117 protein-coding genes, 2 tRNA genes and 1 pseudogene (2 of these 120 running past the window's edge) are annotated in these 115,343 nt (G+C 45.0%); 28 read left to right on the forward strand and 92 right to left on the reverse strand.

Going from position 1 to position 115,343, the window contains the following annotated elements:
* Nucleotides 1–1,730, reverse strand: the 5' portion of a protein-coding gene (locus FC62_RS02185) for a Na+/H+ antiporter (protein WP_056945991.1). It extends 388 nt beyond the left edge of the window; 1,730 of the gene's 2,118 nt are visible here — the first part of the coding sequence; it begins with the start codon at nt 1,728–1,730; its stop codon lies beyond the left edge, outside the window.
* Between the two features lie 15 nt (nt 1,731–1,745).
* Nucleotides 1,746–2,645, reverse strand: coding sequence for a UDP-N-acetylmuramate dehydrogenase (murB, locus tag FC62_RS02190; RefSeq protein ID WP_056945990.1), 900 nt, complete (start codon nt 2,643–2,645; stop codon nt 1,746–1,748).
* Nucleotides 2,646–2,768: 123 nt separating this feature from the next.
* Between murB and FC62_RS02195 the strand changes: the two genes are divergently transcribed.
* Together FC62_RS02195 and FC62_RS02200 are read left to right on the forward strand one after the other, a co-directional pair.
* Nucleotides 2,769–3,530, forward strand: a complete 762-nt coding sequence (locus FC62_RS02195; protein ID WP_056945989.1) for an exodeoxyribonuclease III — start codon at nt 2,769–2,771, stop codon at nt 3,528–3,530.
* Between the two features lie 2 nt (nt 3,531–3,532).
* Nucleotides 3,533–4,069, forward strand: coding sequence for a 3'-5' exonuclease (locus FC62_RS02200; protein ID WP_054745966.1), 537 nt, complete (start codon nt 3,533–3,535; stop codon nt 4,067–4,069).
* Nucleotides 4,070–4,087: 18 nt separating this feature from the next.
* Here FC62_RS02200 and tsaE read toward each other — a convergent pair whose 3' ends face one another.
* The 3 genes from tsaE to FC62_RS02215 form a co-directional block, all read right to left on the reverse strand.
* Nucleotides 4,088–4,549, reverse strand: coding sequence for a tRNA (adenosine(37)-N6)-threonylcarbamoyltransferase complex ATPase subunit type 1 TsaE (tsaE, locus tag FC62_RS02205; RefSeq protein ID WP_054745964.1), 462 nt, complete (start codon nt 4,547–4,549; stop codon nt 4,088–4,090).
* A gap of 11 nt (nt 4,550–4,560) precedes the next feature.
* Entirely contained in the window at nt 4,561–5,532 is a 972-nt protein-coding gene (pta, locus tag FC62_RS02210) for a phosphate acetyltransferase (RefSeq protein ID WP_056945988.1), read from the reverse strand.
* A 62-nt stretch (nt 5,533–5,594) separates the two neighbouring features.
* Nucleotides 5,595–6,296 carry a uracil-DNA glycosylase gene (locus FC62_RS02215; protein ID WP_054745962.1) on the reverse strand — a complete coding sequence of 234 codons (702 nt, stop codon included), beginning with the start codon at nt 6,294–6,296 and terminating at the stop codon, nt 5,595–5,597.
* 68 nt (nt 6,297–6,364) lie between these two features.
* On the opposite strand from FC62_RS02215, the gene FC62_RS02220 reads away from it, so the two are divergent.
* Entirely contained in the window at nt 6,365–7,228 is an 864-nt protein-coding gene (locus FC62_RS02220) for a Cof-type HAD-IIB family hydrolase (RefSeq protein ID WP_056945987.1), read from the forward strand.
* A gap of 23 nt (nt 7,229–7,251) precedes the next feature.
* Nucleotides 7,252–7,767 carry an LURP-one-related/scramblase family protein gene (locus tag FC62_RS02225; RefSeq protein ID WP_054745960.1) on the forward strand — a complete coding sequence of 172 codons (516 nt, stop codon included), beginning with the start codon at nt 7,252–7,254 and terminating at the stop codon, nt 7,765–7,767.
* A 6-nt stretch (nt 7,768–7,773) separates the two neighbouring features.
* Here the strand turns inward: FC62_RS02225 and FC62_RS02230 are convergent, their stop codons facing one another.
* Both FC62_RS02230 and FC62_RS02235 read right to left on the reverse strand, forming a co-directional pair.
* Nucleotides 7,774–8,331 carry a GNAT family N-acetyltransferase gene (locus FC62_RS02230; RefSeq protein WP_056945986.1) on the reverse strand — a complete coding sequence of 186 codons (558 nt, stop codon included), beginning with the start codon at nt 8,329–8,331 and terminating at the stop codon, nt 7,774–7,776.
* A 53-nt stretch (nt 8,332–8,384) separates the two neighbouring features.
* Complete coding sequence (locus FC62_RS02235; protein ID WP_054745957.1) at nt 8,385–9,257, reverse strand: LysR family transcriptional regulator; 873 nt, start codon at nt 9,255–9,257, stop codon at nt 8,385–8,387.
* Between the two features lie 47 nt (nt 9,258–9,304).
* Between FC62_RS02235 and FC62_RS02240 the strand changes: the two are divergent.
* Both FC62_RS02240 and FC62_RS02245 read left to right on the forward strand, forming a co-directional pair.
* Nucleotides 9,305–9,889, forward strand: a pseudogene (locus FC62_RS02240) (malic enzyme-like NAD(P)-binding protein); the annotation flags it as partial.
* Nucleotides 9,890–9,933: 44 nt separating this feature from the next.
* On the forward strand, nt 9,934–10,365 hold the full coding sequence (locus FC62_RS02245) for an AEC family transporter (RefSeq protein WP_054745953.1): 432 nt from the start codon (nt 9,934–9,936) through the stop codon (nt 10,363–10,365).
* A 110-nt stretch (nt 10,366–10,475) separates the two neighbouring features.
* Here the strand turns inward: FC62_RS02245 and FC62_RS02250 are convergent, their stop codons facing one another.
* A complete protein-coding gene (locus tag FC62_RS02250) occupies nt 10,476–11,003 on the reverse strand; it encodes a hypothetical protein (protein ID WP_054745952.1) in 528 nt (175 codons plus the stop codon).
* Between the two features lie 171 nt (nt 11,004–11,174).
* Here FC62_RS02250 and FC62_RS02255 point away from each other — a divergent pair, with 171 nt between their 5' ends.
* The gene (locus FC62_RS02255; protein WP_056945984.1) at nt 11,175–11,621 is read left to right on the forward strand and encodes a GNAT family N-acetyltransferase; all 447 of its coding nucleotides are present in this window, start codon (nt 11,175–11,177) and stop codon (nt 11,619–11,621) included.
* 54 nt (nt 11,622–11,675) lie between these two features.
* Here FC62_RS02255 and smpB read toward each other — a convergent pair whose 3' ends face one another.
* The 12 genes from smpB to FC62_RS02325 form a co-directional block, all read right to left on the reverse strand.
* Entirely contained in the window at nt 11,676–12,146 is a 471-nt protein-coding gene (gene smpB, locus FC62_RS02260) for an SsrA-binding protein SmpB (RefSeq protein WP_054745950.1), read from the reverse strand.
* A gap of 21 nt (nt 12,147–12,167) precedes the next feature.
* Nucleotides 12,168–14,504 (reverse strand): ribonuclease R, encoded by a 2,337-nt coding sequence (rnr, locus tag FC62_RS02265; RefSeq protein WP_056945983.1) that lies wholly within the window; start codon nt 14,502–14,504, stop codon nt 12,168–12,170.
* On the reverse strand, nt 14,504–15,280 hold the full coding sequence (locus FC62_RS02270; RefSeq protein WP_056945982.1) for an alpha/beta hydrolase: 777 nt from the start codon (nt 15,278–15,280) through the stop codon (nt 14,504–14,506). The genes rnr and FC62_RS02270 overlap by 1 nt, the downstream gene beginning before the upstream one ends.
* Before the next feature lie 48 nt (nt 15,281–15,328).
* The gene (secG, locus tag FC62_RS02275; RefSeq protein WP_054745948.1) at nt 15,329–15,562 is read right to left on the reverse strand and encodes a preprotein translocase subunit SecG; all 234 of its coding nucleotides are present in this window, start codon (nt 15,560–15,562) and stop codon (nt 15,329–15,331) included.
* A gap of 121 nt (nt 15,563–15,683) precedes the next feature.
* Complete coding sequence (gene eno, locus FC62_RS02280) at nt 15,684–16,979, reverse strand: phosphopyruvate hydratase (RefSeq protein ID WP_056945981.1); 1,296 nt, start codon at nt 16,977–16,979, stop codon at nt 15,684–15,686.
* An 82-nt stretch (nt 16,980–17,061) separates the two neighbouring features.
* Complete coding sequence (gene tpiA, locus FC62_RS02285) at nt 17,062–17,817, reverse strand: triose-phosphate isomerase (protein ID WP_054745947.1); 756 nt, start codon at nt 17,815–17,817, stop codon at nt 17,062–17,064.
* A gap of 17 nt (nt 17,818–17,834) precedes the next feature.
* Nucleotides 17,835–19,046: a phosphoglycerate kinase gene (locus FC62_RS02290; protein WP_056945980.1), complete on the reverse strand. Its 1,212-nt coding sequence runs from the start codon at nt 19,044–19,046 to the stop codon at nt 17,835–17,837.
* 103 nt (nt 19,047–19,149) lie between these two features.
* A complete protein-coding gene (gap, locus tag FC62_RS02295) occupies nt 19,150–20,172 on the reverse strand; it encodes a type I glyceraldehyde-3-phosphate dehydrogenase (protein WP_054745946.1) in 1,023 nt (340 codons plus the stop codon).
* A 50-nt stretch (nt 20,173–20,222) separates the two neighbouring features.
* Nucleotides 20,223–21,254 carry a sugar-binding transcriptional regulator gene (locus tag FC62_RS02300; protein WP_054745945.1) on the reverse strand — a complete coding sequence of 344 codons (1,032 nt, stop codon included), beginning with the start codon at nt 21,252–21,254 and terminating at the stop codon, nt 20,223–20,225.
* A 954-nt stretch (nt 21,255–22,208) separates the two neighbouring features.
* A tRNA-Thr gene (locus tag FC62_RS02315) sits at nt 22,209–22,281 on the reverse strand.
* Between the two features lie 74 nt (nt 22,282–22,355).
* The gene (locus tag FC62_RS02320) at nt 22,356–23,117 is read right to left on the reverse strand and encodes an ABC transporter permease (protein ID WP_054745944.1); all 762 of its coding nucleotides are present in this window, start codon (nt 23,115–23,117) and stop codon (nt 22,356–22,358) included.
* Nucleotides 23,110–23,751, reverse strand: coding sequence for an ABC transporter ATP-binding protein (locus FC62_RS02325; RefSeq protein WP_054745943.1), 642 nt, complete (start codon nt 23,749–23,751; stop codon nt 23,110–23,112). The genes FC62_RS02320 and FC62_RS02325 overlap by 8 nt, the downstream gene beginning before the upstream one ends.
* A 159-nt stretch (nt 23,752–23,910) precedes the next feature.
* Here FC62_RS02325 and FC62_RS02330 point away from each other — a divergent pair, with 159 nt between their 5' ends.
* Entirely contained in the window at nt 23,911–24,381 is a 471-nt protein-coding gene (locus FC62_RS02330; protein WP_054745942.1) for a Fur family transcriptional regulator, read from the forward strand.
* A gap of 101 nt (nt 24,382–24,482) precedes the next feature.
* Nucleotides 24,483–25,070, forward strand: a complete 588-nt coding sequence (clpP, locus tag FC62_RS02335) for an ATP-dependent Clp endopeptidase proteolytic subunit ClpP (RefSeq protein ID WP_054745941.1) — start codon at nt 24,483–24,485, stop codon at nt 25,068–25,070.
* Nucleotides 25,071–25,150: 80 nt separating this feature from the next.
* Here the strand turns inward: clpP and FC62_RS02340 are convergent, their stop codons facing one another.
* The 28 genes from FC62_RS02340 to FC62_RS02475 all read right to left on the reverse strand — a co-directional run bounded on the left by FC62_RS02340 (nt 25,151) and on the right by FC62_RS02475 (nt 53,840).
* Nucleotides 25,151–25,624 (reverse strand): MarR family winged helix-turn-helix transcriptional regulator, encoded by a 474-nt coding sequence (locus tag FC62_RS02340; RefSeq protein WP_054745940.1) that lies wholly within the window; start codon nt 25,622–25,624, stop codon nt 25,151–25,153.
* Between the two features lie 14 nt (nt 25,625–25,638).
* Nucleotides 25,639–26,586 carry a DNA-binding protein WhiA gene (gene whiA, locus FC62_RS02345; RefSeq protein ID WP_056945979.1) on the reverse strand — a complete coding sequence of 316 codons (948 nt, stop codon included), beginning with the start codon at nt 26,584–26,586 and terminating at the stop codon, nt 25,639–25,641.
* Entirely contained in the window at nt 26,586–27,620 is a 1,035-nt protein-coding gene (locus tag FC62_RS02350) for a gluconeogenesis factor YvcK family protein (RefSeq protein ID WP_054745939.1), read from the reverse strand. The genes whiA and FC62_RS02350 overlap by 1 nt, the downstream gene beginning before the upstream one ends.
* Nucleotides 27,620–28,501, reverse strand: coding sequence for an RNase adapter RapZ (gene rapZ / locus FC62_RS02355; protein ID WP_056945978.1), 882 nt, complete (start codon nt 28,499–28,501; stop codon nt 27,620–27,622). The genes FC62_RS02350 and rapZ overlap by 1 nt, the downstream gene beginning before the upstream one ends.
* Before the next feature lie 117 nt (nt 28,502–28,618).
* Entirely contained in the window at nt 28,619–29,155 is a 537-nt protein-coding gene (locus FC62_RS02360; RefSeq protein ID WP_054745938.1) for an HdeD family acid-resistance protein, read from the reverse strand.
* A 51-nt stretch (nt 29,156–29,206) separates the two neighbouring features.
* Entirely contained in the window at nt 29,207–32,077 is a 2,871-nt protein-coding gene (gene uvrA / locus FC62_RS02365) for an excinuclease ABC subunit UvrA (RefSeq protein WP_056945977.1), read from the reverse strand.
* A gap of 2 nt (nt 32,078–32,079) precedes the next feature.
* On the reverse strand, nt 32,080–34,083 hold the full coding sequence (gene uvrB / locus FC62_RS02370) for an excinuclease ABC subunit UvrB (RefSeq protein ID WP_056945976.1): 2,004 nt from the start codon (nt 34,081–34,083) through the stop codon (nt 32,080–32,082).
* 96 nt (nt 34,084–34,179) lie between these two features.
* Complete coding sequence (locus FC62_RS02375; protein ID WP_236693760.1) at nt 34,180–35,895, reverse strand: phospho-sugar mutase; 1,716 nt, start codon at nt 35,893–35,895, stop codon at nt 34,180–34,182.
* Nucleotides 35,896–36,002: 107 nt separating this feature from the next.
* The gene (trxB, locus tag FC62_RS02380; protein WP_054745923.1) at nt 36,003–36,944 is read right to left on the reverse strand and encodes a thioredoxin-disulfide reductase; all 942 of its coding nucleotides are present in this window, start codon (nt 36,942–36,944) and stop codon (nt 36,003–36,005) included.
* 74 nt (nt 36,945–37,018) lie between these two features.
* Nucleotides 37,019–38,038: an NAD(P)H-dependent glycerol-3-phosphate dehydrogenase gene (locus tag FC62_RS02385; RefSeq protein WP_056945975.1), complete on the reverse strand. Its 1,020-nt coding sequence runs from the start codon at nt 38,036–38,038 to the stop codon at nt 37,019–37,021.
* Nucleotides 38,039–38,053: 15 nt separating this feature from the next.
* Nucleotides 38,054–38,887: a prolipoprotein diacylglyceryl transferase gene (gene lgt, locus FC62_RS02390; protein ID WP_056946400.1), complete on the reverse strand. Its 834-nt coding sequence runs from the start codon at nt 38,885–38,887 to the stop codon at nt 38,054–38,056.
* Between the two features lie 11 nt (nt 38,888–38,898).
* The gene (gene hprK, locus FC62_RS02395; protein ID WP_054745918.1) at nt 38,899–39,843 is read right to left on the reverse strand and encodes an HPr(Ser) kinase/phosphatase; all 945 of its coding nucleotides are present in this window, start codon (nt 39,841–39,843) and stop codon (nt 38,899–38,901) included.
* 85 nt (nt 39,844–39,928) lie between these two features.
* Nucleotides 39,929–40,285: a phage holin family protein gene (locus FC62_RS02400; RefSeq protein ID WP_054745916.1), complete on the reverse strand. Its 357-nt coding sequence runs from the start codon at nt 40,283–40,285 to the stop codon at nt 39,929–39,931.
* Between the two features lies 1 nt (nt 40,286).
* The gene (locus FC62_RS02405; protein WP_054745914.1) at nt 40,287–40,553 is read right to left on the reverse strand and encodes a DUF3329 domain-containing protein; all 267 of its coding nucleotides are present in this window, start codon (nt 40,551–40,553) and stop codon (nt 40,287–40,289) included.
* Nucleotides 40,553–40,804 carry a PspC domain-containing protein gene (locus FC62_RS02410; protein WP_075362819.1) on the reverse strand — a complete coding sequence of 84 codons (252 nt, stop codon included), beginning with the start codon at nt 40,802–40,804 and terminating at the stop codon, nt 40,553–40,555. Before FC62_RS02410 ends, FC62_RS02405 begins: the two co-directional genes overlap by 1 nt.
* Before the next feature lie 93 nt (nt 40,805–40,897).
* Entirely contained in the window at nt 40,898–41,575 is a 678-nt protein-coding gene (gene phoU, locus FC62_RS02415; protein ID WP_056945974.1) for a phosphate signaling complex protein PhoU, read from the reverse strand.
* A 12-nt stretch (nt 41,576–41,587) separates the two neighbouring features.
* Nucleotides 41,588–42,358, reverse strand: coding sequence for a phosphate ABC transporter ATP-binding protein PstB (gene pstB, locus FC62_RS02420; RefSeq protein WP_056945973.1), 771 nt, complete (start codon nt 42,356–42,358; stop codon nt 41,588–41,590).
* Between the two features lie 10 nt (nt 42,359–42,368).
* Nucleotides 42,369–43,175: a phosphate ABC transporter ATP-binding protein PstB gene (pstB, locus tag FC62_RS02425; RefSeq protein WP_056945972.1), complete on the reverse strand. Its 807-nt coding sequence runs from the start codon at nt 43,173–43,175 to the stop codon at nt 42,369–42,371.
* A 9-nt stretch (nt 43,176–43,184) separates the two neighbouring features.
* Nucleotides 43,185–44,072: a phosphate ABC transporter permease PstA gene (gene pstA, locus FC62_RS02430; RefSeq protein WP_056945971.1), complete on the reverse strand. Its 888-nt coding sequence runs from the start codon at nt 44,070–44,072 to the stop codon at nt 43,185–43,187.
* Nucleotides 44,069–44,998: a phosphate ABC transporter permease subunit PstC gene (gene pstC, locus FC62_RS08265; RefSeq protein WP_056945970.1), complete on the reverse strand. Its 930-nt coding sequence runs from the start codon at nt 44,996–44,998 to the stop codon at nt 44,069–44,071. The genes pstA and pstC overlap by 4 nt, the downstream gene beginning before the upstream one ends.
* A gap of 9 nt (nt 44,999–45,007) precedes the next feature.
* A complete protein-coding gene (locus tag FC62_RS08270; RefSeq protein WP_054745912.1) occupies nt 45,008–45,868 on the reverse strand; it encodes a phosphate ABC transporter substrate-binding protein in 861 nt (286 codons plus the stop codon).
* Between the two features lie 15 nt (nt 45,869–45,883).
* Nucleotides 45,884–46,774, reverse strand: a complete 891-nt coding sequence (gene ftsX, locus FC62_RS02445) for a permease-like cell division protein FtsX (RefSeq protein ID WP_056945969.1) — start codon at nt 46,772–46,774, stop codon at nt 45,884–45,886.
* Nucleotides 46,755–47,450 (reverse strand): cell division ATP-binding protein FtsE, encoded by a 696-nt coding sequence (gene ftsE, locus FC62_RS02450; RefSeq protein WP_056945968.1) that lies wholly within the window; start codon nt 47,448–47,450, stop codon nt 46,755–46,757. Before ftsE ends, ftsX begins: the two co-directional genes overlap by 20 nt.
* A gap of 14 nt (nt 47,451–47,464) precedes the next feature.
* Nucleotides 47,465–48,581, reverse strand: a protein-coding gene (gene prfB / locus FC62_RS02455) for a peptide chain release factor 2 (protein ID WP_141322552.1) whose coding sequence is annotated in 2 segments (ribosomal slippage) — nt 47,465–48,529 and nt 48,531–48,581 — 1,116 coding nt in all. Because the reading frame shifts where the segments join, the coding sequence is not laid out codon by codon here.
* A gap of 66 nt (nt 48,582–48,647) precedes the next feature.
* Nucleotides 48,648–51,044, reverse strand: coding sequence for a preprotein translocase subunit SecA (gene secA / locus FC62_RS02460; RefSeq protein WP_056945967.1), 2,397 nt, complete (start codon nt 51,042–51,044; stop codon nt 48,648–48,650).
* A gap of 131 nt (nt 51,045–51,175) precedes the next feature.
* Nucleotides 51,176–51,730, reverse strand: coding sequence for a ribosome hibernation-promoting factor, HPF/YfiA family (gene hpf / locus FC62_RS02465; protein ID WP_054745909.1), 555 nt, complete (start codon nt 51,728–51,730; stop codon nt 51,176–51,178).
* Between the two features lie 81 nt (nt 51,731–51,811).
* Nucleotides 51,812–52,531, reverse strand: coding sequence for a ComF family protein (locus FC62_RS02470; protein WP_054745908.1), 720 nt, complete (start codon nt 52,529–52,531; stop codon nt 51,812–51,814).
* On the reverse strand, nt 52,521–53,840 hold the full coding sequence (locus tag FC62_RS02475) for a DEAD/DEAH box helicase family protein (protein ID WP_082611543.1): 1,320 nt from the start codon (nt 53,838–53,840) through the stop codon (nt 52,521–52,523). Before FC62_RS02475 ends, FC62_RS02470 begins: the two co-directional genes overlap by 11 nt.
* A gap of 31 nt (nt 53,841–53,871) precedes the next feature.
* Between FC62_RS02475 and FC62_RS02480 the strand changes: the two genes are divergently transcribed.
* A complete protein-coding gene (locus FC62_RS02480) occupies nt 53,872–54,531 on the forward strand; it encodes a YigZ family protein (RefSeq protein WP_056945966.1) in 660 nt (219 codons plus the stop codon).
* Nucleotides 54,532–54,550: 19 nt separating this feature from the next.
* On the opposite strand, the gene FC62_RS02485 is transcribed toward FC62_RS02480, so the two are convergent.
* The 13 genes from FC62_RS02485 to FC62_RS02545 form a co-directional block, all read right to left on the reverse strand.
* A complete protein-coding gene (locus FC62_RS02485) occupies nt 54,551–55,678 on the reverse strand; it encodes a glycosyltransferase family 4 protein (protein WP_056945965.1) in 1,128 nt (375 codons plus the stop codon).
* Between the two features lie 93 nt (nt 55,679–55,771).
* Nucleotides 55,772–57,346 (reverse strand): ribonuclease Y, encoded by a 1,575-nt coding sequence (gene rny / locus FC62_RS02490; RefSeq protein ID WP_056945964.1) that lies wholly within the window; start codon nt 57,344–57,346, stop codon nt 55,772–55,774.
* 151 nt (nt 57,347–57,497) lie between these two features.
* Nucleotides 57,498–58,577, reverse strand: a complete 1,080-nt coding sequence (recA, locus tag FC62_RS02495) for a recombinase RecA (protein WP_056945963.1) — start codon at nt 58,575–58,577, stop codon at nt 57,498–57,500.
* A 151-nt stretch (nt 58,578–58,728) separates the two neighbouring features.
* Entirely contained in the window at nt 58,729–59,316 is a 588-nt protein-coding gene (gene pgsA / locus FC62_RS02500) for a CDP-diacylglycerol--glycerol-3-phosphate 3-phosphatidyltransferase (protein WP_054745904.1), read from the reverse strand.
* 1 nt (nt 59,317) lies between these two features.
* The gene (locus tag FC62_RS02505; protein WP_056945962.1) at nt 59,318–60,202 is read right to left on the reverse strand and encodes a helix-turn-helix domain-containing protein; all 885 of its coding nucleotides are present in this window, start codon (nt 60,200–60,202) and stop codon (nt 59,318–59,320) included.
* Between the two features lie 61 nt (nt 60,203–60,263).
* Entirely contained in the window at nt 60,264–60,989 is a 726-nt protein-coding gene (ymfI, locus tag FC62_RS02510) for an elongation factor P 5-aminopentanone reductase (RefSeq protein WP_056945961.1), read from the reverse strand.
* Nucleotides 60,986–62,221, reverse strand: coding sequence for an EF-P 5-aminopentanol modification-associated protein YfmH (gene yfmH, locus FC62_RS02515; RefSeq protein WP_056945960.1), 1,236 nt, complete (start codon nt 62,219–62,221; stop codon nt 60,986–60,988). Before yfmH ends, ymfI begins: the two co-directional genes overlap by 4 nt.
* 2 nt (nt 62,222–62,223) lie before the next feature.
* Nucleotides 62,224–63,456 (reverse strand): M16 family metallopeptidase, encoded by a 1,233-nt coding sequence (locus tag FC62_RS02520; protein WP_056945959.1) that lies wholly within the window; start codon nt 63,454–63,456, stop codon nt 62,224–62,226.
* Nucleotides 63,456–65,789, reverse strand: a complete 2,334-nt coding sequence (locus FC62_RS02525; protein ID WP_056945958.1) for an FtsK/SpoIIIE family DNA translocase — start codon at nt 65,787–65,789, stop codon at nt 63,456–63,458. The genes FC62_RS02520 and FC62_RS02525 overlap by 1 nt, the downstream gene beginning before the upstream one ends.
* 8 nt (nt 65,790–65,797) lie before the next feature.
* Nucleotides 65,798–66,208 (reverse strand): DUF1149 family protein, encoded by a 411-nt coding sequence (locus tag FC62_RS02530; RefSeq protein WP_056945957.1) that lies wholly within the window; start codon nt 66,206–66,208, stop codon nt 65,798–65,800.
* Between the two features lie 111 nt (nt 66,209–66,319).
* On the reverse strand, nt 66,320–66,832 hold the full coding sequence (gene trmL, locus FC62_RS02535; protein ID WP_054745893.1) for a tRNA (uridine(34)/cytosine(34)/5-carboxymethylaminomethyluridine(34)-2'-O)-methyltransferase TrmL: 513 nt from the start codon (nt 66,830–66,832) through the stop codon (nt 66,320–66,322).
* Between the two features lie 182 nt (nt 66,833–67,014).
* Nucleotides 67,015–68,232: an AI-2E family transporter gene (locus FC62_RS02540; protein WP_054745891.1), complete on the reverse strand. Its 1,218-nt coding sequence runs from the start codon at nt 68,230–68,232 to the stop codon at nt 67,015–67,017.
* 28 nt (nt 68,233–68,260) lie between these two features.
* A complete protein-coding gene (locus FC62_RS02545) occupies nt 68,261–68,641 on the reverse strand; it encodes a PTS glucitol/sorbitol transporter subunit IIA (protein ID WP_054745889.1) in 381 nt (126 codons plus the stop codon).
* Nucleotides 68,642–68,747: 106 nt separating this feature from the next.
* On the opposite strand from FC62_RS02545, the gene FC62_RS02550 reads away from it, so the two are divergent.
* The 3 genes from FC62_RS02550 to FC62_RS02560 all read left to right on the forward strand — a co-directional run bounded on the left by FC62_RS02550 (nt 68,748) and on the right by FC62_RS02560 (nt 71,342).
* Entirely contained in the window at nt 68,748–69,767 is a 1,020-nt protein-coding gene (locus FC62_RS02550) for a lactonase family protein (protein ID WP_054745887.1), read from the forward strand.
* A gap of 62 nt (nt 69,768–69,829) precedes the next feature.
* Nucleotides 69,830–70,654, forward strand: a complete 825-nt coding sequence (locus FC62_RS02555) for an undecaprenyl-diphosphate phosphatase (RefSeq protein ID WP_054745886.1) — start codon at nt 69,830–69,832, stop codon at nt 70,652–70,654.
* Nucleotides 70,655–70,682: 28 nt separating this feature from the next.
* Nucleotides 70,683–71,342, forward strand: coding sequence for a copper homeostasis protein CutC (locus FC62_RS02560; RefSeq protein ID WP_054746018.1), 660 nt, complete (start codon nt 70,683–70,685; stop codon nt 71,340–71,342).
* Nucleotides 71,343–71,431: 89 nt separating this feature from the next.
* Here the strand turns inward: FC62_RS02560 and mgtE are convergent, their stop codons facing one another.
* From mgtE to yjbM, 4 genes are read right to left on the reverse strand one after another with little or no spacing between them, the layout of a single operon-like run.
* A complete protein-coding gene (gene mgtE, locus FC62_RS02565) occupies nt 71,432–72,802 on the reverse strand; it encodes a magnesium transporter (protein WP_054745884.1) in 1,371 nt (456 codons plus the stop codon).
* Nucleotides 72,792–73,691: an RluA family pseudouridine synthase gene (locus tag FC62_RS02570; protein WP_056945956.1), complete on the reverse strand. Its 900-nt coding sequence runs from the start codon at nt 73,689–73,691 to the stop codon at nt 72,792–72,794. Before FC62_RS02570 ends, mgtE begins: the two co-directional genes overlap by 11 nt.
* A 5-nt stretch (nt 73,692–73,696) precedes the next feature.
* Nucleotides 73,697–74,506, reverse strand: coding sequence for an NAD kinase (locus tag FC62_RS02575; protein WP_056945955.1), 810 nt, complete (start codon nt 74,504–74,506; stop codon nt 73,697–73,699).
* A 13-nt stretch (nt 74,507–74,519) separates the two neighbouring features.
* Nucleotides 74,520–75,155: a GTP diphosphokinase gene (gene yjbM, locus FC62_RS02580; RefSeq protein WP_054745881.1), complete on the reverse strand. Its 636-nt coding sequence runs from the start codon at nt 75,153–75,155 to the stop codon at nt 74,520–74,522.
* 126 nt (nt 75,156–75,281) lie between these two features.
* Here yjbM and FC62_RS02585 point away from each other — a divergent pair, with 126 nt between their 5' ends.
* A complete protein-coding gene (locus FC62_RS02585; protein ID WP_056945954.1) occupies nt 75,282–75,875 on the forward strand; it encodes a CYTH domain-containing protein in 594 nt (197 codons plus the stop codon).
* A 77-nt stretch (nt 75,876–75,952) separates the two neighbouring features.
* Nucleotides 75,953–76,585, forward strand: coding sequence for a DsbA family protein (locus FC62_RS02590; protein WP_056945953.1), 633 nt, complete (start codon nt 75,953–75,955; stop codon nt 76,583–76,585).
* A 22-nt stretch (nt 76,586–76,607) separates the two neighbouring features.
* On the opposite strand, the gene FC62_RS02595 is transcribed toward FC62_RS02590, so the two are convergent.
* The 6 genes from FC62_RS02595 to FC62_RS02620 form a co-directional block, all read right to left on the reverse strand.
* Nucleotides 76,608–77,471: a competence protein CoiA gene (locus tag FC62_RS02595; protein ID WP_056945952.1), complete on the reverse strand. Its 864-nt coding sequence runs from the start codon at nt 77,469–77,471 to the stop codon at nt 76,608–76,610.
* Nucleotides 77,472–77,554: 83 nt separating this feature from the next.
* Nucleotides 77,555–78,199: an adaptor protein MecA gene (locus FC62_RS02600; RefSeq protein ID WP_236693767.1), complete on the reverse strand. Its 645-nt coding sequence runs from the start codon at nt 78,197–78,199 to the stop codon at nt 77,555–77,557.
* 123 nt (nt 78,200–78,322) lie between these two features.
* Nucleotides 78,323–78,721 (reverse strand): transcriptional regulator SpxA, encoded by a 399-nt coding sequence (spxA, locus tag FC62_RS02605; RefSeq protein ID WP_054745870.1) that lies wholly within the window; start codon nt 78,719–78,721, stop codon nt 78,323–78,325.
* Between the two features lie 255 nt (nt 78,722–78,976).
* Nucleotides 78,977–79,714 carry an MBL fold metallo-hydrolase gene (locus FC62_RS02610; protein ID WP_056945951.1) on the reverse strand — a complete coding sequence of 246 codons (738 nt, stop codon included), beginning with the start codon at nt 79,712–79,714 and terminating at the stop codon, nt 78,977–78,979.
* 1 nt (nt 79,715) lies between these two features.
* Entirely contained in the window at nt 79,716–81,749 is a 2,034-nt protein-coding gene (locus FC62_RS02615; RefSeq protein WP_056945950.1) for an FtsX-like permease family protein, read from the reverse strand.
* Nucleotides 81,746–82,501, reverse strand: a complete 756-nt coding sequence (locus FC62_RS02620) for an ABC transporter ATP-binding protein (RefSeq protein WP_057890703.1) — start codon at nt 82,499–82,501, stop codon at nt 81,746–81,748. Before FC62_RS02620 ends, FC62_RS02615 begins: the two co-directional genes overlap by 4 nt.
* 118 nt (nt 82,502–82,619) lie before the next feature.
* On the opposite strand from FC62_RS02620, the gene FC62_RS02625 reads away from it, so the two are divergent.
* Together FC62_RS02625 and FC62_RS02630 are read left to right on the forward strand one after the other, a co-directional pair.
* On the forward strand, nt 82,620–83,294 hold the full coding sequence (locus FC62_RS02625) for a response regulator transcription factor (RefSeq protein WP_054745867.1): 675 nt from the start codon (nt 82,620–82,622) through the stop codon (nt 83,292–83,294).
* A gap of 15 nt (nt 83,295–83,309) precedes the next feature.
* Nucleotides 83,310–84,362 (forward strand): sensor histidine kinase, encoded by a 1,053-nt coding sequence (locus FC62_RS02630; RefSeq protein ID WP_075362817.1) that lies wholly within the window; start codon nt 83,310–83,312, stop codon nt 84,360–84,362.
* A gap of 100 nt (nt 84,363–84,462) precedes the next feature.
* On the opposite strand, the gene FC62_RS02635 is transcribed toward FC62_RS02630, so the two are convergent.
* From FC62_RS02635 to FC62_RS02655, 5 genes are all read right to left on the reverse strand, one after another.
* Nucleotides 84,463–86,550, reverse strand: coding sequence for a heavy metal translocating P-type ATPase (locus FC62_RS02635; RefSeq protein WP_236693761.1), 2,088 nt, complete (start codon nt 86,548–86,550; stop codon nt 84,463–84,465).
* Between the two features lie 25 nt (nt 86,551–86,575).
* Nucleotides 86,576–86,989, reverse strand: coding sequence for a CopY/TcrY family copper transport repressor (locus FC62_RS02640; protein WP_054745865.1), 414 nt, complete (start codon nt 86,987–86,989; stop codon nt 86,576–86,578).
* 171 nt (nt 86,990–87,160) lie between these two features.
* Nucleotides 87,161–88,894 carry a phosphoenolpyruvate--protein phosphotransferase gene (gene ptsP / locus FC62_RS02645; protein WP_056945948.1) on the reverse strand — a complete coding sequence of 578 codons (1,734 nt, stop codon included), beginning with the start codon at nt 88,892–88,894 and terminating at the stop codon, nt 87,161–87,163.
* Nucleotides 88,894–89,160 carry a phosphocarrier protein HPr gene (locus FC62_RS02650; RefSeq protein WP_054745863.1) on the reverse strand — a complete coding sequence of 89 codons (267 nt, stop codon included), beginning with the start codon at nt 89,158–89,160 and terminating at the stop codon, nt 88,894–88,896. The genes ptsP and FC62_RS02650 overlap by 1 nt, the downstream gene beginning before the upstream one ends.
* A gap of 106 nt (nt 89,161–89,266) precedes the next feature.
* Nucleotides 89,267–89,446, reverse strand: coding sequence for a hypothetical protein (locus FC62_RS02655; protein WP_054745861.1), 180 nt, complete (start codon nt 89,444–89,446; stop codon nt 89,267–89,269).
* A 157-nt stretch (nt 89,447–89,603) separates the two neighbouring features.
* Between FC62_RS02655 and FC62_RS02660 the strand changes: the two genes are divergently transcribed.
* A complete protein-coding gene (locus FC62_RS02660; protein ID WP_056945947.1) occupies nt 89,604–91,787 on the forward strand; it encodes an ATP-dependent Clp protease ATP-binding subunit in 2,184 nt (727 codons plus the stop codon).
* A gap of 134 nt (nt 91,788–91,921) precedes the next feature.
* Nucleotides 91,922–92,215, forward strand: coding sequence for a DUF1827 family protein (locus FC62_RS02665; RefSeq protein WP_054745859.1), 294 nt, complete (start codon nt 91,922–91,924; stop codon nt 92,213–92,215).
* A 70-nt stretch (nt 92,216–92,285) separates the two neighbouring features.
* On the opposite strand, the gene FC62_RS02670 is transcribed toward FC62_RS02665, so the two are convergent.
* Together FC62_RS02670 and FC62_RS02675 are read right to left on the reverse strand one after the other, a co-directional pair.
* Nucleotides 92,286–93,866 (reverse strand): peptide chain release factor 3, encoded by a 1,581-nt coding sequence (locus FC62_RS02670; protein WP_141322554.1) that lies wholly within the window; start codon nt 93,864–93,866, stop codon nt 92,286–92,288.
* Between the two features lie 95 nt (nt 93,867–93,961).
* Entirely contained in the window at nt 93,962–95,317 is a 1,356-nt protein-coding gene (locus tag FC62_RS02675; protein WP_056945945.1) for a hemolysin family protein, read from the reverse strand.
* 268 nt (nt 95,318–95,585) lie between these two features.
* On the opposite strand from FC62_RS02675, the gene FC62_RS02680 reads away from it, so the two are divergent.
* Both FC62_RS02680 and FC62_RS02685 read left to right on the forward strand, forming a co-directional pair.
* Nucleotides 95,586–96,047 carry a hypothetical protein gene (locus FC62_RS02680; protein WP_054745853.1) on the forward strand — a complete coding sequence of 154 codons (462 nt, stop codon included), beginning with the start codon at nt 95,586–95,588 and terminating at the stop codon, nt 96,045–96,047.
* Nucleotides 96,048–96,223: 176 nt separating this feature from the next.
* Nucleotides 96,224–96,700: a hypothetical protein gene (locus FC62_RS02685; RefSeq protein ID WP_056945944.1), complete on the forward strand. Its 477-nt coding sequence runs from the start codon at nt 96,224–96,226 to the stop codon at nt 96,698–96,700.
* A 14-nt stretch (nt 96,701–96,714) separates the two neighbouring features.
* On the opposite strand, the gene FC62_RS02690 is transcribed toward FC62_RS02685, so the two are convergent.
* Nucleotides 96,715–97,380, reverse strand: a complete 666-nt coding sequence (locus tag FC62_RS02690; protein WP_054745849.1) for a hypothetical protein — start codon at nt 97,378–97,380, stop codon at nt 96,715–96,717.
* Nucleotides 97,381–97,609: 229 nt separating this feature from the next.
* Here FC62_RS02690 and FC62_RS02695 point away from each other — a divergent pair, with 229 nt between their 5' ends.
* On the forward strand, nt 97,610–98,086 hold the full coding sequence (locus FC62_RS02695) for a hypothetical protein (RefSeq protein WP_056945942.1): 477 nt from the start codon (nt 97,610–97,612) through the stop codon (nt 98,084–98,086).
* A gap of 25 nt (nt 98,087–98,111) precedes the next feature.
* Here the strand turns inward: FC62_RS02695 and FC62_RS02700 are convergent, their stop codons facing one another.
* The 4 genes from FC62_RS02700 to recX all read right to left on the reverse strand — a co-directional run bounded on the left by FC62_RS02700 (nt 98,112) and on the right by recX (nt 100,921).
* Nucleotides 98,112–98,606, reverse strand: a complete 495-nt coding sequence (locus FC62_RS02700; RefSeq protein ID WP_054745845.1) for a hypothetical protein — start codon at nt 98,604–98,606, stop codon at nt 98,112–98,114.
* Nucleotides 98,607–98,611: 5 nt separating this feature from the next.
* The gene (locus FC62_RS02705; protein ID WP_056945941.1) at nt 98,612–99,385 is read right to left on the reverse strand and encodes a DNA/RNA non-specific endonuclease; all 774 of its coding nucleotides are present in this window, start codon (nt 99,383–99,385) and stop codon (nt 98,612–98,614) included.
* Nucleotides 99,386–99,484: 99 nt separating this feature from the next.
* Nucleotides 99,485–100,042: a DUF402 domain-containing protein gene (locus FC62_RS02710; protein WP_054746016.1), complete on the reverse strand. Its 558-nt coding sequence runs from the start codon at nt 100,040–100,042 to the stop codon at nt 99,485–99,487.
* Nucleotides 100,043–100,105: 63 nt separating this feature from the next.
* The gene (recX, locus tag FC62_RS02715) at nt 100,106–100,921 is read right to left on the reverse strand and encodes a recombination regulator RecX (protein WP_056945940.1); all 816 of its coding nucleotides are present in this window, start codon (nt 100,919–100,921) and stop codon (nt 100,106–100,108) included.
* Nucleotides 100,922–100,999: 78 nt separating this feature from the next.
* Between recX and rlmD the strand changes: the two genes are divergently transcribed.
* Nucleotides 101,000–102,376, forward strand: a complete 1,377-nt coding sequence (rlmD, locus tag FC62_RS02720; protein ID WP_056945939.1) for a 23S rRNA (uracil(1939)-C(5))-methyltransferase RlmD — start codon at nt 101,000–101,002, stop codon at nt 102,374–102,376.
* A 672-nt stretch (nt 102,377–103,048) separates the two neighbouring features.
* Here the strand turns inward: rlmD and FC62_RS02725 are convergent.
* Genes FC62_RS02725 through FC62_RS02735 form a run of 3 tightly spaced genes read right to left on the reverse strand, consistent with a single transcriptional unit; the run spans nt 103,049 to nt 106,688 of the window.
* Entirely contained in the window at nt 103,049–104,221 is a 1,173-nt protein-coding gene (locus FC62_RS02725; protein WP_056945938.1) for a hydroxymethylglutaryl-CoA synthase, read from the reverse strand.
* 20 nt (nt 104,222–104,241) lie between these two features.
* Entirely contained in the window at nt 104,242–105,525 is a 1,284-nt protein-coding gene (locus FC62_RS02730; RefSeq protein ID WP_054745842.1) for a hydroxymethylglutaryl-CoA reductase, degradative, read from the reverse strand.
* Nucleotides 105,525–106,688, reverse strand: coding sequence for a thiolase family protein (locus FC62_RS02735; protein WP_056945937.1), 1,164 nt, complete (start codon nt 106,686–106,688; stop codon nt 105,525–105,527). The genes FC62_RS02730 and FC62_RS02735 overlap by 1 nt, the downstream gene beginning before the upstream one ends.
* A 104-nt stretch (nt 106,689–106,792) precedes the next feature.
* On the opposite strand from FC62_RS02735, the gene FC62_RS02740 reads away from it, so the two are divergent.
* On the forward strand, nt 106,793–107,083 hold the full coding sequence (locus tag FC62_RS02740) for a hypothetical protein (RefSeq protein WP_056945936.1): 291 nt from the start codon (nt 106,793–106,795) through the stop codon (nt 107,081–107,083).
* Between the two features lie 17 nt (nt 107,084–107,100).
* On the opposite strand, the gene galU is transcribed toward FC62_RS02740, so the two are convergent.
* From galU to map, 3 genes are all read right to left on the reverse strand, one after another.
* A complete protein-coding gene (gene galU / locus FC62_RS02745) occupies nt 107,101–108,009 on the reverse strand; it encodes a UTP--glucose-1-phosphate uridylyltransferase GalU (RefSeq protein ID WP_054746015.1) in 909 nt (302 codons plus the stop codon).
* 115 nt (nt 108,010–108,124) lie between these two features.
* The gene (locus FC62_RS02750) at nt 108,125–109,039 is read right to left on the reverse strand and encodes a YihY/virulence factor BrkB family protein (RefSeq protein ID WP_371857345.1); all 915 of its coding nucleotides are present in this window, start codon (nt 109,037–109,039) and stop codon (nt 108,125–108,127) included.
* A gap of 72 nt (nt 109,040–109,111) precedes the next feature.
* Entirely contained in the window at nt 109,112–109,918 is an 807-nt protein-coding gene (gene map, locus FC62_RS02755; RefSeq protein WP_056945935.1) for a type I methionyl aminopeptidase, read from the reverse strand.
* Between the two features lie 132 nt (nt 109,919–110,050).
* On the opposite strand from map, the gene FC62_RS02760 reads away from it, so the two are divergent.
* Genes FC62_RS02760 through FC62_RS02770 form a run of 3 tightly spaced genes read left to right on the forward strand, consistent with a single transcriptional unit; the run spans nt 110,051 to nt 111,446 of the window.
* Nucleotides 110,051–110,506, forward strand: a complete 456-nt coding sequence (locus FC62_RS02760) for a flavodoxin (protein WP_054745840.1) — start codon at nt 110,051–110,053, stop codon at nt 110,504–110,506.
* On the forward strand, nt 110,493–111,011 hold the full coding sequence (locus FC62_RS02765; protein ID WP_056946386.1) for a GtrA family protein: 519 nt from the start codon (nt 110,493–110,495) through the stop codon (nt 111,009–111,011). Before FC62_RS02760 ends, FC62_RS02765 begins: the two co-directional genes overlap by 14 nt.
* Nucleotides 111,012–111,014: 3 nt before the next feature.
* Nucleotides 111,015–111,446 carry a GtrA family protein gene (locus tag FC62_RS02770; protein ID WP_054745836.1) on the forward strand — a complete coding sequence of 144 codons (432 nt, stop codon included), beginning with the start codon at nt 111,015–111,017 and terminating at the stop codon, nt 111,444–111,446.
* 102 nt (nt 111,447–111,548) lie between these two features.
* Here the strand turns inward: FC62_RS02770 and wecB are convergent, their stop codons facing one another.
* Nucleotides 111,549–112,694, reverse strand: coding sequence for a non-hydrolyzing UDP-N-acetylglucosamine 2-epimerase (wecB, locus tag FC62_RS02775; RefSeq protein ID WP_054745835.1), 1,146 nt, complete (start codon nt 112,692–112,694; stop codon nt 111,549–111,551).
* A 134-nt stretch (nt 112,695–112,828) separates the two neighbouring features.
* Between wecB and FC62_RS02780 the strand changes: the two genes are divergently transcribed.
* Entirely contained in the window at nt 112,829–114,067 is a 1,239-nt protein-coding gene (locus FC62_RS02780; RefSeq protein WP_054745832.1) for an aminopeptidase, read from the forward strand.
* Nucleotides 114,068–114,138: 71 nt separating this feature from the next.
* Here FC62_RS02780 and FC62_RS02785 read toward each other — a convergent pair.
* Nucleotides 114,139–114,212 (reverse strand) — tRNA-Arg (locus tag FC62_RS02785).
* Between the two features lie 36 nt (nt 114,213–114,248).
* Nucleotides 114,249–115,343 carry the 3' portion of a PTS sugar transporter subunit IIC gene (locus FC62_RS02790; protein WP_054745831.1) on the reverse strand. 276 nt of this gene lie beyond the right edge of the window, so 1,095 of the gene's 1,371 nt are visible here — the last part of the coding sequence; its start codon lies off the right edge, out of view; the stop codon is at nt 114,249–114,251.

The following is a 115,343-nucleotide window of genomic DNA, read 5'->3' on the forward strand; positions in this document are numbered from 1 at the left end:
AACTGCTTCCTCAATATGCCCCGAGAATGTTTCAGATGATACGACATGCGCTTAAGCCGTTTGACCTCTCGGCCCTGATGCAGGTTGGTCAAGGCATCAAACGCATCGGCTAATTCTTTCCGTAACTCCAGATAAACTTTCTGGGTGATTTGGCCGTTGTACATCAAGTACTCTAGCGTGCTTGCTTCACCACGAAAGCCGACCCGTCTAAGCGTCAACTCATCTTTCAAAAGCACTTGTGCCTGGTCAGATTCCGTGCCAAATTCCTCGTGCATGAGGCTCGCAATGAGCTTCTGGTATTCATCAATCACATCAAGAGCTGCCCGTTGATTCTCATTTTGGCGTCTCTGTTCCTCGACAGCCTGAACCGCACTATTATAGAGGTAGTTCTTAGCTTCCTTTTCTGACATCGAATCCGCCGGCGCGACATTCTCCTCAACCGTTTCATCCAGTGTCTGCTTAAGTTGTAATTTAAACGCACGCTTAGTCAGAATTGGGATGAGCACCACGGCCATGACTAACGAAAGGACAATTACACCAGCAGCGATAAACAGAATTAACGGTCTGTTTGGAAAGGGCTGTTCATTATTTAATAGGGGCGGAATAGAGAGTGCCGCTGCCATCGTGATTGCTCCCCGTACACCGGTTAAACCCGATAATAGGGCATCGGACAGTGTGACCTGTTCCCTTTTACCCTGACTTTTCTGGAAAACAAACTGAACGAAGTTCGAGCCGTAAATCCAAAGCACGCGGATGAGAAACAGGATGAACCAGATAGCAAAGACCAAGGCAACCGCATAACCTGTGTGAATATCTGGATTTTGAATTGCCTGGTTCATGGCTACTGGCAACTCGATCCCAAGAATTAGGAAAATCATGCCATTTAAAATGTAAACGATAATCTCCCAACTTTTATTCGTGACCACCACATACTCGGAGCCGCTCTCCAAGTAATTACGACCGCGTAATGCGGTGAATATACCTGCGACCACTACGGCAATTACGCCGGATGCGTGGAGATATTCGGCAATCAAGTAGATCAGAAAAGGGGTAATGAAGTTAATCACGGCGAGGATTGTTACATCATTGAAACCGCGCCTAATGAGTGAACGCAGTGCATAGCGAATCAACGAAATAGCGATAAAGCCGGTCAATGCACCGACCACACTGATGTAGACGAAGTCGCCTGCCGCTTCGAATAGCGAAAATACGCCAGTCATCGTAGCAGCGACCCCATACTTGAAACCAATCAGGCCACTGGCATCATTGATCAGGCTTTCACCAGCCACCAAGTTCACAATCCACTTTGGTAGCTTGGCCTGACTCGTAATAGAATGAACAGCGACAGGATCCGTTGGGCTCAAAATAGCCGCCAATGCGAAACTAGCAGCATATGGTAGGCTTGGAATTAAGAGGTGGATGATTGCCCCACCAACAAAGGTCGTGAAGAAAACCAACACGATCGAGTTAATGATGATGGGCCGTTTCAAAGACCAGAGATCTTGCTTCGGGAAGGTCCGGCCGTCGTTATAAAGTAATGGTGCAACAAAAAGGAGTAAAAACCAATCGGTTTTTAGCGGAATTGTAATCGAAAAAGTGAGCGCGAGTACTAGTCCTAATCCAATCTGAATTAAACTCGTGGGGATTGCCGAAAAATAGTGGTTGATGACGTTTGAGACAACCACCAAACTAATCAAGAGGACTACCCCTTCTAATAATTGAACCGTCAAATTGGATCACCTGCCTTAAATTTCTTGTCCGATAATTCGAACCTCTGTTTCTAAATTAATATCGTATTTTTCTTTAATTGTGGTTTGGATCAGGTGAATCAAATTCACGTAGTCAGTCGCGGTTGCGTGATCCACATTCACGATAAAGCCGGCATGCTTCATGGATACCTGGGCCCCACCAATTTGCTTGCCCTGAAGGCCCGCTTCAATAATCAGCGGACCAGTGTAATGGCCGGCGGGTCGTTTAAAGACGCTACCACATGATGGATATTCTAGTGGTTGCTTCGCCCGTCTGAGTGCGTTTAGGTGGTCCATCTTCGTTCTAATCGGCTCGCTCTTGGCTGGTTTCAGCTTGAAGATAGCGAATAAGACGACTGCCCCATTCTCTTGGACCAGCGAGTGCCTGTAGCTGAAGTTCATCTCTTCGTTCGTATACGTCTTCAACTCGTCGTCCCGGGTCAAGACGGTGACAGACTCCAAGACGTCCTTAATCTCGCCATCGTAGGCGCCGGCATTCATGTAGACCGCCCCACCTACACTACCGGGAATCCCCGCAGCAAACTCCAAGCCACTTAAACTCTGCCGGTAGGCCGCTTCGCTTGTATTAATAATCCGCGCACCGGCATAAGCCTTGATCCGGTGGTCGCTGAGCGCAATTATCTGGTTCATCTGGTTTAAGAGAATCACTAATCCCTTAATTCCCCCATCCCTGATAATCAAGTTACTAGCATTACCAAGCACAGTGAGTGGTATTTCATTCTCCTTTGTGACCTCAATCAGCCGCTTAATCTGCTCGATTGTCCGCGGAAAAGCGATAAATTCAGCTGGTCCCCCGGTTTTGGTGAACGTAAACCGACTAAGTGGAATGTGCTCTTGAATATTGATTCCTTCTTGCAGTAAGTCTAGTAATTGCAAATGATTTACCCCCGTATTTCAATACGTCTATATTACCAAAAAAAGGATTGGAATTATACTAGCAAGTTTACTAAATGACTGTGTTATACTAGCTTCTAGAAAACCGCTGGAGGCAGTCAAAACATGAAATTTATCTCTTGGAACGTCAACGGATTACGCGCAATCCTGAAAAAGAACTTTACCGAATTTTTTACCGCCACGGATGCGGACTTCTTCGCCATTCAGGAAACCAAGTTACAAGAAGAGCAGGTTGAATTAGAATTACCTGGCTACGAAACCTACTTTAACTTTGCGAAGCGCAAGGGATACTCCGGCACGGCCATCTTCACGAAACACACGCCGCTCTCCGTCAGCTACGGTATCGGCAACGAGATTGGGGATGATGAGGGCCGAGTCATCACACTCGAATACAAAGACTTCTTCTTTGTGACCTGTTACACGCCGAATTCCCAGGACAAGCTTAAGCGCCTGAGTTTTCGGACAGTCTGGGACCGCGACTTCAAGGACTACCTGGTTCACCTGGACGAAAAGAAACCAGTAATTTTCTGTGGTGACCTAAACGTGGCCCACGAACCAATTGACTTGAAGAACAATCAGACCAACCACCACAACGCTGGTTTCTCCGACGAAGAGCGTGCCCAATTCACTGCGCTACTGGATGCCGGCTTCATCGACAGCTTTAGATTGCTCCACCCTACGGAAGTCAAGTATTCTTGGTGGAGCTACCGCTTTAATGCCCGCAAAAACAACGCTGGTTGGCGGATTGACTACTTCGGTCTCAGTAAGGGACTAGCAATCAATGTTAAGGAATCGGATATTCTAGACCAGATTATGGGTTCGGACCACGCACCAATTTTACTTGAAATGAAAGACTTAGAGGTTTAATAATGAACTTTATTGCAATGGATTTCGAAACAGCTAACCGCTCTGCGTCAAGCGCCTGCTCGATAGCTCTTGTCATGGTGCGTGACAACAAGGTGGTTGATGAATACTATTCACTAATCAACCCCGAGGAGCAGTTTGAATACCGAAACGTGCAGGTTCATGGGATCCACCCCGAAGACGTACAGGCCGCACCGAAATTCAACGAAATCTGGCCGAGCTTCAGTCCCCTATTCTCGCCCCATTCACTGGTTGTGGCGCACAATGCCCGGTTTGACATCAGGGTCCTGCAGGCGATGCTTGATAAATATGGTTTGGCCCGGCCAAACTTCCTGGCGCTCGATACACTCAAAACGAGTAGAAAATTCCATCCAGAATTGCCTAATCATAAATTAAACACCATCAGTGCGGCACTTGAAATTGATTTACAGCACCACCACCACGCCCTCTCGGACAGCCTAGCTTGTGCTCAGATTCTGATTCACGACGATGAACATTTCAGTGACGAGCCCATCAAAAAACTAGTTCAACTCATTAACTGAGTTGAACTAGTTTTTTTGTCATAGTTGTTGAAGTAGCTCTTCGTAGCGCTGTCCCGTGGCGCTGACCTTTACAATTCTCCTAGTCGAATCCAAGTCGGTGTCATCGCGCTCAATCGCGATAGTCAAGTATTCCGGCGGGAGCTCCGTTTGCACAAAGTTTGGCCATTCCATGATGACAACACCATCTTCTTGTAGGTATGCCTCGAGGTCTAGACTGGCTGTGTCTCCATCCTCTAGGCGATACATGTCCATGTGAAAAAGCGGTAGTTTGCCTTCACGATACTCACGCACGATGGTGAACGTCGGGCTCTTAACTGGACGTCTGATACCTAGAGCGCGCGCTATTCCCTTCGTCAGGGTGGTTTTGCCTGCACCAAGGTCCCCCTCAAGCAACAAGAGGTCATGGGGCCGCAAGTTATGCCCAATTTGTTCTCCCAACTGCTGCATCGCAGAAGCTGAGTCAATGGTAATTTGTTTCACTTTTGTTCTTCCTAATCTAAGGCTTGTGCCGCCGTTAATATCGCGGTTTTGTAGACATCTTCCTCGTTTGCACCACGTGAAAGGTCCGAGACCGGCTTATTCAACCCTTGTAGAACTGGACCAATGGCCTCGAAGTTACCGAACCGTTGTGCAATTTTGTAGCCAATGTTACCAGATTGTAGTTCAGGGAAGACGAAGACTTTAACATTACCGGCAACCTTTGAATCTGGTGCTTTTTGGGCAGCAACACTTGGTACAAATGAAGCATCAAATTGTAATTCACCGTCAAGTTGCAAGTCTGGTGCTAATTCATGTGCTATCTTCGTTGCCTCGGCGACCTTTTCTACCTCTTCACTCTTAGCAGACCCCTTAGTGGAGAAGCTCAGCAATCCGACAATTGGTTCGATACCAAATAGCTCCGCGCTCTTCGCAGACTGAACGGCAATCTCCGCTAATTCTTGTGCGTTTGGGTTGATGTTAATTGCGCAATCAGCAAAGAGATAGCGCTCATCGCCTCTTTGCATAATGAATGCACCGCTCGTTCTCGTCATGCCCGGCTTGGTCTTGATAATTTGGAGCGCTGGGCGCACGGTGTTCGCCGTCGAGTGCACTGCACCTGACACGAGGCAGTCAGCCTTATCCATGTAGACCAACATTGTGCCAAAGTAGGTTTCGTCACGCAAAATCGTCTCGGCCTGCTCCTTTGTTGCCTTACCTTTTCTCCGTTCCACGAACGCCGCAACCATCGCTTCATAGTCAGCATAGTTATTTGGGTCGATAATCTCACTGCTATTTAAGTCGAAGTTCTTTTCGTCTGCCACCCGTTTGATCTCCGTCGGATCACCGAGCAGTACTGGCCGTAATAACTCATCTTGCGCCAATCTCACAGCAGCGCCCAACACGCGCGTGTCTGTCGCCTCCGGGAAAACTACACTGAGGTTCTTACCCTTGATTTTATTAGTCAAACTTACAAATAAATTCATTGACTTGCTCTCCTTAGTCATAATTTAATCTTACTATATCATTTATTGGAATCGCTTGCAGGTTAATTTTTACGCTCATCTAACGCAGTAACTTTCGCTGGTAATTGCCAGTCAATGGGCGTGACACCCCATGATTTGAGAAACTCATTTGTCTTACTAAAGGGCCGTGTACCAAAGAAACCGCGGCTCGCCGACAGCGGACTAGGATGAACCGAACGTAAAATAAAATTTCGGGTCTGGTCGATTAACGGGATCTTCTTCTGCGCATAACTACCCCAGAGGATGAAGACCACGTGGCCGCGGGCACTGAGTGCGCCAATCGCGGCGTCCGTAACTTGCTCCCACCCCTTGCCAGCATGACCGTTAGCATGCCCGGCGGGTACGGTCAAAACGGCATTCAACAGCAACACACCCTGTTTGGCCCAGTCCGCCAGGTAGCCGTGTTGAACCGGCTTAAACTGGACATCCGTCATCAACTCTTTATAAATATTTCGCAGTGATGGCGGAATTGGTGCGCCCGGTAGCACTGAGAAACTCAGTCCATGTGCTTGACCGGGGTTATGATATGGGTCTTGACCAAGAATAACCACCTTGACGTCGGCAAAATCGGTTAACTGAAAGGCGGTAAAGATATGGTGCATCTCCGGATAAATTATTTTCGTCCGGTACTCTTGTTTCAAAAAGTCATGTAGTTGGCGGTAGCGAGGACTATCAAATACCGGCCCCAGGATTTCGTCCCAATGATTATGAATTAAGTTTTTCATTTTCCATTTCCTTTGCTGAATGCGTTTTATGGTAAGATGATAGTAGTTAAGAATTGGAGGGTTTACACTTGATCAAACTGATTGCGTCCGACATGGACGGTACACTTTTGAACGATAAAATGCAAATTTCGCCGGGGAACGTCGCAGCCATCAAGCAAGCACAAGCACAAGGAGTCGAGTTTCTCGTGGCCACCGGTCGTGAGCTGAAAGAAGCAGAACCGTTGGTGGAGGCCGCCGGTTTACACACTGGCTACATCACGCTGAATGGCGCGCGCGTCTTCAACACCGCCGGTGAGCTCAGTGTCGACCTCCCAATCGCTGACGAAACAGCGGCCAAGTGGGTCCACGATCTAAAGGATGCAGACTACTACTTCGAGCTAGTAACTGGTAAAGGCGTCTATTCTGACGACCGGGTACGGCGAATTCAAAACGTCGCCGACCTGTTGGTTGACCTTAACCCGGACACCAACTTCAAAACGGGAATGATTCTGGCCGCAGCTAGACTAGAAATAATCAACATCAACTATGTTGACAACTATCAGAATCTGCTGGACGATCCGACAACAGATATCTATAAGATTATTGTATTTAGTAGTCGTGGTCAATCGGCTTTTAGCGGAATTCGAGACGAGATTGCAGCTAGCAACGAGTTAATCGTCACTTCATCAAGTGAGAACAACATTGAAATCAATAATATTAAAGCACAAAAAGGTCTGGCTTTGGTCGATTACGCGGCGGAACGCGGCATCAAAAGAGAAGAGATCATGGCAATCGGCGATAACCTAAACGATGAGTCGATGATTAGGATGGCTGGCACAGGCGTAGCTATGGGAAACGCCATCGACTACATCAAAAAGATTGCAGACGATGTCACCACTGTCAACACAGATGATGGCGTAGGCGCATCTATTCTGAAGCACATCTTAGAATAACAGTGTAACTGAGGTGTTTTAAAATGAAGTACTTTTTACCTTTAGATGACCAAGCAAACCCTGGGCGTATTCCTGTGTTAGACGCGAATAACAAGGCGCATTACATGGTGCTTGGCAACATGAATCAGCTGAATAGTACAATCTTCTTAAACGACCTCAATCGAAGTGAGGTTGCACGAATTACCAACACTGCAAAACGACTAGCAGAGTCCTACCTTCTTATTGTCTTAAACCAGGTACCGATTCGCATTAGACAAGTTAAGTTCAGTAATACACGCCTATACTACCTGCCAGAACTCAATTACTGGATTATTGGCAACAAGAAGCGCGACGAATACACTTTTAGGAAAGGACGCCACAAGGTTGCTCAGGCGCTCATTTTAGTCACGAACCTTGGTCCCACGCTACAAATAAATATCTTTGACGACAAGCATGAGCCGGAAATCATCCTCACAAGCATGATTTTCAACCAGCCGAGTTTCGTCGAGCAGTTGCTGGTACGCAAAAAGGCTGGTATGAACTACCAACCCACTTTTTAATTTATTTTATTTAACCATGTGGTCGTAGAGGTGCTCACCAATCGTCATCTGATCAATGGTTTCAAATCCCTTTTTGACATACAAGTGCTTTGCCCCAGGATTAGTCTGATCAACATTCAGGCTAATTTTTTTGTAGCCATTTTGTGCGGCGAGATCAGGCATGGCGTCTAGCAATTGTCCACCGATACCGTGCCCCTGAAACTGAGGTGCGACCGCGAGGGAGTCAATGTACCACTCCCCCGGCCGGGCTTCTCGATCCGTGAAAATTTTAGTCTCTCTTGGTAGGCCAACCTCAGAATAGTATTGCTCTAAGGGCGCATCAATCAGTGGCTCATCCTCAGCGCGATAACTAGTAATCATGCCTGCAACTTCACCGTCTCGCTCACTAACCAGTGTGCGACCAAGGGAATATCTATAGCCAGGCGTATGCCAGCCCTCCTCTAAGAGATGGTAGAAGGCACTGTCGTCAATTGCGGCGATGCTCTTCAGCTCCATTTCATCAAAAATCTGTTGCAGAATTGGAAAAATTGCTGGAAAATCCTGTTCAGTTGCTGTTCTAATCATCTTTAACCTCTACCTTCATCTAATATTGCTCATTTACTACTCACCGTGAAATTTCAAACCGGACGCGCTAACACGTTTATTAGCTGCTCAATCAACGGATTAACTTGCGGATGGTACGCCAGCACGATATTGAATAACGGTTGATCGTCATCCAAAATATCAATGGCATGCAAGTCCCGCTCACCACTGATCGCCATCTCGCTAAGAAAGCCGATACCCACATTCTCATGCACCATGCCCTTTAAGACATTGATGTCGGGCGTCGTATAGACAATCTTGGGCTGAAAACCGTTTTTCTCCGTGAGCTCCCGCAAGGCCGCGGGATGGACAAACCCTTCCTTCAACGCAATGAAGTTCTCACTTTTTAGTTCGCTGAACTTAATAGCAGTAACATCTTTTAAGCGATGATCCTTACTCACAATGATTTTGAAACGCGTCTTCGCTAAAGTAACTGTCGCAATTTCTGGTATGCTAATTGGTTCAATCGCGCCAAGAATTGCCACGTCTAAATTACCCTCCTGCAGCTGCTTCGTCAAGGTGGCTGATCCCGCCTCCACCGTCTCGAGGTGTGACATTAGATTCTCCTGCAGCAGTTTCTGCGCCAATTGGGGGAAGTAATAGTTACCGATAATCGGCGGCAAGCCAAATCTGACCTTCTGCGCAGACAAAGCCTTCAAGTCGGACTTTACCGTGTGTAGTTCCGTCAGAATCTTCTGGGCATGCGCCAAGAATTCGTTACCTGCAAGTGTGAGATTCACTTGATGGTGCGACTGATCACGCACAAATAATTGCACTTGTAACTCATCCTCAAGGCGCTTAACCATGTACGTAATCGTCGGCTGGCTCACCGAGAAATGTTGTGCAGTCTTTGTGTAATTGCGATCATTAGCTAACTGAACGAAGTATTCCAGATCTCGAAAATTCATTTAATCTCCTCATTGCATCCTGCTCATATAAATATATTTTATCATAGCTAACCACCTTAGAAGCTGCTGTGCAGGCAATTCACCCAACCATCTTGGTTGGTACTTCAACACAACCTGGCACGTTCACTGAGATTATTGTCAAAGAGATGGCGGCCCACACTGCACGGCCAATCATCTTCCCACTATCCAACCCAACTAAATTAGCCGAAGCTAAAGCAGAGGACTTACTCACTTGGACCGCTAGTAAAGCACTCGTAGCTACGGGTATTCCAGCTAATGATGTCACTTTAAATGGCGTTACTTATCAGATTGGTCAAGCTAACAACGCGTTGGTTTATCCGGGTCTTGGTCTAGGAACGCTGGCAGCAAAAGCTACGCTTCTGAATGATGCAATGATTTCAAAGGCTGCACACTCACTTGGTGGTATCGTGGACGCAACGAAGCCTGGTGCAGCTGTTCTACCTCCTGTGACACGGCTTGCAGAGTTCTCCCAGACTGTCGCACAGGCTGTGGCACAAAGTGCACTTGATCAGGGTATCTCACAGGCAGATAGCAAGGACGCAGCACAACTAGTTGCTGATCTGAAATGGGAACCAGAGTACGAGGAGTTACCAAAGAATCTATTGGATTAATTCTGTTTCATTATTTTAGCAAAAAAGGTTAAGGGGACTTTATTATGACTGCATTTCTAACATCACTTGCGAGTGTGGCTGAGATTATCATCGTCATCGCACTCGGATTTTACCTACGTTCTAAAGGTAAGTTTGACGATCATTTCAAGGGAAGCATTTCATTCTTGATTATGAACATTGCTTTACCAGCATCAATCTTCGTCTCTGTGTCAAAGTATTTGACACGGGACAAGTTGATTGAGCTTTCAGGCGGCATTCTCTATGCCGTGATTAGTGGTAGCATCGGTAATCAATTACCAACACTTGAATCTAGTACATTGATTATTCAATCAGCTGCTCCTGGACTAGCCGTGTTACCAATTCTGGCCGGTAAAGCACACGGTGATGTTAAATACGCCACCAACGTTGTGACCACAAGTACGGTATTGTTCGTCATCGTTGTGCCAATTCTCATAGCTTTAATTCAATTCATCTAGTATCAAATAACAGACAAACAAGATTACCACACAAACACACAGTATTACTTGTAATCTAAATAACATAGATAAAATAGGTCTTTCACCAAATTTTGGGTGAAGGACCTATTTTATTTTGGCGGGGCTAGTAGTTGCGCGGTATTCTCAGCTACGGCTAAGATCCGATAAATGTCTAGCGCCACTTCGGCAACAGGTTGTTGTAAATCCTGGTCAATGTAGCGAATTATCTGTCTGACGACGTAATCGGCAATCAAATTGAGACTGACTTCAGTCAATTCGGTTTCCCGGTAGAATGATTTCAAATTACGCTGAACCAATGGTTCGAGGACGTCATTGAAAAATAAACGTTTAGTTTGATGATAGAAATTAATATACAGGTGCCGCTCTGAGCTCATTAATTGAATTAACTGGCGGTAGCGGACGTCAAGCTTGGTTTCACGCGTGTTGCTTAGAATCCGTTCAACCTGATATGAAATAACAAACTGATACAATTCAGTCATACTACTGTAGCTACGATAGAAGGTAGAACGGGATATTTGAATGCCCGCACAAAAGTTACCCACAGTATAGTTCTCAACTAAATGGTGTCCTAAGTCCTGCTGGAGCACCGCATAAATTTCACTTATTCTTGTTTTCATCTGACTAATTTTCTATTTTGAGATATATTCATTGTGGCAGAGTAATCTAGCTTAAGCAATCACAAATCAATGCTACTAGTAATAAATACGCCGATTTGCATCGAAACCATCTAAGTGTTTAAATAAAAATATTATTTTCTACTTTAAACATTTGGAATGGAGTAGCAACACATGAACATTACCTGGCACATCAAGCCCTTTAATAAGCTGAGCACAATGGAACTCTTCGGCCTAGTTCGTTTGCGCATCGCCGTTTTCGTCACCGAACAGCAAATTACAGAACCAGAGTTAGACGATCAAGATTTGGAATCTTACCACGTCTTTGGTACTGATGAAACTGGCCGTGTTGTCGGCGTTGCCCGCTTCTTCTTCGAAGACTCTAAGTTACTGGTTGGGCGTGTCGCCGTCGATCAGAGCCTCCGCCATGCGCACATTGGGAGTCGGATGCTCATCGCAATTGAAGACTATGTGCGTGAACACAATCTGGCCGAGACCATCTACCTGCATGCGCAGCTATACATCAAGGACTTCTATCTCTCACTGGGTTACGAGCCAATTGGTGACATCTTCTTGGAAGCTGACATCAAGCACATCATGATGGCGAAAAAACTTAATTAAATCTCTAGTTATAAAAAAATGTTGGTCCCGACTCACAAATCGAACCAACATTTTTTAGTATTTAATTTTAGTAATTCTCTGCAGTTCACGTTCTTGATCACGCCGCTTTATCGTCTCACGCTTATCATAGTTTTTCTTACCACGACCTAGTCCTATCAAGACTTTTGCAAAACCGCGTTTCAGATAGACCTTCAACGGGACAATGGCCATGCCCTTCTCCTGTTGATATTCGTCCAAACGTGCTATTTCGCGCTTGTGCAGCAACAATCTTCTATTCCTGATTGGATCATGGTTGAACTGGTTGCCCTGCGCATACTCGCTGATATGGACGTTCTCGAGCCATGCCTGACCATTACGAATCCGCACGTACCCATCCTTCAAAGTTATCCGGCGTGCACGAACAGATTTTATCTCAGTCCCAGTCAACTCAATCCCAGCCTCAATCGTATCTTCAATCAGATAATCATGATTAGCTTTTCTGTTCTGAGCGACCACATTATCCGCAGCTTTAGCTTTTTGTTTCAAGGTAATCACCTCGATTATCTATTATTTGTGACCGTTATTACTTTCGTGTCTTCTGTTAGAGCGGTTTTGTCCCCGATTTTGTCTGCGAGGGCCATTGCCGTCCTTACCATTTGCACGATTATTATTCACCTGCGCACCACCTCTTGGTCGGCTAAAACCGGTTGGCTTTGGCTTTGCTGGCGCATTTGGGTCATATAACTCGAAGTCAATCTGCTTCTGGTTCAAATCTGCGTTAATCAGCGTCACCTTGATTGGCATCCCAATTTTGAATACCTTGTGCGTATTTTTACCGGTCATCGTCATCTGCTTCTCGTCAAATTGGTAGTAATCATCAGTCAAATTCGAGATATGGATGAGACCCTCAACAGTATTTGGCAGTGCGATGAACATACCGAAGCTAGTTACGGAACTCACAGTTGCGTTAAAGTGTTGGCCAACCTTATCCATCATGAATTCGGTCTTCTTCAAGACATCAACTTCACGTTCGGTATCGATTGAACGACGTTCCTGCTTAGAAACTTGGTCGGCAATGTCTTCAAGACGGACATTGAAATGCTGCTTAATTTCCTCAGTTTCACCCTTCTCACTGTAATCATGAATCATGCGATGCACAGTCAAATCAGCATAACGCCGAATTGGTGAGGTAAAGTGCGTGTAATCAACAGCAGCTAGGCCAAAGTGTCCCAGTGCATCTGGAGCGTATTTTGCCTGCTTCAAACTCCGCAAGAGTACAGTCGAGACAACAGCCTCTTCTGGTGTGCCTTCAACCGCAGTCACAACTCTTTGAAGATCGAGCGGCTTAACATCTGCTGGATCAGCCTTGATGTTCAAACCAAAAGCACCGATGAAGTCGAAGAAGTTCTTGATTCTCTCTTCGTCAGGTGTTTCATGCACCCGATAGAGGAATGGAACGTGTTCCTTTCTGTAGTGCTCAGCAACTGTTTCGTTGGCCATCAACATGAATGATTCAATCATTCTTTCAGCAATGCCACGTTGTCTGAGTTCAATATCAGTTGGGTGACCATTCTCATCCACGATGATTTTAGCTTCATTTTCTTCAAAATCAATGGCTCCGCGAGCATGGCGCTTTTGGTAGAGCGCTTCGTGCAGCTTACCCATTTCTTCAAGCATTGGGCGTAATTCTTCGTACTTAGGTTCCAACACCTCTGTGTTTTCAGGGTCCAAGACCTTGTTTACACTGTTATAAGTCAAGCGAGCATGTGACTTGATCACACTCTGGAAAATGTCGTAACTAACACGTTCACCACTTGGCGTGATTTCCATGTCACAGCTGAGTGTGAGACGTTCGACATCAGGATTCAACGAACAGATGCCGTTTGATAGTCTAAATGGCAACATTGGAATAACTCGGTCTACCAAGTAGGTTGAGTTACTGCGTTCAAAAGCCTCTTGATCAAGAGGTGAGCCTTCAGTCACGTAATGACTAACATCGGCAATATGTACACCTAAATGGTAGTTACCATTTGGCAATTTCCACAGAGTAACTGCATCATCAAAGTCTTTCGAGTCGTCGCCATCGATTGTGACCGTAACTTCCTCAGTCAGGTCGCGTCTTGCAGCTTTTTCTTCAGGCAAAACGTGGTCAGGAATGGCTTCACTCTGTTCCAATGCCTCAGGATCAAATTCTGTTTTGATATCGTGGTCGTAAACGACTGACATGATATCGACACCTGGATCATTCTTGTTACCAATTGTGAATAGTGCGACACCGAGCATTCTGGTTGGGAAAACCGCAGAAGGATATTGAGTGATATCAACCTTTACCATATCGCCCATTTGGGGGTGAATACCGTCTTCTGAGATGAAGACTGAATAGTTCTTCAACTTCTTGTTGTGGCTCTTCACATAGCCGTAATAGCCAGTTTTTTTGACCATCACGTCACTGTAAGGCATAAACTCGCCCACTAGACTTGTCACCTTGTGCTCGAGCACCTCGGTCACGATACCCTCAGGTCCGCGGCCGTTCCAAGGATTCGCACCCTTGATTATTTTGACTGTCACAGTGTCGCCATCCAATGCGAAAAGTGTATTACCTTTCGCAACAAAGATATCCTGCTCGTCCTCTTCTTCAAGATGGATGAAGCCGAAGCCCTTGTCATTTGCTCTGAATGAGCCCTCTAGAAGTTGGTCTTCTTGCGCCAACTTAAATTGACCGTGTTTATCCGACACGATTTTCTTCTCATTTTCGAGGAATGTCAGGGTCTTCACGACCTCACTGAAGTCGAGCGAATGGTCGAAGTTGACCATTTTTTCAATTTCATCTACCTTGAAAAGTTTGCCAGGACTCTGGCGAAATATTTCAAGGGTATTAGCTATAGCTTGTTCGTTTTGCGTCATTAAATCACCTCGTGATAATTGTTCTCTATAAATTTCAATACGTCATTTGTTAAGTCTTTTTTAGCAGTATTTGTCGTAATAACATGGCTCGCATTCTCGTACCATTTAAAGGTCACGTTCTCGCAATTAACCAGTGCATCACGTAATTTGTACGCGCCATTCTGGTCGACGATCTCGTCTTCCCCACCCTGACCAATAAAAATTGGTTGGTTAATGGTTGCGAGTTTTGCCTGCACCAAGGCGCTAAATTCGTTAATCTGCTCAATTTGATTATTCAGGTGTTCGTCGATGTAGTCAAGTTCATTTTGCTTGTCCGCACCTGTTAGCTCATTATTGAGGTTCAAGACATACTGCGCATATTTCTTGAATCCTGCAGGCAATGTTCGTCCAGTCTTCTCCGTATTCATGAATATTGGTGAGCTGAAAACTCCACCACCAAGCAACTCCTGATCACGTTCCAGGAGATCCATGGCGAAAATACCGCCGAGTGAGAGTCCGAAGACATAGAGATTGTTGCCGAAATCTTTTTTCAGCTCGGCCACTCTATCCGTCACCTGCTTCTGCCAAGCAGCAATAGATCCCTGCGTCAAGATATCAGTTGGATTGAGCGTACCATGCCCAGCAAAATTGAAGGACGTCACAAAGTAACCTGCACGATTGAGCGCACCAGCTAGAAGTCGCACATCTGCAGTACTTCCAGAGTAGGCGTGCAACAATAATATTGCAGGTTTGCCTCCAGTTAATTCAAAGTTTTCAGGCATTTTAAAGTGACTCACTTTCACCCTCCACAAGAAAAAAAGCCTCCACGTTAAACAAGGAGGCAATTAATTCGACGATAATATTGCTAGGATTACTGCAAGCACGAAGAAGAGTACCAGTAACACCGAAGTTACCTTTTCCATGAATGCTTCGAATCCCCGCTTTTTGGATTGTCCACTGAATACAGCACCACCGGACAAAGCATTCAGCGCATCTTGTTGCTTTTGTGGTTGCATCATCACAGCGATGATAATTAAAATTGACACGATAATAATGAGTGTCATTGCCAGATTATACAAGAGTTTTCCTCCGTAACTACTAAAAGAATAATCACTGCTAATATTCTACCATATATTTGGCCTAATGCCTACACAAAAAAAGCAGACCAGAGGTCTGCTTTTCAAAATATAATTTTACAAATTACTTCTTAATGTTGTAGAAACTGTTGATTCCTTTGTATTCAGCAGTGTCGCTCAATTGTTCTTCGATTCTGAACAATTGGTTGTACTTAGCAAGACGATCAGTCCGGCTCATTGAACCAGTCTTGATTTGGCCTGCGTTAGTTGCAACAACAAGGTCTGCGATAGTAGTATCTTCAGTTTCACCAGAACGGTGAGAAACGATAGCTGTATAGCCAGCTTCTTTAGCCATTTCGATTGATTCGAAAGTCTCAGTCAAAGTACCAATTTGGTTAACCTTGATTAAGATTGAGTTAGCCACGCCCATGTCGATACCCTTCTTCAGGTAATCAACGTTTGTAACGAACAAATCATCACCAACGATTTGTACTTTTTTACCTAAGCGAGCAGTCAAAGTCTTCCAATCGTCCCAAGTGTTCTCGTCCAATGGGTCTTCCATTGAAACAACTGGGTACTTGTCGATTAATTGCTCCAAGTAGTCTGTGAACTCTTCAGCTGTGTATTCTTTACCATCAGCAACAGTCACATACTTCTTAGTTTCTGCATTGTAGAATTCTGATGAAGCAACGTCAAAGGCAATAGAAATGTCTTCACCTGGCTTGTAACCAGCACGTTGGATAGCTTCAACAAGCACTTCAAATGGTTCTTCGTTGTTCTTCATGTTAGTTGGTGCGAAACCACCTTCATCACCAACAGCAGTGTTGTCACCGCGTTCCTTCAAAATTGCTTTCAAAGTGTGGAAAGTTTCTGAACCCATCCGCACTGCTTCATGAATACTCTTAGCACCAACAGGCATGATCATGAATTCTTGGAAGTCCACGTTGTTGTCGGCGTGCTTACCACCGTTGATAACGTTCATCATTGGAGTTGGTAATACGTGTGCATTTGGGCCACCAAGGTATTCGTACAATGGCAAGCCAAGTTCGTCAGCAGCTGCACGGGCAGCAGCAAGTGAAACACCAAGAATAGCGTTTGCACCGAGACGAGCCTTGTTAGGAGTACCATCAAGGTCGATCATTGTTAAATCGATTCCGCGTTGGTCAGTTACATCTAGTCCAATCACAGCCTTAGCGATTTCAGTGTTCACATTCTCAACAGCCTTCAAAACTCCTTGGCCGCCGAAACGTGATTTATCACCATCACGCAATTCAACTGCTTCGTGTTCACCAGTTGAAGCACCTGAAGGAACGATTGCGCGACCGAAGCCACCTAATTCAGTATAAACTTCAGCTTCAACAGTAGGGTTACCACGTGAATCTAAGACTTCACGAGCTAAAACATCAGTAATAACAGACATTTAATTTCTCCTTTTATTCATCTAAAAAATATCAGTACGTTACTATTCTACAATAGTTGCTCTAATTATTAAACCAAAACTTCTAGTCTTGATAATTAACAAGTGCGAGGAATGACTCTGGTTCAAGACTTGCACCACCAACTAAGCCGCCATCGATATCTGGCTTAGCCATTAATTCCTTCACGTTCTCAGGTTTAACTGAGCCACCGTATTGAATCCGGACGTTTGCAGCAGTCTCTTCGTTGTACAAATCACTCACTGCATCACGGATTGCCTTGCACATTTCTTGTGCCTGTTCGCTTGAAGCAGTCTTACCTGTACCAATAGCCCAGATTGGTTCGTAGGCAATAACTGATTGACTGACTTGCTCAGCAGTCAAATCTTTCAAAGCAGCCTTAATTTGGCCCACAACCCATTCAGTCTCCTTGCCGGCTTCTCTAGTCTCAAGAGATTCGCCACAGCAGATGATTGGTGTTAAGTTGTTTCTGAAAAGTGCATGTGCTTTTTTGTTGATGTCTTCGTCAGTTTCGTGGAAGTAATCACGACGCTCTGAGTGGCCAATCACGACGTAGTTGATACCCATTTGTGAGAGCACAAGTGGACTTGTCTCGCCTGTGAAGGCACCTTTGTCTTCGAAGTAGGCATTTTCAGCAGCGGTTTTCAGTTCTGAACCCTTAGCAGCAGCCAGGAGTGCAGGCAAATCAACAGCAGGAGCTGCGATGACTGATTCAACCTTGCTGCTTGCAGGTAATTTGTCTTTAATGGCCTCGACGAAAGCTGTTGTTTCCTCAGGATTTTGGTTTAACTTCCAGTTACCAGCGATAATTGGTGTACGCATAAAATTAATCGACCTTTCTATTTGTCAGAAATTGATGCAATTCCTGGTAATGTTTTACCTTCAAGATATTCAAGTGAAGCACCACCACCAGTTGAGATGTGGGTAATTTGGTCTGCAATTCCTAATTGAATAGCTGCAGCTGCTGAATCACCACCACCGATGATTGTAGTTGCCTCCGTTAATGCACCAAGTGCACGACCGACTTCAAGAGTACCTTCAGCAAAGTTGCTCATTTCAAATGCACCCATTGGTCCATTCCAAACAACTGTCTTGGCATCTTTAAGCACATCCTTGAAGAGCGCAATTGACTTAGGTCCAATATCAAGACCCATCTTGTCATCAGCAATGTCCACATCAGATACTTCAAATGGTGCATCGTTAGAGAATTCTGCTGAAACTAAGTGATCGATAGGCAGCACAATTTTGTCGCCAGCCTTGTCGAGTAATTCCTTAGCTAAGTCAACCTTGTCGGCTTCAAAAAGTGATTTACCAATAGAATGACCTTGTGCAGCAAGGAATGTGTAGGCCATACCACCACCGATTAAGATGTGATCTGACTTAGGGATTAGGTTCTCAATCACGCCAATCTTATCAGACACCTTAGCACCACCAAGGATGGTCACGAATGGGTGTACTGGGTTATCGACAGCATCACCGAGGAACTTGATTTCTTTCTCCATCAAGAAGCCAGCTGCAACCTTACCGCCCTTTGCCTTGATTGCTTCAGCGATACCAGCATTAGATGCGTGGGCACGGTGAGCAGTACCGAAGGCATCGTTCACGTAAAGGTCGCCAAGACCAGCCCAGTATTCGCCAAGAGTTGGGTCATTCTTTGATTCGCGTTTGCCGAAATCGTTGTCGATATCTTGGAAACGGGTGTTTTCCATCAACAAAACATCACCATCGTTCATGGCTGCGATTGCTGATTCAAGTTCAGTACCTTCGTTTGTTGGTACGAACTTCACGTCTTTACCTAGTAGCTCGCTTAATCGACTAGCAACTGGTGCAAGGGTCAAAGCCTTCTTGTCTTCATCTGACTTAATCCGACCAAGGTGAGAAAGTAAGATTGCCTTACCACCGTTCTCAGTCACATATTTGATAGTAGGTAATGCGGCAACAATCCGGTTATCATTACCGATCACGCCGTCTTTAATAGGCACGTTGAAGTCAACGCGGATGAGCACTTTTTTGTCTTTAACGTCAAGGTCTGACACAATAAGTTTAGCCATATTTTCCTCCATAATTCCTTGAAAAAAGGCGCAAGGAGTATTATCTCCCTCCGCCTTTATTCATGGTAATTGAATAATAAATTCTGCTTCGTTTTTTTAAAAATTAAAGTGTAGCAAATTTCAATAAAGTACGAACCATTTGGCAAGTAAAGCCGTATTCGTTATCATACCAAGCTACAGTCTTAACAAGTTGCTTGTCGCCTACAGTTGTAACTTCAGTTTGTGTTGGGTCGAAGATTGAACCGTAAGTAGTTCCGATAACGTCACTAGAAACGATTGAGTCTTCATTCCAGCCGAAGCTTTCGTTGCCTTCAGTGTGCTTTCTCATTGCTTCGTTAACTTCGTCAGCAGTAACCTTCTTGTCAAGGATAGTAACTAATTCAGTTAATGAACCGTCAACAACACCAACACGTTGTGCATGTCCTTGAACCTTACCGTTAGCACTAGGAACAACCAAACCGATAGCCTTAGCAGCACCAGTTGAGTGAGGAATAGTGTTAGCAGCAGCTGAACGTGCAGCACGTAAGTCACCACCACGAACAGGGCCATCAAGTAACATTTGAGTTGATGTGTAAGCGTGGATAGTAGTCATAGTACCAACTTCAAGACCGAAGTCCTTGTCCAAGTAGTGAACCATTGGTGCTAAGCAGTTTGTAGTACATGAACCTGCAGAAACGATTGTGTCGTCACCAGTTAAAGTGTCGTCGTTTACGTTGTAAACGATAGTCTTCAAATCTTTACCAGCTGGAGCTGAGATAAGAACACGTTTTGCACCTGCATCCAAGTGAGCTTGTGACTTAGCCTTTGAAGTGTAGAAGCCAGTACATTCAAGAACGAAGTCAACGCCGTCGTTCTTAACCCAAGGAATGTTTTGTGCTTGTGGTTCTGCGTATACATGGTAGCTCTTACCATCAACAACGATTGAATCTTCAGTAGCAGATACTTCGTTGTCAATAGTTCCATGAGTTGAATCATATTTCAAAAGATGTGCCAAAAGTGATGGGCTTGTCAAGTCGTTGATAGCAACAACTTCGATGTCACTTGATTTTGCACCTAATTCAAGAATACGACGAAATGCAAGACGGCCAATACGACCAAATCCGTTAATACCAATTTTAACTGTCATAACAGTTTCTTCCTCCTTAGGAAATAAGTAAAATTATATTTTAAGTGGGTCTATATCCCATTTAAAATCGAGTTAGCGGCACCTTCATCCGTGATTAACCACGTCTGTTTCGGTGCATTGTGCATGTAAGCCTTGATGGCAGCCGCCTTCTTAGTGCCGGCTGCAACAGCGAATACATGAGGTATTTTGAAAAGATCCTCCAATTGCAAACCAATTCTTGGTATCTTGTAAATCACCTGACCACTCCGGTTGAAGAAATACCCGAAACATTCAACCACAGCATCCTGTTGACGTAACTGTGACTTGACAGTTAAGTCTAAGTCACGTCTTTGGGCCATGACGTCTGCCGCTCCAATACCATGGATAACAGCATCACTATTTGAGATGTAATCCAGCACCTCACCAATGGAGGGGTCCTGTGTTAGCGACCGTAAAACTTCTGGACTAACATTCTCGGGTAGGTATAAAGCGCGATACTTACCGTTACTATAATGTGCCATTACCTGACACACTGTGTTGCTCTGGATTTCAACGCTCTCGCCCAACGCCCCACGACCTGGCACAAACATTAGCTGTCTATGATGTGAGAGGTTGCTTGAGAGATTCGGTACAATCTCCGCCATCGTCTTACCACCAAGGACCGTAATCGTGTTCTGTCCTAATGGTAGAAGTAAATCGAGTGCGGCGTTTAACTCCGTACCGAGTAATCCAAAAACATGATCCTGCAAGTCAGCGTTACCCGGGACAATGATTGCCCTGTTAATACCTAGCTTTTCTGCAAGACGTAATTCGGTCTGGCTTTCGTCGAATAACTTGGCAATGATTGGTGCCAAGCCAGAAATGGTCTTCTCACCCTTCGGGGTTAGTACCATGCCGAGGTGATTAATATCAATTAATCCTTGCGACTTGAGGTAGTCAGTTTCGGTCCGAATCGTTCTTTCACTGATTCCTAGTCGTTCAGCAATGATTCGCCGCCCCACAGGAGCTAGCCATGAAATCTGTTGCAAAACAGTAAATCTTTGTCGAATGGTCTTGATAACGTCAGGAACGAGATTTTCAATCCATGTAAATTCATCATGCATTAAAAGTTTCCTCCTTGCTGGGTCATATAATGTCCCATTATTTGACTTTGTATGACCCACGTTTCTCAAAAGAGAGAAGAAACAGTCTTGAAACCATTTCTTCTTTTTCAACAACACAAGTATACCAACATCAATTTTGAAATTCAAGGATTGGCACTAATTTTTTAATCTTGAAAATTTATGTTGCTATTTCTGCAATTATTGATAGAATAATATTGTTCGCGCCCTTAGTGTAATGGATCGCACGCAAGATTCCGGTTCTTGAAATCTCGGTTCGACTCCGAGGGGGCGCATAATAGCATTTCATTGCCAGCCAATCGGCTGGTTTTTTTGTGGCCGATTTCGGGCAAAAAAATACCTCGCCGGTTGGCGAGGAGCTCTAATCATACACAATTTATTATTTTGGAAATCCCAAATAAATAGCATAAAGGACTAGCGCTATTCCTACAATAATGGAGATTTTATACCAAATACTTTTATTTCTACGATAGATTCCAACAGCAATCAAAGCTATTCCAACCGCCAGCGAAAAAATCATTACATAAAAGAACACTCTACCCGACTCCTTTCAGCCGATTTCAATGACTCTATCATGACGTTTAGCCACTTCCAAATCGTGCGTCACCGTAACAATTGTAGTATTAAATTCTTGATTCACTATGTGGTCAACCCAAACTATTACGCTTACATTGTATCATCTGGTTCGGTTTATATCTGATTATGCCTGCGTCTTTACGAAAAATTAAGGAGTAGCCTAAATCTTACAGCTGAAGGTAGACTTAGAAACGTCAAGTTTTTACTGATTTTGTTACTTCCACAATTAAGCCACAATTTTTCATAAAACATAGTTTTACAAAGAAATTCCATAGAAGAAAAAATCACCTACGAACGCTGTAATATCCCCGTCCTGTAGGTGATTTTATTTCACGAAGTTTAACTAAGAAACCCCAGATATGCTGATTAGAGGACTTGAACCTCCGACCTACGCATTACTAGTGCGTTGCTCTACCAACTGAGCTAAATCAGCATTTTTTCAACAAGTAATATTATACATGAAAGAAAGAAAATGCCAAGCCCTTTTTCAGCAAAATATTTAAAACATTAGCGCACTAATTGCTCCTCTTGGTTGTAGAACTGCTTGTAGCCTAGGTATACCACGGTAATTGAGCTGAGACTAGTAGTGGCGAGCAACATGAAAGTCACCATTATTTGATAGCCAATTGCCTTAACTGGATCAACACCGGCGAAGATCAATCCACTCATCATTCCAGGCAGGCTAACCAGCCCAAGAGTCTTACTTGAATCAATCGTCGGTGTCATCCCGGTCTTGATGGCTTCACGCACAATTGATTTCGTCGCCTGGGCAGGTGTTGCGCCGAGTGCCAGCTTCTCCATCACCTGTTGGTGTTGGTCACGGAACAAGCTATCCATTGACCGATAGGCCAGACCAGATGCCACCATCGCGTTTGAGGCCGTCATCCCAGTGATCGGAACGATTTGAGACGGCGTAACCTTAAGCGAACCCGATAAGATTAAGATGCTGAGACAGACAGCCGTAGACAGACTCATCGCCAGAACCGAAATTTTAAACGCGTTAGGCAGACCGTTACTGCGTTTGCTGGAGTTCCAGGCGGCGTTTAGTACAATAATCGCCACCATGGCAAAGGTCAGCCAAACGTTATTCACGCCGAAAATATACTTCAATAAGTAGCCAACCACCGTCAGCTGCACAATCGCCCGTGAGATACCCCAGATAATATCCTTCGTGATGCCCAGCTTTTGCTTGTAACTAATGAATATGGCAAATAGAACTAAAGAAAATGTAATAGCCAGCGTTGCTGGCGAAACCGTTAAATTACTCATTGTTTTGCAACCTCCCGTCTATAATACGGAGAATATGTTTACTATCACTAATCTCATCTTCCTCATGGGTCACCTTAATCAGGGTCACGCCGCGCTCCTGATTCAACTGATCAAGCCAGCCCAGAATGAGGTTTTTCGTGGTTAAGTCTAACCCCGTTGTTACCTCATCCAATAACAGAACTTTTGGTAAAAAGAGCGTGTTTCGCGCCAGCGCCACTCTTTGCTTCTCTCCACCCGAGAGTTCGTTGACCTTGCGTTTTAAAATATCCGGCTTCAGGTCAAGGCTCTGCAGCGTTTCTATCACATGCTCCTGGCTATATTCCTGATTTCTAATTTCATAGACAAACTTGAAGCTATCCTCTGCAACCGCGCCAAACAAGACTGGTTGTTGGAAACAGTACGAGACATCCTGTCTATAACCCGCTGGACTCAACTCTGCGATATCTTGGCCGTCGAATTCGATCTTGCCTGCAGTCGGTGAGATAATCTTGGCCGCGAGCTTTAAAATAGTGCTTTTCCCAGAACCAGAAGGCCCAGCTAACGTGAGCGTTTCTCCGGTTGCCACTTCAAAGTTAATATTCGTTAGAATCTGCTTGTGGTCAGATTCAAAGTTTACCCCGCTAAATCGAATCATTTCATCACCCCTACTAAGTCCTAATAATTTAGAATCATTATTATTTAGTGTTATAATACACATAGTGTAGCATAGTTAACTCCAGTATTAAAGAGTATGTTCGCACGTAAATAACTTTTATTATCGAATTGAATCATTATATATTAGAAGGAGTTTCATATGCCTACTAAATCCCAATTAGAACAAGCAACCACAATCATTCGGGAACACGATTTAAAGGCGACACCACAGAGACAGAATATTTTGGCCTACCTGATGAGTCACCATAATCACCCAACAGTTGAAATGATTCGCGACAATTTGGCCAAGAGCAACCCCAATATCGGGACTGCCACAGTCTACAATGCACTGAATTCTTTCGTTGAGCTGGGCCTCGTCATCGAGATTCAAAACGGTGATGGCAGCACACACTACGATTACTTCGATAAGCCCCACTTCCACGTAATCTGCACCAATTGTGGCCGCATTGCGGACGTGGAAAATGCAGATTTCGTTCAGTATGAGAAGGCATTGCGCAAAAGCGCAGCGGCGGAAACCGGCTACCTCACAAGCGGCAGCCACCTAGAGATTTACGGTATCTGTCCTACGTGTCAGAAGAAACTACACCTGCACATGGTCGACAACAACTAATCAATAGTTTCGGTGCTTTCTCATTGACCATTTTTAATAATTGTGCGAGAATTAGCACAGTACAAATTAGAGTGCTAAAATTAAATTTTTGGAGGTAGGAAATGTTAGTACCTACAGTTATTGAACAAACTTCACGTGGTGAACGTGCATACGACATTTACTCACGCTTATTAAAAGACAGAATCATCATGCTTTCTGGAGAGATTAACGACCAAATGGCTAACACAGTCATCGCTCAACTCCTCTTCCTTGACGCACAAGATTCCACGAAGGATATTTCACTTTACATTAACTCACCAGGTGGTGTGATTACCTCTGGTCTTGCAATCATGGATACGATGAACCTAATCAAATCAGACGTGCAGACCATTGCCATCGGTATGGCGGCTTCCATGGCCAGCATCCTCTTGGCCACCGGTACTAAGGGCAAGCGGTTTGCTTTACCAAATGCAACGGTGTTAATTCACCAACCACTTGGCGGTGCCCAAGGCCAAGCAACCGAGATTGAGATTGCCGCTGAGGAAATCCTGAAGTCACGGAAGAAATTAAACAAGATTCTGGCTGACACTACCGGTCAGGATCCAGAGGTTATCCAAAGAGATACTGAGCGTGACCACTACTTGACCGCCCAGGAAGCCAAGGATTACGGCCTAGTTGATGACATCCTGACTAGTACACCAAATAAATAAATATCACCAAATAAAAATCACTTTTGACCAACTAACTAGCGGTCAAAAGTGATTTTTTTATCTTAAATTAACTAACTCAATTAAACCAGCTCACTATCCTCGCGAAGCTCTGAATTAACCCGGTCGAGATTGGACTTCAGCTGGGCGACGTCCTTCATGTACTTATCGTATTGATTGTCTGAAATATGCATCATTGAAAGACAGCCGGAAACACGCTCAGAAATGGCGTCCCGCTGTGACAATGCGTATTCAGACGGCGAGACATCCAGCCGTCTTTCATCCTTTAGTGAGCGTTCCTTGACCACCCAATTGTCCTTCTCGAGTCGCCGCAAGAGTGGCGTTAGTGTGCCACTATCGAGCGCCACCTTTTCTCCCAATTGCTTAACAGAGAGTGTGTGAAACTCGTATAGGGACAGCATTACGATATATTGAGCGTAGGTTAAGCCCCATTCCTTCAATGCCTGATTATAAAACTTATTAAATGTCTTATGGGCTTGATAGATCTCGAAACATAGTTGCTGATCAAGTCTAATAGCTTTATCGTTACTCTCCATCAATTAATCCTCTTTTAGTACACATCTTGGCCGGAACGAATCCGTTCCGCCATCTCTTCTATTTTTTTGAAACGATGATTTACACCAGACTTAGAAATCGGACCGTCAGGAATCTGCTCCGCAACTTCCTTTAAGGTAAGCTCCTGATTCTCCAGCCTGAACTGCGCCAACACGCGAATCTTCTCTGGTAGACGTTCCAGTCCAATCTCCTGTTTAATTATGGTAATGTCCTCGACCTGTTTGGCAGCCGCATTGGCGGTCTTCTTGAGGTTAGCCGTATCGCAGTTTACCAGCCGATTGACCGAGTTGCGCATATCCCGCATGATGCGCAGATCCTCGAATGCAAGCATTGCGTTAATTGCCCCAATCACACGGAGAAAATCTGCGATTTTCTCTGCACCCTTGAGGTAGGCAATGTAACCACTCCGCCGCTTCGTAGCCTTCGCGTTCAGGTTAAACTTATTCATGAGCGCCACTATATCGGCATTATGTTCCTCATACAGTGAATAAATCTCCAGGTGATAGCGACTAGTCTCCGGATTATTGACACTACCAGCTGCGAGAAAAGCCCCTCGTAGATAGCTCATTGTGCGCTGTTCATCCTTCATTATCTTCTCCGGTACCCGTGTCTTGATTGCGAAGTGCTCGTCCACAATGTCTAGGTCCTGAAGAATCTCCTTAACACGAGTCTTCAGCCGGACCAAGTATTGGTTATTCTTTTTTAATTTCATTTTCTGTGAAACCAACAGCACTGGCTCGATTTTATACGCAATCTTCATTAGTGAGAAGATTCTCCGCGCAATTGCCGGATTCTCCGTCACAATATCTAAAGATAAATTCTTATTCCTTAACGAAAGAATGCCGTTCATCCGTAAAAAAGCTGATAACTCTGCTTTTGCATGTTCCGGATGAACCTCGAGTACTGTTAGTTCCTTCTTCACAGAACTAGCATATGACGCCATTATCTCACTCCGTTCTTCCGATTATCAGATTGAAATGCCAGATTCAAGATCTCTTGTGCCACTTTGGGGCCATTATGGTAGACACCGTTGCCCCGCATATTGATGAAATTATCAGTGATTACCCGACAACCCATCTCCCGTAAGCCAGCAAAGTCTCTTTTGACCGGCAACAGATATTCATCATAGTCTGCAGCATTGAAGTTTTCCATCACAACAGGAGCTGAATTAACCAGGACCGTATCAACGTAGTTCCCACCGAGGTGTTGGTTAATCAGCCGCACATGTTCCGCGTCCGTCATCCCTTCCGTCTCCCCTTTTTGGGTCATGATGTTGCAGATGTAGATGACCTCGGCCTTCGTCTGTCGAATCGCATCACCCAAATTTTGAATCATTAAATTAGGCAAGATACTAGTGAACAGGCTCCCGGGTCCAAGCACCACCACATCGGCCTGCATAATCGCAGCCAATACAGGCAAGACAGCTGCTGGTTCCTGTTCACCTACAGTATCCGTCACCCAAACTCTTTTGATTTTCTTAGCGGTACTTGAGATATTCGTCTCACCACTAGCGGTGGTCCCGTCAGCGAATTCAGCATGTAAAGTCAGCGGCTCATTACTAGCAGGGAAAACCCGGCCATAGATCCGCATCATCTTGCTCAATACCTGCACCGCATCGAAAATATTACCCTGCATTTCGTTCAATGCAGCGATGATGAGGTTCCCAATTGCATGACCCGAAAAGAAGGAATCATTACTGTTAAACCGGTACTGAAAGACATCCAGTTCCACTTGAGTAAGCTCTGAGAGGGCAACTAGGACATTTCTAATATCACCAGGTGGGACCACATTGATATAATCACGAATTGCACCAGAAGAGCCACCATCATCGGCCACAGTCACGATGGCGCTAATCTCGGCATTCTTTTCCTTCAGTGCAGATAAGATAACCGGTAAGCCCGTGCCCCCGCCAATCACGACAACTTTCGGTCGCCGGCCTTTGATGACCCGAACAATCTTATTGATCCCGTCCGCCATTACTTAGAGCCCCCTTTGTAACGCCAAATTTCTCGGTGAGTGACGTCAACCTTATAATCTTGATCCAGGTCATGTGCCAACCGCTGAGCAAGCGCAACAGAGCGGTGTTGACCACCCGTACAGCCAATTGCAATTGTCAGATTGGCCTTCCCCTCTTCGATGTAACCTGGGATAGTCGTCTCTAATAGACTAAGAAATTTCTGGTAAAAGTCTTCTGTTGCTGGCTGGTGCATCACATAATCCGACACCCGGCGGTCGAGCCCAGTAAATGGCCGTAATTCGGGCAAATAGTAGGGATTGGGGAGGAAGCGCACGTCCATGACGATATCGGCATCAATTGGTAGTCCATACTTGAAGCCAAACGACATCACCTCAATTGAGAAGACAGTCGTCTGTTCATCGGTAAACTTCGCTTTTAGGTCAGCCTTAAGCTCAGCTGCTGACATATTGGTTGTATCAATGACGAGTTGTGCCATCTTCTTGATTGGTTCAACTAAGGCACGTTCCTGATTAATTGCATCCAGAAGCCGACCGTTCTGTGCCAACGGATGGGCGCGCCTAGTCTCCTTATAACGCGTCACCAACTCATCGTTTGCCGCATCAAGGAAGACAATGTTCGTGTGAACCTTCTTCGTATCCTCCAATGAGTTAATCTCATCCTGCAGGTCCTCGTAGAAGCCCTTCACACGCAAGTCAATCACAACGGCCACTCGCGAGATATCCTTCGTCGTAATGATTAGCTCCCAAAAGTGGGGTAGTAGTGCCGGAGGTAGGTTGTCGACTACGAAATAACCCATATCCTCAAGGCTTTGGATTGCTACGGTCTTGCCCGCACCACTCATTCCAGTAACGATTAATAGTTTCTTAGTTGTTTCAGTCATCAGACCACCTCAATTTCCTTCAACACATTATAACACGCCGTGTGTTTCTTTGCTCTCTTTTGTATCAAAAAGGCTCTGTCTAAGCAACAGAGCCAGTTAAACTAGTCTATGAATAAATTATAACCTGTGTGCAAATGAAACAATTACATTATTCACACCGTAAATGATCAGGTAAATAGCTACCAACAAGACTAGTGTCATCGCGGAAACCACCGGATTCATCAGCATCAAGAGAGCCACAATTAAACTAAAAATATTTAGGACTAACGAGAGAAGAAACAGTGGTGCGCTAATATCGCGCAGGTGAAACGAGAACACTAGGCCAATCACTGAATCCGTTAAGAACCAGATTGAGAAGAGAATGGCGATGGTTAGTGCTCCGAAGTCACCGTAAAAGAGGAACAGGAGGCCAACTACCAAATCTACTATTCCTGAGATCAGCGTGACCCACGATTCACGAAAGAGGTCCCTGAACGAGGAATAACTTGCCAGCCAGACAATTCCCTGAATGATTGAGCCGATACCGAAAACCAGCACCAGGCTCCTGAGTGCGACTCCTTGGTGGCGCATCATGAAGAAGCCGGCTAAAAGGAAAATCACGCCAGAGATAAATTGGCCCCAGTCAAATCTGCTTTGTCTTTGTTGTGTATACATTATTCTCTCCTCCAAAATAAGATTTGGTCCAGTTAAACACTGTGTTCCATGCTACTTCTGCTTTTGTTGGGCCTTTTCCTCGGCCAAAGTACGTTTGTAATCGCGTTTGAGAATCGGCTTCAGGTACTGCCCGGTATAGCTCTTCTTCACCTTTGCCAAGTCCTCAGGTGTACCGGTAGCCAGAATCTGGCCACCACCCTCACCACCTTCTGGCCCCAGATCGATCAGCCAGTCAGCGTTTTTGATCACATCCAGGTTGTGTTCAATAATTAGCACGGTGTTCCCCTCATCCACGAGTCGTTGCAGAACATCAAGCAGACGGCTAATATCATCTGAATGCAAACCGGTTGTTGGTTCATCCAGAATATAGAAGTTTTTACCGGTCGAAATCTTCTGGAGCTCGGAAGCTAATTTCATTCTCTGCGCCTCACCACCAGAAAGAGTTGTTGCTGCCTGGCCCAACTGAACGTAGCCCAGGCCAACATCGACGATTGTCTCTAACTTACGGTGAATCTTTGGAATGTGTTCGAAGAATTTCGTTGCCTGAGAGATAGTCATCTCAAGCACATCTGCGATATTCTTCTCCTTATACGTTACCTCAAGGGTCTCCGAGTTGTAGCGTTTCCCGTGACATACCTCACACGGCACGTAAACGTCGGGCAGGAAGTTCATCTCAATCTTGATAATGCCGTCACCCTTGCAGTTCTCACAGCGACCACCCTTAATGTTGAACGAGAAGCGGCCCTTTGCGTAACCACGCATCTTAGCCTCATTCGTCTGTGCAAAAAGACCACGAATATCGTCAAAAACACTGGTGTACGTTGCTGGATTACTCCGCGGAGTCCGACCGATTGGGCTTTGATCGATATCAATAATCTTTTCGATATTCTCATAGCCGGAAATACTCTTGTACTTACCCGGCTTGGTGGAGTTCCGATTCAACTTCTGCGCCAGCGCTCGCTTCAGGATCATGTTGACTAAAGTCGACTTGCCGGAGCCCGAAACACCCGTCACAACAACGAGTTCTCCCAGCGGGAAGTCCACATTGACGTTCTTCAAGTTATTCTCGGCAGCCCCTTTGACCGTGATTTTCTGACCGTTACCAGTTCTACGCTTTAGTGGCACCTTGATAAACTTCTTGCCTGATAAATACTGACCAGTAATTGATTGCTCTACCTGAGCAACCTCGGCAGGTGTGCCAGCGGCCATCACCTGGCCACCATCAGCCCCGGCCCCCGGGCCAATGTCAATCAGATAATCCGCAGCTCGCATTGTATCCTCGTCGTGTTCAACCACAATGAGGGTATTCCCGAGGTCTCTCATCTCTTGGAGCGAGCCAATTAAGCGATCATTATCCCGTTGGTGGAGCCCAATGGAAGGCTCGTCCAGGATATACATGACGCCAGAAAGATTGGAACCAATCTGAGTGGCTAAACGAATTCTTTGTGCCTCCCCACCAGAAAGTGTACCAGCCGAACGCGAGAGCGTCAGGTAGTCTAGCCCAACATTAATCAGGAAGGTTAGGCGATCATTAATCTCTTTTAAGATTGGTTTAGCAATCGCGGTCTCTTGCTCCGAAAGTTCGATTTTGTGGAAGAAATCAACTGCTCGCTTGATGGCAAAAGTAGAAACTTCAGCAATATCTTCGCCCATCACCTTGACGGCTAAGGCTTGGCGGTTTAATCGCTTGCCATGGCAGACAGGACAAGTCAATTCGGTCATGTACTTACGCATTTGATCGCGGGTAAAGTCGCTGTTAGTCTCGTGGTAGCGGCGTTTAACATTAGTTAGCACACCCTCAAAGACCACGTCCACGTCCCTGACACCACCGAACTCATTTTGGTAGTGGAAATGGAAGGCTTTATTGCCTGAGCCAGTCAGGATAATGTCTTGCTGTGCCTTCGTTAACTTATTAAATGGCTTATCCATTGGTACCTTGAACTGTTTCATGGCTTGTGCAAGCATCTCTGGGTAGTAGTTAGAGCTGATTGGATTCCAGGGAATAACGGCCCCCTCTTCGAGCGAGAGACTTTGGTCTGGAATCACCAAATCAACGTCGACCTCGAGTTTCATACCTAGACCATCACATTCCGGACATGCACCAAAAGGAGCGTTAAATGAGAACAAACGTGGTTCAAGCTCGCCCACGGTAAAGCCACAGATTGGGCAGGCATAGTGTTCTGAGAAAATCAACATTTCTGAGCCAACCACATCGACGTTTGCGTAACCATCGGCAAGACGGAGTGCAGCTTCTAATGAATCAAAGATCCTTGAGCGAATCTCCGGTTTCACAACCAAACGGTCAATCACGATACTGATATCGTGCTTTTGGTTCTTATTCAAGTCAAATTGCTCGGTAATCTCATGCACTTCTCCGTCAACGAAGACGCGCACATAACCTTCTTTTTGAATTTTTTCAAAAACCTTTTGGTGCTGGCCTTTTTTCGCTCGGATAACAGGGGCAAGAATCTGAATTTTAGAGCGTTCTGGTAGGTCGAGCACCCGTGTAACCATCTGATCCACGGATTGACTCACGATTGGTGTGCCATCATTCGGACAGATTGGGTGGCCAACACGGGCCCAGAGCAGCCTTAGATAGTCATTAATTTCGGTGACAGTCCCCACTGTCGACCGAGGATTCTTCGAGGTCGTCTTCTGGTCAATCGAAATGGCTGGATTCAGCCCATCGATTGAATCCACGTCAGGCTTATCCATCTGGCCCAAGAATTGCCGTGCATAACTGCTCAACGACTCAACATAACGTCTCTGCCCTTCGGCATAGAGGGTGTCAAACGCAAGCGAGCTCTTCCCGGAACCCGAGAGGCCGGTCATGACCACCAACTTTTCCTTTGGGATGGTGACACTGACGTCTTTTAGATTGTGTTCTCTGGCACCGTGAATCACGATTTTATCATTTGCCATACTTATTTACCTTCACTCTTTAATTCTAACAGGGCATCGCGCAAGGTTGCAGCCTCCTCGAAGTCCAACTTCTTCGCCGCATTTTGCATCTGCTCGGTCAGATTTTTAATTAATTCTTGTTTCTCCTTCTTACTTAACTCATCGAAATTAAGTTCCTTGAAGGATTTTTCTGTTTCTTTGGCATCGACCTGCTTGACAAGTGAGATTGACGCCCTGATTGGTTTGATGATCGTTGTTGGGGTAATCCCATGCTCCTCATTAAACTGCTCCTGAATCTGCCGCCTTCTATTGGTCTTGTCAATCGCAATCTTCATGGAGTCTGTCATCTTATCAGCATACATGATTACATCACCGTGTGCATTTCTGGCTGCTCGACCGATGGTCTGGATCAGCGGTCGTTCAGAACGCAGGAATCCCTCCTTATCGGCATCCAAAATCGCTACAAGTGAGACCTCTGGTACGTCAATTCCCTCACGCAACAGGTTAATTCCGATTAACACGTCGAACTTGCCAAGTCGGAGGTCACGAATGATTTCCGATCGTTCCAGTGTTTTGATGTCACTGTGGAGGTACTTCACCTTAATTCCGAGATCTTTCAGATAATCGGTTAAATCCTCCGCCATCTTCTTGGTCAACGTGGTGACAAAAACCCGCTCGTCACGTTTCGTGCGTTCATTAATCTGACCAACTAGATCGTCAATCTGGCCCTCAATCGGCCTAATCTCCACCTTTGGATCGAGCAGCCCTGTTGGTCGAATAATCTGTTCCACCTTGTAATTCGTCCGCTCGAGCTCGTAGGGACCGGGTGTCGCAGAGACGTACATAATCTGGTGGACGTGCTGTTCAAATTCTTCGAGCCGTAAAGGCCTGTTGTCTAATGCACTAGGTAGCCTAAAGCCGTAATCCACAAGCATCTGTTTCCGTGCCCGGTCACCGTTATACATCCCTCGAATCTGGGGCATCGTCACGTGTGATTCATCGATTAAGATGAGAAAATCGTCAGGGAAGAAATCAAGTAGCGTGAACGGTGGCTCACCCTCTGCACGACCTTCCATGTGACGCGAATAGTTCTCAATCCCATTCGTGTAGCCGAGCTCCTGCATCATTTCAATATCATACGTCGTCCGTTGCTTAATCCGCTGGGCCTCCAATAGCTTACCTTCATCGTTGAACTTCTTCACTTGCACGTCCAACTCATCCTTGATTCTACGGACGGCTGCCTCCATCTGTTCATCGTTAGTCATGAAATGGGTTGCCGGAAATAGTGAGACCTGTTCACGTTCACCAACAATCTCGCCAGTCAAAGAGTCAACCTCAACAATGCGGTCAATTTCATCACCAAAGAATTCCACGCGAAAGGCATGTTCACTATTACCAGCTGGGAAAATTTCGACTACATCACCACGGACTCTGAATCGGCCACGTTGAAAATCGATATCGTTCCGATCATATTGAATAGTCACAAGCTGTCTGAGTAGCTCGTTTCTATCCATTTCCATTCCCACCCGTAGTGAGATCACAGATTTCGCATACTCGTTTGGATCACCAAGACCAAAGATACTGGAGACACTGGCGACAACAATCACGTCATTGCGCTCCAGTAACGCACTAGTGGCCGAGTGGCGCAGCTGATCGATCTCATCGTTGATTGCCGAATCCTTCTCAATATACGTATCAGAAGATGGCACATAGGCTTCCGGTTGGTAGTAGTCATAGTATGACACAAAATACTCGACGGCATTCTCGGGGAAGAAGTCTTTGAACTCACCATATAATTGACCCGCAAGAGTCTTGTTGTGGGAAATAATTAAGGTCGGCTTATTCAGCTTCTGAATTACATTGGCCATGGTAAATGTCTTACCAGTACCAGTCGCACCCTCCAGAATCTCCTCTTTACGGCCAGCTTTGAAGCCATCAACCAATTTGGTAATTGCGGCGCCTTGGTCCCCGGCGGGCTGGTATTTTGAGTGGAGCTTGAACGTGCCACCTTTTTGCTTAGTTATCAATTAATTCCCCTCCTCGTCAAAAAAAGTTGGATATAAAATCCAACTATTTACAAAATATATTTAATTCTAGCACTCCGAACATACTTTCGCCACAAATTAGTTTAGTAATTCAGCAAAAGCAGACTGGTAACGCGTCACATTGGCATGGGCATGTTCCGTTGAGTCGGAACGCACACCAACGTATACTTTGACCTTAGGTTCAGTCCCGGATGGCCGGAGCGCAATCCATGTATCGTCAGCCAAGTAATACTTCAAGACGTCTGCCTTTGGATAATCAGTGAACGCAGTCGTCTTCCCGTCTACCACGGCAGTCTGTGCCAGGTAATCCTCGTAGCGCATCACTTGTACACCGGCAATTTCCGTAACAGTTTCACTCCGGAGTTTCTCCATCATTGCCTTCATCTTGCTTAAACCATCAAGGCCAGTCATCTCGATTGATTTCGTCTCTTCGGCGAAGTAACCAAATTGTTGTGATAGTTCCTCTAAGCCCTCAGCAACCGTCAATCCGCGACTTGAATAGTATGCAGCAACCTCGGCCATCATGAGCGCGGCTTGAAGGGAATCCTTATCGCGGACAAAGTCCTTAAACAAGAAACCATAGCTCTCTTCGAACCCGAAGACAAACTTCCCGCTACCTGTCTGGTTTAGGTGCTCGATTTCCTCACCAATATACTTAAAGCCCGTTAGTACATTTTTCGTCTTGATACCAAAACTTGTGGCAATCACGAATGGGAGCTCACTTGAAACAATCGATTTGACAATCTCTAGTTGCGCAGTCAGCTCGCCGCTCTTCTTCATTCCCGTCAGCAGGTAATTCGTCATCAAGGCTGCAATCTGGTTCCCTGTCAATAGTTCATATTCACCGGCCTGATTAAGGACTGCACAGCCCATCCGATCGGCATCGGGATCGGTGGCAATGATTAGCTTTGCACCCACCTTTTTAGCCAGCTTAATGCCTTCTGTGAAAGCGGCTGGGGACTCGGGATTCGGTGATGGCACACTGATAAATTCCGGATCGAGAATTGCCTGGCTTGGGACAATATGCACGTTTTTGAAACCATTCTCACCGAAAACACGCTGGTACAACACATTACCTGTACCATGCAGAGGTGAGTAGACAATCGGTAAGTTGTCTGCCTCAGCAGCAATCAACTTGCGATCGACGTTCACGGTCTGAAGCTGTGCTAAATAAGCCTGATCGACGTTCTCACCAATTAATTGAATCGTGCCCGCTTGCCGGAGTTCGGAGAGATTACCGGTCTGCACTGCGAAAATATCGTCGATGGCCTCAGCGTACTTCACGACACTATCCACCTCTGCCGGTGGCATCTGCCCCCCATCCGGGCCATAAATCTTATAGCCGTTATATTGTTTGGGATTATGACTTGCAGTAATCATAATTCCCGCATACGCAGTCAAATAACGAATTGTGAAGGAAAGCTCCGGCGTTGGCCGTAATGAATCGAACAGATAAACTTGGATACCATGTGCACCAAGGATTAACGCTGCATGCTGCGCAAAGGCGGCAGAATTATAGCGTGGATCATAACAGATTACAACACCACGAGCCTTATATTCAGCACCGAGTTCATCGATTAACCGGGCCAATCCCTCAGTGATTTTGCCAACCGTGAAGAGGTTCATCCGATTCGTGCCTGGCTCCATTAAGCCACGCATACCGGCTGTACCGAATTCCAAGTCGGCACCAAAAGCATCTTGGACCCAGTCGGGATTCTGTGCTAGATCAGCCAACTGCTGCTTCATTTCGAGTGGCAAGTTCTCGTTCTCCTGCCAGTATTTTACTTGTGTCATCAAAGTCATCTTTTTCTCCTTCAAAACATTTACATTTCATACTCTATGATACTGTTTCCGACCAACAAAAAAAAGCTTGAAAACAAGCTTTTGAATTTAGAAGTAGATTATGCAGTTTGCGTGAGACTATTCGTCTCTTGGAGATACTCGTAGACACCTTGACCGGCAATACCACCATCGCCAACCGCAGTGGCGATTTGGCGTAGCTGGTTGGCCCGGACATCGCCGATAGCGAAGATGCCAGGCACACTTGTCCGCATCTTCTCATCAGTGATAATCCAGCCATTCTCGTCGGTGATGTTCAGCTCCTTAAACTTATCAGTCATTGGCATGATTCCAACATAGATGAAGACACCATCAGCTGGCACAACGTGCTCTTCACCGGTGTTCTTATCACGATATTTCACACCGGTAGTCTTATTCTCTGTTCCCACAATTTCCTCTGTGATGGCATTCCACACAAATTCGATTTTAGGGTTGGCAAAGGCACGCTGTTGCAGAATCTGTTGTGCACGGAGTTGATCACGGCGATGAATAATCGTTACCTTGCTCGCCAGCTGAGTCAGGTAGAGCCCCTCCTCAACAGCAGAGTCACCACCACCAACAACCACTACTTCACGGTTCTTGAAGAATGCTGCATCACACACCGCACAGTACGAAACACCCATACCTGAAAGATCTTCCTCACCAGGTACGCCAAGATGTTTATGCTCTGCGCCAGTAGCGATGATGACCGTCTTCCCCTCGAAGTCGCCTTCGTCAGTCTCGACTAATTTATACTCTCCGTGGTCCGTCACGTTTTTGACATTACCGTACGCATACTCAGCACCAAACTTCGTTGCTGAAGCGTACATCTTCTCCGACAAATCAGGACCTGAAATAAGTTCGAAACCAGGATAATTCTCAATATCACCAGTATTGTTCATCTGACCGCCATAAATACCCCGGTCCAAGATGAGTACTGAAAGATTTGAACGTGATGCATACAGGCCGGCAGTCAAGCCACCCGGTCCAGCACCAATCACAATCACATCATACTTTTTCGTCATTTACAATTGGCTCCTTACTTTTAATAAGTTTATTTTACTCTTTTAAAGAAAAGATGCAACTGTGTTGCTCAGTCCTAGAATTCGAGTTCGGGTTTATTCTCCCGTCCCATCATCCGCGCTATTTCTGCATCAACTGATGAATCTTCATACAAGAAGCGATAAATAGCAGCTGAAATCGGCATCTCTAGGTTTAACTCCTGGCTCAGTTCATGCAAGGCCTTTGCCGTCAGGACACCCTCGACAACCATTCCCATATCACTCAACGTCTGTTCGAGGCCCTTACCCTTAGCCAGTTCACGGCCGGCACGCCAGTTCCGAGAATTCGTACTCGTGCACGTCACAATCAAATCGCCGATACCAGACAGACCGCTAAAGGTCAGCGGTTGTGCCCCCAGTCGTACGCCGAGTCGCGTCATCTCAGCTAAGCCACGTGTCATGAGTGCTGCCTTCGCGTTATCGCCGAAGCCCTTACCATATAATAAGCCAGCCCCCAGCGCAATCACATTCTTGGTCGCACCGCCAACCTCGACCCCAATCACGTCGTTCGTCGTGTATAGTCTGAGGTAATCGTTACTAAAAGTTTCCTGCACCAATTCAGCTACAGCCGTTGATTCACTGGCAACAGACAGCGCAGTCAAGTCCTTTTGAGCTACGCCTTCCGCGTGACTCGGTCCAGAAATAATCGCAATTTTGTCTGTTTGAGCAGGATAGATCTCCTCCGCAATGATTTGCGAGACTCGCTTCTTTGACCCGGGTTCAATCCCTTTTGTCGCGCTCACAATGATTGGTTGTGCGTTATTCTGTGCCAAGATTGTGGCGATGGACGCACCAACGCTTCTAATTGCCTTCGTCGGAATCACCAGTAAGAGCATATCCTGTCCCTGCACTGCTGCTTTAAGGTCGATGGTCACTGCAATCCGCTCGTTCGTCTTAAATGTTGCCGCCAGGTACCGCTTGTTTGTGTGGAAATTGATAATCTCGTCTAACACCTCTTGGTGGTTACCATAAAGTGTCACAGAATGGCCGTTATCGGCTAATAGTGAGGCCAAAACCGTGCCCCATGAACCTGCACCAATGACTGCAATTTTTTTCATTATTTCCTCCACTTTTTACCGATGATATGGGTACTTCAACCCACTGCCCGCCAGATACCACTCAGGCTTAGTCACGCGCCGTCTGTAAATGAACAGACCGATGACGACGAAGAACAAGACCGCTGACAACGCCTGTGAGACCCTAATCGTGTTGAAGATGTACAGGCTATCAGTCCGCATCCCCTCAACGAAGAATCGAACTACACTATACCATAATACATAGCTAAGCACGATCTCACCACGTTTGAAAAGGTCCTTCTTGTGGCGTAATGCCAGAATGATAATCAGTCCAATCAGATTGAAGAATGATTCATACAAAAATGTGGGTTGCCGGTATGCACCGTTGATCCACATCTGATCGATGATGAACTGGGGTAGATGAAGCCCTTGGAGGAAGCTCAATGTTGTTTTAGCGCCATATGCCTCTTGGTTCATAAAGTTACCCCAACGTCCGAGTATTTGTGCAGCCATCACGCCTGGTGTGATGATATCTAAGACCAGCCATGCTGGCAAAACTTTGTAGTAGCAGAAAATAATCAGGGTAATGAGGCCGGCAATTAGTCCACCATAAATGGCAATTCCGCCGTTCCAGATGGCAAAAATCTGCGCCGGGTGGGCTGAATAGTAGCCCCACTCAAAGATGACATAATAAGCACGCGCTCCGATGAAGCCAATCGGCACGATCCACAACAACAGATCAATGATATCGTCCGGCATAATCTGGCGTCTTTTCGCCTCCGCCATGGACATCCAAACGGCGATGACAATCCCTATTCCAATTAAAATACCATACCAACGAACGTCGCGGCCGGCGAAACGAAATGCAATCGGATCAATTGCGTTAGCGATAAATTGCACAATTATTGCTCCTTCTCTGTGTTGTCTTGGATGAGGTTCGCCAAGTTCTCCTCGAACTTCTTGGTGGCATCGTAGCCCATATTCTTCGCACGGAAGTTCATGGCGGCAACCTCGATAATGATGGCCAGATTACGTCCAACCTTCACTGGTACGGTAATCTTCGGGATGTTTACGTCGAAAATCGGCATGGATTCCGTCTCGAAACCGACACGGTCATAGTTCTTATCATTGTCCCAATTCTCGAGGTTAACAACAAGTGAGATTGGGGTTGAGGCCCGAACTGCTCCTGCACCGAAGAGATTCATGACGTCGATGATGCCAATTCCTCTAATCTCCAGGAGGTGCTTCAAGATGGCTGGCGCCTCACCGACCACCGTCTTCTCGTCTTGTTGAAAGACGTCAACTCGATCGTCAGCGATTAGCCTGTGGCCCCGCTTCACGAGTTCCAGTGCAGTCTCACTTTTACCAACACCGGAACTACCCATAATCAAGACACCTAGACCATAGATATCGACCAGCACGCCATGGATACTCCGCCGTTCTGCCAGCCTGTATTCTAAGTACTCGGTAATGACACTCGAGAGTCTTGTTGTCGATAACTGAGAACTAAGAACCGGAATCTTGTACTCAGTCGCCTTCTCTAACAGTTCGTCAGGTGCAGCTAGCCCCCGGGAGATTAAGAAGCAGGGGGTATCCTCTTCTTTACACATCCGGTCGAACACGCTCAGGCGTTCCTCCTGCGTGAGTTCATTCGCATAGGAGACCTCGGTCATTCCAAGTAACTGAATCCGTTCATGCGGATAGAAGTCAAAGTAGCCGGTCAGTTCTAACCCGGGACGGGAAATATCCGTCACGCCCACCGATTTATTCTTCAGGTAATCAGCGCCCGCATAAACCTTCAGGCCGTTATCGTGCACCATGTCGCTAATTTTCACGTTCTCAGTCATTTTTATACCTCACGATTTAATCAACTTACTTGTTCCAGTTTACCATTTAGGTACTAAAAAAGCGCCTAAAAATCAGGGCGCTTTTTTAAAATTTGAAATTTTCGTTTAGAAACTTGAAGACCAAGCTTTGTACGAATGACAGTACAAGCGAAACAATAATAACATTGAAGAAACCATTAATCACAATTTGATTGCCGGCGAAGCTAATTGCCAACTCTAAGGAAATTCCGTTGATAATCAACGCGAAAATACCAAAGGTCAGAAAGGAGATTGGTAACGCTAGCAACTGCAACAGCGGGCGGATTGTTCCGTTGATGATGGTGATGAACAGGCCTGCCAAGAGCGCAAAGCCAAAACTTTCAACGGCAATCATCGCGGGGAACATTCCCGCTAGCGCGACTAGGACCAATGCGTTGATGAACACTCTGATTATAAACTTCATCCTATTGCTCGTCGGCCTTCACGTCATTTGTTTCAACGTCACGGGCTTCTTTTCTAGTTGTGTCTTGACTAGTTGAATTCGTGTAGGTCTTTGTTGTCCCGGTTGAACCGTTAGTTGGCTTCTTGTACCGATTATAGAGCCAAATAGCCAAGGCAATCACCAAGATAGGCACAGCAAAGCGGATGACGAAGGCAATGGCACCGAAGAAAATACTAATAATCAACGCCGCAATTAAAACCAGTATTAATATTGCTAGAAAACCACTCATTAATTCTCTTCCTCTCGATCGTTCGTCTCGTCGACCACATCTTCCTCAACAAAGTCTGTCGTGGACGGCTTCTGGGGGATGATGAACCACAATAATAGGTACAACAGGGTTAACGTGCTAAGTGAAACTACCAACAAAATAGCAAAAATAATTCTTAGTTTCGTGCTATCTATTGACCAATATTCTGCTAGACCACCGATTACACCAGCTAATAGTCGATCATCGGTAGAACGATAAATTTTTTTGTTCATGTTTGCTCCTTCTTATCAACTAATCAATATTTTACAGCAACTCGGTTGTTAAATAAATACGCGGCTCTCATCTCCGACGATTTTTATGTAATCTTAAACAGTGTCTTTACGCACGTTGTTATTCAACTCCACAATCTTACCCGTCTTCAAGTACACAACCCATTCACAGAGGTTGGTTGCATAGTCACCAATTCGCTCAAGGTAGCTCGCGACAAGCATGTAGTAGGTGTTACCAAGTATCGTATCCGCGTCCTTCTTCATCTCGACCACGATTTGCTTATGAATCTTGTGTGAGAGTTCGTTCACCTGATCATCCATCTTGGCAACAGTAATTGCTTCCTCCTCGTCCTCGTGGCGGTATGCATGGAGCGATTGGTCAACAATCTCTAAGACGACGTTTGCCAGCTCATCAATTGCCTGCTCAATCTCGTAGACCCTGGTCGTGCCTTTCACCTTAATCGTCGCCTTTGCGATGCTGACCGCATGATCGCCCATCCGCTCCAGATCCGAGCTCGCCTTCATGACAGTCACAATTCGCCGCAAGTCACTGGTAACGGGTTGTTGGAGTGCAATCAACTCGAAACAGGTTTTTTCAAGCTGGACTTCCAGTTCGTTAATCTTCGGGTCGTAGTCAATCACCTTACCAGCACCTGCCTTATCGTGCTCGATAAAGGAGTCGACGGCTCGCTTAATATTCTTGCTCACCATGTGCCCCATCGCCGCAAAGCTTTCATGTAAATCGGCAATTTCTTCATCAAATGTTGCTCTCATGTCAAATCTCCTCTAACCAAATTTTCCTGAAATGTAGTCTTCTGTCTCTTGCCTGTCCGGATTCAAGAACATCTTCTTGGTCTCATTATACTCAATCAAGTGCCCCTGTAGGAAGAAGGCCGTCCGATCAGATATTCTGGATGCCTGGCCCAAGTTATGGGTCACGATGATAACCGTGTACTTGTCCCTTAACTCAAGCAACATGTTCTCGATTTTCGCACTAGAGATGGGATCTAACGCACTTGTTGGCTCGTCCATCAAAATCACTTCTGGCTGCACCGCAAGGACCCGCGCGATGCAGACTCTTTGCTGCTGGCCACCTGAAAGTGAGAGTGCGCTCTCGTTCAACTTATCCTTCACATCATCGAACACGGCGGCGGCCCGTAAACTTTCCTCAACAATCTGATCCATCTCGTCCTTCGTGTACTCGTTCTTTTGTAGCCGCAAGCCATAGGCGACATTATCGTAGATCGAGAATGGGAATGGGTTTGGTTGTTGGAAAACCATGCCCACTTTTTTCCGGAGAGCCACAGTATCGGTAGTTGGCGCGTAAATATTTCGACCGTCAATCTTGACGGAACCTGTGATGGTCACGTTGTCAATCAGGTCATTCATCCGATTAAGCGTCCGCAGAAAAGTGGACTTGCCACATCCGCTCGGGCCAATCATCGCCGTGATTTCGTGTTCGAAATAATCAAGCGAGATGCCCTTTAACGCCTCGTTCTTGCCGTAGAAAAGATGCACATCGGAGGCAGAAATTATGGGTTCTTGATTTGGATTCATCGTTTTCCTCCTAGCCAAATCTGCCTGAGACGTAGTCTTCGGTCAGTTGTACTTGTGGTGTTGTGAAAATCTTGCGTGTCTCGTCGTACTCGACTGCATCCCCCAAGTGGAAGAAGCAGGTATAATCCGAAATCCGCGCTGCTTGTTGCATATTGTGCGTCACGATAATGATCGTGTAGTTGGCCTTTAAGTCCATCATGGTCTCTTCAACAGTTCCGGCCGAGATAGGGTCTAACGCACTGGCGGGTTCGTCCATCAATAGAATATCGGGTTTCATCGCAATTGCCCGTGCAATGCAGAGCCGCTGTTGTTGCCCACCGGACAGAGCTAAAGCACTTTGGCCGAGGTCATCCTTAACCTGATTCCAGAGAGCTGCCTGTTTCAACGTCGTCTCGACCAATTCGTCAAGCGCTTTTTTGTCATGCAGACCATGACGTTTGGGGGCAAACGTGATGTTGTCGTAGATCGACTTTGAGAAAGGATTGGGGCGTTGGAAGACCATGCCGATGTGCTTGCGCATCTCGTAGACATCGATTGCGTCGCTATTGATATCCAGGCCGCGATACATAATCTCCCCCTCCACTTTCGTATGGGGAATGTTATCGTTCATTCGGTTGATTGAGCGCAGGTACGTCGACTTACCGGAACCAGAAGCACCAATCAACGACGTAATCTTATTTCGCTCAAATTGCAGACTCACACCGTGGATGGCATCCTTCTCGCCGTAATAGACATGGAGGTCGTGGGTTTCAACGGCAATCTCCTTGTTCAACTTTGCTAAATCAATAATTGCCTTAGTTTGTTTTTCTTCAGTCATCAAAGTCCTCTACTTCACGCCAGTCAGATGGCGATATAACTTCTTACCAAAATAACGGGCCGCAAGATTAAAAATCAGTACAGCAATGATCAAAACCGCCGACGATGCTGCGGAGACGGCGTCGAGATCCGGAATAATTCCCTCACCATTAACCTTCCAAATATGAACTGCCAAGGTTTCGGCAGGACGAAATGGATTCAAGGGACTATTAATGTAGAGCGGATTCCAGTTGCTAAAATCCAGGATAGGCGAACTTTGGCCGGCGGTATAAATCAAGGCCGCAGCCTCCCCGAACACCCGGCCAGCCGCCAGAATCATTCCTGTAACCAAGTTTGGCAGTGCCTCGGGCACAATGACGTGCACGACGGTTTCGAAGCGCGAAAGGCCAAGTGAAAGGCCGGCCTCCCTTTGGGTGAAGTGAATTGAGAGTAGCGACTCCTCCACATTTCTGGTCAACAGGGGTAGATTAAAGACGGTCAAGGCTAGCGCTCCCGAGAGGATGGAGAAGCCAAAACCCATCTGAATTGAGAAAACCAAAAAGCCGAACAAGCCCACAACAATCGAGGGCAACGAACTCAATATTTCGATTGCCGTTCTGACGAATTCGGTCACCTTATTTTTCGGAGCATACTCGGCCAAGTAAATACCGGCCAGAATAGAGATGGGCAGCGAAATAATCATCGACAGAATCAAGAGGTAAAACGAGTTAAAAAGCTGAACCGAAATTCCGCCACCAGCCTCAAAGATCTTCGCCGGCGTAGTTAAGAAACGCCAGCTAATATTCGGCACGCCCTGGATAAGGATGTAACTGAGTAAGAAGGCGAGAATCAAGACAATCACGCCCGCCATGAAATAAATAATCTTGGTTGCTAATTTATCAACGTTTTTTGCATTCATCGCCCAAAGTTACCCCCCTTCTTTGAAATACGCCGGATGACCAGGTTAAACAGTAATGACATCAATAAGAGGAGTAGTGCGAGGGACCACAGTGCATTATTGCTGAGCGTTCCCATGACCGAATTACCCATCCCCATCGTTAGGACACTAGTCAGTGTTGCCGAAGGTGTGACCAAGTTATGTGGCATCAAGATGGCATTACCAATAACCATCTGGACGGCGAGTGCTTCGCCAAATGCCCGAGCCATTCCAAATACCACCGCGGTCAAAATACCGGGTAGGCTGGCCCGTAAAACCACCTTATAGATGGTCTGCCACCTGGTCGCACCGAGTGCGAGCGAAGCTGAGCGGTAATAATCGGGTACCGCGTTTAAAGCGTCAACCGTCATCGAAGTCACCGTTGGCAAGATCATCACGAACAAGACGAACGTCCCGGCCAGAATACCGAAGCCCGTACCACCAAAAATATTTTTGATAAATGGCACGACAACGGACAACCCGATGACACCATAAACCACAGACGGAATTCCGACCAGCAATTCAATTACCGGCTGGAGAATCTTCCGCCCACGCTTCTTACTGATCTCCGTCATGTAGATAGCCGCAGCGATTGCAAATGGTGTTGACAAAATTGCAGCCAGAAACGTCACCAGAAATGAGCCGACAATCATGGCCAAGGCACCGACCTCTGGCTGACCGTCGGCCCCCTTATTGCCAGGATTCCAGACGGTCTTTGACAGAAAGTCCCACAGATTGACTTTGTCAGTCGTGAAGGTTGCAATTCCTTTGGTTGCCACAAAAAGAAAAATTGCAGCAACGACCACAATAATTAATGCGATGGCGATTCCCGAAATGATTTTTCCGAAAAGTTCGCGTTTAGCAGCCTTAGATTTCTTCAACAGGCTAGCACGAATTTCATCTTGCATATTTTTCTCCTACTTAATCTTGGTAACTTGACCGGCCATCGAGCGCTCGACCTGCATGTCCTTAATGGCGATGTAACCCATTTTGTTTACAACAGAATTCTGCACGGTATCGCTCATGATAAACTGCATGAATTTCTTAGTACTCTGAGTGGGCTTCTTGCTTACATACATATGCTCGTAAGCCCAAAGCGGCCAAGCGTTTGTCGTCACGTTTTTCTGTGTCGGTGCCACGGAGTTTAACTTGACAGTTTTGACCGTATCATTCACGTAGCTGAAAGCAACATAACTGATGGCGCCCTTCGTGCTTGCGATAATTCGCCGCACCATGCCGTTTGAATCCTGTTCTTGTGCATTAACGGGCTGTTGCCCCTCAAGTACCGAGTCTTCAAAGGCCACACGCGTCCCACTGCCCTGAGCCCGGTTGACCAGTACAATCTTCAGATTTGGGCCACCGACATCCCGCCAGTTAGTAATCTTCCCAAGGAAAATATCGCGTAACTGGGCCAAAGAGAGACTAGCTACCCCGAGCGACTTATTGACAATTGGCGTGATTCCAACCACAGCCACCTTCTGACCGACAATCTTAGTCGCATCAATACCAGACTTTTGTTCCGCGTAGAGGTCGGAGTTGCCGATATCGACGGCTCCCGCCTGAATCTGTGCGAGCCCGGTTCCGCTACCGCCCCCCTGAACGTTAATGTAAACACTTGGGTGCTGCTTCGTAAACTGCTCGCCCGCGGCTTCGACCAAAGGCTGTAGTGCACTTGATCCTACCGCACTAACCACTTCGCCCTTTTGCTCAAGCGAACACGCACTGAGGACGGTTGTTAAAATCGTAATCAAGAATAAAAGTGCAAACTTCTTGCGCATTCGAGGACTCCCTAATTAACTAAGTTTGAGGTAACGTCTAATTGAAATAACTGATCCTAAAGCGCCAATCCCGGCACCAATCGCCACGATTAGCAAGTCTAAGCCGATCAGCACGCTTGCGGGGCTCAACAGACTATAACCCGCGTTCGCCAAGCCAACAGACATGCTTTTGAAGACAAATTGATAAACTAAGTCGACAATAATTATGGGGATGATGGAACCCAAAATACCGGTCCATGCCCCCTCAAGAATGAATGGTGTCCGGATAAACCGATTGGTTGCGCCGACCAACTGCATGATTTCAATTTCATTGCCCCGCGAGATGATTGTAATTCTGATTGTGTTCGCAATCAAGAAGATTGCCACCAAGAGCAGGATAATTGAGAAAATCAGGGCAATTCGTCTAACCGTTGCCATAATATTAAACAGCTGTTTCGCTTTATTACCACCGTAATTTACCTCGGACACATGTTCGAGACTCTTCACGGACTGAGCGATTTTCTTGGTCTCAGATACATTCTTCGCCTTAATGATGAGCATGTCCATCAAAGGATTTGAGTCACCACCAAGCATGGAGAAGGAGCTACCATAAACTTTGACCAGTTTCTTTAATTCATTCTCCTTGCTCGAGAACTTAATTGTATCCACGCCATCTACCTTGGAAATTTCGGTAGTCAGTTTTTCACGCTCAGCCTTAGTCGTGTCCTTTTGAATGGCGACTCTAACCCGAACATCGCTCTCTATGTCATTTGAGATCTTATTGATGTTAAATACGGCGCTCAAGAAGATACCAACTAGAAGTAGCGTTACACCAACGGCGGAAATTGCAGCAACGGTCATCCAACCATTTCTCTTCAGACTCTTCAAACTTTCTCTGATGTGGAAATTAATTGTTGCGGTTTTCATTGATGTAATTCCCTCCTTCTTCGTCACGAATCTTGACGCCATGCTCAATCTCGATCACACGATGAACATGTGTATTCACAATATCCTGATTATGCGTTGCCATGAGGATGGTCGTACCGGACTGATTAATCTCCTCAATCAGCTTCATGATGTCTTCCGTCGTGTTTGGATCCAGATTCCCAGTCGGCTCATCGGCAATTAGGACACTTGGTTTGTTCACGATTGAACGAGCGATGGCGATTCTTTGTTGCTCACCACCAGAAATCTGGTTCGGAAACATTGCTGCCCGCTCTTCTAATCCAACCATCCGTAGCACTGAATTAACCATCTCCGGAATCTGCTCCTCCGGGGTCTCGGTTACGCGTAGTGCGTAGGCGACGTTTTCAAATACGGTTAGTCTAGGTAAAAGTTTGAAATCTTGAAAGACCACGCCAAGCGTTCTCCTAAGTGTAGGAATTTCCTTATCCGTAATGGTATTCAAATTGAAATTATTGACCATAATCTGACCAGAGGTCGGCTTAACTTGCCGATACAACAATTTGATTAGCGTTGACTTACCCGCACCGCTTGGTCCCACAAGGTAGGCAAATTCACCCTGTTCGATCTTGAGATTTAAATTATCGATTGCCTTAACGCCATTATCATAATCTTTATTGACGTTGATTAATTCTATCATTGTCTCTCCTTACATTAATTAGGGTTTTCCTGACTGAGTAACCATTGAAGGTAGGCATAGATGAACGGATCTAAATCACCATCCATCACCGCGTTACCATTACTTGTTTCGTAGTTAGTCCGATGATCTTTGACCATCGTGTATGGATGAAATACATAAGAGCGAATTTGAGAGCCCCAACCGATATCCATTTGTTCACCAACGAGTTTAGCCTTCTCCGCAGCCTTCTTCTGCTCCTCTAGACGAAACAACTTAGCACGTAACATGCTCATGGCTGTATCCCTATTTTGAAATTGGGATCTTTGGGCCTGCGATGAGACCACGATTCCCGTTGGTAAATGGGTAATTCTTACAGCACTGGAAGTTTTGTTGATGTGCTGTCCACCGGCGCCACTTGACCTGAAAACATCAACGCGTAAATCGTCTGGATTGATATCCACCGTAATTGTGTCGTCAATTTCCGGTGTAATTTCGATTGAACAAAATGAGGTGTGTCGTCTCTTAGCGGAATCAAACGGAGAGATTCTCACTAGCCGGTGCACACCATGCTCGGACTTTAAGAGTCCAAAGGCATTCTCACCCTTGATAATCACGCTGACGCTCTTAACGCCGGCCTCGTCACCTGGTTCGTAGTTTGTCACTTCGAAGGTGAAGCCGTGCTGTTCGGACCATCTTTGGTACATGCGCATTAACATCGAGCCCCAATCCTGCGATTCTGTGCCACCGGCACCAGGATGAATTTCGAGCAATGCGTTATGTTTATCATACTCACCCGCTAATAAAAGATTCAACTCATATGACTTCATTTTTGCAGTTAAATCTGTCAGGTCTCGTTCCAAGCCCTGGGCAATCTCCGTATCATATTCCTCACGGAGTATCTCCAGGCTAACGGCAGCCTCATCGTACGCTTCCTGTAACTCGTGAAAACTATCGTGCTTCTGCCGTAGTTGATTGGTTTCATCAATAACCTGCTGTGCCTCGTTGTTATCATTCCAGAATTCTGGCTCAGCCATTTTCTGTTCATTGATGGCGATTGCCTCGTTTAGCGCATCGAGGTCAAAGAGACCCCCTAAAGTGTTTTAGCTTAGTGTTAATTTCCGTTAACGTCCTGTTTAAATCACTAATTTCCATCTAAAGTAATCTCCTTTTATAAAAAAATCAGGGTGGCATGATTTACTATGCATCCTGATTGATATTTTATCGTCTAATGTTTTGACGGATTTGTGCTTTCATGAATAGTCTGGTTGCATCAAATTCGATATTGGCTACCATTTCCTCAAACATTTGGTAACCTGCTTCTTGGTATTCAACAAGCGGATTAAGTTGACCATATCCACGAAGGCCAATTGATTGACGCAATTGATCCATTGCATCAATGTGGTCGGTCCAGCGCTCATCAACTACTCGCAAGATGACAACTTTCTCAAACTCGAGCATTTGTGATGCATCGCTTAACATATCTTGCTTCTCGTTATAATTCTCCGAAGCAAGTTTGTTGAGTGCTTCCTTCATTTCTTCTGGTGTCATGCTACCTAGATCAAGCTGCTTAGCTTTCTCTTCCGAAGTAATCGAGCTGATGACAAAATCATACAGGGCATCAATGTTCCAAGTATCTTTGTTTCCTTGAGTATAAAGGTCAACTTGATGTGAGATTGTTCTGTTAACCATACCCAATAACACATCTTTTAGACTCTCTTGCTCATCAATGACGTGCATACGCTCGCCATAAATGATCTCACGTTGCGTCCGCATCACATCATCGTATTGGAGTGTTTGTTTCCGCGTGTCATAGTTATTACCTTCAACTCGTTTCTGCGCACCCTCCACTTGACGGGTAATCAACCGACTCTCAATCACCTTGTCATCGTCATTATTCGAGATTCGATCCAAGAATGATTTGACTTTTTCTGAACCAAAACGTTTCATCAAATCATCTTCAAGTGAAAGATAGAATCTTGTTTCACCTGGATCACCTTGACGACCAGAACGGCCCCGCAATTGGTTATCAATCCGTCGTGATTCATGTCTTTCAGTTCCAATTACTGCTAGACCACCAAGCTCCTTAACACCGGGTCCGAGCTTGATATCTGTCCCACGTCCAGCCATGTTGGTGGCAATCGTTACTGCGCCACGTTGACCCGCGTTCATGACAATTTCTGCTTCCTTGAAATGGTTCTTCGCATTCAAGACTGCATGAGGAATCCCCTCTTGGTCAAGTAGATGCGACAAACGCTCCGACGATTCGATGGCGACAGTACCAATCAACATTGGTTGACCCACATCATGGCGTGCCTTAATTTCTTTGACAACGGCCGCAAACTTGCTGTCTAGCGTCGGGTAGAGTAAGTCCGGTTGATCAACACGTGCTAACGGGCGGTTAGTTGGAATCGTGATAACTTGCATGTTGTAAATTTCGCGGAACTCTTCCTCTTCTGTCTTGGCAGTACCGGTCATTCCTGAGAGTTTCTTATACATTCTGAAGTAGTTCTGGTAAGTGATTGTGGCCTGGGTCTTGTTCTCCTCTTGGATCTTCACACCCTCTTTGGCCTCAATGGCCTGGTGGAGTCCATCTGAATAACGCCGGCCCTCCATGACGCGTCCAGTAAATGAATCAACAATCATTACCTCACCATCTTGAACAACATAATCAATGTCATTTAGCATGATGTAGTTAGCCCGCAGAGCCTGGTCGATGTGGTGTACGAGACTAGCGTTCTCGATGTCATACAGGTTATTTAAGCCGAAATTCTTCTCTGCCTTCTTAATTCCCTGATTAGTCAAACTAATTGTTTTGGTTGGCCAGTCGATCTTGTAATCCCCGTTCTCCTCGTCAGTGGCCTTTGGATCAGTTGTATCCGCAACAAGCGACTTAACAAACCGGTCTGCACGAAGATAGTCACCAGAGCCTTGGAAAGCCTGCCCGGAGATAATCAAAGGTGTCCTAGCCTCATCAATTAAGATTGAGTCAACCTCATCAATTACCGCATAGTTCAGTGGTCTTTGAACCATCTGATCCTTATAGACCACCATGTTATCCCGTAAATAATCGAAACCTAGTTCACTATTGGTTGAATAGGTAATATCCGCCTGATAGGCCTCACGCTTCTCATCAGGACTCTTAGAGTTCAAATTTAGACCAACTGAGAGGCCAAGCCAGTTGTATAATTGGCCCATTTCTGTCGCATCACGGGTAGAAAGATACTCGTTAACGGTAACAACGTGGACTCCCTGACCTTCTAGGGCATTCAAATAAACCGGCATGGTGGCGGTCAAGGTCTTACCTTCACCAGTCATCATCTCAGAAATATTCCCCTCATGAAGTGAGATACCACCGATAATTTGCACCTTGAATGGGTAGAGTCCCAGAACACGTTTTGCGCCTTCACGGACGGTAGCAAATGCCTCAACCAGAATATCGTCGAGTGTTTCTCCGTTCTTCAACCTCTCCTTAAATTTCGGGGTGTTTCCCTGCAGCTCCTCATCTGACATGGCAGAATATTCTTCTGCGAGTGCCTCAACACGGTCAGCGATTGCTTCAAATCTCTTCAACTCGTGTTTGTCATTGTCAACGAGTTTTCTTAAAAAGTTTGCCATCTAATAAATTCCTCAGTTAATCTTTGAATTGAATCTTTGCACTTGTAACAGTTTAACATTTTATTCCAATTAATAAAATTACTATTACATTAAAAAAAGAGCCTTTTCGGGCTCTTTCTACTATAAACTATTTATTCATCGGTTTCAATCAAGCCATACCGGCCATCTTGCCGACGATAGACAATACTTGTACCATTCGTATCAGCATCTTCAAAAATGAAGAAGTCATGACCTAGCATGTCCATTTGGAGAATTGCTTCTTCTGGATCCATTGGTTTCAGGTTTACTTGCTTAGTTCTCACGATATCAAGTTGCTCATCTTTAGTTTCTACAGCCTCCTCACCATCAGAGTCTGTAAGCAAGAAGTCCTTGATGCCCTTTTCCCTAGTCTTGCGGTTAATTCTGGTTTTAAATTTACGAATTTGTCTCTCAAGTTTCTCAGAAACATTATCGATACTGCGATACATATCATCAGTTGTTTCTTCTGCGCGTAAAACAAGGTAAGGAAGTGGAATAGTAACTTCGACCTTCGCGGTTCTGTCTGTGTAAACCTTCAAATTTACATGGGCGATAACCTCAGGATCATTTTCAAAATACTTATCAAGCTTAGCTAGACGTTTCTGAACGTATTCCCTCAGAGCATCTGTTACCTCAATATTTTCACCGCGGACATTATAACTTAGCATAATGATTCTCCTTTCAAGCACCCGGAGGCGCTTTCTTTACTCTTATTATAGCAAAGTTCGAAATTTATGCGTAATAAATACTCACCTAATTATAGAAAAACTTTCCAGCTGCAAATTGGGATTGTGGAGCTGAATTGCATCCCGTGCATGATAGAACGTCCGTCCGGTTGTATACAGATCATCTAGGAGTAGGCCACGGCCGGATAACGGCATACTTCCACAATAGACAAAGGTTTGTTTCGTCTGCATCCGCTCCTGCCTATTCTTTTGGGACTGGGGCTTCTCAGTAGACTCCTTTGTCAACACCAGTGTTAGGGGGACCAGCGTGTCGAAAATACTGGTTATTGTATCAAATCCTCTACTCTGAACATGCAGTGGATCAGTTGGCAGTGGGATGAAATAGTCAAATCTACCACTAGCAACTACTTCCTTGAGTTGGTCTGCGATCAAGGATTTTAACGCATCTACCAACACATAATCACCGTATCTCTTATAGCGCCGCATCAAGTCGTGCATCGAGTCGGTGTATCGAAACAGGGCATGATTCACTAGCGGTACACCACTTTTGTTCCAGCGGATACAATCCAGACAGATATCGTGATTTTGCTGGTGACGACCACACTGCGGGCAGTATTCGGGGCCAATCAGGACAAAAGTCTGGCGACAGTCAGCACAAAGCACTCCCCCATCATTAACAGATTGCGTTCTTCGTTGCTTATTTAACACCGGTATCAGGAACTGAGCCAAATCAAACTGAATCACCAGCTCTTGGTTACAAATAAGACAGCGATTATTTTCCATGTTTATTCATCCTCTTAATCTGCTTAATTGCTTTTTGAATCGATTCGCGGTATTCATGATAGAAAAAGTAGACTTGACCACTGGGGTCATTTGCTGCTCGGCCCACCCTACCAGCTATCTGGACCAAGGAGGCCGTATTGTATATCCGATCATCAGCATCGAGCACGATTACCTGAGCTTCTCTGATTGTCACCCCACGCTCCAGAATCGTCGTGGTGAGGAGTAGGTCAAGCTCACCTGCTCGAAATTGCATAATCTTCTCGATTCGCTCGGCATCCCCGGCATGGACTGACGCCATCGCCACAGTAGGAAATAGTTTACTCAGTGTACGATAATAGGAATCCAGCTGCGCTATTTTGGGTACGAAGATCATCAACGGCTTCTGCAGCGCAATCAATTTGCGGATGGCTTTGATAATTATCCAGTTGATTCGTCCCTTTTGACTAATTGTTGCCCCCACAACTAATTTAGCCTGTGGTACGGGGAGATCGAAGCCATGAAATCTCCGACACAACAAGCTATAATGCAACTGATTCTTCTTCACTAGCGCCAGCTGTTCTTTTGCTGGTGTTGCGGTCAGAAAAAATGTACAGCCAGACAGCTTCTGCGCCGTAGCCGCGCCGAAAGCCAGCAAACGGGAGTCGCGGTAAGGAAAGGCATCAACTTCATCAATGATGACTAACTCAAAGGCGTGGTAGAATTTCAGCAGTTGGTGCGTCGTGCAAATCACAAGTTGATCGTTCTCCGGTTCGCTGTATTCCTGACCATGATACTTACCAATCTTGGTATTGCTAAAAGCTTGACTGAACCGCGGGAATAACTCGTTCACAACGTCAATGCGCGGTGTAGCTAGGCAGACCCTGTTGCCAGCCGAAAGGGCCGTAGCCACCACCTTAAATAGCATCTCGGTTTTTCCTGCGCCGGTCACCGCATGCACGAGGTGATTACTCTTAGTCGTGAAGGATGCCATTAAGTCTCGACTAACCCTCTCCTGTGCAGGCGTTAATTTACCAGTCCACCTTAAGACACTATCCTGTGGCAATTGACGTGGAGCGTCGGGAATGCGCACCAAATAATCGTTTGCAGTCACCCGTCCCAGTCCGATACATTCCCTGCAATATGCAATTTGTCCGGGTAGAAATGCGTTGCAAATACTGTTACACCGGCTACAATAATAACTAGTATCAACTTGCCGAATTGCTGGCACACGCTCATACCGCGCAGGATATTCCTTGAGTGCGGCGGCGGGAACGCTAATTTGACGCCCATGTAATTTCTCAAATTCGATTTTGTTTGTATTGATCATCATAACTATAAGTACGCCAAAAGGAGGCATTTCCATGCAGAAATATTTAACAATTAAAGAAACCGGGACTTACGAACAGATAATCAACAAAAGTCGCTTTATTGCCACCTTTTCCCGCATTGAGAACGAGAAACAAGCACAAGAATTCATTAAGGAAGTCCGGCAAATTCACCGCTCAGCAACGCATAATTGCAGCGCCTATGTCTTAGGAGAGCATGACGAGGTTCAACGAGCACACGATGATGGTGAGCCCGCCGGAACTGCTGGCGTACCCATGCTTGAGGCGCTAAAGCTTATGCAACTGAAAAATGTTGCGGTTGTTGTCACCCGCTACTTCGGCGGCATTAAGCTTGGTGCCGGAGGACTAATTCGTGCATACAACGGCACCGTTTCAACTGGAGCGAAGGAGATTGGTATCGTGTTGCGCAGTCGCCAAACTGCGCTCAAATTTACGATTTCATACGACCAACTAGGAAATATCGACTATTATTTAAAGGCACACAATATCGCAATAGCACACCAGGATTATGGTGTTGCCGTGGACTTTGAGATCTTTGTTGACCCGCTAGAGGTCGAACCTGTTCAGAATGATCTATCCGAGTTATTACGCGGTCAAGTAGAATTTACGGTTGGTGAGCCGCGTTTCGTCGAAACGTTAATAGGCCGATCTATGCAAAATAAAAAAGATAATTAGACCGTTGCCAAGCAGCAGATTAATTATCTTTATTTTTTTGTTCCTTTTCGGTTTCTACCACGGGATCACGTCTACTCATTTTGATAATTATGCGGCTGAGCAGATGCAGTAATGGTTTATATTTCTCCCCGAGGAGGCCAATCGTTTCCACGAATAACTCAAGCCCTACCACTAGGCCTGCAAGTAAGAACCAGGTCCCCCACGCGGGACTTAGGATGAACAGCAGTGAGATGAACGAGAAGATGAAGGACAGTCCGTAAATTGCTAATACGGTTTGTCGGTGCGACAGGCCCATCTCCATCAATTGGTGGTGCAAATGGTGCTTGTCTGCCTCCGAAACGGGCTTTTTATTGAGCAATCGCCGAATGATTGCATAGACCGTATCTGTAATTGGGACCCCCAGGATGATAATCGGTACCAGCAATGAGATAAACGTAACGTTTTTCAGTCCCTTAAGAGATAGGACTGCAATCATGAAGCCCAAGTACAGTGCGCCCGTGTCGCCCAAAAAAATTTTTGCGGGATGGAAATTGTATGGGAGAAAGCCCAACAACGTGGCAGCCAACATGAAGGCCAACAAAGGCACGTAGAATTCGTGGACGTTCAAGAAGAAGAAACCGACTACCCCCATTGTGAACAAACTGATGAGCGAGACCCCCGTAGCGAGGCCATCCAGTCCATCAATTAGGTTCACGGCGTTCGTCAACGCCAGAATCCAGAAAATCGTGATAGGAAAACTCCACCAACCAAGGGTAAATGTGCCAATGAAGGGCAGTACAATTTGGTTCATTCTGATACCGGCAAGAAAGTAGATTACTAAGGCAGCTACGAAAATACCGAGCATCTTTTGCCCCGGTTTGAGCTCCAAGATATCATCGATTAAGCCCGTGAGTACGATAATTGTCTCTGCTAGGAAGATGCTGAATAATTCATGCGTCGGAAATTGATTGCGTAACAGAATAAAGCAGCCGATATTGAAGGTCACAAATATCGCTAACCCGCCAATCGTCGGCATTGGTTTCTTATTAACTCGCCGTGCGTTTGGGTTATCAACAGCTCCGAAAACAAAGGCGAGTTTCCTAATGAACGGCGTAATTACAGCCGAAATAAGTATGAGTGAGAATAACAGAACGATAATTTTAAACATTGAGTTCAACTTTCTTCTACGTATAAAGTCTATTATACAAGTACAGGCAGAGACTGACAATAAAATAAAGGACCTAGGCTTCCACCTAAATCCTTATTTGGCAACTTCGACCGCCCGTTTCTCCCTAATTAGGGTAACTTTGATGTTCCCCGGATATTCCAACTCGGTCTCTATCTTATTTTTGATTTCACGGGCTAAAATAACGGTTTGATCGTCTGACACTTTATCAGGCTCAACCATAATTCTAATCTCGCGTCCTGCTTGTATTGCATATGCTTGTTTGACACCATCATAGCTATTGGCAATTGTTTCGAGTTTCTCAAGCCGTCTGATGTAGTTCTCAAGCGACTCAGACCGCGCACCCGGACGAGCCGAGGAGATTGAGTCTGCTGCTGAAACCAGAACGGAAATGAATGAGATTGGCTCAACATCACCATGATGGGAAGCAATTGCGTTAACAACTACATCCGGCTCATGATATTTCTTAGCCAATTCCACGCCTATTTCGACGTGTGTACCCTCTATTTCATGATCGATTGCTTTGCCGATGTCGTGTAATAATCCTGCACGGACTGCAAGTTTTTCATCTAAACCAAGTTCCGCAGCAAGTGCTGCAGTTAGTTTGGCAACTTCAATTGAATGGTCCAAGACATTTTGACCATAACTAGTACGATATTTTAAGCGACCTAGTACTTTAATTAATTCGGGGTGCATGTTGTGGATGCCAAGCTCCATCAACGCACTTTCACCGGCTTGATAGATATCATCATTGACCTCTTTACGGGCCTTATCAGCCATCTCTTCAATCCTGGCGGGATGGATTCTACCATCCTCAATCAGCTTCTCGAGTGTGCGTTTAGCAATCTCTCGCCTAATTGGATCAAAACCGCTAAGTACAACAACTTCCGGCGTATCATCAATGATTAAATCTATTCCGGTTAGTGCCTCAAACGAGCGGATATTACGGCCCTCACGTCCGATAATACGCCCCTTCATCTCATCGTTTGGCAAATTAATAACTGAGACCGTGGTCTCAGATACTGTATCTGCTGCAGAGCGTTGAATTGCTTCAACTATCAGTTTCTTGGCAAACTTGTCTACAGAGTTCTTAACCTGTTCGTTACTATCTTGAATAATTTGTGCACGTTCACTAACTAAACTATCTTTTAGGTCATCTAAGATTAGTTTACGGGCCTCATCTTCGCTGAGTTGAGCAACCCGGTGCAGTTCTTCTTGTCTTTGTTCAATTAAGTCGTTTGCTACTTGATCTTTATGTGCTAATTCCTGTTGTTGCTCGTTGAGTTTCTCGTCGCGCCGCGCTAATTGATTCTCTTTCTTTTCAATTAGTTCGTCCTTGCGATCAAGTGTTTCTTCTCTTTGCACAAGCCGGTTCTCTTGCTTTTGAAGTTCTTGACGCCGTTCTTTAAGCTCTGCCTCAACCTCTTGACGATACTTGTGAGTTTCATCTTGAGCAGCTAAAACCTTCTCTTTTTTAAGGTTCTCCGCTTCTTTTCTGGCAGTGGCAAGAATTCCAGCTACCGTTTGGGTAGCCTGATCTAATTCTTTCTCATGTTTAGCTTGACGAAGTTTCTCCCCGGCAACAATACCGAGTCCGAATAATAGCATTAAAACTGCGACCGCGAGGATTGTCAAAATTATGTTATTCATTTTGTCCCCTATCGCTGTGTTGTTTTTTTAGATTATTTACACAATTCCAAGTTTAATTGTGATTTAACATGATGTCAACTGGCATGGGCACTAAATGTTACCAAATAAGGTGAAATCGGCAAAATAAAAAGACACTACGTATCTTTTATGTTTATTCTTCAGTTTCAGCTGGCGTCTGCTTTTTTGTTGCTGCTGCCTTGCTGTCTTTTTCTACACCGCCAGATTCAGCCTTTTGATCTTCATCAATTCCAAATGCATCGCGGACCTTCTGCTTAACTTCGGCAAAGACAACGGGATTCTCCGCCAGATAGTTCTTGGCATTTTCACGTCCTTGGCCAATTCGGTCATCGCCATATGAGTACCAGGCACCGGCCTTCTTGATAATGTCCTTCTCAACAGCCATATCAACCAGTTCGCCAGTTTGTGAGATTCCCTTACCATACATGATATCAACTTCAGCGACTTTGAACGGAGGAGCAACCTTATTCTTCACCACTTTGATCTTGGTTCTGTTACCCAAAACATCCGTCCCGTTCTTGATTTGTTCAGCTCGCCGCACCTCTAGTCTGATGGTTGAATAGAACTTAAGTGCTCGGCCTCCCGGTGTTATTTCTGGGTTACCAAACATTACACCGACCTTCTCCCGGATTTGGTTGATGAAAAGAGCGATGGTTTTCGTCTTATTGATGGAACCAGATAATTTACGCAACGCCTGCGACATCAGACGAGCTTGCAAACCAACGTGAGCATCGCCCATATCGCCTTCTATTTCAGCTCGCGGCACAAGTGCTGCTACAGAGTCGACAACAATAATATCAACTGCACCACTGGCAACAAGCGCATCAGCAATTTCCAGTCCCTGTTCACCAGTATCCGGTTGGGACAACAAGAGATCATCGATGTTCACACCTAGAGCCTCTGCATATGCAGGGTCCATCGCATTTTCGGCATCGATATATGCGGCGGTTCCGCCCATCTTCTGGACTTCTGCAACAGCGTGCAACGCCACTGTAGTCTTACCCGAACTCTCAGGGCCATATATCTCAACGATTCTTCCTCTAGGATAGCCGCCAACACCGATTGCGGTATCTAATGCAATTGACCCCGTTGAAACGGTCGAAATCTGTGTATCAACTTTTTGGCCCATCCGCATGATCGCGCCTTTACCATAATTCTTCTCAATTTTTTTTAGTGCTTGCTCCAAGGCAACTTGTTTATCGTCTTTAGCCACTATTTACCTCCTACACCGTGTTGGTGTCTTACTTATGTAATTTTACTTGTTAGTCATTAAAAAGACAAGCTTTTTGCGAACAAATGTTCTAATGAATTTTGTTCTAAGTATATATACGCAAAATAAAAAACAATCCATCTGGATTGTTTAATTATTTTTCAAAAGTATCAGAGAAAATCGCTTTGTTCTGAATGAAGTAGTCTGCACCCGAGTAAATCGTAAAGAAGAGGCAGATGTACAGCAAAATAGTGCCTGCCGGTACATTAATTGCAGCAAAGAAGATATCATTGAGCAACAAGAAGATAATTGAAAGCATCTGTGTCGTCGTCTTAATCTTACCGGGCATTGCTGCGGCCAATACTTGACCATCCTGCTCAACGATTAAAAGCCTTAGCCCGGTCACGGCTAGCTCCCGGCAGACAATGATGGCCACAACCCATGCTGGTGCTTTGCCAAGTTCAACCAAGAAGATGAACGCAGTCATCACCAGCATCTTGTCTGCTAACGGATCGGCAAATTTACCGAAGTTAGTAACGAGATGATTTTTACGGGCAATTTTACCGTCTAGCAAGTCCGTCAAGGAGGCAACGATAAAAATGATTGCGGCAATTATTTGTGCTACCGGTATTCCCGTACCCAGTACATCAACACTGCCAGCTGGAATATTGAACGCCAACAAGATAATGAATACTGGAATGAGAATTATCCGAAACACTGTAAGCTTATTTGGTAAATTCATCTTAATTTCCTTCTGTTCCTTCGGTATCTTCAGAAACTGACTTTGCAAAAGTAAAGGTAATCGTTCTCGGTTGATTATTGCTGGTATTGGTTGGTAGAGGGACTTTCTCGCCCGCAATCGCTAAGGCCAGAGAAGTTGTATTACCAACGTTTAACTGCACCGTTTGCACGCCAGCCTCTAGGCTAATTGAATGTTCTTGACCGGCGCTAACCGTACCCTGCCAGCTTGTTGTTCCATCGACTACAGCACTTAGCCAAACATCTGCTTCTGGACTCGTAATCACTAGTTTACCCTGGTCATTTTGCAAACCGGATACTTGATAGTTATAGTCACCATTTTCAACAATCTTCACTTTGTCTTCTTTAGTCGTCGACTGTTTTGTTGCTTTCTTTGAGCTCTTTGATTTCTTCGAAGACGAGCTCTCAACTTTCTTAGTGACTACAACGTCGTCCTTCACCGGTTCTGTAGTATTTGGTTTAGCGAAAAAATTCGCGTAAACAAGATAGATAATGGCGATCACTGCGATAATTCCGAGTACAACAAGAACGTGGGGAATATAGTTCTTCCATAGGCCCTTCTTATTCTCGGTCGTCTCTCTCACATGCTGACTCTTATTATCAATCGAGTTCTCAACATACTCTTCAGGCTGAGTCTTAGGGACTTCGTGGTGAAAGTCGTTTAACAGCTCACTACCTTTAAGTCCTACAACAGAAGCATACTGCTTGATAAACGCACGAACATAGAAATCGCCGGGGAGCTTATCGAATTCCCCATCCTCAATTGCATTAAGGTAACGCCCTTGAATTTTTGTTTTCTCTTCAATATCGAGTATGGACAGGCCTTTAGCTTCTCTGGCCTCTTTTAGCTTTTGTCCAATATCTTCCATTTAACCTCTACCTCATGTTTCATTATCTGCTTGTGCAATTATACCATAAAAAATTTTAATTTTAGACCAACCAGCCACCATCAACGTAAATTGTTTGTCCTGTCAAATAATCTGCGCGTTCGTCCACAATATTCTGAACCCAGTAAGAGATATCCCGTGGCTCAGCAATCCTGCTGACCGGAATCTCCGCTTTCAACTGAGTCAATTCGTTTGTTGAAAAGTCCGCCGTCATCGGAGTAGCAACTGCACCGGGAGCCACCACATTGACCGTTAAACCAGCCGTTGCCACCTCTTTGGCATAGGCACTAGCAAACGCCGATAAGCCACCTTTAGTGGTACTATAAACCGCTTCAAGTGCACTGCCGTTTCTGCCATAAACAGAGCCTATGAATATAATGCGACTATGCTTCGTATTTAACAATTGTGGCTCAAAATATTTAACGATTTTTAATGGTTGCACCAGGTTGATCTGCAAAATTCGGTCGATTGTTTCGTTCGACTGAGCAGCAAACAAGTGGTAATCCGTCACCCCTTGGGCAAAAATCAGGGCATTGACTGCCAGAAAATCAGCAAAAAAATCTGCCGGCTGCTGATTTTCTGCCATATCATACCGAAAGGGCAGAAAGTCTTGATCTTGATACCGCCGCCCCAAATCAGTTGCCATATTCTGTGCCAATTCGGCTTGCTGATTATATTGCAGATAAAGCGACCAGCCACGAGCAGCCAAATCCGCTACTACTGCCTGCCCAATTCCCCCGGTAGCACCGAAAACAATTGCACGTTTCATGATTCACCCTGTTCCTTCTCTAACACGGCCACCGTCACCCGCGTCTGTGCCATTACCGCACTGACCAGCTCAACATACTGCTCATACGTAATTTGTTGCAGCCGTTCGACATTTAAGAGGTAATCCTCATCCTCGATACGACTCTCGGCAACCTCTATTGCCAGGTTATCAATCGCATCCATCGTTCTAAACGATTTGGCAATTAATTCTTTCTTCTGTAATTCAAAAATCGGTTTTGAGAACTCACCATCATTCAGTGTGGTCAATAGGCGTTCCACGACCTCGTCTGGTTGATCCGTTTGTGCCATGATTTTAGCATAATTACCCTGGCGCGTATAGCTGACACTTAGGTAGGGCTCTTGTTGAAGTAACTCATCTTGCTGCAGCGAATGATAGCTCGTACTCAGCTCACCGAACTTAGAATCCAACATAATTTCAATTAGGGTCTGCATTAAATCATTGCTTGGTAGAAATTGCTTAAAGTCTGGCAATTTGAGGCCAATAATTAGGCGTGGGTGCGCTGTTTTACCAGTCAGGGTAATCCGCTCGTTGTGCACCCCCATCTGATCAAAAACCGGATTAGTCATAGGCGTCGTAGTCACAGGTAACGCATTGACAAGTGGTGCGACCGCCTTAACTATGTTGGCAAAATGCACATCACCAGCAATCACTAACTTCATCTTTTCGGCGGTATAGTACTTACGGTAAATAGCCAGGAGGCTTGCAGGTGAAATCCGCGCCAGACTTTCCTCACTCCCGGCAATGTCCAGACTTAACGGCTCATTTTGATAGAGGTTGTTCATGAGCGCCTGATTGAGGCGCCAGTATGGCTCATCCTGGTACATTCGCAGCTCCTGCACAATAATTTCGCGCTCTTTGGCCACGTTCTCCTCAGTGAAGAAGGGTTCGCCAATTAGCTTGAACAATAATTGCAGGTTTTTCTCTAAGTTGTCCACAAAAACCGCGTAGTACATTGTCTCATTGACCGAGGTGAAGGCATTCACGTTTGCACCATTTTCCTCGAAAACCTCAGAAATATCACCATCCTGCTTTGCAAAGAGCTTATGCTCTAGGAAATGGGCAGAGCCTGCATAGGCTAGGTCCTCTTTCGTCAGGTCACTGCTACCATAATCAACAATAATTCCCGCGAATTTCTTGCTGAATCCCGGTTTGTTCACCAGAATCAGCTCGAACCCATTTTCAAATTTCTTCGTTTCAATCATTTCTGTCATAGTTATTCCAAAATGTAACTTTCTTTTAGCAATAGTTGGCTGGCAAAATCCTGGATCATCTTTTGGGAGACCAGGGTGATCTGCCGTTCTATCTCAGCCTCTGACTCTTTTACACCACGTAACTCGGCGTTTAGCTTCACGGCCATGATGTTCTTCTGGCGGTCAAATAACATTTTCCTTTGTCTTACGAGTGAACTTTTCGCCTGTTCCAGTAGTTGGCGGTCAATTGCCCCCGCAGCTATCTTCTGTAGCTCGTCTTTAATCACCAGCTTACTCGCCTCTACCTTATCCTTTTCCAGGCCAGCAGTCACTACTAAAAGGTTATTGTCATTGTAATTCAAGGCGTCAATTGCATATGCTGCCCCCAGCCTCTCACGCACGTTCCTAAACAGAATAGATGATTCATCACCACCCAAATATTGCGTAAAGACGTTGCCAATCCAGCGGTTGATCGGTGGATTTAACACTGCGTAGCCCATAAATAACTGTGCTTGTTGTGCGCCAAACTGCTTGGTAATTTCCTGATAATCGTGCTCTACGGGAGCAATTCTAAGATTTTGCTCCGTGAATTCACGTTTAAGACCAGGAATCTGCGTGACTAGCTTTGCCATCACAAGGTCCGTTAATTCTAAAACGTCCCTTTCGGTACCAATCACCAGTGCAGGTGCATCTAATAGCTGCCTGTGAAAATCATGGAGCTCTTCTAGACTGATCTTGTGTAGCAGGTCAATGTCACCAAACAGCGTTCTAGAGTAGTCGGGGTGATCGACGTAGTATTGTTGGTAGAAATCATAGAATGCAACATTATCGGGTGCATCGAAGAACTCATCGATTTCGTCAAACAACTCATTCTTGGTGTACCTGAGCATCTCCCCTGCATTGTCGGTAAATAAAGGTTCTAGCAGAATAGCACGTGCTAATTCCACCACCTGTGCATTTGTGTAGTCCTGGTCCAAAATCAGGCTAGGTTCAATCCACTCAACACGCACTTGAAAGATAATTTGGTTACCGCGGACCTGGGGGAAAATACTTAGATTGACATCATACAATTCCGCCAAGCGTGCGGCCTGTTGTTGCATTGTCTGATAACGGTGCGAAACATTGCCTTGATAGAGCGCAAGAAGGGTGGCATATGCCAGATTCTCCTGCGTGAGTGGTAACCTAAAAAAACAGCCAAGTTGGGCTGTTTGAAATTTTTTGTTTTGGAAAAAATGTACATTGCTAGTTTCTATCATCAATTATCTCCTTGATCTTCCGGTGGTAACAGAACCTTTCTAGGCTTGCTACCTTCCGAAGGACCAATTATTCCTCGCTCTTCCATTTCATCGACCAGACGTGCCGCGCGATTATAACCAATCCTAAACCGGCGCTGAAGCATCGACACACTGGCACTTTGTTGTTGGCGTACCAAATCGACGGCCTCATCAAAGAATTCATCCTCGGGCTCGTCTTGATCCGGTGTAGACTCCTCTTCATGTGTCGGAATCATCGACTCATCGTACTCCGCCTCTTTTTGTTCTCTGACGAAGTCAACCACGTTCTCTACTTCATCCACAGAAATAAAGGCGCCTTGGACACGCACTGGTTTGTTCGCACCAATTGGGAGGAACAACATGTCACCACGACCAATCAGCTTTTCAGCCCCCTGGCTATCGAGAATCGTTCTTGAATCAATACCACTTGAGACGGCAAAAGCAATTCTTGAAGGGACGTTAGCTTTAATCAGACCGGTGATTACGTCGACGGATGGCCTTTGCGTTGCGAGAATCATGTGGATCCCTGCAGCACGTGCCATTTGTGCCAGACGGACAATCGCTGCTTCAACTTCACGGCCTGCAACCATCATCAAGTCAGACAACTCATCAACAATGACGACCATATACGGTAAAAGCTCCATTGCTGGATTATCTTTATTCTGATTATTTTCCTTAACCCGCACGTTATATTCAGTCATGTTCCGCACACCACTGGCAGCGAAGAGCTCATAGCGGCGTTCCATTTCCTTCACGGCCTTATTTAGGGCATTTGCGGCCAATTTGGAGTCGGTCACGACGGGGATTAACAGATGGGGGATGCCATTATAGACAGAAAGCTCCACCATCTTTGGATCAATCAAGACAAGTTTCACCTCGTCTGGATAAGCCTTCATTAGGATGCTTGTAATGATTGTATTGATTGCAACGGACTTCCCGCTACCGGTGGAACCGGCGATTAAAAGGTGGGGCATGTCTGCCAGATTAGCACTAATAATCTGGCCCGAGACATCCTTACCAAGTGGAACTTGGAGAATATGACTTCTTGCAGGTTCTGGCTGATGCTCAATCACATCGCTAAAACCGACAGCTGAAGTAACCTTGTTAGGCACCTCTATCCCAATTAGTGGTTTACCGGGAATTGGTGCCTCAATTCGAATGTCTTTAGCAGCGAGTGCGAGAGCCAAGTCATCGGCGAGGTTGACTATGCGACTAACCTTGACCCCCACTGCCGGTTGAATCTCATACTTGGTTACAGTTGGCCCAAGCACCGCTTTTTTGACATTAACAGCGACGCCAAAACTCTTGAAGGTCTGCTGTAGTACTTGCGTATTCTTCGCAATAAGTGACTTATCCGCACTTTGATCAGCCTCTTTGTACGGCTTCAATAAACTCATTGGTGGTAATTGATATTTCTCATTGATATTCTGCTGGTTTAGATTGCTAAAGGAGGTAACCGGTTCGCCAGAAGCGCTCTGTGCCTCATCCTTCGTTGGTGCAGAATCTGTACTGTATTGCTCTGTTGAGTCAACGGTTGGTGTTTCACGAACTTGCTGACCAGGATCGTGGTCTCTTTCTGAACTAGATGGATGATCAAAGTCGGACGTATTTGGGAGATCATCTGACCGTGAGGCAGCTAGCGGGTCGACACATGGCTCAGCCTCAACACGCTCCTTCTTCTTTTGTTCCTGCTCGATTTTTAAATCATGAAATTTCTCTTTGGACGCGACTGCCACGTTCTGGCTTTTCACGATAAACAATTGCGCAAACTTCTGGAAGCCATGCAGAATAGTAGCAAACTTCAGATCAAAGAACATACACAAGCCGGCTAGACCAATCACCACCGCGACAATGTAAGTACCCAATTGACCAAAAAGTGGGTAGAAAACACTAAAAATCACGTTGCCAATGAGACCACCGCCGACAGGAACTGTATTAGCGCCCCGAACAAACTCATCTTTCATGGTACTCCAGAAAACAGCTACGAAATTTCGGTGCACCATAATCTCAGAATAATAATGCGCTGCAACCAGTGTCAGAACCATAAAATAAGTAATCAGAAACCCGGTCAACCTTTTAACGGATAGTCGCGGTGGTTTGGCGTAGATGACAAGGACCAACCCAAACAGGCCGACAATCAGGGCGCTTAAAACATACAGATCCCCGAAGAATACCCGAAAGGAGTTGACAAGTTGGTGACCCAATAGGCCTAAGTCTAGCAATGTAAAGAAGGCCACGAACACCACAAAAAGGCCAAGAATCACATTGGCCCTTTTCTGTTTATTCACGCGTTTCTTTGTTTTTCTCTTCGCCATTAATAAACTTATTCTCCTGCTTGCTCAGATTCTCCGGAGACAAAGCTCAGGTTAACTCCCTCATCCAATGCAATACTCGTTACTTGGTACGTCAATGTCTCGATTGTCTCGACCAAAGGACGCGATAATTTCCCAAGAATCTCCGGATCAAGCTCCTGCGCATTACCGAAATAATCGACCAGTTGCACAATCTGCGTAATCTGACCACTAACTTCAAAGTAACCAGGCGTCGGCGCCACTTCAAACGGAACCATAATTTCGAAGAAATTACCCGTTTCTCCCGTCATCTCGGCATCAGCAGGATTGTTGAATTCAATTTGCCGCATTGCCACCTGAATATCCTGTTTAACTTTCGGTTCCTTTGTCGCAATATCATAATGAAATGAACGGACTAATATTGGTTTTTTGTTAAATTTCATAATTTTCCCTCTCTGAGAAGTTAGCCGTACTGGCAAATTTAGGTTAGTACTATGTTTAATTATGCTATTTAGCACGAATTACTGCAATTGAAAGTTGTCTTTTAGCCTACTTTAATCTTTTAGCTTATCGTGCTCGTAACGATGAGCTAGTTCCATTCCTGTGAATTTCTGCTGCCGTAGCGCCTCAAACAGGACAATCGCCACACTATTAGACAAGTTGAACGCCCGAATATGATTGGACATCGGAATTCTCAGGGCCAACTCTGCGTGCTCTTTCATGAACGTTTCCGGTAAACCGGTTGTCTCTTTACCAAAGAGGAAGTAATAGTTTTTATTCGTATCCTCATAATTAACATCTGTGTAACTCTTAGAAGCAAACTTTGAGATTAAGAACAGCTTATCGTCAGCTTTCAGCGTTGCCATAAAACTTGGCAAATCATCATGCATGACAACGTTCACTTCATCCCAATAATCCAGTCCCGCACGTTTCATGTGCTTATTGTCAAGCTGAAATCCTAGTGGCTCAATCAGGTGCAATACCGTATTGGTACCCGCACAACTCCGTGCAATATTACCGGTATTGGCCGGCATCAATGGTTCAAACAAAACAACGTGATTAGTCATGAGATTAAAAATCCTTTCCAATAAAAAAACGCAGCGCTTCGGTGATTTACACGGCAAAGCGTTACGTTAGTACGATTATTATCACCCGTTTTTAACAAGCAGAACCTGATAAAAACATCTGATAAAAACCTTATCAAGAATATACTACTATTAACCGGTTAAAGCAACTTTATTTTACTTTGCTAATCTTCCTTATCTAACGGTGGCTCTACCTCGTCCTGCGGCTTTACCACAAGACCCTCGGCAATTAAATCATCGGTATAAAGTCCACTTCTGATACGATAACTGTCGAAGATTCTTTGGAACGCAATTTTGAAAATTGCGTAGATGGGAATAGCGAAGATAACGCCCCAAAGCCCCCAGACTGCGCTGGCCCCAACCAGGACCAAGATTGTCGTAATGGGGTGCATGTTCATCTTGTTACCAAGCACCAGTGGGCTAACCACCTTGCTCTCAACTGTTTGCTCGATGGCAAACACGATGATTACCTTAAACAACATTCCGGTTGAGTCAAACAACGCGATAATGAACGCGGGGATGACCGCGACGAAAGTACCAAAATAAGGAATGAGATTCAAGACAGCAGCGACAATCCCCAACGTTAAGCCGTAATTTAAGCCCACAACAGAGTAACCGATTGAGAACATCACACCAACCCAGAATGCTACGATCAGCTGTCCCCGCACGTACGCGGCAATTGAGCTATTAATATCACTCAAGATATCGCTAATCTTAGCCCGATACTTGATAGGAAAGAAGTAGGCCAGCTTTCCCTTTAGTTGCCGACCATCCTTAAGCATATAGAACAGCAAGATTGGTGCAGTTAACACCGTCATAAAGACAACTGTGATCACGTTCACCGCCGTACTTAAGTGCGTCACCGTATCCGACACGGCCGAATTAGCACTCTTCAACAGTGTATTTTGAATCTGATCGGAATAGTTCTGTAGGCTAGTACGTAGGCTCTTCATCTGCGGGTCGCTCAACCAGTTGCTGACCGCATTCTCGGTCGCCTTCCAGTAAGCTGGCCAGTTGTCGATGATTCCTTGAATCTGTGATTGTAACATGGGGATGAGAGTGACTGCCGCCCAGATGATGAGACCAACCACGAGAAGAAACAGGACAATAATCGTCACTGTTCGTGGTACATGGTACTTATGTTCCAACATATCAACTAAAGGGTTCATCAGATAATACTGGACTGCTGCAAGGATAATTGCCGGTAGGACTGCGCCAATAAACGCAGCAACTGGATCGAAGATAAATGAGACTCGATTAAGTGCCCAAAGCACAAGCACGGTCAAGAGCACGTTTAACATGACAATCGTGTATTTATTATTGATAAACCAGCGACCAAACCACGAGCCTACTGTAACTTTTTCCTCATGCTTTTCTGACATCTGTCTTCTCTACCTTCACTTGTATTGATTATTTGTGTTCAAACGAGATCCAGTCACCAACTTTGAAGCTAGGCATTGGATCTGACTCTTTCTTGTCCAAATAAATGGCATTCTGTAGCTTTTGTTCTGGTACGTGGTCTGTGAAAACTAAGGTTGCGTGGCCAATGGCCTTCACGTTTGACTGCACTAATTGGCCCACATAGAGCGCCAGATAGGTCTCGCCATCAATCGTTACGCTATCGTCTTTCTTGAAAACAAAGCTACTCTGTGGTGTCTCTTCGTCGAATCGTTGGACGATTGCGACGTCTTGAATCTCAACCGTTGCCTGTTCACCGAACAAAATCACGATGTCTTCTTTTGGATCAATTGCGTTAGCACCAATACTTGTAATCGTTGTATTCCATTTCATATTTTTCACGTCTCCTTAGCTATCATTTTAGCATAAGAATTTTAAAAGTTCGCTAGCTACAGTCAGTTTTATGTTAAACTTATTTCCGATATAGGAGGAAAAATTTATGCAAATTTGGTTTGGCGGTTACACAAAGACATCAAGTAAAGGAATTTACACAAGTGAGTTAGTAAATGGAGCCTTGACAACACCAGAGCTCAAAGTCCCCATTCAAAATGCAACTTACTTCCAAATAGATTCAAATAATAATTTATTTTCAATTTTAAAAGACGGCGACAAGGGGGGCCTTGCCTATTACCACTTTGAAAACGGGCAGGCACAATTAGTCGATACATTCTTAGCCGCAGGTTCGCCACCAGCATACGTAGGACTAAACGAACCCGAGAAGTTAGTCTACGCCGCCAATTACCACGGCGAGCTTCTGCAAGTATTCTCATATGCAACCAAGCAGCTTGAACTCGTCGCTTCCGTCAAGCATGCGGGTAGAGGCCCAAAGCCTGAACAAACTACTGCACATCCCCACTACTTCGACCAGACACCTGCTGGTAATCTGGTAAGTGCAGACCTCGGTACTGATACGGTTGATTTCTATCACCTTGATGGCCATGAGCTCAAACACCTAGCAAGTTACCAGAATGAAAAGGGCTTTGGGACAAGGCACATCGTGTTCCACACCACTGCACCGGTAATGTTCGTTGTCGGCGAATTATCCAGCGAGGTCAACGTTGTGCGCTTTGATGAGCGTAGTTGGCAGTTCACCAATCTCGGTTATTATAAAACAATCCCAGCAGATTTCACCGCTCAAAACGGAGCAGCTGCCGTGAAGTTATCGCGTGACGGTCAATTCTTGTACGTCTCCAATAGGGGGCACAATAGTATCGCTGTCTTTAAAGTCGACCAAGAGACGTTTAAGTTGCAATTAATCCAACAAGTAAGTGTCTACGGAGACTTTCCACGCGACTTCAATTGGGATTCGAGTGAGACAAACGTCGTTGTCGCTAACCAGAATTCTGATAACGCGACACTCTACAAACGCAATACCGCGACAGGCTTTTTGACGATGGTTCAGGAGAATATCGTTGTCCCAGAAGCAACCCGTGTTTTATTTAGAGAAGATTCAATTTAAGGCGTTACAAACAAGCCACAACACAATCTTAATCAATCGAAACTAAAGGAGTTATATCACCCATGTTGGACATTTTACGCGCAATATTCCTTGGAATCATCGAAGGCATCACCGAATTTCTGCCAATTAGCTCAACAGGTCATCTCTACCTCGCCGACTATTTCATCAAATTAAGTCAGTCTAAGGCCTTCATCGACATGTTCATGGTGGTCATTCAATTTGGTGCCATCCTGTCGGTTATCCTAATTTACTTCAACAAGTTGAACCCCTTCTCACCAAGTAAGCGGCCCGCTGAAAAGCGCCAGACTTGGACGCTTTGGCTGAAGGTCATCGTAGCCACCATTCCGTCCATCATCATTGGCTTACCGCTAAACGACTTTATGGAGGAACACCTGACGAGCTGGCCCGTGATTGCAACGACCCTAATTATCTACGGTATCTTGTTTATCGTGCTTGAAAACCGCAATAAGCACGCCCGATTCGCCATCACAGATTTGAACAAATTAACGTACCAGACTGCCCTACTCATCGGACTTTTTCAGGTACTAGCACTCGTACCGGGGACGTCCCGGTCTGGCGCCACAATTCTCGGCGCAATGTTAATCGGGGCCTCCCGGTTTGTCTCGACGGAATTCTCGTTTTTCTTAGCGATTCCCACCATGTTTGGCGCCAGCCTCTTAAAGCTAGCCAAGTTCTTCATCAAGGGTAACGAGTTTACGGGAATGCAGCTGCCAATCCTGTTAGTCGGTATGGTGGTCTCATTCATCGTCGCTTACCTCGCAATTAAGTTCTTATTGAGTTACGTCAAAACGCATGATTTCAAACCTTTTGGTTGGTATCGGATTATCTTAGGTATTCTTGTTATACTGATTGGCTTTGTATTCTAACTAGTATTACTAAAAGGAGATTCACATGATTATTAAAGAAGTTGCGGTCGAGAATTTCACCCAGATTCCGGAAGCCATAGCTAACGGCGCGACGCGCATTGAGTTAAACGATAACCTCGCCGTTGGTGGTACGACGGTGAGCCGTGGCGTCTTAGAAGAAGCTGCCAAATATCTGGGTGAGAAACAGGTTCCGTTAGTGGCCATGATTCGGCCCCGCGCCGGCAATTTCGTCTATAACGACCTCGAGTTGAAGATTATGGAGCACGATTTGTTCACAGCGCAACAACTAGGTGTCGATGCCGTGACCTTTGGCGCTCTCACCTCAGGCGGTGAACTAGATGAGGAGGCCATGGAGCTCCTTATTGCGGCCAGCGGCGGGATGCAAGTCGTATTGCACATGGCCTTCGACATGATTAAGCCTGAACTACAACGTGCTAGTCTAGATTGGCTAGTTGAGCACGAAGTCACTCGTGTGCTAACACACGGTGGCGCCCTAGACCAACCAATTGAGCGGACGATCCCCCACTTACGAGAAATCATCGAGTGGGCCGGATCTGCGATTGAGGTGCTACCCGGTGGTGGTATTAACTACCAGAATTACCAACAACTACTGGAACAACTACCGGTTAAGCAACTCCACGGAACCAAATTGGTACCACTAGCGAACGTCAAGACTGATTGGCGTTAATCATTTACAAAATGAGTATCAATGACACATTAAAAGCGTTCCAGCTGCAAATCATTTACTGATTTGCAACTGGAACGCTCTTTTGTTTTTCAGAGAAATGATGACATGAGTAGTGATGCAATATTGAAGTAAATCAGCACACTGGTCAAGTCGCTAAGCGTAGAGATGAACGGTCCACTGGCGACCGCCGGATCAAAGCCCAACTTGTCCATCCCAAGAGGAATCAAACTTCCTGCCATATTTGCAACCCAGATTGCGGTAGCCATCGAGAGGCCAATCACCGCACCGAGGATAAAATTCTGCTTCCACAGGCCAACAAGGACCATAACTGTAACGCCGGTCAATATACCAATTAATAAACCTGTGATCACTTCACTGATGATCATCTTCATCATACTCGGCTGTTCGTCATCACTCAGGGCGAGACGGCGCACGGCAACGGCCAGACTTTGCGTCCCGGCGTTACCAGCCGTACCGGTGATGAGTGAGATGAAGACCGCCAGAATACTGGCCTCATTCAACAACACGTCGAAGTGATTGATTAAAGTCGCGGTGAGCATCCCCAAAAAGAGCAGTGTAATTAACCACGGCAGACGTTTCATTGTGGCCGTCAGGGGCATCTCTGAAACGTCATCCACGTTAACACCTGCAAGTCCTGAGTAGTCTGACTGTGCCTCGTCATCGATAACCTCGATGATATCGTCAACGGTCACCATCCCAATGAGACGTTCTTGTGAATCGATAACTGGTACCGCCAGGAAGCCGTAATCACGAATCGTTTGCGCCACATCCGACTGATCAATCTCGGGGTGAACAGAGATCACTTTCTCCGTCATCACATCCTGGACCAAGGCGTCGGCCGGAGCCACCAAAATCTCACGCAAGGAGATTACACCAATTAGGGTCCGCTCGTAATTGGTCACGTACAAATAGTTGACCGTCTCTGCCAAGTCCGCATCACGCTTAATCTTCGCGATGGCGTCCATAATCGTCGTGTCGGGCTTCAAACTTATCATATCAGTGGTCATGATGCCACCGGCGGTATCGACGCCATAATGCATCAACCGGCGAATTTTGTTGGCATCCCGCTCCGGCATCAAATCAAGGTAGACTTCAGACACCTTATCATCCAGATGTTCTAAGATATCGGCGGCGTTATCGTTGTACATCTCACTCAACATGTTCGCAGCATATTCAGGCTCCATCTCCTGGAGGAAATCCTGTGTATCCTGCTCTTCATCCGGCAGCGTATCAAACATGTCACCCATCTCTTTAGGAGACAGTAACTTAGTCATCTTCTTCCGTCCTGTCGAGTCAAGACTGATGAAGAACTGGCCCTGATCATAGAAATGGAGGTTCAACAATTCCTTCTTGAAGACTTGAATCTTATTGGTATTCATCAACTGCCTTAGTCGTTCAAAGTCCAGGTCAGTCGTTTTCTCTTTTTCTTCAGTTTTCATTGTTTACCTCCAATCTATTCCAAAGCTCTATCATATCAACTGGGAGATTTATTTCAAATGTTTTTTGCTCATGGGTATAAGGATCAGGAAAGGTCAAAGAATAGCAGTGGAGCGCCTGGCGCCAGTGTTCATCGGCAACACCGTAAAGTTGATCACCATATAATGGATGACCAATGTACTGCATGTGGACACGAATCTGGTGTGTTCGGCCTGTCTCTAACTGCAAAGCCACTCTAGCAGCACGATAATTCTGCTCCAACACCGTGTATTTAGTCGCCGAGAATTGGCCTGATTCACTTACCGTTCTCTTAACCGATCCGCGCACTTGGCTAATGGGTGCCACCACCCGATCATGCATCTGGTTGGGCATAAATGCGCCATGAACAATTGCCTGATATTGCTTCACGAAGACATCTTTATGTAATGCAGCAAAAGCAGCGTGGGTCAGACTATTCTTAGCAACCAGTATCAACCCACTCGTGAACTGATCCAGCCGACTGACCAGGTGTGGTCGTGCATCTAGCTGGCCTGTACGCACGAGGTAGCCTAGTACCCGATTGACCACCGAATCTGTCTGATTATACTTTGAGGGCATGGACAATAGCCCCGCGGGCTTATTAAGCAACAGGTACGAATTCGTCTCGTGAATTATCTCAATGGGTAAATTGCTCGGCCTCAGATTTTCATTTACCGGTTCCTTTCCGGTCAGAAAGAGGACCTCATCGCCAGCCTGCAGCATGAACGTTGTGTGCCTTCTCTTGTGGTTGACCAGAATTAATCCCGCATGGTGCTTTGCCGCTGTAATTGCCTGCTTCGTAATTCCGTGTTCTAGGAGGAAATTACCAAGGCGTTCCGGTTGTTTTCTCTGAAAAATAAACTTCAGTAACATAATTGCTAAAATTGCTCGTTATTATTTTTTTGCGCGATAAACGCATCTTCGACTCGCGACCAGAAATGCGTATGGCGGAATTTAGCAAAGTTAATCTGGGACTTTGCAATACGATAATCAAGACGACTCACTCTCCTGTGCCGTAGCTCGTGTGAGTCTAGCGTGACCACATAATCATCCTGTGATTCGGGGTAGATGGTAATCCATTCATCCGGGGCAATCACGATTGGTGAGGACAACGTCCTGTAGATGCGGTTATTAATCGAGGCGATTTCGGTCAACTGCAGTGCCTTCAACCGTGGGTGCAAAACCGCGCCACCAAGTGATTTACTGTAGGCGGTGGAACCAGTTGGTGTAGCCACGCAGACGCCATCTCCCCGGAAACTCTCAAAGAACTCGTTCTTAATGTGGATGTCTGCTTTTAGAGTCTGGGACATCCGCTTAATCGTTGCCTCGTTCAAAGCCAGATAGGACTTCTTACCCTCATCGTCGGTCACGTCAAGCTCGAGAAGCGGGTAAGAAACAGACTCCGGCGTCGAGTGGACTAATGCATCCACCAACTCCTCGAGTTGATAATCACGCCAGTCTGTATAGAATCCCAAGTGCCCCGTATGGATTCCGACAAACGAAATCCGGTCGACAATTTGGTAATACTGGTGAAAGGCGTTTAATAACGTGCCATCACCGCCCACTGTAATCACGATATCTGGTTGCAACTGGTTTAATTGAATATCTGTCTCTTTCAAAAGCAGCTTCAATTTCTTAACGACACTCAATGTTTTCTCTTTATGATTATTTACAATTGCAACTTTCATCTGTCAACCTCAACTACTCGATATCTTTGTTCTGACCCTTATCTTTGTGGAAAAAGCGCTGTGCCTCTTGAACCTCATCTTTAATCTGGGACATCGCTTCATCAAGCTGAAATGCGGCCTCAGCGGTCGACTTCAACCTAGCACTTATTTTCTCAGGGAATTCGCCATTATATTTATAATTCAAGCTATGCTCAACTGTCGCCCAGAAATTCATCGACAACGTTCTAAGCTGAATCTCCGCCAGGATTTTCTTCTCACCAGTTGGTAAGAATACCTTATACTCAATCACCATGTGGTAAGAGCGGTAGCCGCTTGGCTTGGCATTTCTGATGTAATCCCGCTCCTCGATGACCGTCATGTCATTGCGGTTATGAATCAGTTCTACTACGTCATAGATATCGTCCACAAATTGGCTCATGATGCGGATACCCGCGATATCTTGCATATCCTGCTCAATTAATTCTGGTGCAATTACTCTTCTATCTAACTTTTCTTTGATGCTCTCTATCGTTTTTACTCGCCCGACTACAAACTCAATGGGCGAATGCCTATCTTCGGTGATAAATCCATCGCGTAAGCCACGAAACTTCACTTTCAGTTCGTCAACGGCTTGTTCATAAGGCCATAAAAATGCATCCCAATTTTGCATACTTGCTAACTCCTTGCTACTTACAATCATCTAATTTTACCATATTCAAAACCAAAGTTTGTATTATACTATTGCTGAAGCAAAAATGTTGTACTTTCGCACATTATATTTAGCCCGAGGTGACATATGACTAAAGAAATCGAACAAGAACGAAAGTCGCTAATCGATCGCACGACTTACCACAAATTGATTGCTGCCTACGAGAAACAAAACACGGTCAGTCAGACCAATTATTACTTCGATTCACCGGACTTTGAACTAAACAATGCCCAAATTGGGCTCAGAATCCGCCATGATCTAACTGCCCACTCCTTCGTCCAGACGCTTAAGTTGCCGTTGACCGGAAGCTCTGCTACCGGCAGACAACTCATAGAAATCACAGATCGGATTAACGATCAAACTGCCCAGTCGCTAATAAAGGGCACAGCTGCCGGGTTTGCCGGGACAGTTGGCGCCTATCTTACCCAGCATTTTGCAGACATTAAATTAGTTAATTTCGCATCCGCCACAACTGAGCGAACCATTCTGCTGGGACCAGATGATACACTAATCACGGTCGACCAGACAACTTATCGGGATGGTTCGACCGACCACGAGCTGGAAATCGAGGGAACGGATTCCACGAAGCTGAAATTCATTTTTGATTTCTTGCAAAACAAATTTCACATAGTTCAAAAACCAATTCAAAATAAGCGTGATCGCGCTTTAGCACACCGTTAAAAGCTACTTTACTTTTAGTTTTCACAAAAATCTGTTAGAGTGTATTTGTTAAAGATGTACCTGGAGGGAAATAATACATGATTGAAATTTTTTTGTTTGTCAATCCAATCGGCGTTGCTTGTTTCAAGAATGAGCAGGCAGTGATTCAAACAATCAAATCAACCAAGCAAGAGGTCAAATACCACGTAATTCCAATCTCGAATATCGAGACCATTCGGGCAGACATCAAGCGTCGCGGACTATCATTATCTAGTCTTGAGGTCCATAACGAAGTAGCTACTGCGACCTATAATGCACTCCGTGACTACCACGCAGTCTCCTTATTTGGTAACAAGAAGGCCCGCAGATTCCTGCTCCGCCTCCAAAATGCGATTAACGTCCACCATGAACCATACTCCACTAATCTGGTCCACCGGATTCTAAGTGAACTAAACATCAATTTGAAAGCATTCAACGCCAATCGTGCTAGCCGCTATTGCAAGCAAGCTATGGATGCTGACTTTGACCTAGCGACCGAATTAAACGTTAAGACCACACCAACCACCATCATCTTCAACTACGAGAAAGATGATGATTGTGGCGTGTTAATTGAGGGCCTAGTCGAACCAGACGTCCTTAATAAAATTATCTTAACCCAGTTTGAAGCAAATGATTTTGCCACCAGCTACAATAATATGCAGCAGAGATACGGTAATTTAACAGTTCTTTAAACTAATAACGCCAGTCAACTGGCTATTTTTTTACCCTTTTTTGCGCAATCCTCGCTAGGAGATAGACATCTTTACCCGGTTTGCGGTAGCCTACCAGCTCGCTTTCAGCCAGTTCCAGCACAGGAATACCTCGCTCATAACATAGCAAACTCAGCTGTTTACCGAGCGCAGTCTGTTGGCGGACCTGCTGTTTCAAGTAATTACTGCCAGCCACATAATCATACCGATAATTGAGCAGTTTACGTGGCCGAAACTGCTTTAAGGCTAGAAGTCCCTGTTCATCTAATGCAAATTGTTGTGTCTGATAACGGCAATTTCTACTCAAATCATCCTGTTGAATATTGTATTTCAACCTGAATAGATGGCCGAATGAATCGACCTCAATCAGATAACTACCCCAGTCTGCATTGGTACGGAGCAAATCTAAGTGAATTTGTTTTATTTTCCGGTGCAAGAAATGTCGTTTTCCGAGCAGCCAAACATCACTAATCCGAGCGTCGTGGTAAAAGTTATGGCGTACATTAAACTCAGCCGTAGTTAATGGTGCACATTGTAACTCGACGCCGTAAGTCTGTCCGAGTGTCTCAATGTACACATCCGCTCGAATCTGGTCGTTTGCTAGTGGCACCTCGAGCTTTGCCGCCAAGCCAAGAGCTCGTGCTGCTGTAAAAATAATTTTCTTACCCAGCTCATGCTCCGGCGTCTCAGCTGTTCGAAAGCGCGTGTTGAGGTGTCTAAAAAACGGGCCGGACCGCCCAGAAACAATCAGCTGGACTGGTTTCCGACAATTAGGACAGACGAAGTTTTGCTCCTGAATAGACTGGCTATCGCGGGCGAAAACAGCCACCGCCGTGACCAACTCCTCATTTAATAGTGCTGCATACATTTTATTTACCTCACTTAGAAGTACGCAAAAAAACAGTCATTCCATTAATGAAATTGACTGTTTGTTCTCAAATTATTTTTTGATTAGTTAAAGTAGTAGCGTAAGTTCTCGAGCGCATCATGCTCAAACAGCACTTTAGCGTTTTCCTTGACTTCGGCAAACGACTTAGCAGCCACTGACCCAAACTCGTTACTGATGACCCACGCATCCGTTGCCGTCAACTCACTGAAGTCAGCACTTTCAAATGTGAGTTCTAAGTAATAAACATCCCGGTAAACCATTAGCTTCGATGTCAATCCATTAACTTTTAGTTCATGCGCTAGACCAATAACATCTTCAAACTGAGCAAACTCATAGGTTCTCGCGAGCTCCGGTGTATGATCCTCCTGTTGAATAGTGGTGAGCCGGTCACTGCTAAGCGAGAGCTCATCCAAGCCGTGCAATATTTCTTGGCGCGAGAGATTATTTTGCTGATTACTCTTCTTTCCTGTTCTAACACCTGATTTGCTAATCAATAACTCGAGGCCATTGGTATTAGGCATTACTTGGAAGGTAACGGCTTCGCTATCTGCGAATGCATGCTCACTATCGACCTCGGACAGGATGCTATAAAAGAAGTTCTCAATTTGACCCTGATTACCTAGTAAATCGAGCATCGTAATTCCGCGCTCCTCAAGATCCTTAGCGCCCAACACAACCCGAATCGTATTTTCATTGACACGTTTCATTTCCAAATTGACCACCTCTTATCTTACACATATTCTACATTGTTCGTGTTAAAAGTAAAGTTTTAGCCTCCAATATAAAAAAGAGAAGCCATTAGCTTCTCTTTTTATCGCATTTAAAAGTCATTAAAATCCGGCCAACTCTTGTGCCTGTTGCAGCTCAAGTTGTCTTACCTCTCTTGGCAAGAAACGTCTGATTTCGTCCTCGTTATAACCTACTTGGAGCCGCTTCTCATCCATGATGATTGGTCTTCTTAATAGGCCAGGATTCTGCACAACTAAATCCAATAGTTTATCGATTGAAAGATCATCAATCGAGACACCAAGATTCTGGAAGGCGTGAGAGCGGGTAGAAATTATTTCCTCTGTGCCATCTTCAGTCATGCGCAATACTTGCATGATTTCGTCCTTCGATAGTGGATTGGAGAAGATGTTACGCTCTACAAATGGAATATTATGTTCTTTAAGCCAAGATTTAGCTTTTCTGCAAGATGTACAACTTGGTGATGTGTATAGATTTACCATAAAACTCACACTCCTTTACAAAAACTAACTTGTTTTCCTTAATTCATATTTATATTATACAACATAAAAATTGGTATGACTATAGTTTTTTGAAATTGCTTTCTTTTAGTTAGTATTTTTCCAAATAAAAGAGCCTCCGTTATTTATTAAACGGCGTGGTTGAGCTATTTCTATCCATTAGAATTTCTTGCAAATTTTTTAGATAGTTTTATTTTTATAATATTGATTACTTCCGCTCGATTTCATTCAAAAGGTCTAGTCTTTTGGTAAGGAGTACGTTTGGCCGGGATGTGCGAGCATGGCTCCGGGATAGACTTCACTCGCTTCTGTCAAAATCTGTGCGAGCGGAATTTGCTGGGGCAAATGAGATAACAATAGTGATTTCGAATTTGAATTTTTTGCTAAAGTTGCAGCTTCAACACTAGTCATATGCCATTTCCGCCCTGTTTTAGCAGCAGCAAAATTCGTATCCGTAATCAGCAGATCAGCTGACTGGCTGAATTCGACTAATTCGTTGAAGTACGCCGTATCCGCCGTGAAGACTAGAACCGTACCCGTTTGATCCTCGATGCGAACGGCAAAAGCCGGAACCGGATGTTTGGTTTCGAGAAAAGTCAGTGTGAGCGGCCCCATCTTGGTTGCTGCGTAGTCATGATAAGCGCGTCCTTCAGTCACCCCTTGCAGGGTTAGACTGGCAAAGTTGAGTGGATCCCGATCATGACCGTAAATTGGTAAGATTGGTTCCTTTCTCGTTCCCTGATGTAGTTGCCAATAATACTGTAAGACACCGATATCAGCAGCATGATCGTGATGATAGTGCGTTAGTAGTACCGCATCCAATTGCAATGGGTCAAGGACCCGCTCAAGTGCCAACAACGAGCCGCTCCCAGCATCGAGCAAAAGGTTGAAGTCACCCGCCTGTACGAGGTACGAACTGCTAGGCACTCCATTGTATGGGTAACCACCATATATCCCTAAAACTGTAACTTGCATCTTAATCCCCTTTCTTTTCAATCACGGATTTATAAATTAAGGTATCAAAATTGCGGTAAGCAATGTAATAGAACAGACTATTGAGCGTAATATAGATGATGTAGACAACGATTGGCCAGACATAGCCCGCGACCTTGAATTCACCCGTCATCACGGGTAAAAATGCCAGGTTGGCAATCACCGCCATGAACACGGGGGCAAAAAAGAAGATGCTCGTTTGGCGCAACAAAATTCGTTTGAGCTCCCGCTTAGTACCGCCCATCCTCCGGTAGATACGGAAGTCGTGCAAATTGTCAAAGGTACTATCTTGGAGTTTCAGGAGCAACAGGTTGCCACTAGCGAGAACTAGGAGCAAGCCCAGGAACAGGAGAACAAAGACCGCTAACCCGATCAGCTGCTTGAAACGGTCATTTTCCTGTTCAAGGAAATTAAACTCCTGTTTGCTTGCGATGTAGTGCTCCATGTCATACGAAGTATCTACCTGCACTTTATCTGCCTTATTCAACCCCAAATAAACTACGGGGTCTCGTTCTCCCGTCTTGCTAAGTTGAGCCATAGCACGCTTAAATTTCGTTGTCAGCTCACCCTCTAGCGAGAAACCAAGCACTCGATATTCGTACTGGGGCGTAATTTGAGCAAATAATCCATCAGTTACCACCAACGTATTTGAGAAATACATGTAGCGTCCCATTGGAAAGTATTTTGATTGGTCAGTAATCTTCAGCTCTGGCGTCCCGGTTGCAATCTGCGCTCGCAGGAGAAACTCGCTGGCATTCGCCCGACCGGCAGCAGGCGGGTTGTCCTCACCTGTATCTGAAAGGAAAATCGTCTCATTTGGCTCAAGGTGTACGGGTAATTTATGAAACATCTGGCCAATAAATTGGTTATACGAACTAAATTGAATGAAACTCCATGCAGAATATTCTCCACCATTTTGATCCACAAGTACTTTGACCTTCGTCTCACCACGCTTACTGAGCTTCACATTATTACGTGACGCAATCTTTTCCACTGCCGGTAGCTTAGCCGCTGTGATGGAAAGTTGTGTGGGCGAATCCCGTTGTATCTGTTGTTGGCGGTATGGGTAAGCGTACGAAAGTGCGCTAAAGATAGCTAGTGCGACAATCGAAGTCAACGTAATAATCGTGAGGACAAAGCTGTTCTGCAGCAACGACTGCTTCAGATTATTCAACCAGATCAATTGCACATCATTTTGCAACCGCATTTTCTTCACAAGATTAATCATGAGTGGCAACGTCCACTTGAAGAAGCCATAGCACGCCACAATACTAAAGGAGGCAATCACGGCGGGTACCTGACTAATCGTCGTCAGGTTATGCTGCATCCGAAACGGCAAATCGGCCAGCCACCAGTACAACTCATAGGCTAAAACGAAGAGGGAGAATAGCCCAAACGGCACTTGAATTAGCCAATTCTCCTTTGGTTTCTTGAAGCGGGTCTCTTTATCGACGATAAATGAAGCCCTATTTTTGGTGATGTGATAGATGATGTTTAGGAATAGAATCAGCATAGCGAGCGCAAACAACACGGCCATCTCCTGCACAGCCTGTAAATCCCAGCTAAGAATTGGTGCAATGTCCAGCGCCATTAATTTCAGAAGAAACATGTAAATCAGGCGGGAGAAAATCAAGCCAAGGCCAATTCCGGCAGTCAGACAGATTAGGCCGATGACTAGAATCTGAACCATGAAGTAACTGGCAATTTGTAGCTTGGAGAAGCCGGCAAATAAAAGCACGCTCACGTCCCGCCTCTTCTGGCGCATGAAGAAGTTATTGGAATAGAGAACGAACAGAAAGATAAAGAAAATAATGAAGTAATGGATTGAAATCAGGGTTGCTAGCCCTTGATTGCCAAGTATGCCCACATTTTCCACCAGTTCTCGCTTAACTCGGTCATTCATACTAATTTGAAAAAACGAGAAGGCAACCATAATCGAGAAAGAAACTGAGAGCAGAAAGATTGGCAGGTGGTCAACGGTGTGCTTGATGTTCTTCAGCGCAAACTTGATAATCATCGTTTGGGGCCCCCACCAATGACCGCTTGCATGTTGATGATTTTCTCAAAGAAATCCTGGCGACTTTCCGCGCGGTTGATCTCGGAGAAAATCTGACCATCACGCACGAATATAATCCGTTTGCAGTAACTGGCCGTGAACGGATCATGCGTCACCATCATGATGGTCGTCTGTTCTTTTTGATTGACCTCCGACAGGAATTGCAACAGCTCAGTAGCAGACCGTGAATCGAGGCTCCCCGTTGGTTCATCGGCAAAGATAATTGCGGGGCGCTTGATAATGGCCCGTCCGGCCGCGACCCGTTGCTTTTGGCCGACGGAAAGCTCACTTGGGTAATGGTTCAAAACAGACTCTAACAATAACAGTTGGGCCACCTGCCTCACACGCCGCCACACTTCACGCGCAGCAACATGGTCTGCCAATAATGGTAACTCGATATTCTCCTGCACGGTTAAATTCTCGAGGAGGCTGAAATCTTGGAAGATATAGCCTGATTTGTTCTTACGAAAATCCGCTAATTTGCGCTCGTTTAAGCCGGTCGTCACCTTTCCGTTCAACAAGACGGTACCACTAGTGGGAAAGTCTAGCGTAGACGCCATGTTTAATAATGTGCTCTTCCCCGCACCACTAGGTCCCATGATGCCCAAGAATTCACCTGGTTCAATCCGGAAACTGACGTTGTTGACCGCACTATAACGGTTTTTCTTTATTCCGTATGTCTTTGAGACTTGCCGCAGCTCAATAATGCTCATTTGCTAACCTCGATTAGGACTTTCAATCACTTGCTACGCTCATTTTAGCAGAAAAAACATCGGATACCTAACTAGCCACAACCGGTAATTACGGGTAAAATTAGGGCAGAGGTGGATTATGTATAAAATTATGATTGTTGAGGACGACGCTGTCGTGGCCGAACTCATTTCTGAGACGCTCGATAAATGGCACATGCAAGCCATCATCATTGACGACTTTAACAACGTGATGCAGATTTTTGAACGTGAGCAACCGGACCTGGTTCTAATGGATATTAACCTCCCAATTTTTGATGGCTACTACTGGAACCAGAAAATTCGGGCGGTCTCAAAAATTCCCATTATCTTTATCAGCTCACGTAACACTAATATGGATATGGTGATGGCCATGAACCTAGGCGCCGACGACTTTGTCGCTAAACCTTTCTCTACAGAAGTCCTGATGGCCAAGATTAACGCACTCCTGAGACGAACATATAACTACACTGAACAGACCGCCGAAACAATCAGCCACGGCGGTCTCACGTTGAACTTATCTAATAGTACGGCAACGTTTCAGGGACAAACAATCGAGCTCTCAAAGAACGAATATAAGCTCTTACAGTATCTGTTACGCCAGCACGGCCAAATTATCAGTCGGAACAGTCTTCTCCGAGCATTGTGGGAAGACGAGCGTTTCGTTGACGACAACACGCTGACAGTCAATATTAACCGTCTACGCAAGAAATTCGAACAGGTTGGGCTACTTGACTTCATCCAGACAAGAGTTGGTCAGGGCTATATTATTCCCTGATAAAAAGGAGCATTTATGAATTTCTGGCGTTTTTTCAAAGACCATCTAACCCATGTGTTGGGCTTTCTCTTCGGTCTCATCTTTTTGAACCTCATTATTTGGATTGACTCTAGTTTAAAGGCAAGTATTTTCGGCCTGCTGTACTTGGATCTACTTAGTATTGTCTTCTTATTTCTCTTCCTAATAGTGCTTTATTGGTCCAGACGCAACTTCTACGAGGAGCTAAAGTATAGGACAGAGCACCCTGAGAAGGGATTCGAGGAACGCTTAAACTTAGCCCAAACCAACACTAATCGAGCATACGAGGCTGCCTACAATGCCCTCCTTGACTACAGCCGGCTTAACAATAATGAGTTGGTCGAGCAACTCGCCAACCAGCAAGAGTTCATCAACACGTGGATTCACGAGATCAAGGTACCCATTTCAGCCTTGCAACTGCTGAATGAATCGGTTGCCACAAACATCCCTGAAACCAAAAGTGCGCAGATTACTGAAGAGATTTCCAGAATCGATCACTTAGTGGAACAGGTTCTCTACTACTCCCGTCTCGAAAATTTCTCAAACGACTACATCATTGCTAAGTACTCACTGAAGGAAATTGTAAAGGACGTCGCCATCGAGAACATGACCTATATTTTAAATAAGCAAATCTCCTTCAATATTCTGGGTACGGATTCCACGATTCTAACAGACGAGAAGTGGCTTAAATTCATCTTGAATCAGCTGCTGAGTAACGCCATCAAGTATACTCCGGAGGGCGGCAAGGTTGAATTCACCATCAGAACCACGCCACAGGAAGTAACCCTTTCGTTGACGGATAATGGGATTGGCATTCCGAAAGCAGATCTCTCCAGGGTATTTGAGCAGGGTTTCACCGGTTCGAATGGGCGCAAGCAGAACACCAAGTCGACTGGTCTCGGCCTCTACCTCGCTTCTAAAATGGCGAAGAAACTGGCCCATAAATTAACTCTCCAATCGACCGAGTACGTGGGTACGACCGTCACACTAAGCATTCCCCACTTAGGCTTCTACAACGATCACGACGACACGAATAATATCACGCTCTAAAACAGATAACCAAAAGGGCCGCTATACAGGAATCCAAATTCCAATATGGCGGCCCTTATTTTAGGGAGTTATTAACACACACTAATTTTTAACACGATCACTAGTTATTTGTTTTGACCTTTAAAGCCATCGCATTAACGGCGACGATCACTGTCGATAAAGACATCAACACTGCACCAACAGCTGGATTCAGGATAAAGCCAATTGGAGCTAATACACCAGCAGCTAGTGGTAAGGCAAGGATGTTGTAGCCTGCACCCCACCAGAGATTCTCAACCATCTTCTTGTTCGTAGCTTTTGCCAGATCCAGGAAGTTCAAGATATCCGTTGGGTTGCTCTTCACCAATATGACGTCCGCAGCATCAATGGCCACGTCTGTTCCGGCACCAATTGCCACCCCGATGTCAGCCAGTGCAAGTGCAGGTGCATCATTGACCCCGTCACCGACCATCATCACCCGATGACCGGCAGCTTGATATTGTGCAACAATCTTCTGCTTATCATCAGGGAGCAATTCAGCCTTAAATTCCGTCACGCCAATCTGGTCCGCCACAATTTTGGCAGCAGTAGCATTATCACCAGTCAACATTACCGGTATCAGGTTACGATTCTTCAACTGCTTGATGAAGGCCTTAGTACTCTCCTTAATCTTGTCACCAACACCGATAATTCCGAGGACCTCATTTTGAGCAATCAGGAAGCTCACAGACAGACCTTGACCAGCTAACTGGTCATATTCTACCTGCGCGAAATTAATCTGATTCTGTTCCAGATACTTTCTGTTCACAATCATGTATTTTGTACCTTCATAAGTACCCTGCATCCCGACACCCTTAACGGTTTCGACGTCCGTAAATTTGGTGGCAGTAATTCCCTTGGCCGCAACATAATCAACAATACTCTGGGCGATCGGGTGACTGGAATTCTGCTCTAGTCCTGCAAATAGCGCACTAACTTCATCTTTACTCATATTATCCGTTAACGATTTGATTGCGGTAACTTCGAATACACCCTCGGTCAGAGTACCAGTCTTGTCCATCAAAACATACTCAATCTTTTGGGCATTCTCTAATGAATCACGGTCACGAATCAGGAGACCCTTCATCGCAGCAATAGATGTGGAACGCGATACCACGAGTGGAATCGCTAAGCCAAGTGCATGTGGACACGCAATTACAAGTACGGTCACGAGAATCGAGGCAGCTTTCGAGAGACCGCTAGTTGGGAGCCAAATTAAGAAGGCTACGATACCGACGGTCAAGGCAGCGTAGAACAACCAGCCAGCAACCTTGTTTGCCAAATTTTCGGCACGTGATTTAGCTGACTGGGCATTCATGACTAGTTCTGAAACTTGGGCTAAGAAGCCCTTACCTTGTTCCTGGGTAACTTTAATTGTCAGTGTACCATCGCCATTAATCGTCCCACCAATGACCTGATCGCCAATTTGCTTAGCCACCTTACGCGACTCGCCAGTCACGAGTGATTCATCGACGTGGCTACTACCATCCTCGATAACGCCGTCCGCGGGGATACTCTCACCGGCACGAACTAACACAGTCATCTCTTGTTGTAGGCTTGCGACGGGCATGTCATGAATCTGATTATCCTCGTGCAGCACATGGGCAACATCTGGCACCAGCTTACTCAACTGATCAAGTGCGCTACCAGCTTTCATGACCGAATTCATTTCGATCCAGTGACCTAGCAGCATGATGATGATTAATGATGCCAGCTCAAAGAAGAAATCCATCACATGGGGGTGTCGACCAAGCAAGTCATTGTTAATTACGGCATAGACACTGTAGAAATAGGCCACGCTAATTCCCATTGCTATCAGGGTCATCATTGCCGGCTTCTTCTGTTTTAATTCCTCGTAGGCACCGCCGATGAATGGCCAGCCACCATAAAAAAACAAGATTGTTGAGAGAGCTAATACAACCCAGCTCGAGCCGGTAAATGTGAATTGAAACGGTAGCTCAGCACCCATCATGGGTGCCATCAACAGAATCGGAATTCCGAGAATAAAGGATACAACAACCTTCAACTTCAAGTTACCTATATGCTCCATCCCGGACATACCGTGGTGCATATGGCTATGATCCATTCCGCCGTGATTCATCATCGAATGATCCATCTGCTCGTGTTCCATGTGATCGTGATCCATCTTCATTGGTTTCGTTTTATCCAAAATAATTTCCTCGCAATCTCAATTTTTAAATACAGTTACACTGCACAACTTCTGGTGCCGTTTTGGCTTTCTCAGTCAGCATCACAATCATTCGCTGAATATCGGACTTAGTTAATTCGGTGTCACTCAAGACATCCGTCAATACAGAACCAACATGGTGCGCACAAAAACTCGCAATTAATTGTTTCTCATGCTCCTCCATGGTCAGCTCTTCCGTCACCAGTGCAGTGTAGAGGTAAGGTCTACTCTCATCGTTCTTAGCCAAGTAGCCCTTCTTGACCAACCGGCCGATTAACGTTTTAATCGTCGACTCGGTCCAGCTCGTCTTCCTTAGCATCACATCAATAATATCCTGGGCTGTGACTTCCTTTAGCGTCCAGACAATCCGCATCACTTGCCACTCAGCCGGACTAATTTCCGCCTTCTTTGTCGTTACCATTTCTTCCTCCATTAATTTACATCTGTAAACTTAATAAACTTAGTTTACATTTGTAAATTTAGCAACGCAAGCTTTTTAATTACTTTTTTTCAATTCAATCACGAAAGCTAAATCTAGAAAACAAAAAAGAGACCTAACCATTGTGGTTAGATCTCAATTCATTAGCAACTGCTATTTACTGAATTTATCCATAAATTCGTTGACTAACTTGATGTTCTCATCGTTTGTAACTGATTCCTTAGTTGCCCGCTCAGCTAATTCGACCATATCAGTCGTGCTGAGCTTCTTCATCAGGCTTCTAATCTTCAAGACAGAAGTTGCACTCATTGAGTACTCATCGAGCCCCATTCCAAGCAAGATAGGAACCATGATTGGGTCACCGGCAGCTTCACCACACATACCAGCCCATTTACCTTCAGCGTGTGCTGATTCAATAATGTGCTTAATTAAGCGCAAAACAGATGGGTTATACGGTTGGTAAAGGTATGAAACATGCTCGTTACCACGATCTGCTGCCATTGTGTAGGCAATCAAATCGTTCGTACCAATACTAAAGAAGTCAACTTCCTTCGCAAATTGGTCAGCGAGCACTGCAGCGGCTGGAATCTCCATCATCATGCCGACTTCAATCTTATCAGCTACCTTAACGCCAGCTTCGACCAGCTTAGCCTTCTCTTCTTCAAAGATGGCTTTAGCATCACGGAATTCCTTGATCGTTGCAATCATTGGGAACATAATTCCTAAGTTACCGTAAGCGGATGCTCTGATTAAAGCACGTAATTGCGTCCGGAAGATATCTTGCCGATCGAGGGAGATACGGATTGCCCTGTAACCCAAGAATGGATTATCTTCTTCTGGTAACGGTAGGTATGGGAGATGCTTATCTCCACCGATATCCATCGTCCGAACCACAACCTGTTTGCCGTCCATGCTTTCAAGTACTTCCTTGTACGCTTCAAACTGATCATCCTCGGTTGGTAATTCGGCAGAATCCATGTACAGGAACTCTGTTCTGTACAAGCCAATAGCCTCAGAACCATTCTCGTGTACTCCGGTCAAATCCTTCGGTGTACCAATGTTTGCGGCTAAGGTGTAGCTCTTACCGTCTGCAGTGACCGTTTTTTCGTCACGCAACTTATCCCATTCAGCTTTTTGTGCAGCGAAATCTGCAGCCTTTTGGGTAAACTCTGCGACAGTATCGTCAGCCGGCTCAACGATGACTTCACCAGTCATTCCGTCGACTAGCACCTTTTGACCTGCAGCAACTTCTGCAGTCATCTTACCGGTACCTACAACGGCTGGAATTTCCAGCGAGCGAGCCATGATTGCTGAGTGAGCTGTCCGACCACCAATATCAGTGACAAAAGCCTTCACAAACTTCTTGTTCAATTGAGCTGTATCACTTGGTGTCAGATCGTGTGCAACCACAATCACTTCTTCATTAATCAAAGCAGGGTTTGGTAATTCGACACCCAACAAGTGTGCCATGATTCTCTTCGAAACATCACGCACATCGGCCGCCCGTTCTTGCATGTATGGATTATCGGTCATCGCCTCAAACATGCCGATGAACATTGTCGATACTTCATCTAAAGCAGCTTCGCTGTTGATTTTTTCGTCTTTTACCTTTTGTTCAACTGCACCAGTAAATTCTGGGTCAGCTAAAATCATCAAATGTGCATCAAAAACCTGGGCTTCTTCCTCACCCAGGTTTTCTTTTGCTTTATCACGAATGACGTGTAATTCATCGGTCGAGGTAGCAATCGCCTTCTGGAGCTTTGCTACTTCAGCGTCGACTTCACTAACTGATGACTTTGAAAACGAAAGGTCAGGCTCTACTAACATATAAGCTTTGGCAATTGCAATGCCGTCGCTTGCGCCAATCCCTTTAAGTGTTTTCGTCATTATTCAGCTAGTCCTTCCTTTGTCATTGTTTCTTCAATAGCAGCGATTGCTTCTGCTTCGTCGTCACCTTCTGCACTGATTGTTACATCAGAACCTTGGCCAACACCGAGTGACATTACACCCATGATTGACTTCAAGTTAACTGACTTACCATTGAATTCAAGGTTAATGTCAGAGTTAAACTTGCTTGCAGCTTGCACCAATAAAGTTGCAGGACGTGCGTGAATACCAGTTTCTGCTGTTACGTGAAAATCTCGTTTTTCCATTATGTTTGTCTCCTTTATAATACAAAAATTGACCGAGTAAACTCAAATCATCGATACTAAGATTATCATTCTTTTTCGAATTAAACAAGCATCCATGTAAATGTTTTCATTGTTCATTTAGACCAGTGTAGACGACATCGCCACCACGTTCGGCACGACCAACAATCTCGGCTCTTTTACCAAATTCACGTAGTGCGGCCTGAAATGCAAATGCTTCGGCTGGCGCCACACGAAATTCCGATAATTTACCACTTACTAGGTCATTTAAAATAGTATTGTAATCCATAGTTTCACTCCAATCATTTCTATTATAACCACGGACTCCTAATTTGCCTAACATAAAAGCTCAAGTCTTAGCACTTGCCTCACATGAGTGCTAATTGTATAATGTTACTTGAGTTTAGGATAGATAAACTTAATCGAAAAGAAAAGGTGGGAACGAAATGCTTTGTCAGAATTGTCAACAAAGAGAAGCAACGATTCACCTCTATGCGAATGTCAACGGCAACCAGCAAGAGATTAATCTATGTCAAAACTGCTATCAATTATTAAAACAGAAACAGGGTAACTCAATGAACAGTAACGATCCATTTGGTTTCTCAAGCATTGATGACTTATTTAACCAGTTAAATGGTGCTCAACAGGAAAATAATTTGAATGGTCAACCAACATCAGAACGACCTACTCAGGCCGGTCGTAACGGTGGCGGCAACAAACGTGGCAACTCAATTCTTGCTCAGTTTGGAGTCGACCTGACTGAATTAGCACGCACTGGTAAAATCGACCCGGTAATCGGGCGCGATAAAGAAATTGCACGTGTAATTGAGATTTTAAATAGAAGAACGAAAAATAATCCAGTATTAATCGGTGAGGCCGGTGTCGGTAAAACAGCTGTTGTGGAAGGACTTGCACAACAAATTGCTGATGGCGCTGTGCCAGCTAAACTACAAGAGAAGAAAGTTATTCGACTAGACGTCGTTTCACTGGTCCAAGGAACCGGAATCCGCGGTCAATTTGAACAACGGATGCAACAATTAATCGACGAGATTCAAAAGGATAACTCTATCATCTTATTTATCGATGAAATCCACGAAATTGTCGGTGCTGGTAACGCCGAAGGCGGCATGGATGCCGGTAACGTCTTAAAACCAGCACTTGCACGCGGTGAGCTACAACTTGTGGGTGCCACCACCTTGAATGAATACCGGACGATTGAGAAGGATTCTGCCCTTGCACGGCGCTTCCAGCCGGTTCAAGTAAATGAACCATCAGTCGACGAAACAATTCAAATTTTGCGCGGCTTGCAGCCGAAATACGAGGCATACCATCACGTCAAGTTTACTGAAGGTGCAGTCGAGTCGGCGGTTAAACTATCCGCACGCTATATTCAAGACCGCTTCCTACCTGACAAAGCGATTGATTTGCTCGATGAGGCGGGTTCACGGATGAACTTAACGATTCCGGCAATCGACGAAGCCACAGTCAAGAATCGTATCGACGAAGCCGAGCGCTTGAAGCAGGACGCTTTGAAGAACGAGGACTACGAGAAGGCCGCATACTATCGCGATCAGATTGACAAGTACAATCAGATGAAGAACGAGAATACGGATCCCGATAAGACACCGCAAATTACCGAGAAAATCATGGAGAAGATTGTCGAAGAGAAGACAAATATTCCGGTTGGCGAACTTAAGGCCCAGGAGCAAAATCAACTGAAGAACCTCGCTGATGACTTACATCAGCACGTCATTGGTCAAGATGAGGCTGTTGATAAGGTTGCAAAGGCTATTCGGCGTAACCGGGTCGGCTTCAATAAGACCGGTCGGCCAATCGGTTCCTTCCTGTTCGTTGGCCCAACAGGTGTTGGTAAAACAGAGCTAGCTAAGCAGCTCGCTAAGCAACTGTTTGGCTCGGACGAATCAATGATTAGATTCGATATGAGTGAGTACATGGAGAAGCATTCGATTTCGAAGCTCATAGGTTCACCTCCAGGTTATGTGGGTTACGAGGAAGCTGGTCAGTTGACCGAGCAAGTTCGTCGTCATCCATACAGCCTGATCCTGTTCGATGAAATTGAGAAAGCTCATCCTGATGTTCTTCACATGTTCTTACAGATTTTAGATGATGGTCGACTGACGGACTCCCAAGGTCGAACAGTTTCCTTTAAGGACACAATCATCATTATGACCTCAAACGCTGGTCAGGGTGTGCAGGAAGCTAACGTGGGCTTTGCCGCAACCATCAACGGCATCACCCACTCCATCATGAATAAGTTGACAGAATACTTCACACCTGAGTTCTTGAACAGACTTGATGACATCGTTGAGTTTAAACAACTCTCGAAGGAGAACTTGCTACAGATCGTGGACTTGATGATTGATGACACCAACAAGATGATTGCAGATCAGGGTCTGACCATTAAGGTCACGGATCCAGCTAAATCGAAGTTGGTTGAGTTAGGCTACGATCCAGCAATGGGTGCACGGCCACTCCGTCGTACTATTCAAGAACAGATTGAGGATAAGGTGGCTGACTTCTACCTGGAGAATCCACAGGAACAACAGCTAGAGGCTAAGATCGAGAATAATGAGATTAAGATTGCTGCTTCTAAAACAAAGACAAAATAATGACTAGAATTATCAAGCGAGTGCTTTAAAAAGCATTCACTTTTTTTAACACAAAGTATCGCATAATCCTTTATTTAAAAGCTAAAAAAGCGCTATAATGAATTTAACAAGTTTAAGAAAAAGTGGTGAACAAGATGCATTTAATTGACGTAACCAACTCATATCGCAGGATGGTCGAGAATCAACTTGCAGCAACAGACGCAAATCTAATCAAGGTCTACTCACTTGGCAACACAACAGTGATTTATAGTGAGGCTCGTCGCCACATCGACGCTGTAATCTCTAATAAAGTCAGAAAAATCAAGCAAATGGAGGTTGACTTCGTAATCGATAATCTCTTCGAAAAGGAGATTCGACCCAAACTAGAAATCAACGAAACGGAAAGACACCGCGTCATCGATATTACTTTGAGGCGCGAAACAGCATAGTGGTCCACAATACACGATAGAACACAGCTAAAAGGGCTTTGGATAAAATCCAAAGCCCTTTTTGTCAGTATTATAGTTTGGCGTGTAACTGCACGTCCGGATACTTATCAGCAAACCAACGTAGTGCAAACTGGTTCTCAAATAAGAATAGTGGTTGGTCGAAGCGGTCCTTCACCAATAAATTTCTGCTGGAGGACATCTTGGGATCTAGCTGGCTTTGATCAATCCAGCGCGCCACACGTGAGCCAATCGGCGTCATCACAACCTCAGAGTTATACTCGTTTAACATCCGGTATTGGAAGACCTCGAACTGCAGCTGTCCGACAGCGCCCAGAATGTAATCATCCGTCTGATAGTTACGGTACAACTGAACCGCACCCTCCTGCACAAGCTGCTGCATCCCCTTATGAAACGACTTTTGCTTCATAACATTTTTAGCAGTCACTTGCATGAATAATTCCGGTGTAAACTGTGGCAGTTCCTGGAACTCAACCTTGCGCTTACCTGAGTAGATGCTATCACCAATCTGGAAATTACCAGTATCGTACAGACCAACGATATCACCAGCAACAGCATTACTTACCTGCACACGTTCACTAGACATGAACTCTGTGGCATTGTTCAAGCGAATTGACTTACCAGTTCTGGCTAGAGTGACGTCAATTCCCTTCTCGAATTCACCAGAGCAAATCCGCACGAAGGCAATGCGATCACGGTGTGCAGGATTCATATTTGCTTGAATCTTGAAGACAAAACCGGCAAATTGTTCATCGTCTGCAGCCAGTTCTTCCTTGTCATCATTAGCAAGTGTCACTTCATGACTATCGGGGCTTGGTGCGATTTTGACATATTGTTCTAGGAAGGTCTCTACACCAAAGTTGGTTAAGGCCGAGCCAAAGAACACAGGAGTCTGATCACCAACCGCAACTTTAGCAGCATCAAAAGTATTGCCAGCTTCGTGTAACAACTCGATGTCACCCAGAGTATCGTCGTAGATTGATTCCTTTGTCAACGGATTGTCCTCAGACAACCGACCATCCTCATCCAGCTCGAGATACTTATCGGCAGCCTCTGCACGATAGAGTTCGATTCTATGATTGGCAATATCATACAGACCCTTCAGTCCTTTACCCATACCGATTGGCCAGTTCATTGCGACACCCTCGATACCAAGTAAATCCTCGAGTTCAGCAATTAGATCTAGCGGTTCACGGCCATCACGATCAAGTTTATTCATGAATGTAAAAATCGGAATCCCCCGTTTTTTAACAACCTTGAACAACTTCTTAGTCTGAGGCTCGATACCCTTAGCAGAGTCGATTACCATGACAGCGGCATCGACGGCCATCAAAGTTCGGTATGTATCCTCAGAGAAATCCTCATGTCCGGGAGTATCCAGGATGTTAATTCGTTTGCCCTGATACTCAAACTGCATCACGGAACTGGTAACCGAAATACCACGTTTCTTTTCAATATCCATCCAGTCACTCGTTGCGAAGTGACCAGACTTCTTGGCCTTAACGGTACCAGCCTCACGAATCACACCACCGAATAACAATAGTTGCTCGGTAATTGTTGTCTTACCAGCATCGGGGTGGGAGATGATTGCGAAGGTCCGTCTTTTTGCGACCTCATTTGTTAAGTTTTGCATTATTTTAATCCTTTAAATGTTTCACTAATTATATCTATTTCTTACGGTAAAAATCCTTTATTACTGTACCACACTAGTGCAAAAAAAACAGCGACTTAATCGCCGCTGTCCGGTTCAGTTCCATTAGAATCGCCATCTTCATCCTCAGGTACATCGAGTGTCAGCGTCTCAAGTCGTGAGCCCTTAACCCGACCAGTTGTTAGAATCATGCCATTTTCTAGCGGAATTTTTAATTTAGCACTGTTACTTGGAATCATGCCGAGCTCCGTGATTGCAAAGCCAGCAATAGTGTCAACGTCGCTCACATCGATTTCCGTCTCGAAGACTTCGTTGAAGTCATCGATTGGCATCTTACCAGCGATCACATACTGATTCTCGTTTATCTTATTATAAAGTGTTTCTGAATGATCTGATTCGTCATCAATATCACCAACGATCTCTTCCAGTAAGTCCTCAATCGTTGCAATTCCGACGACCCCACCATACTCGTCAAGCAGGACGGCCATTTGCATCTGCGTCTTCTGCATCTCAACCAGCAGCTCGTCAATCATGATTGTTTCAGGCACGAACAACGGACTAGCCATCGAGTCTTCCAGCTTCAAGTTTCCAAAACCGTCACGGCGCGCAATCTTCAGGATAGTCTTGATGTGAATCACACCCACAATCTTGTCCTTGTCTCCGCGATAGACGGGGATTCTCGAATAAGGCTGATCCAGAATTGCATCCAGATTCTCCTGCTTATCGTCCTCGATGTCGATCATGAATGCATCGGTTCTTGGCACCATGACCTCACGCGCCATTTTATCATTGAAAGTAATGATTCCTTCCAACATGTGAAACTCGTCTAAGCCAATGACACCCTTCTTACGCGAGGTTTCGATTAACGAGAGCATCTCTTCTCTCGTGATATCGTCTTGATTGTCGGTAAAGTCAATTGGTGTGACCTTCATCAACAGATTGGTCGATGCGGAAAGCAACCAAACGAATGGCCGAAGGAAAATACCCACGACGCGCACCAGCCCGACTGTAGCCTTTGCGACCGACTCGGACCTTGAGATAGCAATCTGCTTTGGATAAAGTTCACCAAAGACTAGAGAAACATATGATAAGGCCACGGTAATCACGACAATTGAGACTTCCCGTGCCCAGCTGGCGCCACCAAAGAGTGGCTCCAAGAATTGAGCTAGATTAGTTGCGGCACTCGCACTGGATAGGAAACCAGCGAAAGTAATGGCAACTTGAATCGTTGCGAGATAATTAGTTGATTGAGACATTACGCTGAGCAATGTTTTGGCTTTTTTATCACCATCATTTGCCTCAGTCTCAAGTTTATTGCGGTTAACGGAAACGATTGCCATCTCAGCCGCAGCGAACACGGCATTAATTAACGTTAAGATGACAATCAACAGTATCTGTCCGCCTAAGGAACCGGCTCCAGGGTCACCATTCATAAAACTACTTCACACTCCTTTTGTATTGTAAATCTAAATTAAGATAATTATAGCATAGCTCTTATCTCCTGCAAAAAATGATTGTTCGGTGCAAGAGAATAATACTTCTATACTACATTATTTTACCAAAAAACACAGAATTATTTACTGGAAAGCTACTATGTACTTGATCATGTTACATTAATTATAGCCTAGGCTTTGTCCCACGTATTTCAAAACACAGCAAAAAATAGTAAGCTATAGTCAACAACTAGAAAAGGATTACATCATGAAAAAAAATAAAGTAGCAGACGTCTTCGTCTTCCTGCTGGTCATCCCCTATCTTTGTACCCTGACGCTCATCGGTATTGGCTTCAATGCCCTTGTGATTCACCCCGCCAGCCTCTGGCGAACCGCTGTCGGTGCATTCGTTGGTGCCCTCATCATGTTTGGTATCAAGGGAACTATTCAGCGTCCACTCGATTTGATCTCCGATAACGTCGAGAACAGCTTCTTTCTCCAAACATTACGCTTCTTCAGTGTTCGTCGCCGACGCCTGTACCAGCTTGCCAATATCTTGCTCGACTTCATTCTTTGTGGCTTAGCAACTTATCTGGTACGACAGGTGCTGACATTTGATCAGATTGCTGGAACTGCCGTTGGCTGGGTCATGCTCATCATGTTCATCTCAACAGCTATTGGCGCATACCTCGAGTATGACAACCTCTCGATTGACCCCACACAAAAATAGCTATCTCTAAATTAGTTTACCAAAATTGACAAATACCCATTTCCTTTGAATTTTCAAAAGAAATGGGTACTTTTTTTATTTAACAGAATCATATTTTAATATCACAAATAACTGTATACTATGAGCAACACTGCAGCTGATATTTATAAGTCATCAAATTATCAAAGGAGATACTATTGAAATATTTTGTTCCTTACATAACTCAAATTGGACTACTATATTTAACGGCATATTTATCCTTTTTAATCCGGTATCTGCGAAAAGGATTTGAAGTTCACCATTTCTTAAATTTAAAAGGATGGCAAAATTTAAAGAAAGAAATCAAATATACCGTAAAAAAAATAGAAGAAAAACAAAACCCTAAGTTACTACGCTTTAATACAGTTTTATTCTTTTTTTGGATAATCTTACCACTAATTTCTTTTGGTGCAACTATCGCAAAACCAAGTAGTACAACTACTTTTTTTCCTATTATTTCTGTATTCTTATGCTTCTTCGCTTTATACAGGATTTTTGATGCTATATACGCAAAACAGATAGGTATAAAATTTAATATAATTAAGCCAGGTTATACTAATTTAACAGTCAACATTCTACTAATTCTTATCCGTGACCTTGGTGCGGCCTTCATTTACTTCTATTTCTCCTATTAAACCAATTAGGCTAGTTATAAAATGTTAAGTACACTTCCCATTGATTTCAAAACGTCGATTAAACTATCTAATCCTTGTTTTAACTTATCTGCGCTCACCGCAAGAGTTGTTGCAACAGGCAGCAATTGTGGCCCACCTAAAATCACAATTACCGTTAGACCTGCATATAACATTACGGTTGAAGTTTGCTTGATAAGATTTGGATTTGTGGCAGTTTCATATATCGGTTGGTACACTTCATTAGGTACTTGGTTTCTATGGATATACGTTTCTAAAGTAAGTGTATATTTATTATCAACTACAGAATTTGAAGTTGTACTCTGAACCGTTCCCTCTACACTAACTTTAAAACCTACCATGTTATCCCTAACTACTAGTCCTGCTTTAATTGATCCATTTCCAATCATTGGTGCAAGTTTATTAAATACACCATTCAGATCACCTACATCATATGATGTCATTACATCATTAAAGCTCTGTAAAACGTCTGTACTCTCATTAATCACTTGAGCATCACTTATTGAGATAATACCCATACTTCCATCAACTACGGCCCCTGACCACTTATTTTCAAGCGAGACATAATATTCTGCAATCGGTGTTGAAATATGTTGTTCCTGACTAGAGACGGTCCAATTTATTGCACCAAATAAAGAGTGATAGTCTGGAAATTGGGACAAAATTTGATTAGCAACATAATTCGCTTGTACTTTTGTGCTTACTTGTGAAACACTTGCAACTCCAGAATCTAAGCCAGAACTTGCATCTTGATCAATATCAACTCCATAATAGGTGTCGTAAATTATTTAAAATAACGAACAAGAGTTCCAAAATAGATTGCAATTCTACTAAACAACTTCAAAATAGGTGTATACTTTGATAAAACCTTTTATTAGTCGGGAGAACCCTTTGAATCAAGTCACGTGGCCATTTGGCATATATATAATATTTATAGCAATTGCAGTCGTTTTCAGACCACTCATCATTGATAACACTGAGAAAAGTTATCTCGAAATGGGAGGCAAGGAGGATTTTGTTACTTTACGTAGGGATGAATTAAGTGCGGTTAGTGATAAATTACCCAAGGTAATTTTATTTATTTTTAATTGGTCTACTGTAGTCGCCCTAGTTTTACTATTTCCTCTAATAGGTGCTCTCTTAGCTAATCTCGATAGTGCGTATGTTATCTATCCATTCATATCGGGATATTTTGCATTTTTATTTTTATTCAAAATTTTTTATACATTTTTCAAGAATAAACTTGCTCATAAGTATAATTACAAAACTATCTTGGCCGAAAGTATCTGGATTAATTTATTATCGGCTTTTATCTGCTATGCCACTGGATCAATTATTTTCTCTTTGTATAATTACATAATCTGGTAAGTAACCAAAATAAAAACGACTATCTCTAGTCGTTTACATCTTCGATCACGTCGCCCAGGTAAACTGCAGTGACGTGTTTTTGTTTGTCCGGATAGAGCACGTTCAATACGTACGGCTTCTCGCTCAGACCCAAGTTTGCTGGTACTTCTATCCCAGCCTGCTTGATATCCGCCAAAAGTGTGGGAATTGTCAAGTTCAATGGTAGCTGGAAAATACTCTCGTTTCCGTTCTTCTCATCCACCACTGCGTTACTTGCGGGTAGCTCATACTTCATTAAACCCTTTGGTAAATCAGCTTCTCCCTTGTACAGCATCCCCTGCCAATACATAAAAGTCTCAGGGCCAAAGATTACAAGTCCGGCACGATTACGTTCTAGGTCGTTAGTCTCATCCAAGCCAACGAAATCAGCACTTTCCTCCACCTCTTGGTAAGCGGCAAAATAGCCGTTACCGTCATTTGGCGCAATCTGAAGAAATGGCTTACCAATAAATGTTAACTTCTCAAATTTCTTTTGTTCCATGTTACTTACACCTTCCTACTTGTACCATCGGCATAGTTGATGCTGACGCCCTCTTGCACATTAAAAATATAGATATTGAACTTAATTGTGGAATCCTCCACTGACTGTGCCCTCATTGAAATTCCACGTGCGACAAGTTCGTCACCACGAAAAATTGGTTGGACATAATACAACACATGGTGATTCGTTGTTCTGATGTATTCCGCAATTTGATTCTCGTATTTAGTCATTCCCGGATCGTTCAGCGATCGCGTGCCAGTCATCAGATTTTTCAAATTATTATTCTGACCCGTTAGCTGATAGCCAATCAGGTGACTCCTATTGTACAACCAATCCATATGGCCGTTCATCGCCACTTTCTTATTATGGTAGCCCGTCGGATCAACATACAGACGTTCACGCTCAGACTTTGGCATCAAATCCTGTCCGAGCATCGCCTTCGCAATAGTCACCCGGTTTAACCGGTCCAAGTCACCATATTGCTGCCAAGTCCCCTTTGCAAGTGACAACTCATCTTCCGTAAACCCGGGATTATTGTTATTAATCTGGATTGTCTGTTGCCCGGAATACTCAAGTGCGGCTAACTCGGTCTGATGCTTGACGTCTTGATTAGTCAGTTGCATCTTAGCTTCGTCGCCCGAGTTGTTCATTTTCTTTTGAACTTCAGGGACCACGACCGCCAACAACACGATCACCACTAACGAAATAATGATATTCAAAGTACTATTTTTTGTCCAACGCTTATGCGCAATGCGCCGATAATTTGGTCTCTTACTCATGCCACCAATCTTACTCCTTTATTTATCATGCTACTTTTATTTCACCAAAAGTAATAAGTCCAGGACCGCGGTCCTAGACTCATTCTGACTATATCGTATTTACCTTGGTTTGGGACGGCCCTTTCTTCTCGGCTTCAGCTCCTGATATCGCTTGTACCAGAGGTCAACGTAACCCGGGGCAAACGGCCCTAACTCTTCATCAACAAACCGGATGAGTTCATGGACGCTCCCCCGCAGAATCTGATCTATCTCAGGTGGATAATTCCACTCTGCTGCATGTGCAGCATATTCATCCACATCGAGCAGTCGTTTTTCCCCATCGGGAAAGACCTTAATATCGAGGTCGTAATCAATGTATTTGAGCGCCTCTTGGTCAAGCGTATATGGACTTGCCAAGTTGCAATAATACGTTACGCCCGTATCTCTAATCATCGCAATAATGTTAAACCAATAATGACGGTGAAAATAGACAATTGCGGGCTCGCGAGTCACCCAGCGTCGTCCATCAGCCTCAGTTACCAAAGTATGGTCATTACAACCGATAATTGCATTCTCACTGGCTTTCAGCACCATCGTGTCCCGCCAATTTCTGTGAAAATGCCCATCATGCTTATAACTTTGAATAGCAATATAGTCGCCTTCCCTAGGAAGTTGCATACTTTCACCAGCTCTCAAAGTTCATTCCTGATACAGTATAACAAACTTATTTTTTAAAGACTATTAATATTCTTCAAGCTCCTCTAAGCTGATGATCTCTCCATTCAAAAAGCGGTCGATTTCACCGCTAGAAAAACCGTGCTGGAAAAGGTATTGCTTCATTCTCCTCGTATACTCATACCCAGAATATTTCTTGAATTTTTTATATGCCTTTATCCCCTGCGTCAGTAACGCATCATTTTGTAGTTCCTCATCATCACCTAGATCGATTGCATCAAGAATTGGCTGGATTAGTTCACTGGTGAATCCGTGTTGCATGAGCTTCTGGCGCATCTTTTGCAACAGTTCTCTTTGTGAGAGTCGCCCAAACTGTCTCGTCATTGGTTGTACAATCTTCAGGCCCGTCGCGATAAAATCTGCTGGATCAACTTCATCGAGGTGCAGTGCAATCTGGTCGCCCGTCAGCCCCTTTTGACGTAGTTTGTTCATAATCTGTCGTGGCCCATCCGTGCCAACCGTCAAGGCGTTGTTAATGAACAACTTGGCGAAGTTATCATCGTCAAGATACCCCAGCTCAATTAGCCGTTTTACGACCACCTCTGTCGTCTCAGCATCGACTTCTTGTTTCGCCATATACTGGCGAATTTCTTTGATTGAGCGTGGCTGGTAGCTGAGATAACTAAGAGCCTGCTCTTGGGCCTTGGCATTTTGTTCGGCCTGCTTAATCACCATAATCTGGGCCTCGGTTAGCTCTTTGCCCTTAGCTAACATGAACTCGCCCAGCACGTTCGTACTAACCGCAAAGGCATATTCGTCATCAACGAAAACATTGAAGCGTCCACTTCTTCTCTGTGCTGTAATTTTAGTAATTTGCTTCATAGTGTACATCCTTTACCTAATCATCTATTATAAGTATGGTGAAAAACTATTAGCAATGAAAGTAAAATCGGTGAAATAATGAAAAATTATCCCCAAAAATTCGAAAAAAAAGAATTAATGATTACCATCAACCGCATGGGCATCAACGGTGAAGGTCTTGGTTACTACAAGAAGAAAATCATGTTCATTCCGGGTGCGCTACCTGGTGAGGTTGTCATCGCCAGGATTATCAAGGAGAATCCCCGTTATATCGAAGGCGCCCTCGTCCGGATTAAGAAAGCCAGCCCTGATCGCGTGAAATTTCCTGCCGGAGTCGATCCAACGGTTGGTGGACTCGAACTGGCCCACCTAGACTATGCGAAGCAACTAAAATTCAAGACGGACATTATCCGGGAGTCACTGGAGAAGTTTCATCCCAGAAATTACACGAAGTATAAGATTAAGAATACCATCCCGGCACCAGCACAGTGGCATTACCGTGCGAAAGCCTCATATCAGGTCGAACGACGCGGTGGCAAGCTCAAGCTTGGGCTCTATCGTCCAAATTCTCATGACCTAATTGATTTACCCAAGATGCCAACACAAAGTCCATTGACTCAGACGATTATTCGTCAGATTGGGGCGATCATCACGGATCTTGACATGCCTGTTTTTGATATCAGGACTCATCCTTTCGGCATCAAGACAGTCGTCGTCCGTGAAGCTTTTGCAACGAAGGAAGTTCAGGTTACCATCATCACTGTCGGCAACAAGATTCCGCAACTCAAGCAGTTTGCTGAAGCAATCATGAAGATTGAACACGTCAAGAGTGTATTCCACAACGTGACTGAGATTGAGAACAAGAAGATGTGGGGTTACCACACCGAAAAGCTATTGGGTCAGGACAAGATTACCGAGAAGTTACTCGATAAAGAGTTCAAGCTCTCACCTGAGGCTTTCTTCCAATTGAATCCAGAGCAAACGAAGAATCTCTATGAGTTGGCCCTGAAGAACCTTGATTTAACCCCTGATGATACATTGATTGATGCTTATTCTGGTGTCGGAACCATCGGTATCTTGGCTGCGGATCGCGTTAAGAAAGTCATCGGTATGGAGACAATTCCAGAAGCCGTTGAAGATGCCAAGCAGAACGTGAAGTTAAATAATGTCAAAAACGCCGACTACTTGGTTGGTAAAGCTGAGCGTATCTTGCCTGAGCTAAAAGAAGAGGGCTTAAACTTTGATGCATTGATTGTCGATCCACCACGTACTGGACTTGATCGGCAGTTGATTAAAACCATTCTGGATGTCGCACCAAAGACTTTCGTCTACATTTCATGTAACCCGTCAACTTTGGCTCGTGACCTCGTGACATTAACGGATAAGTATGACGTGCGCTTGATTCAATCAATCGACATGTTCCCACAGACGGCTCGGGTAGAGGCTGTAGTTAAGCTTGTACTAAGAGACAAGTAGCAATAAGTAGCGACAACAACCGGGTGAAAATGAGCACTAACGATATGGCAGGAAAAATCCCTGCACTTGGGATTTAACTGGCATAAGTTAGGCGGAGTTTTCAGGTTGGTGGAGCACAATTATAAGTAGCGACAACAACCGGGTGAAAATGAGCACTAACTAAACAAGAATATAGTCCTAGTCATCCGACTTGGGACTATTTTTTTCGCACAAAAAAACAGGCCGCCGGGCTTCTTCGCGCCTCTGGGCAACCTGCCATTCCATTGAGTGGATGAGGTAGTTCATCATCTTAATGTCACGATATTTAATTTTATGTTTCTCTTAAGAATCGTTGCAACCAAGTCGTATCATCACCTGATTTATTGGTTTCGCTTCACTAACGTTAACCTAAAAGCTTGGAAATAATGCAATTCATCTTACTTGTCTCAAATGTACTACAATTCAGGCTAACACCTCTACTTTTTCTATTCGATTCCGTCTCAGGAATAAGCCTCTATTACTAATACAATTTCTGGAGATAAAACTTGTAATAACTAAATCGTTGATTTTTGACCTTACTCTAATACTTTAAAGCTAATCTCGTATCGAAAACTTGTTACTACTTTTCTCTACCTCTTCCACACTTATATAATACCATATATGTAACCGGTTGCAAATAAAAAGCTCTGAGATTTACTTTTTAATTTTGTAGTTTCTGGCGAAGCCATTTTGACCCGCAAAATAGTACTTACCAGCAGTCACATCGCTGCTCAATTCAATGTCCTCAGGTAGATCTTTCAAGGTCTCAGTGAACACATTTTCGTACTCGGCAACCGAAAGCTTAGTTCGTTCAGAAAGCATCTGCTGATGCAGTTCCTTGTTCAAATACTGCTCATATCCTGAAACCAACTCACCGGCGAAAAATTCACCCATCGCACCCGATCCATAGCTGAAGAAGCCGATTCGTTTCCCGGCCTGTAGATTAGCTCCAGCATTTTCTAAGAGACTGAGAAAGCTGAGATAAAGTGAGCCTGTATAAAGGTTACCAACCTCACGACCATACTTAGTCGAATATTCAAAGTTTTCTTCAAGTCTAGCCTTGCTATCCTCAGAAGCTTCAGCAACCGCAAGTCGATTAGCCTTCAAGCCCATTTTGGTAAATGGAAGATGATAGGTAATTGCTGTAAAATCATCTGCAGTGAGCTTATTCTGATTCAGATAAGCATCAAATGTCTTCTGGAAGAATTTCAAGTAGATTTCGGTTGAATATTTACCGTCGACAAGTGCGGTTTTGAAATTATTAGGGCGCCAGAAATCATTGATATCCTCGCTGTAGCTAGCATGTCCCTCTTCAAAAGCAATTATCTTCGGCTCTTGCGCAATGAACATGCTAACAGCACCAGCACCCTGAGTTACCTCACCACTGGTGTTCAAGCCGTAACGCGCAATGTCAGAACCAATCACGATTGCCGTATGATTGGGGTGCGCACGAACATAGTCACGCGCCATCATCAGGCCTGCCGTTGCACCAAAGCAAGCTTCCTTAACTTCAAACGTACGAATCTCATTGGGTAAGTTCAATGCCTCTTTAACAAACAGAGAGGCTGACTTTGACTGATCAATGCCACTCTCAGTTCCCACAATTAATAAGCCGAGTTTTGCAAGATCAACATCATCTAAGTATTCCAGCGTAGAATTGATAGCCAAAGTGACGATATCCTCAGTCATATCAGCTACAGCCATCTTGTTCTGGCCAATCCCAATCTTAAACTTATTTGGGTCAACTCCACGTGCATTTGCTAATTCATCTAAATCGAGGTACTTATTCGTGGTTGCAAAACCGATTCTATCAATCCCAATTTTCACGTAAACTATTCCCCTTAAATCTATTTATTTCGATATTCTGTGATAATTTGTTTTATTTTTGCGCTGCTAAAGTCTTTCCCAACCAAAATTAGTGGTAAGATTTCTGGCAATTCCTCAATTAGCGCGCCATTCGAAACAGCAGCATTTCTCGCCTGCAGCTTCATGTGACCCTCTTGAATCCCACTAGTTGCCAGAGCATAGAGAGCTGCAAAGTTATTCGCAAGGCCAATTGAAGCGACGACCTCAGCTAATTCATGCACATTTGGCTGACCGAGAATATTGAATGCTTCTTTCACATCTGGTCGAACATTGATTGAGCCGCCAACTACGCCTATTGGTAGAGGTAATGTGAGCTGTCCCACCAAGAAATCTACTTTGCGGTTCGACTCGACAGACCATGAGCTCAATGGTTCATAGTGTCCATACTCACTTGCATACACGTGAGTCGCTGCCTCTACGGCACGAAAATCATTACCTGTTGCCAGTAGTACACTGTCTACCCCATTCATGATGCCCTTATTATTAGTTGGTGCACGAAGCAGGCTCTTGCGGCCGAAATCAGCAATGGAAACAAATTTCTGTGCTACTTTACGTGCATTCTCCGAAGGTGCCTCATCAAGCTCTGCATCTGTGCAGCCCTTATTCAATAAGTTTAGTGGCAGCCAAACTTTTGCAGTTGTTAATTGAGTCGGAAAATTACTCAGAATCGCAAATTGAGCGTCTACTATCTCATCGTAATCGAGCAACAAGTTAGTTAGGTACTCCATGATTGAATTAACCTTATTGGCACCCATTGCCTCAGCTGGATCTACCAGCACCTTGAGTTCTAGCAGGCCCTCAATCATCTGAGCGGTGATTGAACGAACACCTCCGCCATGATTTACCAGACTCACAAACTGCTGGTTAAGTTGCTCAATCAGCGTTTTAATTTCAGCCACTAGCTGTGAGAAATGTTTCTCCTTGAATTCAGGGGATACCGCTAGAACAACCTGACCGTATATCCCCTGCCGTTCACTTGTCGCAATTACACCACCAGCGCGGTTAAAGATTGAGGCGCCATGATTTGCCGCGGCAACGACCGAAGGTTCCTCAGTGGCCATAGGCACACTGTATTCAACATCATTCACAATGAGGCTTTCAACAACCGATAACGGTAGGCTAAGACTACCAATTACATTTTCACTTAGTTGATTCAAAGCCGCCAAATCGGTATTTTCTATTATCTTACTTCTTAATTTATTTTTCTTATATAATTGTTCCCGACGTTCTGCAGGACTCAATTGATAAAATTTCTTAGTTGTCATTAGTCAACCACTTCGATTGCGTAAGCGATGCCCATTCCTCCGCCGATACAAAGTGCAGCAATTCCCTTCTTCTGGGATGTTTGATGTAAGTTGTTAATCAGCGTTGCAATCAGTCGGCTACCAGTCGCGCCAAGCGGATGACCAATTGCCAAAGCACCACCGGCGATATTTAGTTTCTTCATTGGAATTTCCAAGTCGCGTTGCACGGCAACTGCCTGCGCTGAGAATGCTTCGTTGATCTCAAAATCATCATAATCGGCAACTGAGGTCTTGGTTGACTCAAGCAACTTAGATACTGCGTAGAATGGTGCATAGCCCATCAGAGCTGGATCAGTACCAATCTCGGCATATCCAGTTATTTTGGCAATTGGCTGTAACTCTAGTTCTGCAACCTTCTCGGCAGTGGCTAAAATCATCATGGATGCGCCGTCACTCAGAGGTGCTGAATTACCGGCCGTCACAATTCCATCAGCTTTAAAGGCCGGCTTTAGGCTAGCAAGTTTATCTAGACTTGTATCCGGACGAATATTCTCATCGTGTTCAATCTTCTGGCCGTCATGTTCGAATTTAATCAACTCATTTGCAAACCAATTGTTCGCCGTCGCAGCATACGCTTTTTGGTGTGATTCAAAGGCAAAATTATCCTGTTCAATTCTTGAAACATGATACTTTGCAGCCACATTTTCAGCGGTAATCCCCATGTGTTGCCCACTAAGTGGATCAATCAAACCATCACGCAGCATGCTGTTAACCGCTACGTTCTCATCATCGGGTTCTGCCACTCGCTTGGTCATCATTGGCGCGTTGGTCATGCTCTCACTGCCACCGACCGCAACGATACCAGCATCCCCCATGTTCATCAGTCCCTCGGCAATACGCATTGCCTTCAAACTAGAACCACAGACCTGGTTGACAACTAATGCTGTTGAGCTTTCTTTCATACCACTGCGTAAAGCAATCTGGCGCGCTGCATTTTGTCCCAAGTTCGCCGAGATGACGTTACCAAGAATCAGCGAATCAATATCAGACATGGAAACTCCAGCTGCTTCCACAGCTCCCTTTAGGGCAATCTCGCCCAGCTCTACTGCGTTAAAATCCTTTAATTGACCGTTGTATTTACCAAACGGTGTTCTCTTTGCTGCTAAAATAAAAATATCTTTCATACAATCTTCCTTTATAATTAGCCTAAGCAATATTGTAACTGAAAGTCGCATTCCGTGCGCGAAATAGGACTTTCCTTAATATTATTTTAAAGATGGAGCTAACCATGCGAGTAATTGATTTCCTACAACTTATCCTTGATCTAGACAAACAGACACGCTTCTTCTACCAAGGCGCTTCTGATAACCTCTATGCAGTGACCGAGCTCGTAATTAAGCCAGAGAGCGTGATTTTGACCACAAAAAAAGCAAGCGCACATGCACTCCACCAATGGGAGCTTGTGACCCTGCTTCAATCTATTGCCAATAAAACAATCTACATGCAGATTCTCGTCTTAAACGATTACGCAGAATTCTATGGTATTCAATTACACGAGAGTGCCGCGTACATCAAGTAGTCGTCTCCAGATAATCCTTATTTCTTAGTTGATTTTGCGTTCGTCTCGCTTGCCAGTTGTTTCGCCAAGTTGATGATGTATGGTCTAAGTTCATCCTTAGTCTCAGGATGCGTTAAACCATACTCAATTGATGTCTTCAAGTAGCCGAATTTGTTCCCCACATCGTACCTCTTGCCCTTGAATTCATGGGCAAAAACACGCTGAGTTCTGTTCATGCGGTCAATTGCATCTGTTAATTGAATTTCGTTTCCCGCACCTGGTTTTTGCGTCTCCAGCATCTCGAAGATTTCTGGTGTCAGAAGATAGCGACCAATAATTGCGAGATCGCTAGGTGCCTTGTCCACATCAGGCTTCTCCACGAATGCTTTAACGTTAAATAAACCTGGCTCTGATTCGGATTCTGGTGCAATCACACCATACTTGTTTACCTCTTCATGAGGAACCTTCATTACCGCGATAGTTGATGCCTTGGTTTCGTTGTAACGGTCAATTAACTGCTTAGTCAATGGCACTTCATCGTCCATCACATCATCACCCAAAAGCACAACGAAAGGCTCGTTACCAATGAATGACTTTGCCTGCAGGACCGCATCCCCTAGGCCACGTGGATGTGATTGCCGCTTGTAGTAGATATTCACACCCATATCAGTAATATCCTGGGTCACTTTCAGCAATTGATCTTTGTGTTTCGCTGTCAATGACTGCTCAAGCTCAGGCGCCGAGTCAAAGTGGTCCTCAATTGAACGCTTCGTTTTACCCGTCACAATTAAGATATCTTCGATTCCTGACTTATGTGCCTCTTCAACGATAAACTGAATCGTTGGCTTATCGACAATCGGCATCATTTCCTTTGCGAGTGCCTTCGTTGCTGGGAGGAAACGCGTTCCTAGTCCTGCTGCTGGAATTACGGCTTTTCTAACTTTCATCATCAACCATCACTTTCCTTATCTCTTACGATTATTCTTTACTATTCATCTTACCAAACTTTACAGACGAGCACTACTAATTAACTAGCCAATTAAGCAGTTCAGTCACTGAGATTTACTGACCGTGCTTATTGCGCCGTTGTTTAAGAAATCCTACTAAGCGTCCGGCGCTATAATCTATCTGGCCGTAGCGCCAGTTGTCGATTGTGGAGTTCACCACCACACCGAAAAGCAGTAAGAGTGAGCTCAGATTTAACCAGAGCATAAAGATAATAAATGTACCCACGATACCATAGTTACTCCAACTGGTGCCAAAATAACGCAGGTACAGACTAAAGCCGGCGGATAGGAGGACCCAGCCTGCTAAAGTCACGGCAACTCCAGGCCAGAGTGAGCGTTTCTTCAGGTTGATATTTGGGAGGAAGTAGTTGAGGTAGGAAATGACACCTACCAGCACAACTAGAATTAACGGCCACTTGAAGTTTACGATGCGGTAATACGGTGCCATCGAGAACTTAAAGATTGGGGCGAGAAACTCCAGAATTTGTTGGCCAAAGGCAAAGACGAAGACAATGACGAATAAGCCAAAAACCAGGAGGGCCGTCGCCATAAATGTCACAAACCGGTTGATGAGAGTCGTCCAGATGGACGTCTTCTGCTCGATGTGCCGCACACCATAAATCTTATTCATTGCGATCCTAATCGAATTAATCAACCGACTAAAAGCCCAGATGGCCACTAAGATACCAAAGGAGATAAAACCGCCACTGCCTCTAGAAAGCAGGCTATTGATGATCGGCATAATGAAACTTTGCACCTGCTCTGGGAAAACCAACGCCAGGTAACGGGAGATCGGCGCTGTTTTGACATTCAGCAGTGGCAACAAGTTTCCAATGATAATGATTATTGGGAAAATTGATAAAAGTAAATAATAGGCAATCACAATCGAGTTCTGGGTGATTTCACCCCGACCAAAAACAGAGGAGAACACCTTGGCAAACTCCACTGGTTCTTGTTTCTTCTTCGTGATTGTCGCACGTTTCAATGCCTTTGTTTTCAAGCCGGTGTTCGGAATTGTACTTCGCACGTCTGTCTCTCCGTCTTAAAAGTTTGGTAGGTACTTAGCATCAAACACGGGATCCTGTGATGTTAGAATCTTCGGGCCATCCTTCGTAATAGCAATTGTGTGTTCGAACTGTGCGGACTTCTTGCCATCCGCAGTCACGTAATAGATCCAATCATCGTTTGGATCATCAACCATCTTATCCTTCAATTGCCAGGTTCCTTGGTTAATCATGGGCTCAATCGTGATGGTCATGCCTTCACGTAGGCGGAGTCCCCGCCCCTTCTCGCCGTAATTAGGCACATCTGGTAATTCATGCATTGTCGGTCCAATTCCGTGACCAATCAGCTCACGGACGTCACCGTAACCGTTCTCCACCTCGGTGTATTGCTGGATGGCATAACCGATATCGCCGATTCGGTTACCCACTTGCGCCTGATCAATTCCAAGATAGAGAGCTTTCTTCGCCACGTCGACCAGCTTTTGATCCTCCGGTGAAATCTTGCCAACTGCATAAGTCCAGCAAGAGTCACTCTCATAGCCGTCAAGGTTGATTGTCGTATCGACGGCAACAATGTCCCCCTCCTGCAAAATCACGTTTTTGCGCGGTGTTGCATGGGCAATTTCGTCATTAACACTGGTACAAGTTGCATACTTGTAACCCTCGAAGCCCTTCTCTGAGGGTGTGCCGCCCCGGCTCGTCACGAAATCGTCGACGAAGTCTTCAATATCCATGAGTGAGATACCTGGCTTGATGATGTCCCGCAGTCCAATGTGGGCTTGCGCCAGTAACTGGCCTGATTTAGCCATTCCTGCTAATTCTCTAGGTGATTTAATTGTTATCAATCTTCTTACTCCTTTTTTTGTCTACAATCATTATAGCGTTTTTCTAAGATTTACCAAAATAGTCTGGTAAAATCTTGTCAGAGGACTACATTTGATATAATCTAGTTAAATTGAAATCGAATGAGGCAAATTATGACTACAGCAAAAATTGTGTATGCTAGCATGACTGGCAATAATGAAGAAATCGCCAATATTCTGGACGAGGAATTAACCGACCGCGGTGTCACCACTAGTCTGAGTGACATCTCGTTCACACCTGCAAGTGAATATCTGAACTACGATCTCACCCTGATGGTGGTCTACACGTATGGCGAGGGCGAGATGCCAGATGAGGTGGCAGACTTCTACGATGATCTGGCAGAATTAGACCTCACTGGCAAAGTCTACGCTGTGATGGGGTCCGGTGATTTATTCTATGAAGAGCATTATTGTGAGACGGTGGACTACTTCGAACAATTATTCACGAAGATTGGCGCCACCAAAGGTGCCGAGCCGCTCAAAATCAATTTGGAGGCAGACGAAGCAGACATGGATAATATTGCTGCCGTTGCTGATTCTGTACTGGCCAAACTCAATGAAAAAGCATAATTCAGATCAAAATAAGTCGCCGGCACTGCAAATCGCCGGTGGTCGCCTGTTGCGGCGCCACCACGATTTCTTTGCGTACGTTATTTTTGGCTTCATCGCATCGCTGATCAACATTGTCACTTTTTTGACACTCCACAATGGTTTCGCACTGAATCTCATCACTGCGAATACCATTGCTTTCTTCGTTTCTAACCTGATCAGTTTCATCATGAACAAGAAGGCAGTATTCATTTCCGAAAAGGACGCTAAGGCAAGTAATGGCAGCTTAGCGCGCCAGATTGGATTATTCTTTCTTTATCGAATATTATCACTGATTCCGGACAATCTGGTCATGCTTATTGGACTAAGCTGGTTACAGTTTAATTCAGTATTCGTGAAGGCGCTCGATCAGGTGATCGTCGGCATTTTTAACTACATCACAACAAAGTCCGTCTTCAAGCAGGAAACAAGCAGATTAAGAAAACTTGTACTGGAAGCACGAGATAAAAGACGGGAGCGTGAGTAACCCATGGAAAAGATCGTTGGTGAGGTCAGTCACCTGTTCCACAAATATCAAGAATTAATTTCGTACGCCTTCTTTGGTGTATTAACTACCCTGGTAAATATTGTCAGCTTCTTCTTACTTCAGCAGTTCTCTAGCGGTCACTACTTAGTTAATAACACAATTGCCTGGTTTATCTCCGTGCTTTTCGCATTTGTGACCAATAAGCTGTTTGTCTTTAACTCAAAGAGTTGGGCGATCAAGCTGGTAATCAAGGAAATCATCCTCTTTTTCGGGACCAGATTTGCAACACTGATTGTCGATGACGGTATTATGGCTCTAGGCGTATCTATTCTAGGCATATCTAGTGGTATCACTAAGATTATCGATCAGGTGATTGTGATTGCCCTCAACTTTGTATTAAGTAAGCTGTCGTTCAAGCCAAAACAAACCAAATAGTATTTTAAATTAATAATTTTAAACAAAAAACAAGTTTAACCGGTCGTGGCCCTAATGCCTAATTATTGACTAGCTAAACTCGTTTTTTATTTTACTCTATTCCTATTCGAAATCTTGTGGCCGCGGATTATGCTGCTCGTCAAAATGGTGCGCAATCGCAGCAACAATTCTTTTCGCAGCCTGACCATCACCATACGGATTTTTAGCTTTAGCCATCTTGTCATAGCTTTCCTTGCTGTCGAGCAACTCGATCATTGCATCCTTGACAGGTTGCTCATCCGTTCCGACAAGTCTAAGAGTTCCTGCAGCTACACCTTCTGGTCGCTCAGTTGTATCACGCAGCACAAGCACTGGCTTACCCAATGATGGTGCCTCTTCCTGCACACCACCCGAATCAGTCATAATGAGGTAACTTCTCTTGGCCAAATTGTGGAAATCAACCACATCAAGTGGCGCAATGAGATGAATCCGCGGGTCGTTATCAAGTACAGCATGTGCGACTTCCTGCACCGCTGGGCTGAGGTGAACCGGATAGATAATTTCCACGTCATCGTGCGCATCAACGACCTCCTTCATCACCTTAAACACACGCCGCATGGGCTCACCCTGATTCTCCCGCCTGTGCATCGTCACCAAGACAACACGGTTACCAGGCTTAATCGAGTCGAGGACATCGTGGTGGTACTCCTCTTTCACTGTCTGTTGCAGGGCATCGATTGCCGTATTCCCAGTAATGTAAATCTCCTTTTCAGGATGATTTTCCTGCAGTAAATTCGCCTTACTTTTAGCAGTCGGGGCAAAGTAAAGATCAGTCAATACATCAGTTAATTGACGATTCATTTCCTCAGGAAATGGTGAATATTTATCCCAGGTTCTGAGTCCAGCCTCCACATGACCGAGTACGGTCTGTTCGTAGAATGTGGCTAGCCCTGCCGCAAAGCTAGTTGTCGTATCGCCGTGCACTAAAACAATGTCCGGTTTCTCCGACTGAATTACATGCCCTAGGTCAAGCATCACCTTGCTGGTAATCTCAGCCAAACTCTGGTTTTTCTTCATGATATTGAAATCATAGTCTGGTTTGATGTGGAAAATTTCTAGTACCTGATCGAGCATTTCCCGGTGTTGCGCCGTCACAACGGTGATCTCCGTAAAACGCTCGTCTTGTTGTAATTCAAGAACAAGCGGCGCCATCTTGATTGCTTCAGGTCTGGTACCAAATACCGTCATCACTTTAATTTTATCTGCCATAATATTCCTCCGCTCTCACTATCATACCGTAATGCTCCAGAAAATTGAACAGGAACCTGACATACGCTGCCGACTTCCTGTGCTATAATTTCCCCAAACGGTTCTAGCTAATTAAACCCACGAGGAGCATCAAAATGACCCTACCCAATTTCACGAAATTATTAACAACTTACGCACAGATGATTGTTGAAATCGGTGCTGGCATCCAGCGAGATGACATAGTCTATGTGGAAGCAGATATAGCGCAGGCTGAATTAGTCCATCTCCTAACCAGCGCAGCTTATAGACTCGGTGCTGCCGAAGTAATCGTTAACTGGAACGACGACTTCCTTACCCATGAATTTCTCCTCCATGCTAGTGAAAAACATCTTGGCACGTTTAAAGAGGCCAAGCGGCAGGAAACAGCATACTTGCTAGAGCATCAAGCTAAACGGATTAATGTTGTTAGTTCAATTCCTGGCGCCCTAGACGGCGTTAAGCACGAGCGTCTTGCCTTATTCCAGTCAACAAACGCCACTGGCCTAAGGCCACTACGTCATGCCTCGCAAAATAATGATATTAGCTGGACCGTGGTAGCTGCGGCCAATCCCGCCTGGGCCCAAAAGATATTTCCACAGATGACTAAAGAGGCAGCCAACGATGAATTGTGGCACCAAATTTTTCAAGCAACACGCATCTACAGCGAGGACCCTGTTCGGGCCTGGCGACAACATGTTCGTAGGCTAGACCAAAGAGCACAGCAGCTTAATGACTACCAATTTGACAGACTCGTTTACCGGGCACCAGGAACCGCGTTGACGGTCGGACTACCACAACAACACATTTGGGAGAGTGCAGGCGCGACTAACCGCCAAGGTCAGCCTTTTATTCCCAATATGCCAACCGAGGAGGTTTTCACTGCGCCAGATAAGAACCGCATCGATGGCCATGTTACCGCAACTAAGCCACTGTCGTACGGCGGGCAAATTATCACGGGAATTCGCTTTGATTTCCGTCGCGGAAAGATTAGCCAAATCCAAGCTGAATCTGGTCAGCAAACACTTGAGCACCTACTAGAGACGGATGAAGGCGCCCGTTCACTCGGTGAGGTTTCGTTAGTACCCTATTCATCGCCCATCTCCCAGTCTAATATTATTTTCTATAATACTTTGTTCGACGAAAATGCCGCGAACCATCTTGCACTAGGAGCCGCCTACCCATCGAGCGTGGCGGGTGGTACCAAGATGAATCCACTGGCGTTACAACGGCACGGACTAAACGTCAGCACCGTGCACGTCGACTTCATGGTTGGTGGAAGCGAGATGGATGTCGACGGAATTACCAAGTCCGGTGCAATCATTCCCGTATTTCGTCACGGAGAGTGGGCATTTTAACCCCAAAGGTCGGAAATCAGCAAAAAAGGTTGTCACGAGTTTGTTCGTGACAACCTTTTATAATCTACCGATGATCTCGATCAGAATCGAACTGATGACCTACTGCTTAGGAGGCAGTCGCTCTATCCTGCTGAGCTACGAGACCAGAATAATCAATTACTTGATTATCTAATAATATATTCTACCATGAATAACGATTTTTGAAACGGTCTTGTACATGAATTTTATTGGCGGCACGCACAAACGGGGCCCAGATGAGGAATGCAATGAGCATATTCACCAACGCCAGCACAATGGCCCGCCAATCCATATTGGTGGCCAAAAATGCCTGAAGTACCGACGGCATAAACTGTGGCATCGCCACCTGGACGGGATTAACCCAACCAACTTGAGTAACGATGTACGCCAGCGTAACGTTCGCGAGCGGAGCTACCATGAATGGGATGAAGTAGATCGTGTTCAAGACAATGGGCAAGCCAAACATCACGGGCTCATTGATATTGAATACTTGTGGAGCCAACGTGATTTTCGCCAATGTTCGCTGATCGGTCCGCTTAGAGAACACCAGAATGGCCACCACGAGCAATAGTGTGCTGCCGGCGCCGCCAAACCAAGCAAATGCATCAAAGGAACCACGCACCCACTTATACGGCAGGTCAGTCCCGTTTCTCACCGCCATAATATTCATATTCTGCGGTGCCAACCAGACTGAATCAAGGACCGGTGACAAGACGTTCATTCCGTGAATCCCAAAGAACCAGAATACCTGGACCAGAGTGGTCACTAAGATGACCATCCCAAAGCCCTGTCCTGCGCGCAGCAACGGTTGCTGGATAGCCCGCACCAACCAGTCACCGAAGAACAGTCCTGTGAAACGGGTGAACAAATAATTGATGGAGCCTACGGTAAATAACGCAACCAGGGCGGGAATTATTGCCGCGAAGGCAATTGTGCTCGCCTGTGGCATCTGCCCAGTGAGGTTAATCACGAGCCGCGCCTTCGTCATCATAATATAGATAATTGCCCCTAATGCTCCAAAAATAATTGCAGTAATTAACCCCGTGGTCGAGAGTTGGTCGATGGCGAAGACGTCCCTAATATACATGGTCTTGCCTTTTAAAATAATTTTGGCACCACTCAACAAATTCTGCGATGCCTGTGGCAACGATTGGTCCAACTTAACGTTTGCAACATTGGCGATACTCATGACAAACGAGGCCACAGCGATGAGTGAGCCTGTAATCCCATTCACCTCATAAGCTTTTGCTAGGTGGTA

Origin of the sequence: Amylolactobacillus amylotrophicus DSM 20534, assembly GCF_001434555.1 — a bacterium.
Classification (GTDB): domain Bacteria; phylum Bacillota; class Bacilli; order Lactobacillales; family Lactobacillaceae; genus Amylolactobacillus; species Amylolactobacillus amylophilus.

Coding starts and splice junctions, on each gene's coding strand:
- wecB (WP_054745835.1), bottom strand. CDS start 112,694: ATGGCAGATAAAATTAAAGTGATGACGGTATTTGGTACCAGACCTGAA.
- secA (WP_056945967.1), bottom strand. CDS start 51,044: ATGGCAAACTTTTTAAGAAAACTCGTTGACAATGACAAACACGAGTTG.
- FC62_RS02300 (WP_054745945.1), bottom strand. CDS start 21,254: ATGCATGATGAATTTACATGGATTGAAAATCTCGTTCCTGACGTTATC.
- FC62_RS02740 (WP_056945936.1), top strand. CDS start 106,793: ATGCGAGTAATTGATTTCCTACAACTTATCCTTGATCTAGACAAACAG.
- FC62_RS02350 (WP_054745939.1), bottom strand. CDS start 27,620: ATGGCGGACGGGATCAATAAGATTGTTCGGGTCATCAAAGGCCGGCGA.
- yjbM (WP_054745881.1), bottom strand. CDS start 75,155: ATGCAAAATTGGGATGCATTTTTATGGCCTTATGAACAAGCCGTTGAC.
- FC62_RS02410 (WP_075362819.1), bottom strand. CDS start 40,804: ATGAACAAAAAAATTTATCGTTCTACCGATGATCGACTATTAGCTGGT.
- trxB (WP_054745923.1), bottom strand. CDS start 36,944: ATGACGAAAAAGTATGATGTGATTGTGATTGGTGCTGGACCGGGTGGC.
- FC62_RS08270 (WP_054745912.1), bottom strand. CDS start 45,868: ATGCGCAAGAAGTTTGCACTTTTATTCTTGATTACGATTTTAACAACC.
- FC62_RS02615 (WP_056945950.1), bottom strand. CDS start 81,749: ATGATTATCAAGTTTGCGCTGAAGAACATCAAGCACACCGTTGACCAC.
- pta (WP_056945988.1), bottom strand. CDS start 5,532: ATGAATTTATTTGTAAGTTTGACTAATAAAATCAAGGGTAAGAACCTC.
- FC62_RS02595 (WP_056945952.1), bottom strand. CDS start 77,471: ATGTATGCAGCACTATTAAATGAGGAGTTGGTCACGGCGGTGGCTGTT.
- clpP (WP_054745941.1), top strand. CDS start 24,483: ATGTTAGTACCTACAGTTATTGAACAAACTTCACGTGGTGAACGTGCA.
- rlmD (WP_056945939.1), top strand. CDS start 101,000: ATGAAAAATTATCCCCAAAAATTCGAAAAAAAAGAATTAATGATTACC.
- FC62_RS02250 (WP_054745952.1), bottom strand. CDS start 11,003: ATGAAAACAAGAATAAGTGAAATTTATGCGGTGCTCCAGCAGGACTTA.
- pstB (WP_056945972.1), bottom strand. CDS start 43,175: ATGACTGAAGAAAAACAAACTAAGGCAATTATTGATTTAGCAAAGTTG.
- FC62_RS02555 (WP_054745886.1), top strand. CDS start 69,830: ATGTTGGACATTTTACGCGCAATATTCCTTGGAATCATCGAAGGCATC.
- eno (WP_056945981.1), bottom strand. CDS start 16,979: ATGTCTGTTATTACTGATGTTTTAGCTCGTGAAGTCTTAGATTCACGT.
- FC62_RS02585 (WP_056945954.1), top strand. CDS start 75,282: ATGACTAAAGAAATCGAACAAGAACGAAAGTCGCTAATCGATCGCACG.
- FC62_RS02765 (WP_056946386.1), top strand. CDS start 110,493: ATGAAAAAGCATAATTCAGATCAAAATAAGTCGCCGGCACTGCAAATC.
- FC62_RS02520 (WP_056945959.1), bottom strand. CDS start 63,456: ATGATAGAAACTAGCAATGTACATTTTTTCCAAAACAAAAAATTTCAA.
- FC62_RS02200 (WP_054745966.1), top strand. CDS start 3,533: ATGAACTTTATTGCAATGGATTTCGAAACAGCTAACCGCTCTGCGTCA.
- FC62_RS02575 (WP_056945955.1), bottom strand. CDS start 74,506: ATGAAAGTTGCAATTGTAAATAATCATAAAGAGAAAACATTGAGTGTC.
- FC62_RS02780 (WP_054745832.1), top strand. CDS start 112,829: ATGACCCTACCCAATTTCACGAAATTATTAACAACTTACGCACAGATG.
- hpf (WP_054745909.1), bottom strand. CDS start 51,730: ATGCTAAGTTATAATGTCCGCGGTGAAAATATTGAGGTAACAGATGCT.
- FC62_RS02235 (WP_054745957.1), bottom strand. CDS start 9,257: ATGAATTTTCGAGATCTGGAATACTTCGTTCAGTTAGCTAATGATCGC.
- FC62_RS02480 (WP_056945966.1), top strand. CDS start 53,872: ATGCAGAAATATTTAACAATTAAAGAAACCGGGACTTACGAACAGATA.
- FC62_RS02710 (WP_054746016.1), bottom strand. CDS start 100,042: ATGCAACTTCCTAGGGAAGGCGACTATATTGCTATTCAAAGTTATAAG.
- FC62_RS02665 (WP_054745859.1), top strand. CDS start 91,922: ATGCATTTAATTGACGTAACCAACTCATATCGCAGGATGGTCGAGAAT.
- rnr (WP_056945983.1), bottom strand. CDS start 14,504: ATGACGCAAAACGAACAAGCTATAGCTAATACCCTTGAAATATTTCGC.
- pstC (WP_056945970.1), bottom strand. CDS start 44,998: ATGCAAGATGAAATTCGTGCTAGCCTGTTGAAGAAATCTAAGGCTGCT.
- FC62_RS02245 (WP_054745953.1), top strand. CDS start 9,934: ATGACTGCATTTCTAACATCACTTGCGAGTGTGGCTGAGATTATCATC.
- FC62_RS02375 (WP_236693760.1), bottom strand. CDS start 35,895: ATGACACAAGTAAAATACTGGCAGGAGAACGAGAACTTGCCACTCGAA.
- FC62_RS02590 (WP_056945953.1), top strand. CDS start 75,953: ATGATTGAAATTTTTTTGTTTGTCAATCCAATCGGCGTTGCTTGTTTC.
- uvrA (WP_056945977.1), bottom strand. CDS start 32,077: ATGGCAAATGATAAAATCGTGATTCACGGTGCCAGAGAACACAATCTA.
- FC62_RS02670 (WP_141322554.1), bottom strand. CDS start 93,866: ATGCAAAACTTAACAAATGAGGTCGCAAAAAGACGGACCTTCGCAATC.
- FC62_RS02505 (WP_056945962.1), bottom strand. CDS start 60,202: ATGGAAGATATTGGACAAAAGCTAAAAGAGGCCAGAGAAGCTAAAGGC.
- FC62_RS02650 (WP_054745863.1), bottom strand. CDS start 89,160: ATGGAAAAACGAGATTTTCACGTAACAGCAGAAACTGGTATTCACGCA.
- phoU (WP_056945974.1), bottom strand. CDS start 41,575: ATGAGAGCAACATTTGATGAAGAAATTGCCGATTTACATGAAAGCTTT.
- FC62_RS02675 (WP_056945945.1), bottom strand. CDS start 95,317: ATGAATGGTGACCCTGGAGCCGGTTCCTTAGGCGGACAGATACTGTTG.
- mgtE (WP_054745884.1), bottom strand. CDS start 72,802: ATGAAAACTGAAGAAAAAGAGAAAACGACTGACCTGGACTTTGAACGA.
- FC62_RS02470 (WP_054745908.1), bottom strand. CDS start 52,531: ATGGAAAATAATCGCTGTCTTATTTGTAACCAAGAGCTGGTGATTCAG.
- FC62_RS02330 (WP_054745942.1), top strand. CDS start 23,911: ATGCCTACTAAATCCCAATTAGAACAAGCAACCACAATCATTCGGGAA.
- FC62_RS02225 (WP_054745960.1), top strand. CDS start 7,252: ATGAAGTACTTTTTACCTTTAGATGACCAAGCAAACCCTGGGCGTATT.
- tpiA (WP_054745947.1), bottom strand. CDS start 17,817: ATGCGTACACCAATTATCGCTGGTAACTGGAAGTTAAACCAAAATCCT.
- FC62_RS02325 (WP_054745943.1), bottom strand. CDS start 23,751: ATGATTCGATTTAGCGGGGTAAACTTTGAATCTGACCACAAGCAGATT.
- pgsA (WP_054745904.1), bottom strand. CDS start 59,316: ATGAATTTACCAAATAAGCTTACAGTGTTTCGGATAATTCTCATTCCA.
- rny (WP_056945964.1), bottom strand. CDS start 57,346: ATGAATAACATAATTTTGACAATCCTCGCGGTCGCAGTTTTAATGCTA.
- gap (WP_054745946.1), bottom strand. CDS start 20,172: ATGACAGTTAAAATTGGTATTAACGGATTTGGTCGTATTGGCCGTCTT.
- FC62_RS02700 (WP_054745845.1), bottom strand. CDS start 98,606: ATGGAACAAAAGAAATTTGAGAAGTTAACATTTATTGGTAAGCCATTT.
- ymfI (WP_056945961.1), bottom strand. CDS start 60,989: ATGAAACGTGCAATTGTTTTCGGTGCTACCGGGGGAATTGGGCAGGCA.
- FC62_RS02760 (WP_054745840.1), top strand. CDS start 110,051: ATGACTACAGCAAAAATTGTGTATGCTAGCATGACTGGCAATAATGAA.
- FC62_RS02340 (WP_054745940.1), bottom strand. CDS start 25,624: ATGGAGAGTAACGATAAAGCTATTAGACTTGATCAGCAACTATGTTTC.
- FC62_RS02215 (WP_054745962.1), bottom strand. CDS start 6,296: ATGAAAAACTTAATTCATAATCATTGGGACGAAATCCTGGGGCCGGTA.
- FC62_RS02630 (WP_075362817.1), top strand. CDS start 83,310: ATGAATTTCTGGCGTTTTTTCAAAGACCATCTAACCCATGTGTTGGGC.
- FC62_RS02570 (WP_056945956.1), bottom strand. CDS start 73,691: ATGTTACTGAAGTTTATTTTTCAGAGAAAACAACCGGAACGCCTTGGT.
- FC62_RS02620 (WP_057890703.1), bottom strand. CDS start 82,501: ATGAGCATTATTGAGCTGCGGCAAGTCTCAAAGACATACGGAATAAAG.
- FC62_RS02655 (WP_054745861.1), bottom strand. CDS start 89,446: ATGGATTACAATACTATTTTAAATGACCTAGTAAGTGGTAAATTATCG.
- spxA (WP_054745870.1), bottom strand. CDS start 78,721: ATGGTAAATCTATACACATCACCAAGTTGTACATCTTGCAGAAAAGCT.
- FC62_RS02680 (WP_054745853.1), top strand. CDS start 95,586: ATGAAAAAAAATAAAGTAGCAGACGTCTTCGTCTTCCTGCTGGTCATC.
- FC62_RS02230 (WP_056945986.1), bottom strand. CDS start 8,331: ATGATTAGAACAGCAACTGAACAGGATTTTCCAGCAATTTTTCCAATT.
- ptsP (WP_056945948.1), bottom strand. CDS start 88,894: ATGACGAAAACACTTAAAGGGATTGGCGCAAGCGACGGCATTGCAATT.
- FC62_RS02525 (WP_056945958.1), bottom strand. CDS start 65,789: ATGGCGAAGAGAAAAACAAAGAAACGCGTGAATAAACAGAAAAGGGCC.
- FC62_RS02530 (WP_056945957.1), bottom strand. CDS start 66,208: ATGAAATTTAACAAAAAACCAATATTAGTCCGTTCATTTCATTATGAT.
- pstB (WP_056945973.1), bottom strand. CDS start 42,358: ATGAATCCAAATCAAGAACCCATAATTTCTGCCTCCGATGTGCATCTT.
- FC62_RS02475 (WP_082611543.1), bottom strand. CDS start 53,840: ATGATGATCAATACAAACAAAATCGAATTTGAGAAATTACATGGGCGT.
- hprK (WP_054745918.1), bottom strand. CDS start 39,843: ATGACTGAGAACGTGAAAATTAGCGACATGGTGCACGATAACGGCCTG.
- FC62_RS02255 (WP_056945984.1), top strand. CDS start 11,175: ATGAACATTACCTGGCACATCAAGCCCTTTAATAAGCTGAGCACAATG.
- FC62_RS02640 (WP_054745865.1), bottom strand. CDS start 86,989: ATGGTAACGACAAAGAAGGCGGAAATTAGTCCGGCTGAGTGGCAAGTG.
- recX (WP_056945940.1), bottom strand. CDS start 100,921: ATGAAGCAAATTACTAAAATTACAGCACAGAGAAGAAGTGGACGCTTC.
- FC62_RS02735 (WP_056945937.1), bottom strand. CDS start 106,688: ATGAAAGATATTTTTATTTTAGCAGCAAAGAGAACACCGTTTGGTAAA.
- FC62_RS02290 (WP_056945980.1), bottom strand. CDS start 19,046: ATGGCTAAACTTATTGTGTCAGACCTTGACGTTAAAGACAAAAAAGTG.
- FC62_RS02600 (WP_236693767.1), bottom strand. CDS start 78,199: ATGAAACGTGTCAATGAAAATACGATTCGGGTTGTGTTGGGCGCTAAG.
- FC62_RS02540 (WP_054745891.1), bottom strand. CDS start 68,232: ATGTCAGAAAAGCATGAGGAAAAAGTTACAGTAGGCTCGTGGTTTGGT.
- pstA (WP_056945971.1), bottom strand. CDS start 44,072: ATGAATGCAAAAAACGTTGATAAATTAGCAACCAAGATTATTTATTTC.
- FC62_RS02625 (WP_054745867.1), top strand. CDS start 82,620: ATGTATAAAATTATGATTGTTGAGGACGACGCTGTCGTGGCCGAACTC.
- FC62_RS02705 (WP_056945941.1), bottom strand. CDS start 99,385: ATGAGTAAGAGACCAAATTATCGGCGCATTGCGCATAAGCGTTGGACA.
- FC62_RS02195 (WP_056945989.1), top strand. CDS start 2,769: ATGAAATTTATCTCTTGGAACGTCAACGGATTACGCGCAATCCTGAAA.
- rapZ (WP_056945978.1), bottom strand. CDS start 28,501: ATGACTGAAACAACTAAGAAACTATTAATCGTTACTGGAATGAGTGGT.
- FC62_RS02660 (WP_056945947.1), top strand. CDS start 89,604: ATGCTTTGTCAGAATTGTCAACAAAGAGAAGCAACGATTCACCTCTAT.
- galU (WP_054746015.1), bottom strand. CDS start 108,009: ATGAAAGTTAGAAAAGCCGTAATTCCAGCAGCAGGACTAGGAACGCGT.
- trmL (WP_054745893.1), bottom strand. CDS start 66,832: ATGACTAATCACGTTGTTTTGTTTGAACCATTGATGCCGGCCAATACC.
- FC62_RS02405 (WP_054745914.1), bottom strand. CDS start 40,553: ATGAGTGGTTTTCTAGCAATATTAATACTGGTTTTAATTGCGGCGTTG.
- yfmH (WP_056945960.1), bottom strand. CDS start 62,221: ATGACAGAAATGATTGAAACGAAGAAATTTGAAAATGGGTTCGAGCTG.
- FC62_RS02485 (WP_056945965.1), bottom strand. CDS start 55,678: ATGTTTAAAATTATCGTTCTGTTATTCTCACTCATACTTATTTCGGCT.
- FC62_RS02730 (WP_054745842.1), bottom strand. CDS start 105,525: ATGACAACTAAGAAATTTTATCAATTGAGTCCTGCAGAACGTCGGGAA.
- FC62_RS02400 (WP_054745916.1), bottom strand. CDS start 40,285: ATGAAGTTTATAATCAGAGTGTTCATCAACGCATTGGTCCTAGTCGCG.
- FC62_RS02550 (WP_054745887.1), top strand. CDS start 68,748: ATGCAAATTTGGTTTGGCGGTTACACAAAGACATCAAGTAAAGGAATT.
- whiA (WP_056945979.1), bottom strand. CDS start 26,586: ATGGCGTCATATGCTAGTTCTGTGAAGAAGGAACTAACAGTACTCGAG.
- FC62_RS02385 (WP_056945975.1), bottom strand. CDS start 38,038: ATGAAAAAAATTGCAGTCATTGGTGCAGGTTCATGGGGCACGGTTTTG.
- FC62_RS02545 (WP_054745889.1), bottom strand. CDS start 68,641: ATGAAATGGAATACAACGATTACAAGTATTGGTGCTAACGCAATTGAT.
- ftsE (WP_056945968.1), bottom strand. CDS start 47,450: ATGATAGAATTAATCAACGTCAATAAAGATTATGATAATGGCGTTAAG.
- FC62_RS02610 (WP_056945951.1), bottom strand. CDS start 79,714: ATGCAAGTTACAGTTTTAGGGATATATGGTGGTTACCCATACAATGGA.
- FC62_RS02320 (WP_054745944.1), bottom strand. CDS start 23,117: ATGAGTAATTTAACGGTTTCGCCAGCAACGCTGGCTATTACATTTTCT.
- FC62_RS02770 (WP_054745836.1), top strand. CDS start 111,015: ATGGAAAAGATCGTTGGTGAGGTCAGTCACCTGTTCCACAAATATCAA.
- ftsX (WP_056945969.1), bottom strand. CDS start 46,774: ATGAAAACCGCAACAATTAATTTCCACATCAGAGAAAGTTTGAAGAGT.
- FC62_RS02360 (WP_054745938.1), bottom strand. CDS start 29,155: ATGTATACACAACAAAGACAAAGCAGATTTGACTGGGGCCAATTTATC.